Origin of the sequence: Trabulsiella odontotermitis (assembly GCF_001297775.1) — a bacterium.
Lineage (GTDB): Bacteria > Pseudomonadota > Gammaproteobacteria > Enterobacterales > Enterobacteriaceae > Trabulsiella > Trabulsiella odontotermitis.
Genome location: NZ_LIFX01000005.1, coordinates 1 through 115,343, shown reverse-complemented (window position 1 = coordinate 115,343; position 115,343 = coordinate 1). Strand labels below are relative to the sequence as shown.

Annotated in this window: 110 protein-coding genes, 3 tRNA genes, 2 rRNA genes and 2 pseudogenes (1 of these 117 running past the window's edge); 48 read left to right on the top strand and 69 right to left on the bottom strand. The window is 54.6% G+C overall.

Annotated features, from left to right (window positions below; genetic code table 11):
- The 11 genes from AOY23_RS07920 to AOY23_RS07875 form a co-directional block, all read right to left on the bottom strand.
- Positions 1 to 250, bottom strand: the start of a protein-coding gene (locus AOY23_RS07920; RefSeq protein WP_054178996.1) for a DEAD/DEAH family ATP-dependent RNA helicase. It extends 1,640 nt beyond the left edge of the window; the window shows 250 of its 1,890 coding nt (coding positions 1-250); it begins with the start codon at positions 248 to 250; its stop codon lies beyond the left edge, outside the window.
- A complete protein-coding gene (gene yrbN / locus AOY23_RS22525) occupies positions 243 to 323 on the bottom strand; it encodes a protein YrbN (RefSeq protein ID WP_152958492.1) in 81 nt (26 codons plus the stop codon). The genes AOY23_RS07920 and yrbN overlap by 8 nt, the downstream gene beginning before the upstream one ends.
- Positions 324 to 430: 107 nt before the next feature.
- Positions 431 to 1,315 carry a lipoprotein NlpI gene (nlpI, locus tag AOY23_RS07915; RefSeq protein WP_054178997.1) on the bottom strand — a complete coding sequence of 295 codons (885 nt, stop codon included), beginning with the start codon at positions 1,313 to 1,315 and terminating at the stop codon, positions 431 to 433.
- A 110-nt stretch (positions 1,316 to 1,425) separates the two neighbouring features.
- Positions 1,426 to 3,561, bottom strand: coding sequence for a polyribonucleotide nucleotidyltransferase (gene pnp, locus AOY23_RS07910; protein WP_054178998.1), 2,136 nt, complete (start codon positions 3,559 to 3,561; stop codon positions 1,426 to 1,428).
- Between the two features lie 246 nt (positions 3,562 to 3,807).
- Positions 3,808 to 4,077, bottom strand: a complete 270-nt coding sequence (gene rpsO, locus AOY23_RS07905) for a 30S ribosomal protein S15 (protein WP_017457357.1) — start codon at positions 4,075 to 4,077, stop codon at positions 3,808 to 3,810.
- A 149-nt stretch (positions 4,078 to 4,226) separates the two neighbouring features.
- Complete coding sequence (gene truB, locus AOY23_RS07900; RefSeq protein ID WP_054178999.1) at positions 4,227 to 5,171, bottom strand: tRNA pseudouridine(55) synthase TruB; 945 nt, start codon at positions 5,169 to 5,171, stop codon at positions 4,227 to 4,229.
- Complete coding sequence (rbfA, locus tag AOY23_RS07895) at positions 5,171 to 5,572, bottom strand: 30S ribosome-binding factor RbfA (RefSeq protein ID WP_038162401.1); 402 nt, start codon at positions 5,570 to 5,572, stop codon at positions 5,171 to 5,173. Before rbfA ends, truB begins: the two co-directional genes overlap by 1 nt.
- Before the next feature lie 137 nt (positions 5,573 to 5,709).
- Positions 5,710 to 8,394, bottom strand: coding sequence for a translation initiation factor IF-2 (infB, locus tag AOY23_RS07890; protein WP_054179000.1), 2,685 nt, complete (start codon positions 8,392 to 8,394; stop codon positions 5,710 to 5,712).
- A gap of 24 nt (positions 8,395 to 8,418) precedes the next feature.
- On the bottom strand, positions 8,419 to 9,906 hold the full coding sequence (gene nusA, locus AOY23_RS07885) for a transcription termination factor NusA (protein WP_054179001.1): 1,488 nt from the start codon (positions 9,904 to 9,906) through the stop codon (positions 8,419 to 8,421).
- Positions 9,907 to 9,933: 27 nt separating this feature from the next.
- On the bottom strand, positions 9,934 to 10,386 hold the full coding sequence (rimP, locus tag AOY23_RS07880; protein ID WP_049848931.1) for a ribosome maturation factor RimP: 453 nt from the start codon (positions 10,384 to 10,386) through the stop codon (positions 9,934 to 9,936).
- 207 nt (positions 10,387 to 10,593) lie between these two features.
- A tRNA-Met gene (locus tag AOY23_RS07875) sits at positions 10,594 to 10,670 on the bottom strand.
- Positions 10,671 to 11,002: 332 nt separating this feature from the next.
- On the opposite strand from AOY23_RS07875, the gene argG reads away from it, so the two are divergent.
- Positions 11,003 to 12,349 carry an argininosuccinate synthase gene (gene argG / locus AOY23_RS07870; protein ID WP_054179002.1) on the top strand — a complete coding sequence of 449 codons (1,347 nt, stop codon included), beginning with the start codon at positions 11,003 to 11,005 and terminating at the stop codon, positions 12,347 to 12,349.
- A gap of 193 nt (positions 12,350 to 12,542) precedes the next feature.
- On the opposite strand, the gene AOY23_RS07865 is transcribed toward argG, so the two are convergent.
- Positions 12,543 to 13,853 carry an MFS transporter gene (locus AOY23_RS07865; RefSeq protein ID WP_054179003.1) on the bottom strand — a complete coding sequence of 437 codons (1,311 nt, stop codon included), beginning with the start codon at positions 13,851 to 13,853 and terminating at the stop codon, positions 12,543 to 12,545.
- A gap of 73 nt (positions 13,854 to 13,926) precedes the next feature.
- The gene (locus AOY23_RS07860; RefSeq protein WP_054179004.1) at positions 13,927 to 15,123 is read right to left on the bottom strand and encodes an L-talarate/galactarate dehydratase; all 1,197 of its coding nucleotides are present in this window, start codon (positions 15,121 to 15,123) and stop codon (positions 13,927 to 13,929) included.
- Positions 15,124 to 15,442: 319 nt separating this feature from the next.
- Here AOY23_RS07860 and AOY23_RS07855 point away from each other — a divergent pair, with 319 nt between their 5' ends.
- Positions 15,443 to 16,447 carry a LacI family DNA-binding transcriptional regulator gene (locus tag AOY23_RS07855; RefSeq protein ID WP_054179005.1) on the top strand — a complete coding sequence of 335 codons (1,005 nt, stop codon included), beginning with the start codon at positions 15,443 to 15,445 and terminating at the stop codon, positions 16,445 to 16,447.
- Between the two features lie 84 nt (positions 16,448 to 16,531).
- On the opposite strand, the gene AOY23_RS07850 is transcribed toward AOY23_RS07855, so the two are convergent.
- The 6 genes from AOY23_RS07850 to rlmE all read right to left on the bottom strand — a co-directional run bounded on the left by AOY23_RS07850 (position 16,532) and on the right by rlmE (position 22,132).
- Positions 16,532 to 16,618, bottom strand: a tRNA-Leu gene (locus AOY23_RS07850).
- A gap of 9 nt (positions 16,619 to 16,627) precedes the next feature.
- Complete coding sequence (gene secG, locus AOY23_RS07845) at positions 16,628 to 16,960, bottom strand: preprotein translocase subunit SecG (RefSeq protein WP_038160915.1); 333 nt, start codon at positions 16,958 to 16,960, stop codon at positions 16,628 to 16,630.
- Between the two features lie 231 nt (positions 16,961 to 17,191).
- Positions 17,192 to 18,529 carry a phosphoglucosamine mutase gene (gene glmM / locus AOY23_RS07840; RefSeq protein WP_038160912.1) on the bottom strand — a complete coding sequence of 446 codons (1,338 nt, stop codon included), beginning with the start codon at positions 18,527 to 18,529 and terminating at the stop codon, positions 17,192 to 17,194.
- Entirely contained in the window at positions 18,522 to 19,370 is an 849-nt protein-coding gene (folP, locus tag AOY23_RS07835) for a dihydropteroate synthase (protein WP_054179006.1), read from the bottom strand. The genes glmM and folP overlap by 8 nt, the downstream gene beginning before the upstream one ends.
- 98 nt (positions 19,371 to 19,468) lie before the next feature.
- Positions 19,469 to 21,403 (bottom strand): ATP-dependent zinc metalloprotease FtsH, encoded by a 1,935-nt coding sequence (ftsH, locus tag AOY23_RS07830; protein ID WP_038160907.1) that lies wholly within the window; start codon positions 21,401 to 21,403, stop codon positions 19,469 to 19,471.
- 102 nt (positions 21,404 to 21,505) lie between these two features.
- Positions 21,506 to 22,132: a 23S rRNA (uridine(2552)-2'-O)-methyltransferase RlmE gene (gene rlmE, locus AOY23_RS07825; RefSeq protein ID WP_054179007.1), complete on the bottom strand. Its 627-nt coding sequence runs from the start codon at positions 22,130 to 22,132 to the stop codon at positions 21,506 to 21,508.
- Positions 22,133 to 22,254: 122 nt separating this feature from the next.
- Here rlmE and yhbY point away from each other — a divergent pair, with 122 nt between their 5' ends.
- Positions 22,255 to 22,548, top strand: a complete 294-nt coding sequence (yhbY, locus tag AOY23_RS07820) for a ribosome assembly RNA-binding protein YhbY (RefSeq protein ID WP_038160901.1) — start codon at positions 22,255 to 22,257, stop codon at positions 22,546 to 22,548.
- Between the two features lie 151 nt (positions 22,549 to 22,699).
- On the opposite strand, the gene greA is transcribed toward yhbY, so the two are convergent.
- Both greA and AOY23_RS23105 read right to left on the bottom strand, forming a co-directional pair.
- Positions 22,700 to 23,176, bottom strand: coding sequence for a transcription elongation factor GreA (gene greA, locus AOY23_RS07815; protein ID WP_049848895.1), 477 nt, complete (start codon positions 23,174 to 23,176; stop codon positions 22,700 to 22,702).
- 3 nt (positions 23,177 to 23,179) lie between these two features.
- Positions 23,180 to 23,311, bottom strand: a complete 132-nt coding sequence (locus AOY23_RS23105) for a hypothetical protein (RefSeq protein WP_268807189.1) — start codon at positions 23,309 to 23,311, stop codon at positions 23,180 to 23,182.
- A gap of 103 nt (positions 23,312 to 23,414) precedes the next feature.
- On the opposite strand from AOY23_RS23105, the gene dacB reads away from it, so the two are divergent.
- Positions 23,415 to 24,848: a serine-type D-Ala-D-Ala carboxypeptidase gene (dacB, locus tag AOY23_RS07810; protein ID WP_054179008.1), complete on the top strand. Its 1,434-nt coding sequence runs from the start codon at positions 23,415 to 23,417 to the stop codon at positions 24,846 to 24,848.
- A 32-nt stretch (positions 24,849 to 24,880) separates the two neighbouring features.
- Here the strand turns inward: dacB and cgtA are convergent, their stop codons facing one another.
- From cgtA to rplU, 4 genes are all read right to left on the bottom strand, one after another.
- The gene (gene cgtA, locus AOY23_RS07805) at positions 24,881 to 26,053 is read right to left on the bottom strand and encodes an Obg family GTPase CgtA (RefSeq protein WP_054179009.1); all 1,173 of its coding nucleotides are present in this window, start codon (positions 26,051 to 26,053) and stop codon (positions 24,881 to 24,883) included.
- A gap of 15 nt (positions 26,054 to 26,068) precedes the next feature.
- On the bottom strand, positions 26,069 to 27,034 hold the full coding sequence (locus AOY23_RS07800; RefSeq protein ID WP_054179010.1) for a DMT family transporter: 966 nt from the start codon (positions 27,032 to 27,034) through the stop codon (positions 26,069 to 26,071).
- 96 nt (positions 27,035 to 27,130) lie between these two features.
- The gene (rpmA, locus tag AOY23_RS07795) at positions 27,131 to 27,388 is read right to left on the bottom strand and encodes a 50S ribosomal protein L27 (protein WP_003861831.1); all 258 of its coding nucleotides are present in this window, start codon (positions 27,386 to 27,388) and stop codon (positions 27,131 to 27,133) included.
- A 19-nt stretch (positions 27,389 to 27,407) separates the two neighbouring features.
- Positions 27,408 to 27,719, bottom strand: coding sequence for a 50S ribosomal protein L21 (gene rplU / locus AOY23_RS07790; RefSeq protein WP_003025032.1), 312 nt, complete (start codon positions 27,717 to 27,719; stop codon positions 27,408 to 27,410).
- 257 nt (positions 27,720 to 27,976) lie between these two features.
- Here rplU and ispB point away from each other — a divergent pair, with 257 nt between their 5' ends.
- Positions 27,977 to 28,948: an octaprenyl diphosphate synthase gene (gene ispB / locus AOY23_RS07785; RefSeq protein ID WP_054179011.1), complete on the top strand. Its 972-nt coding sequence runs from the start codon at positions 27,977 to 27,979 to the stop codon at positions 28,946 to 28,948.
- 200 nt (positions 28,949 to 29,148) lie between these two features.
- Positions 29,149 to 29,418 carry a DNA-binding transcriptional regulator SfsB gene (gene sfsB / locus AOY23_RS07780; protein WP_054179012.1) on the top strand — a complete coding sequence of 90 codons (270 nt, stop codon included), beginning with the start codon at positions 29,149 to 29,151 and terminating at the stop codon, positions 29,416 to 29,418.
- Positions 29,419 to 29,477: 59 nt separating this feature from the next.
- Here the strand turns inward: sfsB and murA are convergent, their stop codons facing one another.
- The 7 genes from murA to mlaF form a co-directional block, all read right to left on the bottom strand.
- Positions 29,478 to 30,737 carry a UDP-N-acetylglucosamine 1-carboxyvinyltransferase gene (gene murA / locus AOY23_RS07775; protein WP_054179013.1) on the bottom strand — a complete coding sequence of 420 codons (1,260 nt, stop codon included), beginning with the start codon at positions 30,735 to 30,737 and terminating at the stop codon, positions 29,478 to 29,480.
- 53 nt (positions 30,738 to 30,790) lie between these two features.
- On the bottom strand, positions 30,791 to 31,045 hold the full coding sequence (gene ibaG, locus AOY23_RS07770; RefSeq protein WP_038160952.1) for a BolA family iron metabolism protein IbaG: 255 nt from the start codon (positions 31,043 to 31,045) through the stop codon (positions 30,791 to 30,793).
- Positions 31,046 to 31,171: 126 nt separating this feature from the next.
- Positions 31,172 to 31,462, bottom strand: a complete 291-nt coding sequence (gene mlaB, locus AOY23_RS07765) for a lipid asymmetry maintenance protein MlaB (RefSeq protein WP_054179014.1) — start codon at positions 31,460 to 31,462, stop codon at positions 31,172 to 31,174.
- Positions 31,462 to 32,097, bottom strand: a complete 636-nt coding sequence (mlaC, locus tag AOY23_RS07760) for a phospholipid-binding protein MlaC (RefSeq protein ID WP_054179015.1) — start codon at positions 32,095 to 32,097, stop codon at positions 31,462 to 31,464. Before mlaC ends, mlaB begins: the two co-directional genes overlap by 1 nt.
- An 18-nt stretch (positions 32,098 to 32,115) precedes the next feature.
- The gene (gene mlaD / locus AOY23_RS07755; RefSeq protein WP_054179016.1) at positions 32,116 to 32,670 is read right to left on the bottom strand and encodes an outer membrane lipid asymmetry maintenance protein MlaD; all 555 of its coding nucleotides are present in this window, start codon (positions 32,668 to 32,670) and stop codon (positions 32,116 to 32,118) included.
- 4 nt (positions 32,671 to 32,674) lie between these two features.
- Positions 32,675 to 33,457, bottom strand: coding sequence for a lipid asymmetry maintenance ABC transporter permease subunit MlaE (gene mlaE, locus AOY23_RS07750; protein ID WP_054179017.1), 783 nt, complete (start codon positions 33,455 to 33,457; stop codon positions 32,675 to 32,677).
- Between the two features lie 7 nt (positions 33,458 to 33,464).
- A complete protein-coding gene (gene mlaF, locus AOY23_RS07745) occupies positions 33,465 to 34,280 on the bottom strand; it encodes a phospholipid ABC transporter ATP-binding protein MlaF (protein WP_054179018.1) in 816 nt (271 codons plus the stop codon).
- 334 nt (positions 34,281 to 34,614) lie between these two features.
- On the opposite strand from mlaF, the gene AOY23_RS07740 reads away from it, so the two are divergent.
- From AOY23_RS07740 to npr, 11 genes are read left to right on the top strand one after another with little or no spacing between them, the layout of a single operon-like run.
- On the top strand, positions 34,615 to 35,592 hold the full coding sequence (locus AOY23_RS07740; RefSeq protein WP_054179019.1) for a calcium/sodium antiporter: 978 nt from the start codon (positions 34,615 to 34,617) through the stop codon (positions 35,590 to 35,592).
- A gap of 14 nt (positions 35,593 to 35,606) precedes the next feature.
- Positions 35,607 to 36,593, top strand: coding sequence for an arabinose-5-phosphate isomerase KdsD (kdsD, locus tag AOY23_RS07735; protein WP_038160949.1), 987 nt, complete (start codon positions 35,607 to 35,609; stop codon positions 36,591 to 36,593).
- 14 nt (positions 36,594 to 36,607) lie between these two features.
- The gene (kdsC, locus tag AOY23_RS07730) at positions 36,608 to 37,174 is read left to right on the top strand and encodes a 3-deoxy-manno-octulosonate-8-phosphatase KdsC (RefSeq protein WP_054179020.1); all 567 of its coding nucleotides are present in this window, start codon (positions 36,608 to 36,610) and stop codon (positions 37,172 to 37,174) included.
- Positions 37,171 to 37,746 carry an LPS export ABC transporter periplasmic protein LptC gene (gene lptC / locus AOY23_RS07725; RefSeq protein WP_054179021.1) on the top strand — a complete coding sequence of 192 codons (576 nt, stop codon included), beginning with the start codon at positions 37,171 to 37,173 and terminating at the stop codon, positions 37,744 to 37,746. The genes kdsC and lptC overlap by 4 nt, the downstream gene beginning before the upstream one ends.
- Complete coding sequence (gene lptA / locus AOY23_RS07720; RefSeq protein ID WP_054179022.1) at positions 37,715 to 38,272, top strand: lipopolysaccharide ABC transporter substrate-binding protein LptA; 558 nt, start codon at positions 37,715 to 37,717, stop codon at positions 38,270 to 38,272. The genes lptC and lptA overlap by 32 nt, the downstream gene beginning before the upstream one ends.
- 6 nt (positions 38,273 to 38,278) lie before the next feature.
- Complete coding sequence (gene lptB / locus AOY23_RS07715; protein WP_054179023.1) at positions 38,279 to 39,004, top strand: LPS export ABC transporter ATP-binding protein; 726 nt, start codon at positions 38,279 to 38,281, stop codon at positions 39,002 to 39,004.
- A gap of 45 nt (positions 39,005 to 39,049) precedes the next feature.
- On the top strand, positions 39,050 to 40,483 hold the full coding sequence (rpoN, locus tag AOY23_RS07710; protein WP_054179024.1) for an RNA polymerase factor sigma-54: 1,434 nt from the start codon (positions 39,050 to 39,052) through the stop codon (positions 40,481 to 40,483).
- 22 nt (positions 40,484 to 40,505) lie between these two features.
- Complete coding sequence (gene hpf / locus AOY23_RS07705; RefSeq protein ID WP_054179025.1) at positions 40,506 to 40,793, top strand: ribosome hibernation promoting factor; 288 nt, start codon at positions 40,506 to 40,508, stop codon at positions 40,791 to 40,793.
- A 57-nt stretch (positions 40,794 to 40,850) separates the two neighbouring features.
- Entirely contained in the window at positions 40,851 to 41,339 is a 489-nt protein-coding gene (gene ptsN / locus AOY23_RS07700) for a PTS IIA-like nitrogen regulatory protein PtsN (RefSeq protein WP_054179026.1), read from the top strand.
- 45 nt (positions 41,340 to 41,384) lie between these two features.
- Complete coding sequence (gene rapZ / locus AOY23_RS07695) at positions 41,385 to 42,239, top strand: RNase adapter RapZ (protein ID WP_038160842.1); 855 nt, start codon at positions 41,385 to 41,387, stop codon at positions 42,237 to 42,239.
- Entirely contained in the window at positions 42,236 to 42,508 is a 273-nt protein-coding gene (npr, locus tag AOY23_RS07690) for a PTS phosphocarrier protein NPr (protein WP_054179027.1), read from the top strand. The genes rapZ and npr overlap by 4 nt, the downstream gene beginning before the upstream one ends.
- Before the next feature lies 1 nt (position 42,509).
- Here the strand turns inward: npr and mtgA are convergent, their stop codons facing one another.
- The 4 genes from mtgA to mnmL form a co-directional block, all read right to left on the bottom strand.
- A complete protein-coding gene (mtgA, locus tag AOY23_RS07685; protein WP_054179028.1) occupies positions 42,510 to 43,235 on the bottom strand; it encodes a monofunctional biosynthetic peptidoglycan transglycosylase in 726 nt (241 codons plus the stop codon).
- Positions 43,232 to 43,885 carry an isoprenoid biosynthesis glyoxalase ElbB gene (elbB, locus tag AOY23_RS07680; protein WP_054179029.1) on the bottom strand — a complete coding sequence of 218 codons (654 nt, stop codon included), beginning with the start codon at positions 43,883 to 43,885 and terminating at the stop codon, positions 43,232 to 43,234. Before elbB ends, mtgA begins: the two co-directional genes overlap by 4 nt.
- A 234-nt stretch (positions 43,886 to 44,119) precedes the next feature.
- Positions 44,120 to 46,456: an aerobic respiration two-component sensor histidine kinase ArcB gene (gene arcB / locus AOY23_RS07675; RefSeq protein WP_054179030.1), complete on the bottom strand. Its 2,337-nt coding sequence runs from the start codon at positions 46,454 to 46,456 to the stop codon at positions 44,120 to 44,122.
- A gap of 93 nt (positions 46,457 to 46,549) precedes the next feature.
- Positions 46,550 to 47,473, bottom strand: coding sequence for a tRNA modification radical SAM protein MnmL/YtqA (mnmL, locus tag AOY23_RS07670; protein WP_152958479.1), 924 nt, complete (start codon positions 47,471 to 47,473; stop codon positions 46,550 to 46,552).
- A gap of 681 nt (positions 47,474 to 48,154) precedes the next feature.
- Here mnmL and gltB point away from each other — a divergent pair.
- Both gltB and AOY23_RS07655 read left to right on the top strand, forming a co-directional pair.
- Entirely contained in the window at positions 48,155 to 52,615 is a 4,461-nt protein-coding gene (gltB, locus tag AOY23_RS07660) for a glutamate synthase large subunit (protein ID WP_072170955.1), read from the top strand.
- A 9-nt stretch (positions 52,616 to 52,624) separates the two neighbouring features.
- Positions 52,625 to 54,043, top strand: a complete 1,419-nt coding sequence (locus tag AOY23_RS07655) for a glutamate synthase small subunit (protein ID WP_054179033.1) — start codon at positions 52,625 to 52,627, stop codon at positions 54,041 to 54,043.
- Between the two features lie 33 nt (positions 54,044 to 54,076).
- Here AOY23_RS07655 and nanQ read toward each other — a convergent pair whose 3' ends face one another.
- The 10 genes from nanQ to zapE all read right to left on the bottom strand — a co-directional run bounded on the left by nanQ (position 54,077) and on the right by zapE (position 62,512).
- A complete protein-coding gene (gene nanQ, locus AOY23_RS07650; protein WP_054179034.1) occupies positions 54,077 to 54,544 on the bottom strand; it encodes an N-acetylneuraminate anomerase in 468 nt (155 codons plus the stop codon).
- Positions 54,541 to 55,416, bottom strand: coding sequence for an N-acetylmannosamine kinase (nanK, locus tag AOY23_RS07645; protein WP_054179035.1), 876 nt, complete (start codon positions 55,414 to 55,416; stop codon positions 54,541 to 54,543). The genes nanQ and nanK overlap by 4 nt, the downstream gene beginning before the upstream one ends.
- Positions 55,413 to 56,900 carry an MFS transporter gene (locus AOY23_RS07640; protein ID WP_054179036.1) on the bottom strand — a complete coding sequence of 496 codons (1,488 nt, stop codon included), beginning with the start codon at positions 56,898 to 56,900 and terminating at the stop codon, positions 55,413 to 55,415. The genes nanK and AOY23_RS07640 overlap by 4 nt, the downstream gene beginning before the upstream one ends.
- 33 nt (positions 56,901 to 56,933) lie before the next feature.
- Entirely contained in the window at positions 56,934 to 57,842 is a 909-nt protein-coding gene (gene nanA, locus AOY23_RS07635) for an N-acetylneuraminate lyase (protein WP_054179037.1), read from the bottom strand.
- A 124-nt stretch (positions 57,843 to 57,966) separates the two neighbouring features.
- Positions 57,967 to 58,770 (bottom strand): transcriptional regulator NanR, encoded by an 804-nt coding sequence (gene nanR, locus AOY23_RS07630; RefSeq protein WP_054179038.1) that lies wholly within the window; start codon positions 58,768 to 58,770, stop codon positions 57,967 to 57,969.
- 102 nt (positions 58,771 to 58,872) lie between these two features.
- Positions 58,873 to 59,370: a ClpXP protease specificity-enhancing factor gene (sspB, locus tag AOY23_RS07625; RefSeq protein ID WP_054179039.1), complete on the bottom strand. Its 498-nt coding sequence runs from the start codon at positions 59,368 to 59,370 to the stop codon at positions 58,873 to 58,875.
- A 3-nt stretch (positions 59,371 to 59,373) separates the two neighbouring features.
- A complete protein-coding gene (sspA, locus tag AOY23_RS07620) occupies positions 59,374 to 60,012 on the bottom strand; it encodes a stringent starvation protein SspA (protein ID WP_038160803.1) in 639 nt (212 codons plus the stop codon).
- A gap of 315 nt (positions 60,013 to 60,327) precedes the next feature.
- Positions 60,328 to 60,720: a 30S ribosomal protein S9 gene (gene rpsI, locus AOY23_RS07615; RefSeq protein WP_000829815.1), complete on the bottom strand. Its 393-nt coding sequence runs from the start codon at positions 60,718 to 60,720 to the stop codon at positions 60,328 to 60,330.
- Between the two features lie 15 nt (positions 60,721 to 60,735).
- Complete coding sequence (rplM, locus tag AOY23_RS07610; RefSeq protein ID WP_002918559.1) at positions 60,736 to 61,164, bottom strand: 50S ribosomal protein L13; 429 nt, start codon at positions 61,162 to 61,164, stop codon at positions 60,736 to 60,738.
- Positions 61,165 to 61,384: 220 nt separating this feature from the next.
- The gene (gene zapE / locus AOY23_RS07605; RefSeq protein ID WP_054179040.1) at positions 61,385 to 62,512 is read right to left on the bottom strand and encodes a cell division protein ZapE; all 1,128 of its coding nucleotides are present in this window, start codon (positions 62,510 to 62,512) and stop codon (positions 61,385 to 61,387) included.
- Between the two features lie 184 nt (positions 62,513 to 62,696).
- Here zapE and zapG point away from each other — a divergent pair, with 184 nt between their 5' ends.
- The 3 genes from zapG (at position 62,697) to degS (ending at position 65,792) form a co-directional block, all read left to right on the top strand.
- On the top strand, positions 62,697 to 63,095 hold the full coding sequence (gene zapG / locus AOY23_RS07600; RefSeq protein ID WP_054179041.1) for a Z-ring associated protein ZapG: 399 nt from the start codon (positions 62,697 to 62,699) through the stop codon (positions 63,093 to 63,095).
- A 170-nt stretch (positions 63,096 to 63,265) separates the two neighbouring features.
- Entirely contained in the window at positions 63,266 to 64,633 is a 1,368-nt protein-coding gene (gene degQ / locus AOY23_RS07595) for a serine endoprotease DegQ (protein WP_054179042.1), read from the top strand.
- Positions 64,634 to 64,721: 88 nt separating this feature from the next.
- Positions 64,722 to 65,792 (top strand): outer membrane-stress sensor serine endopeptidase DegS, encoded by a 1,071-nt coding sequence (gene degS / locus AOY23_RS07590; protein WP_054179089.1) that lies wholly within the window; start codon positions 64,722 to 64,724, stop codon positions 65,790 to 65,792.
- A gap of 55 nt (positions 65,793 to 65,847) precedes the next feature.
- On the opposite strand, the gene mdh is transcribed toward degS, so the two are convergent.
- A complete protein-coding gene (mdh, locus tag AOY23_RS07585; RefSeq protein ID WP_054179043.1) occupies positions 65,848 to 66,786 on the bottom strand; it encodes a malate dehydrogenase in 939 nt (312 codons plus the stop codon).
- Positions 66,787 to 67,036: 250 nt separating this feature from the next.
- Between mdh and AOY23_RS23140 the strand changes: the two are divergent.
- The 4 genes and pseudogenes from AOY23_RS23140 to yhcN (AOY23_RS07570) all read left to right on the top strand — a co-directional run bounded on the left by AOY23_RS23140 (position 67,037) and on the right by yhcN (AOY23_RS07570) (position 68,663).
- A pseudogene (locus tag AOY23_RS23140) lies at positions 67,037 to 67,230 on the top strand (hypothetical protein).
- Complete coding sequence (gene argR, locus AOY23_RS07580; protein WP_038160782.1) at positions 67,187 to 67,657, top strand: transcriptional regulator ArgR; 471 nt, start codon at positions 67,187 to 67,189, stop codon at positions 67,655 to 67,657. The pseudogene AOY23_RS23140 and the gene argR overlap by 44 nt, the downstream one beginning before the upstream one ends.
- A gap of 367 nt (positions 67,658 to 68,024) precedes the next feature.
- Positions 68,025 to 68,288 (top strand): peroxide/acid stress response protein YhcN, encoded by a 264-nt coding sequence (gene yhcN, locus AOY23_RS07575; RefSeq protein ID WP_054179044.1) that lies wholly within the window; start codon positions 68,025 to 68,027, stop codon positions 68,286 to 68,288.
- Between the two features lie 108 nt (positions 68,289 to 68,396).
- The gene (yhcN, locus tag AOY23_RS07570; RefSeq protein WP_054179045.1) at positions 68,397 to 68,663 is read left to right on the top strand and encodes a peroxide/acid stress response protein YhcN; all 267 of its coding nucleotides are present in this window, start codon (positions 68,397 to 68,399) and stop codon (positions 68,661 to 68,663) included.
- Positions 68,664 to 68,713: 50 nt separating this feature from the next.
- Here yhcN (AOY23_RS07570) and AOY23_RS07565 read toward each other — a convergent pair whose 3' ends face one another.
- The 5 genes from AOY23_RS07565 to aaeX form a co-directional block, all read right to left on the bottom strand.
- Positions 68,714 to 68,986 carry a barstar family protein gene (locus tag AOY23_RS07565; protein ID WP_054179090.1) on the bottom strand — a complete coding sequence of 91 codons (273 nt, stop codon included), beginning with the start codon at positions 68,984 to 68,986 and terminating at the stop codon, positions 68,714 to 68,716.
- Positions 68,987 to 69,038: 52 nt separating this feature from the next.
- A complete protein-coding gene (locus tag AOY23_RS07560) occupies positions 69,039 to 70,493 on the bottom strand; it encodes an NAD-dependent succinate-semialdehyde dehydrogenase (RefSeq protein ID WP_054179046.1) in 1,455 nt (484 codons plus the stop codon).
- An 83-nt stretch (positions 70,494 to 70,576) separates the two neighbouring features.
- Entirely contained in the window at positions 70,577 to 72,544 is a 1,968-nt protein-coding gene (gene aaeB, locus AOY23_RS07555) for a p-hydroxybenzoic acid efflux pump subunit AaeB (protein WP_054179047.1), read from the bottom strand.
- Positions 72,545 to 72,549: 5 nt separating this feature from the next.
- On the bottom strand, positions 72,550 to 73,482 hold the full coding sequence (aaeA, locus tag AOY23_RS07550) for a p-hydroxybenzoic acid efflux pump subunit AaeA (RefSeq protein WP_054179048.1): 933 nt from the start codon (positions 73,480 to 73,482) through the stop codon (positions 72,550 to 72,552).
- Between the two features lie 7 nt (positions 73,483 to 73,489).
- Complete coding sequence (gene aaeX, locus AOY23_RS07545; RefSeq protein WP_054179049.1) at positions 73,490 to 73,693, bottom strand: p-hydroxybenzoic acid efflux pump operon protein AaeX; 204 nt, start codon at positions 73,691 to 73,693, stop codon at positions 73,490 to 73,492.
- 127 nt (positions 73,694 to 73,820) lie between these two features.
- Here aaeX and aaeR point away from each other — a divergent pair, with 127 nt between their 5' ends.
- Positions 73,821 to 74,771, top strand: coding sequence for an HTH-type transcriptional activator AaeR (gene aaeR / locus AOY23_RS07540; RefSeq protein ID WP_054179050.1), 951 nt, complete (start codon positions 73,821 to 73,823; stop codon positions 74,769 to 74,771).
- 28 nt (positions 74,772 to 74,799) lie between these two features.
- On the opposite strand, the gene tldD is transcribed toward aaeR, so the two are convergent.
- From tldD to csrD, 8 genes are all read right to left on the bottom strand, one after another.
- Positions 74,800 to 76,245, bottom strand: coding sequence for a metalloprotease TldD (gene tldD / locus AOY23_RS07535; protein ID WP_054179051.1), 1,446 nt, complete (start codon positions 76,243 to 76,245; stop codon positions 74,800 to 74,802).
- A gap of 88 nt (positions 76,246 to 76,333) precedes the next feature.
- Positions 76,334 to 80,122: an AsmA2 domain-containing protein YhdP gene (gene yhdP / locus AOY23_RS07530; protein ID WP_054179052.1), complete on the bottom strand. Its 3,789-nt coding sequence runs from the start codon at positions 80,120 to 80,122 to the stop codon at positions 76,334 to 76,336.
- 78 nt (positions 80,123 to 80,200) lie between these two features.
- Positions 80,201 to 81,670, bottom strand: coding sequence for a ribonuclease G (rng, locus tag AOY23_RS07525; protein ID WP_054179053.1), 1,470 nt, complete (start codon positions 81,668 to 81,670; stop codon positions 80,201 to 80,203).
- Positions 81,660 to 82,253, bottom strand: a complete 594-nt coding sequence (locus AOY23_RS07520) for a Maf family protein (RefSeq protein WP_054179054.1) — start codon at positions 82,251 to 82,253, stop codon at positions 81,660 to 81,662. The genes rng and AOY23_RS07520 overlap by 11 nt, the downstream gene beginning before the upstream one ends.
- 7 nt (positions 82,254 to 82,260) lie before the next feature.
- On the bottom strand, positions 82,261 to 82,749 hold the full coding sequence (gene mreD / locus AOY23_RS07515; RefSeq protein WP_054179055.1) for a rod shape-determining protein MreD: 489 nt from the start codon (positions 82,747 to 82,749) through the stop codon (positions 82,261 to 82,263).
- Positions 82,749 to 83,768, bottom strand: coding sequence for a rod shape-determining protein MreC (mreC, locus tag AOY23_RS07510; RefSeq protein ID WP_054179056.1), 1,020 nt, complete (start codon positions 83,766 to 83,768; stop codon positions 82,749 to 82,751). The genes mreD and mreC overlap by 1 nt, the downstream gene beginning before the upstream one ends.
- A 67-nt stretch (positions 83,769 to 83,835) precedes the next feature.
- Positions 83,836 to 84,879: a rod shape-determining protein MreB gene (mreB, locus tag AOY23_RS07505; protein ID WP_006818047.1), complete on the bottom strand. Its 1,044-nt coding sequence runs from the start codon at positions 84,877 to 84,879 to the stop codon at positions 83,836 to 83,838.
- A gap of 308 nt (positions 84,880 to 85,187) precedes the next feature.
- Positions 85,188 to 87,128 carry an RNase E specificity factor CsrD gene (csrD, locus tag AOY23_RS07500; protein ID WP_054179057.1) on the bottom strand — a complete coding sequence of 647 codons (1,941 nt, stop codon included), beginning with the start codon at positions 87,126 to 87,128 and terminating at the stop codon, positions 85,188 to 85,190.
- Between the two features lie 219 nt (positions 87,129 to 87,347).
- On the opposite strand from csrD, the gene acuI reads away from it, so the two are divergent.
- The 6 genes from acuI (at position 87,348) to accC (ending at position 92,539) form a co-directional block, all read left to right on the top strand.
- Positions 87,348 to 88,322 carry an acrylyl-CoA reductase (NADPH) gene (gene acuI / locus AOY23_RS07495; protein ID WP_054179058.1) on the top strand — a complete coding sequence of 325 codons (975 nt, stop codon included), beginning with the start codon at positions 87,348 to 87,350 and terminating at the stop codon, positions 88,320 to 88,322.
- Positions 88,323 to 88,404: 82 nt separating this feature from the next.
- Complete coding sequence (gene msrP / locus AOY23_RS07490) at positions 88,405 to 89,406, top strand: protein-methionine-sulfoxide reductase catalytic subunit MsrP (RefSeq protein ID WP_054179059.1); 1,002 nt, start codon at positions 88,405 to 88,407, stop codon at positions 89,404 to 89,406.
- Positions 89,406 to 90,005, top strand: coding sequence for a protein-methionine-sulfoxide reductase heme-binding subunit MsrQ (msrQ, locus tag AOY23_RS07485; protein WP_054179060.1), 600 nt, complete (start codon positions 89,406 to 89,408; stop codon positions 90,003 to 90,005). The genes msrP and msrQ overlap by 1 nt, the downstream gene beginning before the upstream one ends.
- 234 nt (positions 90,006 to 90,239) lie before the next feature.
- Positions 90,240 to 90,692 carry a type II 3-dehydroquinate dehydratase gene (gene aroQ, locus AOY23_RS07480; protein ID WP_054179061.1) on the top strand — a complete coding sequence of 151 codons (453 nt, stop codon included), beginning with the start codon at positions 90,240 to 90,242 and terminating at the stop codon, positions 90,690 to 90,692.
- A 22-nt stretch (positions 90,693 to 90,714) separates the two neighbouring features.
- A complete protein-coding gene (gene accB, locus AOY23_RS07475) occupies positions 90,715 to 91,179 on the top strand; it encodes an acetyl-CoA carboxylase biotin carboxyl carrier protein (RefSeq protein ID WP_054179062.1) in 465 nt (154 codons plus the stop codon).
- Positions 91,180 to 91,189: 10 nt separating this feature from the next.
- Positions 91,190 to 92,539, top strand: a complete 1,350-nt coding sequence (gene accC / locus AOY23_RS07470; protein WP_054179063.1) for an acetyl-CoA carboxylase biotin carboxylase subunit — start codon at positions 91,190 to 91,192, stop codon at positions 92,537 to 92,539.
- Between the two features lie 38 nt (positions 92,540 to 92,577).
- Here accC and AOY23_RS07465 read toward each other — a convergent pair whose 3' ends face one another.
- From AOY23_RS07465 to AOY23_RS07445, 5 genes are all read right to left on the bottom strand, one after another.
- A complete protein-coding gene (locus AOY23_RS07465) occupies positions 92,578 to 93,537 on the bottom strand; it encodes a sugar kinase (protein WP_054179064.1) in 960 nt (319 codons plus the stop codon).
- Positions 93,538 to 93,558: 21 nt separating this feature from the next.
- Positions 93,559 to 94,548, bottom strand: a complete 990-nt coding sequence (locus AOY23_RS07460; RefSeq protein WP_054179065.1) for an ABC transporter permease — start codon at positions 94,546 to 94,548, stop codon at positions 93,559 to 93,561.
- Entirely contained in the window at positions 94,549 to 96,048 is a 1,500-nt protein-coding gene (locus tag AOY23_RS07455) for a sugar ABC transporter ATP-binding protein (protein ID WP_054179066.1), read from the bottom strand.
- A 141-nt stretch (positions 96,049 to 96,189) separates the two neighbouring features.
- Positions 96,190 to 97,083, bottom strand: coding sequence for a substrate-binding domain-containing protein (locus tag AOY23_RS07450; RefSeq protein WP_054179067.1), 894 nt, complete (start codon positions 97,081 to 97,083; stop codon positions 96,190 to 96,192).
- A 37-nt stretch (positions 97,084 to 97,120) separates the two neighbouring features.
- A complete protein-coding gene (locus tag AOY23_RS07445; RefSeq protein ID WP_054179068.1) occupies positions 97,121 to 97,975 on the bottom strand; it encodes a tagatose bisphosphate family class II aldolase in 855 nt (284 codons plus the stop codon).
- 221 nt (positions 97,976 to 98,196) lie between these two features.
- On the opposite strand from AOY23_RS07445, the gene AOY23_RS07440 reads away from it, so the two are divergent.
- The 8 genes from AOY23_RS07440 to AOY23_RS23135 all read left to right on the top strand — a co-directional run bounded on the left by AOY23_RS07440 (position 98,197) and on the right by AOY23_RS23135 (position 104,631).
- A complete protein-coding gene (locus AOY23_RS07440; protein WP_054179069.1) occupies positions 98,197 to 99,030 on the top strand; it encodes a DeoR/GlpR family DNA-binding transcription regulator in 834 nt (277 codons plus the stop codon).
- Positions 98,987 to 100,000, top strand: coding sequence for a sugar kinase (locus AOY23_RS07435; protein ID WP_081005610.1), 1,014 nt, complete (start codon positions 98,987 to 98,989; stop codon positions 99,998 to 100,000). Before AOY23_RS07440 ends, AOY23_RS07435 begins: the two co-directional genes overlap by 44 nt.
- Before the next feature lie 93 nt (positions 100,001 to 100,093).
- Positions 100,094 to 100,336 carry a YhdT family protein gene (locus AOY23_RS07430; RefSeq protein ID WP_054179070.1) on the top strand — a complete coding sequence of 81 codons (243 nt, stop codon included), beginning with the start codon at positions 100,094 to 100,096 and terminating at the stop codon, positions 100,334 to 100,336.
- Positions 100,326 to 101,777 (top strand): sodium/pantothenate symporter, encoded by a 1,452-nt coding sequence (gene panF / locus AOY23_RS07425; RefSeq protein WP_054179071.1) that lies wholly within the window; start codon positions 100,326 to 100,328, stop codon positions 101,775 to 101,777. The genes AOY23_RS07430 and panF overlap by 11 nt, the downstream gene beginning before the upstream one ends.
- An 11-nt stretch (positions 101,778 to 101,788) precedes the next feature.
- Positions 101,789 to 102,670: a 50S ribosomal protein L11 methyltransferase gene (gene prmA / locus AOY23_RS07420; protein WP_054179072.1), complete on the top strand. Its 882-nt coding sequence runs from the start codon at positions 101,789 to 101,791 to the stop codon at positions 102,668 to 102,670.
- 360 nt (positions 102,671 to 103,030) lie between these two features.
- Positions 103,031 to 103,996, top strand: coding sequence for a tRNA dihydrouridine synthase DusB (dusB, locus tag AOY23_RS07415; RefSeq protein ID WP_054179073.1), 966 nt, complete (start codon positions 103,031 to 103,033; stop codon positions 103,994 to 103,996).
- A gap of 25 nt (positions 103,997 to 104,021) precedes the next feature.
- Positions 104,022 to 104,318: a DNA-binding transcriptional regulator Fis gene (gene fis, locus AOY23_RS07410; protein WP_000462905.1), complete on the top strand. Its 297-nt coding sequence runs from the start codon at positions 104,022 to 104,024 to the stop codon at positions 104,316 to 104,318.
- Between the two features lie 148 nt (positions 104,319 to 104,466).
- Positions 104,467 to 104,631, top strand: coding sequence for a DUF2556 family protein (locus AOY23_RS23135; protein ID WP_072170952.1), 165 nt, complete (start codon positions 104,467 to 104,469; stop codon positions 104,629 to 104,631).
- On the opposite strand, the pseudogene envR reads toward AOY23_RS23135, so the two are convergent.
- A pseudogene (gene envR / locus AOY23_RS07405) lies at positions 104,621 to 105,226 on the bottom strand (acrEF/envCD operon transcriptional regulator); the annotation flags it as partial. The gene AOY23_RS23135 and the pseudogene envR overlap by 11 nt on opposite strands.
- 316 nt (positions 105,227 to 105,542) lie before the next feature.
- Here envR and AOY23_RS07400 point away from each other — a divergent pair.
- The 7 genes from AOY23_RS07400 to AOY23_RS07370 all read left to right on the top strand — a co-directional run bounded on the left by AOY23_RS07400 (position 105,543) and on the right by AOY23_RS07370 (position 114,884).
- Positions 105,543 to 106,682 carry an efflux RND transporter periplasmic adaptor subunit gene (locus tag AOY23_RS07400; RefSeq protein ID WP_152958477.1) on the top strand — a complete coding sequence of 380 codons (1,140 nt, stop codon included), beginning with the start codon at positions 105,543 to 105,545 and terminating at the stop codon, positions 106,680 to 106,682.
- A 13-nt stretch (positions 106,683 to 106,695) separates the two neighbouring features.
- Positions 106,696 to 109,809 carry an efflux RND transporter permease subunit gene (locus tag AOY23_RS07395; protein WP_054179075.1) on the top strand — a complete coding sequence of 1,038 codons (3,114 nt, stop codon included), beginning with the start codon at positions 106,696 to 106,698 and terminating at the stop codon, positions 109,807 to 109,809.
- Positions 109,810 to 110,124: 315 nt separating this feature from the next.
- On the top strand, positions 110,125 to 110,346 hold the full coding sequence (locus AOY23_RS07390; protein ID WP_038160691.1) for a lipoprotein: 222 nt from the start codon (positions 110,125 to 110,127) through the stop codon (positions 110,344 to 110,346).
- A gap of 382 nt (positions 110,347 to 110,728) precedes the next feature.
- Positions 110,729 to 111,754, top strand: coding sequence for an amino acid ABC transporter substrate-binding protein (locus AOY23_RS07385; RefSeq protein WP_054179076.1), 1,026 nt, complete (start codon positions 110,729 to 110,731; stop codon positions 111,752 to 111,754).
- Positions 111,755 to 111,823: 69 nt separating this feature from the next.
- Positions 111,824 to 113,005: an amino acid ABC transporter permease gene (locus tag AOY23_RS07380; protein ID WP_054179077.1), complete on the top strand. Its 1,182-nt coding sequence runs from the start codon at positions 111,824 to 111,826 to the stop codon at positions 113,003 to 113,005.
- 9 nt (positions 113,006 to 113,014) lie between these two features.
- Positions 113,015 to 114,118 carry an amino acid ABC transporter permease gene (locus tag AOY23_RS07375; protein ID WP_054179078.1) on the top strand — a complete coding sequence of 368 codons (1,104 nt, stop codon included), beginning with the start codon at positions 113,015 to 113,017 and terminating at the stop codon, positions 114,116 to 114,118.
- A 7-nt stretch (positions 114,119 to 114,125) separates the two neighbouring features.
- A complete protein-coding gene (locus AOY23_RS07370; RefSeq protein WP_038160674.1) occupies positions 114,126 to 114,884 on the top strand; it encodes an amino acid ABC transporter ATP-binding protein in 759 nt (252 codons plus the stop codon).
- Positions 114,885 to 114,928: 44 nt separating this feature from the next.
- On the opposite strand, the gene rrf (AOY23_RS07365) is transcribed toward AOY23_RS07370, so the two are convergent.
- From rrf (AOY23_RS07365) to rrf (AOY23_RS07355), 3 genes are all read right to left on the bottom strand, one after another.
- A 5S ribosomal RNA gene (gene rrf / locus AOY23_RS07365) occupies positions 114,929 to 115,044 on the bottom strand.
- Between the two features lie 39 nt (positions 115,045 to 115,083).
- Positions 115,084 to 115,159, bottom strand: a tRNA-Thr gene (locus tag AOY23_RS07360).
- Positions 115,160 to 115,173: 14 nt separating this feature from the next.
- Positions 115,174 to 115,289: ribosomal RNA gene (gene rrf / locus AOY23_RS07355) — 5S ribosomal RNA — on the bottom strand.
- Positions 115,290 to 115,343: the final 54 nt, after the last annotated feature.

The following is a 115,343-nucleotide window of genomic DNA, read 5'->3' as shown; positions in this document are numbered from 1 at the left end:
GGGTCGGCGCCAGCACCAGGATTTGCGGTGCTTTCAGTTCCGGATCAAGATTGTTAAGCAGCGGCAAAGAGAACGCTGCGGTTTTACCGCTACCAGTCTGGGCCATACCCAGAACATCGCGGCCGCCCAACAGGTGCGGGATACATTCCGCCTGGATCGGGGATGGTTTTTCGTAACCCAGATCGTTGAGTGCTTCGAGGATAGGAGCCTTAAGACCCAGATCTGCAAAAGTGGTTTCGAATTCAGCCATGTAGTACGTGTGCCTCAATATCAATGGCGGCCAGTCTACATAACTCATCGTGAAAACTTACGGCAATTTTCATTGAAAAGTGTGAACCGGCTCAAATTAGTTGAATTAACGAACAATAAAGCCCTCACCCGCGAAGGTGATGGCAATCAAAAAGACTTTGGGCTGATATATGTTCGTCAGCTATTGCTGGTCCGATTCTGCCAGGTCATCTTGCTCCTGGCCCAGGAGCGATAATTCCAACAATGCGTATCGGTGCTCAACAAAGTTATGAACGTTGTTAGCCACCGCCAGTTTGAACAGTGCCGTAGCGCTGTCCCTGTCCCCCAGACTTAGGTAGTACTTACCTAAATAGAAGTTGGTTTCACTGAGATGCTCAGCGAGCGAGGTGTTATCCGTTGCGTCCGCCTTCAGTTTTTCCATTAGCGTTTGTTCGCTAATGTCACCGAGGTAGAACTCGACAATGTTCCATCCCCATTGCTCTTTATCCGATTTGTCGAAGCGCTGTTTCAGTGCTTCGCGCGCCTGTTTTTCGTCGAGCTTACGCTCAACGACATAAAGCCACAGGCTTCGGAAAGGATCATTGGGATCGTCTTGATAAAACGCCAGCAGATCATCTTGCGCTAACTTAATGCGACCGCCGTAATACAGTGCGATGCCGCGATTTAAATGCGCATAATTGTAAGTTGGATCAAGCTCAAGTACAGAATCAAACGCTTCATAGGCAGCATCAAAATTGCCTGCCTGCGTTAAATAAATGCCTAAGTAATTGAATACTTCAGGCATATCCGGTCGGATTGCCAGCGCTTGTGAAAAATCATTTCGCGCTAAGGCCCTCAGACCGAGACTATCATACAACACTCCGCGCTCATATAAAAGCTGTGCGCGTTCGTCATCGGTTAAAGCCCGACTGGCAAGAATTTGTTCCATGCGTGCCAGAATCACTTCTTGCTGCAAAGTCGGTTGCAATGGTACCGCGAGGACTTCACTCTTACGCCAGGCAGAGTTGCTGCATCCTGCCAGGGTGAGTGCTGTCGCAACGAAACACCAGCGCAAAAAAGGCTTCATTTCCCACTCCCGAAGACAACTATTGGATGAACGTCCTGTTCCCCGGTTGCAAATCAGGCATCCTGCCGGGTCAATACGCCCCCCGCTTTCGCGGAGGGCAAATGGCAACCTTACTCGCCCTGTTCCGCAGCCGGTGCTTCCGGCGCGGCGGCAGGCTGAGACTGCTCGGTCGCTTCTTTAATGCTCAGACGGATACGGCCCTGACGGTCAACTTCCAGCACTTTCACTGGTACTTCCTGACCCATCTGCAGGTAGTCGGTCACTTTCTCTACGCGCTTGTCGGCGATCTGAGAGATGTGTACCAGACCTTCTTTACCGCCACCGATGGCAACGAATGCACCAAAGTCGACGATACGGGTCACTTTACCGTTGTAGACACGGCCCACTTCGATCTCGGCAGTGATCTCTTCGATACGACGGATAGCGTGTTTCGCTTTGTCGCCGTCGGTCGCTGCGATCTTCACGGTGCCATCATCTTCGATTTCGATGGTGGTGCCGGTTTCGTCGGTCAGCGCGCGGATCACAGAACCGCCTTTACCGATCACGTCTTTGATCTTGTCCGGGTTGATCTTAATGGTGTGGATACGCGGCGCGAACTCAGAGATATCGCCACGCGGCGCGTTGATCGCCTGTTCCATCACGCCCAGGATGTGCAGACGCGCACCTTTAGCCTGGTTCAGAGCAACCTGCATGATCTCTTTGGTGATGCCTTCAATTTTGATATCCATCTGCAGGGCAGAGATACCGTCGCGGGAACCCGCCACTTTGAAGTCCATGTCGCCCAGGTGATCTTCATCGCCCAGGATGTCAGACAGCACAACGAAGTTGTCGCCTTCTTTCACCAGACCCATCGCGATACCCGCAACGGCGGCTTTCACCGGCACACCCGCGTCCATCAGCGCCAGAGAAGCGCCACAGACGGAAGCCATAGAAGAAGAACCGTTAGATTCGGTGATTTCAGACACTACGCGCACGGTGTACGGGAATTCATCCATCGTCGGCATAACCGCCAGCACGCCACGTTTCGCCAGACGACCGTGACCAATTTCACGACGCTTCGGCGAACCGACCATGCCGGTTTCACCGACAGAGTACGGAGGGAAGTTGTAGTGGAACAGGAAGCTGTCAGTGCGCTCGCCCATCAGTTCGTCGATGATCTGCGCATCACGGGCGGTACCCAGGGTCGCGGTGACCAGCGCCTGTGTTTCACCACGGGTGAACAGTGCGGAACCGTGAGTACGCGGCAGCACACCAGTACGCACATCCAGACCACGGATCATGTCTTTTTCGCGGCCATCGATACGCGGCTCGCCTGCCAGTACACGGCTACGAACAACGTTTTTCTCGATAGCGTGCAGGATTTCGCCCAGCTCGTTAGCGTCCAGGGTTTCGTCTTCTGCCACCAGCGCATCAATGGTTTCAGATTTGATCACGTCAACCTGAGCATAACGCTCCTGCTTGTCAGTGATGCGGTAAGCATCGCTCAGACGCGCTTCCGCCAGTGCAGCAACGCGTGCGTTCAGCGCGTCGTTTGCCGCTTCTGGCTGCCAGTCCCAGCGCGGTTTGCCCGCTTCTTTGACCAGGTCGTTAATATTCTGAATGACAACCTGCTGCTGCTCGTGGCCATAGACCACCGCACCCAGCATTTGATCTTCGCTCAGCAGTTCCGCTTCGGATTCCACCATCAGCACAGCGGCTTCAGTACCGGCAACCACCAGATCCAGTTTGCTGGTTTTCAGCTCTTCCTGGGTTGGGTTCAGTACGTACTGGTCGTTGATGTAACCAACGCGAGCGGCACCGATTGGGCCGTTGAACGGAATGCCTGACAGCGACAGCGCTGCGGAAGCGCCAATCATCGCCACGATATCCGGGTTAACCTGCGGGTTAACGGAAACCACGGTCGCAATGACCTGGACTTCGTTAACGAAACCTTCCGGGAACAGCGGGCGAACCGGGCGGTCAATCAGACGCGCAATCAGCGTTTCGCCTTCGCTCGGACGGCCTTCACGACGGAAGAAACCACCCGGGATTTTACCGGCAGCGTAAGTACGCTCCTGGTAGTTAACGGTCAGCGGGAAGAAGTCCTGACCCGGCTTGGCTTTTTTCTGACCGACCACGGTAACGAATACCGCGGTGTCATCCATGCTTACCATCACAGCGGCCGTTGCCTGGCGCGCCATCATGCCGGTTTCCAGCGTTACGGTATGTTGGCCGTACTGGAATTTACGAACGATCGGATTAAGCAAAATAATATCCTTTACTTGATTGGGGGACAGCACACCATGCTGGTATGCCGACCAGTGCACCCGATCCTCTTGCATCCTCGCGACTAATGACAATCCTAACCCACCCCGGGTCAAGCCTCTCATTAGCCGCGCGAACCTCTGCAATGAAGATCATTTAAAGCAACAATACATTAGTTTCCAGTGAATTGCTGCCGTCAGCTTGAAAAAAGGGGCCATGAAGGCCCCTCTTTATGAAACTCGCCAGACTTAGCGACGCAGGCCCAGACGCTCGATCAGCGCGGTGTAGCGTGCAACATCTTTACGTTTCAGGTAGTCGAGCAGTTTACGACGCTGAGAAACCATGCGCAGCAGACCACGACGGCTGTGGTGATCTTTTTTGTGCTCTGCAAAGTGACCCTGCAGGTGGTTGATCTGTGCAGTCAGCAGAGCAACCTGAACTTCGGTAGAACCGCTGTCGTTAGAACCACGACCGAACTCGGAAACGATTTTAGCTTTAGCTTCAACGCTTAGAGACATTTTAAACTCCAGAATTAAAAAGAAATAAAGGGTGCCGATCTCTAATTCAGCCACCCTGAGATTAACGCTGCGACAAATGTTAAACAAATGTGCAGACGTCAAGCGGCAATATTCTACTCGCAGCGCCCTGTAATCGCAAGATGAGCGCTTTACTGCGGGTATTCCACCACCAGACGACGCGGCGCGACACGGCCTTCGTCGTCAATTTCGCCCATCCCGATAAACGCGTCGTCATCACCTTCTGTCACCCGGACCAGACCCGCGACGGGTGCCTGAGAGGCCCGCACCGGTTGCCCCTGCTTAAAGTAAGCGGCGACGACCGTTGGAATGTTCACCCGCGGGAAATCAGAAGCAGGACTGTCCATTGGCATCAACAGCGGATCCAGCAACTGTGCGGCAGGAATGCCCTGCACTTCCGCCTGTTCGACCAGCGCACGAAGCTGCTCAAGCGTAACCATTCGCTCGACCGGGTATTTGCTCACTGCCAGACGACGCAGGAAGATCACATGCGCGCCGCAGCCGAGCTTTTCACCTAAATCGTCAATGATGGTACGGATGTAGGTGCCTTTAGAGCAGTGCACTTCCAGCTCCAGCTCATTGCCTTCGTGACGAATAAACAGCAGTTCGTAAACGGTAATCGGCCGCGCTTCACGCGGGACGTCAATCCCCTGACGCGCGTACTCGTACAGTTTTTTACCCTGATACTTTAGCGCGGAATACATCGACGGCACCTGCATCGTGTCGCCACGAAAGCTGTCCAGCGCCGCAGCCAACTGGGCATCGGTGAAGGTCACCGGGCGCTCTTCGACGATTTCACCGTCCGCATCAGAGGTGTCGGTACGCTGACCGAGACGCGCGATAACGCGATAGCGTTTATCGGAGTCCAGCAGGTACTGAGAAAACTTGGTCGCTTCGCCGAGGCAAATCGGCAGCATGCCGGTCGCCAGCGGATCCAGCGCACCGGTATGCCCGGCACGGTTGGCGTTATAAATACGCTTTACCTTTTGCAGGACATCATTGCTGGACGCGCCCTGCGGTTTGTCCAGCAGCAGTACGCCATGCACATCGCGACCACGACGACGAGGACGACTCATCAGTCCTCCTTGCTGTCGTCCGGGTTCACACGACGCTCTTCGTCATGCTTCACCACGTTGGTCACCAGGTTTGACATGCGCATCCCTTCGACCAGCGAGTTGTCGTAGAAGAAGGTCAGCTCAGGCACGATACGCAGGCGCATCGCTTTGCCGAGCAGCGTACGGATAAAACCAGAGGCTTCCTGTAACGCTTTGATGCCCGCTTTAACAGCGGCTTCATCTTTGTCGTTCAGGAAGGTGACAAATACTTTGGCATAGGCCAGGTCACGGGACATTTCGACACCTGAAACGGTGGTCATCATACCCAGACGCGGATCTTTGATTTCGCGCTGCAGGATGATAGCAATCTCTTTTTGCATCTCCTGTGCCACGCGCTGCGGGCGACCAAATTCTTTCGCCATAATAAATTCTCCAGACTAAAGACAAAAAAGGGGCAAAAGCCCCTTTTGAAATGCATTGCCGGGTGGCGCTGGGCTTACCCGGCCTACAACCCGGCCGTAAGCCCGGTAAACGAAGTGTCACCGGGCATGGCGAAGGATTACTCGATCGTACGCTGGATTTCGATAATCTCGAACACTTCGATCATATCGCCGGTACGCACGTCGTTGTAGTTCTTAACGCCGATACCACATTCCATACCGTTACGGACTTCGTTGACGTCATCTTTGAAGCGGCGCAGGGATTCCAGCTCGCCTTCGTAGATAACCACGTTGTCGCGCAGAACGCGGATCGGGTTGTGACGTTTGACCACACCTTCGGTAACCATACAACCTGCGATGGCGCCAAATTTCGGTGATTTGAACACATCACGAACTTCAGCCAGACCGATGATCTGCTGTTTCAGTTCCGGAGACAGCATGCCGCTCATCGCCGCTTTCACTTCGTCGATCAGGTTATAGATGACGGAGTAGTAACGCAGATCCAGGCTTTCTGATTCGATCACGCGGCGAGCAGAAGCATCGGCACGGACGTTGAAGCCCACCAGAATAGCTTCGGAAGCGGCTGCCAGCGTCGCGTCGGTTTCGGTGATACCACCTACGCCGGAACCCACGATCTTCACTTTCACTTCGTCGGTAGACAGTTTCAGCAGAGAGTCGGTGATCGCTTCCACAGAGCCCTGAACGTCAGCTTTCAGTACGATGTTCACTTCGTGAACTTCGCCCTCGGTCATGTTGGCAAACATGTTCTCGAGTTTAGATTTCTGCTGACGCGCCAGTTTAACTTCGCGGAATTTACCCTGACGATACAGTGCCACTTCACGCGCTTTTTTCTCGTCACGAACTACAGTCACTTCATCACCCGCCGCCGGAACACCGGACAGGCCGAGGATTTCAACCGGGATAGACGGACCCGCTTCCAGCACTTCCTGACCCAGTTCGTCACGCATTGCACGAACACGGCCATATTCGAAGCCACACAGCACGATATCGCCTTTGTTCAGCGTACCTTCGCGAACCAGAACCGTCGCCACCGGGCCACGACCTTTATCCAGGAAGGATTCAATCACCGCGCCGCTCGCCATGCCTTTACGGATTGCTTTCAGCTCCAGCACTTCCGCCTGCAGCAGGATGGCGTTCAGCAGATCGTCGATGCCGGTTCCCGCTTTCGCCGAAACGTGGACGAACTGGCAATCGCCGCCCCACTCTTCAGGGATGATGCCGTACTGAGCCAGTTCGTTTTTAACGCGATCCGGATCCGCTTCTGGCTTATCGATTTTGTTCACTGCAACCACCACCGGCACCTGCGCCGCTTTCGCGTGCTGGATAGCTTCGATGGTCTGCGGCATCACGCCGTCGTCTGCGGCAACCACCAGAACAACGATATCCGTCGCCTGCGCACCACGTGCACGCATCGCGGTAAACGCGGCGTGACCCGGGGTATCCAGGAAGGTGATCATGCCGTTTTCGGTTTCAACGTGGTAAGCACCGATGTGCTGGGTGATACCACCCGCTTCACCGGATGCCACTTTCGTCGAACGAATGTAGTCGAGCAGCGAGGTTTTACCGTGGTCAACGTGACCCATGATGGTCACTACCGGTGCACGCGGTTCAGCCGCAGCGCCGGTATCACGGTCGCTCATTACTGCTTCTTCCAGCTCGTTTTCACGACGCAGGATAACTTTGTGGCCCATCTCTTCGGCAACCAGCTGTGCGGTTTCCTGGTCGATGACCTGGTTGATGGTCGCCATTGCACCCAGTTTCATCATCGCTTTGATGACCTGAGAGCCTTTGACCGCCATCTTGTTCGCCAGATCGCCAACGGTGATGGTTTCGCCGATCACGACGTCACGGTTAACCGCCTGTGCTGGCTTCTGGAAGCCCTGCTGCAGCGTGGAGCCTTTACGTTTGCCGCCTTTACCACCACGAATGGCGGCACGCGCTTCTTCACGATCAGCTTTGGATTCCGCGTGTTTGTTGCCTTTTTTCGGGCGCGCGGCTTTCGCGTTACGACCACGGCCACGACCGCCTTCTACTTCACGATCGTTTTCGTCTTCAGCCTGGCGCGCATGTTGAGAGGTCGTGACGTGATAGTCGCTCTTGTCGTCTTCCACGACGTCCTGCTCAGCCCAGGTGTTGGCATTTTCTTCCGCCATGCGGCGAGCTTCTTCCGCAACACGACGGGCTTCAGCTTCCAGTTTACGACGCGCTTCTTCTTCCGCTTTACGCTTCAGCTCAGCAGCTTCGTTTTCCCGGCGAACTTTCTCAGCCTGGGTGGTTTTGGTTTTTTCGTCGATTTGTTGATTGCTCACTTTGTCTTTTTCCGCTACTTCGCGTTTCGCCTTGTCTGCGGCATCACGCTTAGCTTGTTCTGCGGCCTCACGTTCAGCTTTTAATTGCGCCTCACGCTTGGCTGCTTCCTCAGCTTCACGACGGGCTTGCTCTTCCGCTTCACGCTGCGCTTCTTCTTCGGCCGCGAGACGCTCAGCTTCTTGAGGATCGCGTTTTACAAAGGTGCGTTTTTTGCGGACTTCAATCTGTACCGATTTACTTTTCCCACCGGTACCCTGAATGCTTAATGTGCTACGCGTTTTGCGCTGCAACGTCAACTTATCCGGGCCTGAACCATGCTCGCGGTTCAGGTGCGTTAATAAAGTTTGCTTCTCTTGCGCGGTCACAGAGTCTTCAGCGGACTTCGGGATCCCTGCATCAGCAAATTGCTGTACCAGGCGTTCCACGGAAGTCTGAATCTCTGCGGCCAGCGATTTTACGGTTACATCTGTCATGCTGTTCCTTCCTGCTACAGTTTATTACGCTTCGTCACCGAACCAGCAAATATTGCGGGCGGCCATGATGAGTTCACCAGCCTTCTCGTCGGTCATCCCTTCGATATCAGCCAGGTCATCAACGCCCTGTTCGGCGAGATCTTCCAGCGTACAAACACCACGGGCAGCCAGTTTGAATGCCATTGTGCGATCCAGACCTTCAAGGTTCAGCAGATCGTCAGCCGGTTTGTTATCACCGAGGCTTTCTTCCTGAGCCAGCGCCAGCGTGGTCAGTGCGTTTTTCGCGCGTTCGCGGAGTGCTTCTACGGTCGGTTCATCAAGACCGTCAATTTCCAGCAGCTCTTTGATCGGCACATAGGCCAGTTCTTCCAGTGAGGAGAAGCCTTCTTCCACCAGCACCGTCGCGAAATCTTCATCAATATCGAGATATTTGGTGAAGGTATCGATAGCGGCGTGCGCTTCAGCCTGGTGTTTCGCCTGCAGGTCATCAACCGTCATTACGTTGAGTTCCCAGCCGCTCAGCTGAGAAGCCAGACGAACGTTCTGACCGTTACGACCGATGGCCTGCGCCAGGTTACCGGCTTCAACCGCGATATCCATGGTGTGTTTGTCTTCGTCGACCACAATGGAAGCGACATCAGCAGGCGCCATCGCGTTGATCACGAACTGGGCCGGGTTGTCGTCCCACAGAACGATATCAATACGCTCGCCACCCAGTTCGGTGGAGACCGCCTGCACACGCGCGCCGCGCATACCAACACAGGCACCGACCGGGTCGATACGCTTGTCGTTGGTTTTCACAGCGATTTTCGCGCGAGAACCCGGATCGCGGGCCGCAGCTTTGATTTCGATAACTTCTTCACCAATTTCCGGCACTTCAATGCGGAACAGCTCAATCAGCATTTCTGGTTTGGAGCGGGTCACGAACAACTGGGCGCCACGCGCTTCCGGACGAACGGCGTACAGCACGCCGCGAATGCGGTCACCCGGACGGAAGTTTTCGCGCGGCAACATGTCTTCACGCAGGATAACGGCTTCAGCGTTGCTGCCGAGATCCAGGCTGATGTTGTCGCGGTTCACTTTCTTCACCACACCCGTGATGATTTCGCCTTCGTGCTCGCGGAACTGATCAACCACCATCGCGCGCTCGGCTTCACGCACTTTCTGTACGATAACCTGTTTAGCGGTCTGGGTGGTGATACGGTCAAACGTCACCGATTCGATCTGGTCTTCTACATAGTCGCCAACGTTGAAGCTTTCGTCTTCAAAACGGGCGGCTTCCAGGGTGATTTCTTTGGTCGGCTGGGTGACTTCTTCAACCACAACCCAACGACGGAAGGTATCGAAGTCGCCGCTTTTGCGATCGATTTCAACGCGAACATCGATTTCCTGTTCGTATTTTTTCTTGGTAGCCGTTGCCAGAGCACTTTCCAGCGCTTCGAAGATCTTCTCGCGCGGCAGCGCCTTTTCGTTGGAAACGGCTTCAACAACAGCCAAAATTTCTTTGTTCATCGGGGCCTTTCACCTCAATCCAGACTGTTAAAAGTGGGGAACCAGGTTCGCCTTCTGGATGTTACTCAGCGCGAACACTTCATCTTTTCCTTCGACGGTTACCGTGATCATCTCACCGTCGACCGCTTTAATGATGCCCTGCCATTTGCGACGATTCTGAACCGCCATACGCAGGACCAGCGTGGCCTCTTCACCCACAAAACGCGAGTAGTGCTCAGCAGTGAACAGAGGGCGATCGAGGCCCGGGGAAGAAACCTCCAGGTTGTAGGCGACAGTGATAGGGTCTTCGACATCCATCACCGCGCTGACCTGATGACTGACATCAGCGCAATCATCAACATTGATGCCATCTTCACTATCAATATAGATGCGTAGCGTCGATGTACGCCCGCGAACGAATTCAATGCCAACCAGCTCAAACCCTAAGGCTTCGACTGGCGCAGTGAGCATCTCAGTTAATTTCTGCTCTAATGTGGACAAACCCACCCCCAGGACATAAAAAAAGGGCGTATAGCCCAGTTATTCTGTAGTCAGATAACAAAAAACCCCGATAAATCGGGGCTTTAGATAACTGAACCCTATAACCGCAAATGCGGTCTGGAAACATTTTCCAAGAGATTTCTTTCAAATCCAGCTACGAAGCCCAATGTCTTCACAGTATATTTGAAAAAAAACTCTATGGGAAAATGGTTGCGGGGGCCGGATTTGAACCGACGACCTTCGGGTTATGAGCCCGACGAGCTACCAGGCTGCTCCACCCCGCGCCTGAAACGTGGCATATTTTACTCATACGAAGTAAAAAGTGCAAATACTGCTGGGATTTGGTACCGAAGACGGGACGTTAAATCGGGGTGCAGTATATTGAAAAATCATGTGATCTGTCAACCCACGACTTCTCTTCCCCGCAAACAGCATAGATCCACTACGCTTATGCATACTCATATGCGGGCGGCGGAAGAAAAATTCAAGAAAAATGCGTGAATCACTTCCTGTCATGCGCAAAAGATGATTAAATGAAAACTCATTTAAACTGCATAAACATGCAATAAGAGCTTAACGGCAGTTTCATCATAGTCTGGCTAGCAGGGTTCTATTTATGACGACGATTCTCAAGCATCTTCCTACAGGTCAACGGATTGGTATCGCTTTCTCAGGCGGGCTGGACACCAGCGCCGCGCTGCTGTGGATGCGAAAAAAAGGTGCGATTCCTTATGCATATACTGCGAATCTGGGTCAGCCGGATGAAGACGATTATGACGCCATCCCGCGCCGCGCGATGGAATACGGCGCCGAGAACGCCCGCCTGATCGATTGCCGTAAACAGCTGGTCGCCGAAGGCATTGCCGCCATCCAGTGTGGCGCATTCCACAATACCACCGGCGGGCTGACCTATTTTAACACCACGCCGCTGGGCCGTGCCGTGACCGGCACCATGCTGGTTGCCGCGATGAAAGAAGACGGCGTGAACATTTGGGGCGATGGCAGCACCTATAAAGGCAACGACATCGAGCGTTTTTATCGCTACGGCCTGCTGACCAACGCTGAGCTGCAAATCTACAAGCCGTGGCTCGATACTGATTTTATTGATGAGCTGGGCGGCCGTCATGAGATGTCCGAGTTCATGATCGCCTGCGGGTTCAACTATAAAATGTCGGTTGAGAAAGCCTATTCCACCGACTCCAACATGCTCGGCGCAACCCATGAAGCGAAAGACCTGGAGTTCCTGAATTCCAGCGTGAAAATCGTCAACCCTATTATGGGCGTGAAGTTCTGGGACGAGAGCGTGAAGATCCCGGCGGAAGAGGTTACCGTTCGTTTTGAGCACGGTCATCCTGTCGCCCTGAATGGCAAAACGTTCAGCAATGACGTGGAACTGATGATGGAAGCTAACCGCATCGGTGGCCGCCATGGTCTGGGCATGAGCGATCAGATCGAAAACCGGATTATCGAAGCCAAAAGCCGTGGCATTTACGAAGCCCCGGGCATGGCGCTACTGCATATCGCCTACGAGCGTCTGCTGACCGGTATTCATAACGAAGACACCATCGAGCAGTATCATGCGCATGGTCGCCAACTGGGCAAACTGCTGTATCAGGGCCGCTGGTTTGATCCGCAGGCGTTGATGCTGCGTGACGCACTCCAGCGCTGGGTGGCGAGTGCGATTACCGGCGAAGTGACGCTCGAACTGCGTCGCGGTAACGACTACTCGATCCTCAACACGGTCTCCGACAACCTGACCTACAAGCCGGAACGTCTGACGATGGAAAAAGGCGACTCCGTCTTCTCCGCGGATGATCGTATCGGGCAACTGACCATGCGTAATCTGGACATCATCGATACCCGTGAAAAACTGTTCAGCTATGCGGAAACCGGGCTGCTTTCGTCTAATGCCGGCAATGGCCTGCCGCAGGTCGAAAATCTGGAAAGCGGCAAGCAGAAATAACCACCGCTGAATCTTCTTTCAAAGGCCAGCATATGTTGGCCTTTGTGATTACAGTTTGCTGTAAAAGCGCATCTCCTCAGAAAACGCGAAGGGGAAAGTCTGTAGGGTTGTACGATGCGCAGATAAAAAAACCGCTGTTCCGACGGAGTACAATGCCGGAACAGCGGGGGCGAAACCTTCGCCAGTAAGACAATCAGGCCGCAGACGGTACCAGCGTAATACGATTCAATGGTCCAACAATAAACAGGTAGGAAATGAGGCCAATAAGTCCCATTGAACCGACGTACAGGATGGCAAAATCAAACGACTGCGTATTCGCAAGAATCACACCGATAACCAACGGCGTAATAATACTCGCCATGTTGCCGCACATATTGAACACTCCCCCTGCAATACCCAACACTTCTTTCGGTGAAGTATCGCTGAGCACACACCAACCGAGGTTACCAAAACCCTTCGCGAAAAATGCCAGGCTCATGGCGGCAATCACCACAAATTCCGACGAGGTGTAGTTGGCGATAACAATCACGCAGGAGAGCAGCATGCCGCAAATCACGGGCAGTTTGCGGGCGATTGTCAGGCTGTAACCGCGTTTAAGCAGCCAGTCTGAGAAGACGCCGCCGAGCAGGCCGCCGATAAATCCTGCAATAGCAGGAATACTGGCCACAAAGCCGACCTTCAGAATCGACATTCCTTTGGCCTGATACAGGTAGGTTGGAAACCAGGTCAGAAAGAACCACGTGATGGATGTGACGCAGAACTGGCCAATGTAGACACCGATCATCATCCGATTTACGCAGACACTTTTAATCTGGGCGAGCGTTATCTTCTGTGGTTCCTTTTTGCTGCCAAGCGTGGGTTCACCACCACCATTGCGAATATAATCAATTTCCTGTTGATTAACTTTTGGATGGTGCATTGGGTCTTTGACTTTAATTAACCAGAACACACCGAGAATAACCCCAATGGCACCAATATAATAAAAGACAAAATGCCAGCTTAAATTATGCAGGATAATAGTCATCAGCGGAGTAATAATGCCCAGCGAGATATATTGTGCCGCCTGGTAAACGGAGGTGACAAACCCGCGTTCATTATTAGGAAACCACTGCACGCTCAGACGGCTGTTGGCCGGAAAGGCTGGTGCTTCAATTGCGCCCATCAGCAAACGCAGAATAATCAGCACAATTAATGGACTGGCATACAGATAAATGGTGCCCTGGAACATGGTGACCAATGACCAGCCGATTAATGCGCAGCCGTAGACCAGTCGGGAGCCATAGCGGTCTAATAGCCAGCCGCCAGGTAGTTGCATTATCACATACGCAATACCAAAGGAAGAAAAGGCCAGCCCCATCGCTTCAGGATCAAAACCCAGCTCTTTACTCATTATGGGGGCAACAACGGATAATGTTGCACGATCGGCATAATTAAATACAGTCGCAAGAAATAAAAAAATAAGGATGCTGTAACGCACTTTGGTACGCTTTATTATTGTGTTCATTCTCTACTCCTCAGGTAAGGGCAGAAATATTTCTGTAAGGTAAGAGGGCGGAAATCAGTCCCGCCTGCGGAAACTAAGGACGTTTACCAAATTCGCAGCTTAATTGTGTCCAGCGGCGCGCCTGTTCACTCAGCGTAAAGCCCAGACCATGACGGTCGGAGACCCACATACGACCATCACGAAGTTCGAGCTGCTCATTGAACAGAGGGTTCAGCCACTCGAAATGCTCCAGCCAGGGTTCCAGTGGATAGGCGGCTGAAAGATGCAGGTGGACTTCCATAGCAAAATGCGGAGCAAGTTTGCGACCGTGCTTTGCCGCCAGATCCATGATTTTCAGAAACGGCGAGATACCACCGACACGCGGTGCGTCAGGCTGAACAAAGTCGCTGGCGTTGCCAAGAATCAACTGCTCATGTTCGCGGAAGCTGGTGAGCATTTCTCCGGTAGCGACTGGCGTATCCAGCGCGGCGGCAAGCTGTGCGTGACCTTCAATGTCATACGCATCCAGTGGCTCTTCAATCCAGATAAGGTTGAACTGCTCCATTTTGCGGCCCATCCGGATTGCCGTTTCCCGATCCCATTGTTGGTTAGCATCAACCATAAGCGGAAAATCGTCGCCCAGCGCTTCACGTACGGCCGTTAAGCGACGAATATCCTCGGCACAGTTGGGTTGCCCGACCTTTAGCTTGATACCACCGATGCCGTTTTCACGTGAGATCACCACATTCTTCAGTACCTGATCGAGCGGCGTATGCAGGAAACCACCGGAGGTGTTGTAGCACTGTACAGAATCACGGTGTGCACCCAGCAGTTTTGCCAGCGGCAGACCCGCACGTTTGGCCTTCATATCCCAGAGTGCAATGTCGACAGGAGAGATGGCCTGAACCGCCATCCCGCTGCGCCCTACGGACGCGCCAGCCCACAGCAGCTTAGTGTAGATTTTGTCGATATCATTCGGATCTTCGCCAAGCAGATTGTCGGCGATCTCTTTGGCATGGGCATAAATACCCTGACCACCGGCGCGTTTGGAGTAACTAAAACCCACGCCTTCAAATCCATCACGGCTACGGATTTCAGCGATGATGATCGCCACTTCGGTCAGGGGTTTTTGACGACCGGTCAATACCTTTGCGTCACTCACCGGTGTGGCCAGCGGCAGAAATGCCAGTGACAACTTCACCCATTCGATACGGTCACCGGTCTCCGCTGCCGTTCTGACATTAGTCGCTTTGGCATACGTTACCGCGTTTGAATTTGCGCTTAAAGACATGTCTCTCTCCGGATTATTGGATAAAATGATTGCGCTAACATTTATATGTTCATGCCATTTCCTTTTCTACAGAGTTGCTATTAATTTGAACAATCGATCACATACAGCGAATAAAGAAGGATATTTCCTGCAGAGCGGATCACAATCCAAAACATTCTGGTAAAATGCCTAATACACAATGATAGCGATAACATTTTGCCATCCACTGAGAAAAGTAAGCTGCTGTATTTGCGGCGTTTCCTGGTCCGACGCTGGCAATAGCCCCATGCATGATGAATAATGCACAATTAATTCGGCAAATTTAGCAGGTACATCAACAGTGAAGAGCACCAAATCACCTCGCGCGCCCACGCTGGAAGATGTTGCCCGCAGCGCCGGGCTCTCGCCCATGACAGTGAGTCGGGCGCTGAATGCTCCGCAATTGGTGCGACCTAAAACGGTTGAGAAAGTGATGCAGGCGGTGAGGACCACCGGCTACATACCTAACGCACTGGCGGGCGGGCTGGCGTCACGACGCAGTAAACTGATTGCCGTCGTAGTGCCACAGATCAACAACAACATGTTTGTCGATACCATCCAGTCACTGAGCGACGAGCTGGCAAGACGCGGGTATCATATTTTGCTGTGTGTGGCAGGATATACCGAACAAACAGAAGCAGAGCTGGTGGCGACCCTGCTTTCCCGTCGCCCCGATGGCGTGGTGTTGACCGGGATCCATCACACCATCGGGCTGAAAAAAGTGATTCTGAACGCAGCCATTCCTGTGGTGGAAATCTGGGATCTCACGCCAACGCCCCTCGATATGCTGGTCGGCTTTTCCCATGAAAAAGTCGGGCAGGCTACAGGTGAATATCTGTTGAGTAAAGGATATCGTCGTCCGGGACTGTTATGGACAGCTGATCGCCGCGCCGCCCAACGTAAACAGGGGTTATGCAACGTTCTTGCGCACCATGCTATCCACGCGATACCGCAGGTTGATGTGCCGCTTCCGGCATCTCTGTCGTTAGGTCGCAGCGGGCTAACGCAGCTCTTTACTGCCGGGGAATTTGACGTGATCGTCTGCAGTTCCGACACACTGGCGCAGGGAGCAATAATGGAAGCAGAAAGTCGTGGATTACGTATTCCACACGATTTAGCCGTCATTGGCTTCGGCGATCTCGATTTTGCTGCCAGCAATCGACCCTCGATCACCACTGTCAGCGTGGACAGACGCGCTATCGGGCAGCGAGCCGCTACGTTGCTGGCCAATCGTATTGAACAGACATCCGGAGAGGCGGCCATCATTGATATCGGCTTCCACTTGATTGAACGTGAGTCTGCATAAGCAAACATAGGCGAATTCAGTCCAATTCATGCGGATTACAGACAAAAAAAGAGACGTCTTTCGACGTCTCTTTTTCTGGAATATTGGTACCGAGGACGGGACTTGAACCCGTAAGCCCAATCGGGCACTACCACCTCAAGGTAGCGTGTCTACCAATTCCACCACCTCGGCACGACTGTATTAGCGCGGGATATCGCTGCTCGGCTGGGCCGGTGCTGCTGGCTGAGTCTGCTCAGTTTTCGCTGGCGCACTCAGAGATTCCCACTCGCTTCCTTTACTGGTTTTATTGGTGTTCAGGTTACCCAGCACCAGGCTGATGATAAAGAACAGCGTCGCCAGTAATGCGGTCATACGGGTCATGAAGTTACCAGAACCGCTAGAACCAAATAACGTGGCGGAAGCACCTGCTCCAAAGGAGGCTCCCATATCAGCGCCTTTACCTTGCTGCAGCATGATCAGACCAATCAGGCCAATCGCCACAATAAGGAAAACAACTAAAAGAGCTTCGTACATAATCAACCTGTTCCTTGCGGGGTGACCGCATGCCAATTGCTTCAACCAATAAAAGCGGGGCGTTTTTAACGTTTCCCACTGAAGCGGGTGTGAATACTAACCAAAGCGAATAACCTTCGCAAGGGCAAATTTATCGCATTGTACCAACTGCGGAAAAAAACAGCAAAAAGCGGATAATTGCCGGAAAAAAAGGCGACTTGCGCCGCCTTTTTAAACACTTAGAAAGCCGTTTTACACCGCTTTTACCGCATCAGCGATACGGTGAGCAAAGGCGGTAACTTGTGCATCATCTTCGCCTTCTACCATCACACGAATTAACGGTTCGGTACCGGATTTACGCAACAGTACGCGGCCACGCCCTGCCAGCGCCGTTTCAACTTCTGCAGTGACGCTTTTCACGGTGTCATTCTCCAGCGGGTTCGCGGAATCAGCACTGTAGCGTACGTTGACCAGCACCTGCGGGAACATCTTCATACCACTGCACAGATCGTACAGGCTCATATGGTTACGCACCATTGCCGCAACCACCTGCAGGCCAGCCACGATACCGTCGCCAGTGGTGGTTTTATCCAGCAGGATGACGTGGCCGGAGTTCTCCGCACCGATGCGCCAGCCTTTCTCCTGCAGCAGTTCCAGGACATAACGGTCGCCGACTTTGGCGCGTGCGAACGGAATACCCAGTTGCTTCAGCGCCAGCTCCAGCCCCATATTGCTCATCAGCGTGCCTACGGCACCACCGCGCAGCTGACCCTGACGCAGTCCTTCACGGGCGATGATGTAGAGGATCTGATCGCCATCAACTTTGTTGCCCTGGTGATCGACCATAATCACGCGGTCGCCGTCGCCATCAAACGCGATGCCGAGATCAGCTTTTTCAGCCAGAACGCGAGTTTGCAGCGCACGAACGTCCGTTGCGCCCACGCCTTCGTTGATATTGACGCCATCCGGCTCGCAGCCCATGGTAATCACTTTCGCGCCCAGTTCGCGGAACACGCTCGGCGCAATGTGGTAGGTGGCGCCGTTCGCGCAGTCAACCACCACTTTCAGGCCGTTCAGGCTTAATTCGTTCGGGAAGGTCGCTTTGCAGAATTCAATGTAACGGCCCGCCGCATCGACAATACGGCTCGCCTTACCGAGTTCCGCGGAATCCACACAACTGATCTCTTTTTCCAGTTCCGCTTCAATGGCCTCTTCAACGTCATCCGGCAGTTTGGTGCCGTCGATGGAGAAGAATTTGATCCCGTTGTCGTAATACGGGTTGTGGGAGGCGGAAATCACAATACCGGCTTCGGCGCGGAAAGTGCGCGTCAGGTAAGCCACCGCCGGTGTTGGCATTGGCCCGGTGAATGAGGCAGACAACCCGGCGGCTGCCAGTCCCGCTTCCAGCGCCGACTCCAGCATATAGCCGGAAATACGCGTGTCTTTACCGATAATCACTTTGCGCGATCCATGACGCGCCAGCACCTTCCCCGCCGCCCAGCCGAGCTTCAGAACGAAATCAGGGGTAATCGGCGCGTCGCCAACACGACCACGGATACCATCGGTGCCAAAATATTTACGATTACTCATAGCGTTTATTTTCCCTTGCTGACAGCGTCGCTTCGACTACGCGCATCGCTTCTACCGTTTCTTTTACATCATGGACGCGAATGATTTGTGCGCCCTGCATCGCCGCGATCACCGCACAGGCAAGGCTTCCACTCAAACGCTCAGACGGCCCCACGTTCAACAACTGGCCCACCATCGATTTACGCGACATGCCCACTAACAACGGCAGACCAAAGTGATGAAATTCGGACAGTCGTGCGAGCAAGGCATAATTGTGGGAGAGATTTTTACCGAAACCGAATCCCGGGTCGAGCAACAATTTCTCTTTTGCGATGCCTGCCCGCTCACAACGTGCGATCTGCTCAATAAAGAACCGATTTACATCCGCGAAAACATCATCGTAGTGCGGCGCTTCCTGCATGGTTTTCGGTTGACCCTGCATATGCATCAGGCAGACAGGCAGCCCCGTTTCCGCCGAGGCTTCCAGCGCGCCCGGCTCGGTGAGTGAGCGGATATCATTAATAATGTGAGCGCCCACTCTCGCCGATTCGCGGATCACGTCTGGTTTTGAGGTATCGACGGAAATCCAGACTTCAAAGCGCTGCGCGATGGCTTCAACCACCGGGATCACACGCGCCAGCTCTTCTTCGACACTTACGTCTGCCGCTCCGGGACGTGTTGATTCACCCCCCACATCGATGATGGTCGCCCCCGCGTTAATCATCAGATTGGCATGTTTGACCGCGTCCACCAGCGTGTTGTGCGTACCGCCATCGGAAAAGGAATCAGGCGTAACGTTAAGGATCCCCATGACATGAGGAAAATTGAGGTCAAGTTCTGAGCCCTGTGCAGTCAGTTTCATTGTCTTGTCCCTGGTATTTTTAGGGTTATTTGAATATGAAAAACCCCGGGGCAAGCCCCAGGGTTTCAGACAGAGAATACGTCATCAACAGCAATGACTTATTTGTCACCCAACTGTTCTGACATGGTATTGCCCGGGTTTGGCGTACGCGGTTCATCGACCGGACGCGGCGCACGCGGGGTGCCGTTATTGTCAGAATTGTTCGGCGTATTGGGATCTTCCCAGCCTGCCGGTGCGCGGACTTCGCGACGCGCCATCAGGTCGTCGATCTGCGGCGCATCGATGGTCTCATACTTCATGAGCGCATCTTTCATGGCATGCAGGATGTCCATGTTGTCGTTCAGGATCTGACGAGCACGATTGTAGTTACGTTCAATCAGCGCTTTCACTTCCTGGTCGATGATACGCGCGGTCTCGTCGGACATATGCTTGGCTTTAGCCACGGAACGACCCAGGAAGACTTCGCCCTCTTCCTCTGCATACAGCAGCGGACCGAGTTTGTCGGAGAAGCCCCACTGCGTCACCATGTTACGCGCCAGGTTAGTCGCGACTTTAATGTCGTTAGACGCACCGGTCGAAACATGTTCCACACCGTAGATGATCTCTTCCGCCAGACGACCGCCATACAGCGTTGAAATCTGGCTTTCCAGTTTCTGACGGCTGGCGCTGATCGCGTCGCCTTCCGGCAGGAAGAAGGTCACACCGAGCGCGCGTCCACGCGGGATAATCGTCACTTTGTGTACCGGATCGTGTTCTGGCACCAGGCGACCAATAATCGCATGACCCGCTTCGTGGTACGCCGTGGATTCTTTCTGCGCTTCCGTCATCACCATGGAGCGACGTTCCGCACCCATCATGATTTTGTCTTTCGCTTTCTCGAATTCCACCATCGATACCACGCGTTTGTTGCCACGCGCGGCAAACAGCGCGGCTTCGTTCACGAGGTTTGCGAGGTCAGCGCCCGAGAAGCCAGGTGTACCACGGGCAATGATCGCGGCATCAATATCCGGCGACAGCGGTACGCGACGCATGTGCACTTTCAGGATCTGCTCACGACCACGAACATCCGGCAGACCGACCACTACCTGACGGTCGAAACGGCCAGGACGCAGCAGCGCAGGGTCCAGAACGTCAGGACGGTTAGTAGCAGCGATAACGATGATACCTTCGTTGCCTTCGAAACCGTCCATCTCAACCAGCATCTGGTTCAGAGTCTGTTCACGTTCATCGTGACCACCACCGAGCCCGGCACCACGCTGGCGACCCACGGCATCGATTTCATCGATGAAGATAATGCAAGGTGCTGCCTTCTTGGCCTGTTCGAACATGTCACGCACACGAGATGCACCGACACCCACGAACATTTCAACGAAGTCAGAACCGGAAATCGTAAAGAACGGCACTTTCGCTTCACCGGCGATCGCTTTCGCCAGCAGCGTTTTACCGGTACCCGGAGGGCCGACCATCAGGACACCTTTCGGGATTTTACCGCCCAGTTTCTGGAAACGGCTTGGCTCGCGCAGGTATTCGACCAGCTCCGCCACCTCTTCTTTTGCTTCGTCGCAACCGGCAACGTCAGCGAAGGTGGTTTTGATCTGATCTTCCGTCAGCATACGGGCTTTGCTTTTACCGAACGACATAGCCCCCTTGCCGCCACCGCCCTGCATCTGGCGCATGAAGAAGATCCAGACGCCAATCAACAGCAGCATCGGGAACCAGGAAATGAAGATAGAAGCCAGCAGGCTCGGCTCTTCCGGCGGTTCACCAACCACTTTGACGTTTTTGGTCAGCAGGTTATCAAGCAGCTTAGGATCGTTAACCGGAATGTAAGTCGTGTAACGGTTACTATCTTTCTTGGTAACGTTGATCTCACGTCCGTTGATACGCGCTTCGCGAACCTGGTCATTATTGACCTCTTGCAGGAAGGTAGAATATTCCACCTTACGGCCATTCGACTCGCTGGGCCCAAAGCTCTGGAATACTGACATCAGCACAACAGCAATGACCAGCCAGAGTATTAGGTTTTTCGCCATGTCACTCAAGGGATTAACCTCTTATTACAACTGTGTTAAAAACAGCGTCAGGATACTCTATATCCAGCGTCTTTCAAAATTTCACCTGAAATCCGCTGTCTATTATTTTCGCCCGGTCGCTACAATGTACACTTCACGCGAACGTGCGCGCGAAGAGTCCGGCTTACGAACTTTCACTTTCGTAAACAGGGAGCGAATTTCCCTTAGGTACTCCTCGAAACCTTCGCCCTGGAACACTTTGACTACAAAACTACCGCCTGGCGCCAGTACATCCCGACACATTTCGAGCGCCAGTTCCACCAGATACATGGCCCGCGGGATATCCACCGCGGGGGTTCCACACATGTTCGGTGCCATATCGGACATGACAACCTGTACTTTACTGTCACCCACGCGCTCAAGTAACGCTTTCAGGACTAATTCATCACGAAAATCGCCCTGAAGGAAGTCCACTCCAACGATAGGATCCATAGGTAAAAGATCACACGCGATGATCCGGCCCGTTCCGCCGATTTGCGTGACCGCATATTGCGACCAACCACCGGGTGCCGCACCGAGATCGACCACCGTCATTCCCGGCTTAAAAAGCTTGTCACTTTGCTGTATTTCATCAAGTTTAAACCAGGCACGGGAACGCAACCCCTTTTTCTGTGCCTGTTGAACATATTTATCGCTAAAGTGTTCCTGGAGCCAACGGCTTGAGCTGGCAGAACGCTTTTTACCTGTCATTTAACTTTCCATCCGGTTTCATCGTATACACCGACGTAAATTTCGACGCGGCAATTTGGCGATATTAGGGAGATGGCGGTAGAATGTACCGTTTTCAATCCCAACGTAAGTAAAAATATACGATGAATCTGAGTACTAAACAAAAACAGCACCTCAAGGGTCTGGCACATCCGCTCAAGCCAGTAGTAATGCTTGGCAATAATGGTTTGACCGAAGGGGTACTGGCCGAGATTGAACAAGCGTTGGATCACCACGAGCTGATCAAGATTAAGATCGCCTCTGAAGACCGTGAGACGAAAAGCCTGATCGTGGAAGCTATCGTCCGTGAAACCGGCGCCTGCAATGTCCAGGTCATCGGTAAAACACTGGTTCTGTACCGTCCAACCAAAGAGCGAAAAATCTCATTGCCACGCTAAGAATATCCTAAAGTCGCACACAAGGTTGTGTAAAACGAGGGTTCCGCGAGCAGACGAGCAAAATGCCATGCTCTTTACGTTGTTAAAAGGCCGCATCGCGGCCTTTTTCTTATCTTTACAATCTCTCAACACGCCATGTGCTGAGATGAAATCACAGGTATTCCACCTTGATGATTTCGTATTCGACTTCGCCGCCCGGCGTACGGATGACCACAACGTCATCCTGCTCTTTGCCAATCAGGCCGCGCGCGATAGGCGAGTTCACAGAAATCAGATTCTGCTTAAAATCCGCTTCATCATCACCCACGATACGGTAGGTCTGCTCTTCGTCGTTATCGAGGTTCAGAACGCTCACTGTCGCGCCAAAAATCACCCGGCCGTTTTTCGGCATTTTGGTGATGTCGATGACCTGCGCGTTAGACAATTTCGCTTCGATGTCTTTGATACGACCTTCGCAAAAACCCTGCTGCTCTCGCGCGGCATGGTATTCCGCATTTTCTTTCAGATCGCCGTGCTCACGGGCTTCGGCGATGGCCGCAATGATTTCAGGGCGACGAACGGATTTCAGGTACTCCAGTTCTTCGCGTAGTTTTTCGGCACCACGTAAGGTCATCGGAATAGCTTGCATTGGTTATACCTCTTTCATCATTCCTTCGAGGAACGGATTAACGCCGTTCCGGCGCTTCCACCCCGTGAATGGCGGGACAAAAGCAAAAGAAAACTGACCCGGGGAAAAACCCCAGGTCAGCAGCAATTTTTTCATTTGATACGCATTTTAACCTGAAGTTCACTATGGGTCATCGTTTACTTTTCAGGGCAATGCGCCGTAGTATGGCGGCTGGTTTCCAGGTTGTTAGCGCGGGATTATGCGATTTTCCAGATTTATCATCGGATTGACCACCAGTATAGCGTTCGGTGTGCAGGCGGCGAATGTTGACGAATACGTTAACCAGCTTCCCGCAGGTGCCAATCTTGCGCTTATGGTTCAAAAAGTCGGCGCACCGTCGCCAGAGATTGACTATCACGCTCAGCAGATGGCGTTACCGGCCAGTACACAGAAAGTGATTACGGCACTGGCAGCGCTGCTCCAGCTCGGCCCGGACTTTCGTTTTACGACCACACTGGAAAGTAAGGGTAGCGTACAAAGTGGCGTTCTGAAAGGCGACCTTATCGCCCGTTTCGGTGGCGATCCGACGCTAAAACGTCAGGATATCCGCAATATGGTGGCCGTTCTGAAGCGATCTGGCGTCGAAAAAATCGAGGGAAATCTCCTCATCGACACCTCCATTTTTGCCAGTCATGACAAAGCGCCTGGCTGGCCGTGGAACGACATGACGCAGTGTTTTAGCGCGCCGCCCGCCGCCGCGATTGTCGATCGTAACTGTTTCTCGGTGTCACTTTATAGCGCGCAAAAACCCGGCGATCTGGCGTTCATTCGCGTCGCGTCTTACTACCCGGTCACCATGTTCAGCCAGGTGCGTACACTGGCGCGTGGCTCTGGCGATGCTCAGTACTGCGAACTTGACGTCGTGCCAGGTGATCTCAACCGTTTCACGCTGACAGGTTGCCTGCCGCAGCGCAGCGAACCTTTGCCGCTGGCATTTGCCATTCAGGATGGCGCGGCTTACGCCGGGGCCATTCTGAAAGACGAGCTCAAACAGGCAGGCATCAGCTACACCGGCACCCTGCTGCGCCAGACGCTCCCCGGTGAACCGGGCACGGTGATCGCCAGCAAGCAGTCAGCGCCGCTGCATGACCTGCTGAAAATCATGCTGAAAAAATCAGATAACATGATTGCCGATACCGTATTTCGTATGATTGGTCATGCACGTTTCGGCGTGCCGGGCACCTGGCGGGCGGGCTCCGATGCCGTGCGGCAGATCCTTCGTCAGCAGGCAGGGGTAGACTTAGGTAATACGATTATTGCCGACGGTTCCGGGTTATCACGCCATAACCTGCTCGCCCCGGCGACGATGATGCAGGTGTTGCAGTACATCGCCCAGCATGACAACGAACTGAATTTCATCACTATGTTGCCGCTCGCCGGTCACGACGGTTCGCTGCAATACCGTGCGGGTCTGCACGCGGCAGGGGTGGATGGAAAAGTCTCGGCGAAAACGGGATCGCTACAGGGCGTTTATAACCTTGCCGGTTTCATCACCACCGCCAGCGGTCAGCGCATGGCCTTTGTGCAGTACCTTTCCGGCTATGCGGTAGAGCCTGCCGATCAGCGCAACCGCCGAATTCCGTTGGTTCGCTTTGAAAGCCGGTTGTACAAAGATATTTATCAGAATAACTAATGTAAAAGGCTCCCGTCGGGAGCCTTTCTGACTTAACGCTTGTAGATAAATTCGACACCTTCTTCGTCGTCTTCATCCCAGTCGTCGTCCCAGTCTTCATCGTCCTCGACGTCTGTCTCTTCGAGCTGTTCACGGTGATAGTCATCCCACATAAACTCGACTTTCTCTGCGACTTTCTCTTCTTCGGTCTGAACAATCGGATTTTCGATGATAAAGGTCATCACGTCCCAGCACAGATCTTTCACGCCGACCTGGCTCGCCGCAGAGATAAGATAATACTTATCTTCCCAGCCCAGGGCTTCCGCGATAGCTTTCGCCTTCGCTTCCGCAGTCGCTTTATCCATCAGGTCGATCTTATTGAAGACCAGCCAGCGCGGCTTGGAGGCCAGTTTTTCACTGTATTTCTCCAGCTCGCCAGTGATGATACGGGCATTTTCCACCGGATCGGAACCGTCGATCGGCTCGATATCGATGAGATGCAGCAGTACGCGGCAGCGTTCAAGGTGCTTCAGGAAGCGAATTCCCAGACCTGCGCCTTCAGCAGCGCCTTCAATCAGCCCGGGGATGTCAGCGACCACGAAGCTCTTCTCGTTATCCATACGGACAACGCCCAGACTCGGCACCAGCGTGGTAAACGGATAGTCCGCCACTTTCGGCTTCGCTGCAGATACTGCGCGGATAAACGTGGATTTACCGGCATTCGGCATGCCCAGCATACCGACGTCCGCCAGCAGCATCAGCTCCAGTTGCAGGTCGCGCTTGTCGCCCGGCGTACCCATTGTTTTCTGACGCGGGGTACGGTTGACGGAGGATTTAAAACGGGTGTTGCCCAGGCCGTGCCAGCCGCCCTTCGCGACCATCAGGCGCTGACCGTGTTTGGTCATGTCGCCCATGACTTCACCAGTGCCCTGGTCGATAACGCGCGTTCCGACCGGCACCTTCACGGTGACGTCCTGACCACGTTTACCGGTACAGTCGCGGCTCTGGCCGTTCTGCCCGCGCTCAGCGCGGAAGGCTTTTTCGAAACGATAGTCGATCAGCGTGTTGAGGTTTTCATCCGCCTCAAGCCAGACATCGCCGCCGTCGCCGCCATCGCCGCCATCCGGGCCACCTTTCGGAATGTATTTTTCGCGGCGGAAGCTGACGCAACCATTACCGCCATCACCTGCGACCACAAGGATCGTTGCTTCATCAACAAACTTCATTTTACTCTCCGTAAATCATTCGCCTGAGCGCGGCAAGGGTATCACCGCTTCACGCTTGCGCCAGCGTCCCCAAAGACGATGACCAATGGCGGAATACATCGCGCCCGCAACCACGACAAACGCACCGAGATAACCTAAAAGGTTTAACATCGGTCTGGCGAAGAAATCGGGCCAGGCCAGTGACAATAAATCTGAAAATAACAGCGTAAATAAGGGGGTAAGCGTGATTAACGCGCTCACCTGTGCCGCCTGCCAGCGCGCCATGGCCTCAGCCAGCGCACCGTAACCCACCAGGGTGTTCAACCCGCAGAAAATCAGGCAGGCCAGTTGCCAGTTGTTCAGCGCAAACACTTGCCCGGGTTCAGCCAGCGGCAACAACGCTATTGTACATAAAGTGTACAGCAAAAAGAGGATCTGCTGTGACGCCAGACGGCGCAATAACACCTTTTGCGCGACGCCATAGCTCACCCACACGGTGGCTGCGGCAACGCCGAAAATCACGCCCCAGGTGTAGTCCGTCAGACGGGTAAAAATTTCAATCAGGCTGGTGTTGAAGAACATCACCAGGCCACTGAGCAGCATCAGCGCGCCAATCACCTGGGTGCCGCGCATTTTCTCTTTGAGGATGAAAACGCTCGCCACCATCATGCCGACCGGCGACAACTGACCAATCACCTGCGACGCCGTCGGGCTAAGGTATTGCAGGGAAGAGCTGAACAAAATGAAGTTTCCGAACAGACCGCCCGTGGCAATGGCTAACAGCACCAGCCAGCGCGGTTTTCGAAAAATACGCAGCGGCGGGAGTTTTCCTTTAACCGCCAGGATCGCCCCCAGGCCAATGCTTGCCATCAGAAAGCGATAGAACACCACTGTCGGCGGCTCCATCACTTCAAGCACCTGTTTCATGGCGATTGGCAACGCGCCCCAGCAAATCGCTGTGGTGAGCGCCAAAAGAATACCAATGCCTGCCTGCTGCTTCATGCCCGTTGTTTCCTGCAGAAATTTTACCGGACTTCCAATGTAAAAAGCCCCGCAACACGTTGCGGGGCTTTAATCCGTTACCGGACCGAGAAAACCTTACTCAGCAACGATGCTGATGTATTTACGGTTGTTCGGGCCTTTAACTTCGAATTTCACTTTACCGTCTGCTTTAGCAAACAGAGTGTGGTCACGACCGCAACCTACGTTAGTGCCAGCGTGGAATTTGGTGCCACGTTGACGAACGATGATGCTACCCGCCAGAACGGATTCGCCGCCGAAACGCTTAACGCCCAGGCGTTTAGCTTCTGAATCGCGACCGTTACGAGTGGAGCCGCCAGCCTTTTTATGTGCCATTTAAATCTCTCCTCAGGTCTTAGGCGCTGATGCCAGTAATTTTCACGTCAGTGAACCACTGACGGTGGCCCTGCTGCTTACGGTAGTGTTTACGGCGACGAAACTTAACGATTTTAACTTTCTCGCCACGACCGTGAGCAACAACTTCAGCTTTGATTACGCCGCCATCAACGAAAGGAACGCCGATTTTGACTTCTTCACCGTTTGCGATCATCAGAACTTCAGCGAATTCAACAGATTCGCCAGTTGCGATGTCCAGCTTTTCCAGGCGAACGGTCTGACCTTCGCTTACTCGGTGTTGTTTACCACCACTTTGGAAAACCGCGTACATATAAAACTCCGCTTCCGCGCACGTAATCGTGTGATTCAGAGTGCGCTATAAATATTCACAATAGGGCGCGAATATTACGCAAAACGCGCGGCTTTGACAAGTGTGATCGTCAATCCATGCAGAAAAAAAACACAACTGGCACGGCAACGTTTATCTGGCGCGTTTTTTCAGTACAATCATGTCTACAATTCTAAGGTAAACCCTACGCTTTCTCCTGAGAGTCAGCGGTAAACAGGACATTTAGCCCGGCTTTTGCGATGAATTTAGAAAAAATCAATGAGTTAACCGCGCAAGACATGGCGGGAGTCAATGCGACAATTCTCAAACAGCTCAATTCCGACGTGCAGTTGATCAGTCAACTGGGGTACTACATCATCAGCGGCGGCGGTAAACGCATCCGACCGATGATTGCGGTACTGGCTGCGCGCGCGGTGGGCTATGAGGGTAACGCTCACGTCACTATCGCTGCGCTGATCGAGTTTATCCACACGGCTACCCTACTTCATGACGATGTTGTGGATGAGTCCGACATGCGACGCGGTAAAGCCACCGCCAATGCCGCATTTGGTAACGCCGCCAGCGTGCTGGTAGGTGACTTCATCTATACCCGCGCGTTTCAGATGATGACCAGCCTCGGTTCGCTGAAAGTTCTGGAAATCATGTCCGAGGCGGTCAACGTGATCGCCGAAGGGGAAGTGCTGCAGTTGATGAACGTCAACGACCCTGACATCACCGAAGCGAACTACATGCGCGTCATCTATAGCAAGACCGCGCGGTTGTTCGAAGCGGCGGCCCAGTGCTCCGGTCTGCTGGCGAACTGTACGCCAGAACAGGAGAAAGGGTTGCAGGATTATGGTCGCTACCTGGGCACCGCGTTCCAGTTGATCGACGATCTGCTGGATTACAGCGCTGACGGCCAGACGCTGGGTAAAAACGTCGGTGATGACCTGAATGAAGGCAAACCGACGCTGCCGCTGCTGCATGCGATGCGTCACGGTACCGCTGAACAGGCGGCGATGATCCGCAGCGCCATTGAGCAGGGTAACGGACGGCATTTACTGGAACCCGTGCTGGAAACCATGGCTTCCTGCGGTTCCCTTGAATGGACGCGTACCCGCGCGGAAGAGGAAGCGGATAAAGCCATTACCGCACTTCAGGTTCTGCCCGATACTCCCTGGCGCGACGCGCTTATCGCCCTTGCCCACATCGCTGTTCAGCGCGATCGTTAATTGACATGTTCTCGTACAAAAGTGCGAGAACATTCCAATAAAACAATCATTATTTTCTCGTAGTTCCCTGATACCTTGATATTTTCCGAATCTTACATCACTTTACTTGAACTTTTTAGAACAAATCTTCTTCCGGCGTTATAGTAACCGGGTCGCAGTACGCGGCGACACTCTGATAACGTCAATTACAGGGAGAAAAAATGGATAAGTTTATTGACTGGCATCCGGCCGATATCATTTCAGGATTACGCAAAAAAGGTACGTCACTGGCGGCGGAGTCCCGAAAAAACGGACTTAGCTCGTCGACGCTCGCCAATGCCCTGACCCGACCCTGGCCAAAAGGTGAAGTGATTATCGCGACAGCGCTTGAGACCGATCCCTGGATTATCTGGCCTTCCCGGTATCATGATCCCATCACGCATGAGTTTATCGACAGAACGCGCCTGATGCGGCAACGCAACAAGAAGTAACTGTGGCAGCAACCCCCTTGCCAGCACGGCAGGGGGCTGCGTTTTCAGAGAGATTCGCGTTACTCGCCTTTCACGCGCTCAATATTCGCGCCCAGCGCACGCAGTTTGTCTTCAATGCGCTCGTAACCGCGATCGATATGATAGATACGATCAACCACCGTGGTGCCTTCCGCGATACACCCTGCCAGCACCAGACTGGCCGATGCGCGCAGATCCGTCGCCATCACCTGCGCCCCGGACAACGTTTCAACACCGTGGCAGATAGCCGTGTTGCTTTCGATCTCCGCATGCGCACCCATACGAATCAGCTCAGGAATGTGCATAAAGCGGTTTTCAAAGATGGTTTCGGTGATCACACCGGTGCCTTCAGCAACCAGGTTCAGCAATGTGAACTGGGCCTGCATATCCGTCGGGAAGCCCGGATGCGGCGCAGTACGCACGTTCACCGCTTTCGGGCGTTTGCCGTGCATGTCGAGGCTGATCCAGTCTTCACCGGTTTCGATTTCCGCACCGGCTTCACGCAGTTTTGCCAGCACCGCATCCAGCGTATCCGGTTGGGCGTTGCGGCACATGATTTTACCGCCAGAAATGGCTGCCGCGACGAGGAACGTGCCGGTTTCGATACGATCCGGCAGGACGCGGTAAACACCGCCGCCAAGACGGGTAACACCGTCAATGGTGATGCGATCGGTACCCTGCCCGCTGATTTTCGCGCCCAGCGTATTGAGGAAGTTTGCGGTATCGACAATCTCCGGCTCACGGGCCGCGTTTTCGATAATGGTCGTCCCTTCCGCCAGCGTCGCCGCACTCATGATGGTGACGGTCGCACCCACGCTGACTTTGTCCATGACGATATGCGCGCCTTTCAGGCGGCCATTCACAGACGCTTTGACGTAACCTTCTTCCAGCTTAATTTCAGCGCCCAGTTGCTCAAGGCCGCTGATATGCAGATCCACCGGACGTGCGCCGATCGCACAGCCGCCTGGCAGAGAAACCTGCCCCTGCCCGAAACGCGCCACCAGCGGACCCAGCGCCCAGATGGACGCGCGCATGGTTTTGACCAGCTCGTAAGGGGCGCAGTAAACGTCGACCGGACCGGCGTCGATCCAGACGGAGCCGTTACGCTCAACTTTGGTGCCGAGCTGGCTCAGCAGTTTCATCGTGGTGTCGATGTCTTTCAGCTTCGGTACGTTCTGGATCTCTACCGGCTCTTCCGCCAGCAGCGTAGCGAAGAGGATAGGAAGCGCGGCGTTTTTTGCACCTGAGATGGTGACTTCGCCCTGGAGCCGCGTGGGCCCCTGCACACGAAATTTATCCATTAATTCTGGTCTCTGTTAAGAATTCACATTTGCCGGAGCGCAGTCGCTCCGGCTCAAAAGCCGTTCAGTTTGCGATCGCGTTCCCACTCTTGCGGCGTATACGCTTTGATCGACAGCGCATGGATGCGGTTATCCGCAATGTATTCCATCAGCGGGCCATAGATGGTTTGCTGTTTCTTGACCCGGTTCATTCCGTCAAACAACTCACCCACAGCAATAACCTGAAAGTGACTGCCATCGCCAGAGACGTGGACTTCCTTTAGCGAGAGTGCGTTCATCAGCACTGTCTGAATTTCATGATTTTCCATGGGTTCAAATTTCATCTGGTTAGGTAAACAGCTCATCATCTTAGTGGAAAGTGGCGCTGTCTTAAACAAGCAAAAAGCCCCATTCTGAAAAACAATGGGGCTTTGAATAATAACGTACTGAAAGAATTACGGGATCATATCCGCAGGCAGGTTATATAACTGAGCCAGCGTCTGCATATTTTCGCTTTTTCCGCTGAGGCTGACCGTTCTGCCCTGCGCGCGGATATCCGCAATCAGGTGGATCAGCAACGCCAGCCCGGCGGTATCCACGCGGGTCACACCGGCCAGGTCGATCACGTCCACCTCTTTGGTCGCGTCAGCGCGGGCATTCCACAGTGGAACCAGCCAGTCCTGATCCAGCTCGCCATACAACGACAGACGGCCGTTTTCGCGATTCCAGCTCAGTTCGTTTGCCATTATTTCTTCTGTTCCAGGGTGATCGGCTGTTTCGCGATGGACTGCAGTTGCGCCGTAAGACCATCAACGCCTTTGGTACGCAGCAGGTCACTCCACTCATTTTGCTTGGTGGTGATCATGCTGACGCCTTCCGCGATCATGTCATACGCCTGCCAGTTACCGCTCTGGCTGTTTTTACGCCACTGGAAATCCAGACGCACTGGCGGACGGCCGTTCGGATCGATAATGGTCACGCGGATCGGCACGATAGTCGCATCGCCCAGCGGCTGCTCAGGCGCAATCTGGTAAGTCTGGCCGTGATACATCGCCAGCGCCTGGCCGTAAGCCTGTTTCAGATATTCACGGAACGCCGCGAAGTACGCGTCACGCTGCGCAGGTGTTGCTTCTTTATAGTAACGCCCCAGCACCAGCGCCCCGGCATATTTGACCTGGACATACGGCAACAGCTCCTGGTCGACGACCTGACGCAGGTAGTCCGGGTTAGAGCGAATTTGCGGCTGTTCATTTTTGAGGCGGTCGAAGGTCTTCTGCGCCGCCTCATTCATCAATTTGTAGGGGTTAGACTGGTCGGCTGCATTTGCTGCCGTCAATGGCGCAAGCACCAACATGCCAACCATCAGTAAACGTTTAAACATGTCTTCATTCTCCTGAAATTATTTCGTCGTACCTGCTGCGGACGGTGCTGCGTCAGTATGTCCCTCACCGGCCCCTTGCGCATCGCCAGAATTCTTATTGTCATCGCCTTTACTGTTGTAAAGGAACTGACCGATTAAGTCTTCAAGCACCATAGCGGACTTCGTGTCCTGGATGGTGTCACCTTCTTTAAGGATAGACGTTCCCAGTTCCGGGTCTTCAAACCCGACGTTGAGCGCCAGAAATTGCTCGCCGAGCAGACCGGAAGTGCGAATCGCCAGAGAACTGGTATCCGGGATTTTGTTGTAACGCTCTTCGATATCCATCGCCACGCGCGGCAGATAGGTTTTGGGATCGAGGGAAATGTCCGCCACACGGCCAATCACCACGCCGCCAATACGCACCGGGGAGCGCGCCTTCAGCCCGCCGATATTGTCGAACGTCGCATAGAGACGATAAGTCGGCTCGGTGCGCATCGACGTGACGTTTGCCGCTTTCAGGCAGATGAACAGCGCCGCTAACAACGCGACCAGCAGAAACACACCCACCCAGATTTCACTTTTTTTCGTTTGCATGAACTCAATTCCCAAACATCAATGCTGTCAGCACAAAATCCAGTCCGAGGACCGCCAGCGACGAATGCACCACCGTGCGCGTCGTTGCCCGGCTGATCCCGGCCGACGTGGGGATCGCATCGTAACCGTTGAATAACGCAATCCATGTCACCGTAATGGCGAATACCACGCTCTTGATCAGGCAGTTCACCAGATCAAGGCGCCAGTCGACGGCGTTTTGCATCGCCGTCCAGAAAAATCCTGCGTCAATGCCCTTCCAGCTCACACCGACCAGCGAACCACCCCAGACGCCTACCGCCACGAAAATGATCGTCAGCAGCGGCAGGGAGATGATCCCGGCCCACAGGCGCGGTGAAATCACCCGGCGCAGCGGATCAACCGCCATCATTTCCATGCTGGAGAGTTGTTCTGTCGCGCGCATCAGGCCGATTTCCGCAGTCAGTGCCGACCCGGCACGACCGGCAAAGAGCAGCGCGGCGACCACCGGCCCCAACTCACGCAGCAGTGACAGCGCCACCAGCATACCGAGGCTGGTTTCCGCGCTGTACGTGGTCAGCACCAGATAGCCCTGTAGCCCAAGCACCATCCCGATAAACACGCCCGAGACGATGATGATAAGCATCGACAACACACCCACGTTATACAGCTGGCGAACCAGCAGTGGCGCGTGTTTGCGAAACTCAGGCTTGCCGACGACGGCATTGAATAACATTAACCCGGCGCGACCAAACGTGGCGGTGGTTTTAATCCCCCGACGCCCGAGCGCAGCCAGTGCATTTAACAGCATGAGTCAGTTAACTCCCTGTGCCTGGTAAGAGATCTTGATGATAGTCGCCAGCGGGATAGCGGAACGGCACCGGGCCGTCGGCGATGCCATCCAGGAACTGACGTACCTGGGGATCGCTATTTTCCCGCAACGACTGCGCACTCCCCTGAGCGACGATTTTTTTGTCCGCCACGATATAGGCGAAATCGGCGATGCTGAGCACTTCAGGGACATCGTGAGACACCACGACGCAGGTCACACCCAGGATGCTGTTGAGCTCAGAAATCAGCTTCACCAGCACGCCCATGGTAATGGGATCCTGACCGACAAACGGCTCGTCGAACATGATGAGGTCCGGCTCCAGCGCGATTGCCCGCGCCAGCGCCGCCCGGCGCGACATCCCGCCGGAAAGTTCAGACGGCATGAGATTCGCCGCACCGCGCAGACCAACGGCTTCGAGTTTCATCATCACCGTGCTGTGCAGCAACGCGTCCGGCAGTTGCGTATGCTCACGCAACGGGTACGCCACGTTGTCGAAAACGTTCATATCGGTAAACAGCGCGCCGGACTGAAACAGCATACTCATGCGCTTACGCACGGTATAAAGGCGGGAACGCGACATTTGCGGCACATTCTCGCCATCGAAGAGGATCTCACCCGAATCTGGCGGAATTTGCCCGCCGATCAAACGCAGCAGCGTGGTCTTACCGATCCCTGACGGCCCCATGATCGCGGTGATCTTGCCGCGCGGCACCGACAGCGAAATATCATCGAAAATCACGCGGTTGCCGCGGGAAAAGCTGACGCCTCGTATGTCGACTAAATTCGCCTCAGTCTGGCTCATAGGATCATCCTTTATAGACTTCATGAGACAAGCATGACGCGTTATCTCACCCGAAACCCAACATTTTTACAGAATCTTACCTGCAGGAGTTAGCTAAAGCTGGCATTTGTTTTACTTTTACAGCGCTTAAAGTCAAAATTAAGAGTTCGTAACGTTCTCAGGAACTGCCCTGCGCCGCGGACCCCGATTATACACACAATCATTCATGCTGCATCGAGGCGGCAAGCCTGGGAACCTCAGGAGCTTACCTAAGTAAGTGACTGAGGTGAGCAGGCGCAGCCAACGAAGAGACACGTGAAGGATGAAGTGTATATACCTGAAGAAAGGATTTTAGATGCTATTAGCGACGGCTCTGTTAATTATTGGTCTTTTACTTGTGGTCTACAGCGCTGATCGTCTGGTTTATGCCGCGTCGATATTATGCCGGACGCTGGGGATCCCGCCGATTATCATCGGCATGACCGTCGTCGGGATAGGGACATCTCTGCCTGAGATTATTGTTTCCGTCGCCGCTTCCATGCATGGCCAGATCGATCTGGCGATCGGCACCGCGATCGGCTCCAACATCGTCAACATCTTATTGATCCTCGGCCTCGCTGCGCTGCTCCATCCTTTTACCGTGCATTCTGATATCCTGCGCCGTGAAATGCCGCTAATGTTAATCGTGAGCCTGCTGGCGGGCTGCGTACTGTATAATGGCGAGCTTTCCCGCATTGACGGCCTGTTTTTGCTCGCGCTGGCCGCGCTCTGGCTGCTGTACATTGTTAAGATCGCGCGCCTGGCGGAACGTCAGGGCAACGACAGCCTGACCCGGGAACAGTTAGAAGAATTGCCGCGAGACGGCTCGCTGCCGGTGGCGTTTCTGTGGCTGGGCCTGGCGCTGATCATCATGCCGATGGCAACCCGAATGGTTATCGACAACGCCACGGTACTGGCAAACTATTTTGCCATGAGCGAACTCACCATCGGGCTGACGGTCATTGCGATCGGCACCAGCCTGCCGGAACTGGCCACCACCATCGCGGGCGCACGGAAAGGTGAGGATGATATCGCCATCGGTAATATCATTGGCGCCAATATTTTCAATATCGCCATTGTCCTGGGGCTGCCTGCGCTGATTGCGCCGGGCGCATTTAACCCACAGGCGTTCACCCGGGATTATGGCGTCATGGTGCTGGTAAGCATCGTATTCGCACTGTTGTGCTGGCGCCGCCAACGGCAAATCGGCAAGGGTGCAGGCCTGTTGCTGACGGGCGGTTTTATCGTATGGCTGGCGATGCTCTATTGGGTAGCACCGCTTTTAGTGGAATGAATCGGGAAATCAACATGTCGCAAATAGATTTGCAGCCGGGTTTTGACTTTCAGCAAGCAGGGCGTGAAGTCCTGGCGATTGAACGTGAAGGTCTGGCACAGCTCGATCAGTACATCAATCAGGATTTCGCCCTCGCCTGCGAGAAAATCTTTTACTGCAGCGGCAAAGTCGTGGTGATGGGCATGGGCAAGTCCGGGCATATCGGCCGCAAGATGGCGGCGACGTTTGCCAGCACCGGCACCTCGTCGTTTTTCGTGCATCCGGGCGAAGCGGCGCACGGCGATTTAGGCATGGTGACGCCGCAGGATATCGTCATCGCCCTGTCGAACTCCGGTGAATCGAATGAGATCCTGGCGCTGATCCCGGTGCTGAAGCGCCTGCAGGTGCCGCTGATTTGCATCACCAGTCGCCCGGAAAGCAGCATGGCGCGCGCGGCGGATATTCATCTGTGCGTAAAAGTGCCGAAAGAGGCCTGTCCGTTAGGACTCGCGCCGACCTCCAGCACCACAGCGGCGCTGGTGATGGGCGATGCACTGGCCGTGGCGCTGCTGGAAGCGCGCGGGTTTACCGCAGAAGACTTCGCGTTATCTCACCCTGGCGGCGCGCTGGGCCGTAAACTGCTGTTACGCGTAAATGACATCATGCACACCGGCGATGAAATCCCGCACGTTACGAAAGAGGCGTCCCTGCGTGATGCGCTGCTGGAAATTACCCGTAAAAATCTCGGGATGACGGCAATTTGCGATGACCAAATGCAAATCCTTGGTATCTTTACCGATGGTGACTTGCGCCGGGTGTTCGATACCGGTGCGGACATGCGTCAGCTCAGCATTGCCGACGTGATGACGCCGGGCGGTATCCGTATTCGCCCTGGCACGCTGGCGGTGGACGCGCTCAACCTGATGCAGTCCCGCCACGTGACCTGCGTACTGGTTGCTGATGGCGACCATCTGCTGGGTGTGGTACATATGCATGATCTCCTGCGCGCAGGCGTAGTGTAATTAAGGAAAGTAGAATGAGTAATGCTGGTGCAATGGTGTCGACCTGCTACGGCCCCGTGAGCGCAGAGGTCATCGCACGAGCGGAAAAAATCCGCCTGCTGATTCTGGATGTAGACGGCGTCCTTTCTGATGGCCTCATTTATATGGGCAACAACGGCGAAGAGCTGAAAGCGTTTAATGTGCGCGACGGCTATGGGATCCGTTGTGTGCTGACCTCTGACGTTGAGGTGGCGATTATTACCGGTCGAAAAGCTAAATTACTGGAAGATCGCTGCGCGACACTCGGCATTACCCATCTTTACCAGGGGCAGTCCGACAAGCGCGTCGCTTACCGTGAACTGCTGGCAACCCTCGCGCTTTCCCCGGACCAGGTGGCTTACGTCGGCGATGATCTGATCGACTGGCCGGTGATGGCTGAAATCGGCCTGAGCGTCGCGGTGGCAGACGCTCACCCCCTGCTTCTCCCGCGCGCCGATTACGTCACGCGAATCAATGGTGGACGCGGAGCGGTACGGGAAGTTTGCGATTTGATACTATTGGCGCAGGGCAAGCTTGAGGAAGCCAAAGGTCAATCGATATGAGTAAAACCAGACGTTGGGTTATCATTCTGCTGTCGCTTGTCGTGCTGATATTGATCGGCGTGAATCTGGCGAGCAATGATGACTCTGAGCAGGCCGTGACCAACACCAGCGATCCAACGTACAAGAGCGAGCACACCGATACGGTGGTTTACAGCCCGGAAGGCGCGCTCAATTACCGGCTGATCGCCGAGCACGTCGAGTATTTTTCTGACCAGGCGATATCGTGGTTTACCAACCCGGTGCTGACGACGTTTGATACCGATAAAGTGCCCACCTGGTCAATTAAGGCAGATAAAGCCAAACTCACTAACGATCGTATGCTGTATCTGTACGGCCACGTTGAAGTTAATGCGCTGACGGCAGATTCGCAATTGCGGAAAATTACAACGGATAACGCCCAGGTTAACCTGGTGACTCAGGACGTAACCTCTGATGACCTGGTGACGCTGTACGGGACGACATTTAATTCCAGCGGCCTGAAAATGCGCGGAAATCTACGCAGCAAAAACGCCGAGCTGATTGAAAAGGTTAGAACCTCATATGAAATTCAGAACAAACAAACTCAGCCTTAAGCTTGCCATTGCCAGTGCGTTGCTGGCTGCCAGCGTGCCCGCGCTGGCCTTAACGGGTGATACCGATCAACCGATTCATATTGAGTCCGATCAACAGTCGCTGGATATGCAAGGCAACGTTGTGACCTTTACCGGCAGCGTCGTGGTGACGCAGGGCAGTATCAAAATCAATGCCGACAAAGTGGTCGTGACGCGCCCCGGCGGTGAGAAAGGCAAAGAGGTGATCGACGGTTTTGGTAACCCGGCCACCTTCTACCAGATGCAGGATAGCGGCAAGCCGGTCAAAGGCCACGCGTCTAAAATGCATTATGAACTGCAGAACGATTTTGTGGTGCTGACCGGTAACGCCTACCTTGAGCAGCTCGACAGCAACATCACCGGCGACAAGATCACCTATCTGGTCAAAGAGCAAAAAATGCAGGCCTTCAGTGAGAAAGGGAAGCGCGTAACGACCGTGCTGGTTCCGTCTCAGTTGCAGGATAAGAGCAACAACAACCAGGCTCCGGCGCAAAAAAAGAGTAACTAATTCGTTATGGCAACATTAACTGCAAAAAACCTCGCCAAAGCCTATAAGGGCCGCCGCGTGGTGGAAGATGTCAGTCTGACCGTCAACTCCGGCGAGATTGTCGGTCTGCTTGGCCCGAACGGCGCCGGTAAAACCACCACCTTCTACATGGTAGTGGGCATTGTGTCTCGCGACGCGGGCAACATTATCATTGATGACGAAGACATCAGTTTGCTGCCGTTGCATGCGCGTGCGCGCCGCGGTATCGGCTATTTGCCGCAGGAAGCGTCCATTTTCCGCCGTCTGAGCGTGTTTGATAACCTGATGGCGGTGCTGCAAATTCGTGATGATCTGAGCAACGAGCAACGCGTGGATCGCGCGAACGAGCTGATGGAAGAGTTTCACATCGAGCATCTGCGCGATAACCTCGGCCAGTCGCTTTCCGGTGGTGAACGCCGCCGCGTTGAGATTGCCCGCGCGCTGGCCGCCAATCCGAAATTTATTCTCCTCGATGAGCCGTTTGCGGGCGTCGATCCCATTTCTGTTATCGACATCAAACGCATTATTGAACATCTGCGTGACAGCGGCCTCGGCGTCCTCATTACCGACCATAACGTTCGCGAAACGCTGGCCGTTTGTGAACGCGCCTACATCGTGAGCCAGGGCCATTTGATCGCCCACGGCACGCCGCAGCAGATCCTCGAAGATGAGCATGTTAAGCGCGTCTATCTTGGGGAAGACTTCAGACTCTGATAGGGTAAGGGTAACTGACAGCATTCGGAGAGCAATGACCTGAATATGAAGCAAGGTTTGCAGTTAAGACTCAGCCAACAGCTTGCCATGACGCCGCAGCTGCAACAGGCCATCCGCTTGTTGCAGCTGTCGACGCTTGAGCTTCAGCAGGAACTTCAGCAGGCGCTGGAGAGTAATCCGCTGCTTGAGCAAACCGACCTTCATGAGGAAGTGGATGCCGCCGACGAGCAGGACAACGAATCGCTGGATTCCGTTGACGCGCTCGAACAAAAAGAGATGCCGGACGAACTGCCGCTTGACGCCAGTTGGGACGAAATCTACACCGCCGGAACGCCGTCCGGCACCAGCGCCGACTACATTGACGACGAATTGCCCATTTATCAGGGTGAAACCACGCAGACTCTGCAGGATTACCTGATGTGGCAGGTCGAACTGACCCCGTTTTCCGATACCGATCGGGCGATTGCCACCTCGATTGTCGATGCGGTGGACGATACCGGTTATCTGACAGTTTCCGTTGACGATATCCTCGACAGCATGGGTAACGACGAGATTGGTCTTGATGAAGTCGAAGCGGTGCTCAAGCGCATTCAGCGTTTTGATCCGGTGGGCGTTGCGGCCAAAGATCTTCGCGATTGCCTGCTGATCCAGCTGTCGCAATTCGCCAAAGAGACGCCGAGGCTGGAAGAGGCGCGTCTTATCATCAGCGATCATCTCGATCTCCTCGCGAACCATGATTTCCGCACCCTGATGCGCGTCACGCGTCTGAAAGAGGAAGTGCTGAAAGAAGCGGTCAATCTGATCCAGTCGCTGGATCCGCGCCCCGGGCAGTCGATCCAGACCGGCGAGCCGGAATACGTTATCCCAGACGTGCTGGTGCGCAAAATCAATAATCGCTGGGTCGTTGAGCTTAACTCCGACAGCATTCCGCGCCTGCAAATTAACCAGCACTATGCGGCGATGTGCAATAACGTGCGCAGCGAAACCGACGGCCAGTTCATCCGCAGCAATCTGCAGGAAGCGAAGTGGCTGATCAAGAGTCTGGAAAGCCGTAACGATACGCTCCTGCGCGTGAGCCGCTGTATTGTCGAACAACAACAGGCGTTTTTTGAGCAGGGCGAAGAATATATGAAACCGATGGTACTGGCGGATATCGCTCAGGCCGTCGAGATGCACGAGTCCACCATTTCACGCGTGACCACGCAAAAATACCTGCACAGTCCGCGCGGTATTTTTGAGCTTAAATATTTTTTCTCCAGCCACGTGAACACCGAAGGAGGCGGCGAAGCCTCTTCAACGGCGATTCGCGCACTGGTGAAGAAATTGATCGCCGCGGAAAATCCGGCGAAACCACTGAGCGACAGTAAGCTTACGTCCATACTGTCTGAACAGGGCATTATGGTCGCGCGTCGTACTGTCGCGAAGTACCGAGAGTCTCTGTCCATTCCGCCGTCAAACCAGCGTAAACAACTGGTGTGACATAACTGATAAGGAAGACACTATGCAGCTCAACATCACAGGACACAACGTCGAAATTACCGATGCTCTGCGCGAATTCGTCACGTCGAAATTTGCCAAGCTGGAACAATATTTCGAAAGGATCAATCAGGTCTATATTGTGTTAAAAGTGGAGAAAGTGACGCATGTCTCTGATGCCACTCTGCATGTTAATGGAGGCGAGATTCATGCCAGTGCGGAAGGTCAGGATATGTATGCTGCCATTGACGGATTAATCGACAAACTGGCGCGACAGCTGACTAAACATAAAGATAAACTGAAACAACACTAATTGTCCGGGTGTTCGCCTGATGTGGGGTTCTGCATCAGGCGATGCTTAGGTGAATTTATGATGAACAACGATTCGGCTCTACAATTGAGCAATGTCCTTAACCAGGAATGTACCCGTAGCGGCGTCCACTGCCAGAGTAAAAAGCGGGCGCTGGAAATCATCAGCGAACTGGCCGCTAAACAGCTGAGTCTGTCTCCGCAGGTGGTGTTTGAAGCGATTCTCACCCGCGAAAAAATGGGCAGTACCGGGATCGGCAATGGCATCGCCATCCCGCACGGCAAACTGGAAGAGGATACGCTGCGCGCTGTTGGCGTCTTTGTGCAGCTCGAAACCCCGATCGCGTTTGACGCGATCGACAACCAGCCGGTGGATCTCCTGTTCGCCCTGCTGGTGCCTGCCGATCAGACCAAAACGCATCTGCACACGCTCTCGCTGGTCGCTAAGCGTCTGGCGGACAAAACCATCTGTCGTCGCCTGCGTGCCGCGCAAAGCGATGAGGAACTGTATCAAATCATCACCGAGACTGAAGGCAGTGATGATGCATAACAGGCAGATGTGTATTCCCTTTGTCGTACTGAGGAGAAACGGTACATGGTACTGATGATCGTCAGCGGCCGCTCAGGCTCGGGAAAGTCCGTGGCTCTGCGAGCGCTGGAAGATATGGGTTTTTACTGTGTAGATAACCTGCCGGTCGTGTTGCTGCCTGAACTGGCAAAGACGCTGGCGGAGCGGCAGATCTCCGCCGCCGTTAGCATTGACGTGCGCAACATGCCTGAATCGCCTGAGATTTTTGAACAGGCGATGAAAAATCTGCCGGACGCGTTCTCCCCTCAACTGCTGTTCCTTGATGCTGACCGCAATACGCTGATCCGTCGCTACAGCGATACCCGCCGGTTGCATCCGCTCTCCAGCAAAAACCTGTCGCTGGAAAGCGCAATCGACGAAGAGAGCGATCTGCTCGAGCCGCTGCGCTCGCGGGCGGATTTAATCGTCGATACCTCTGAAATGTCTGTTCACGAGCTGGCAGAAATGCTGCGTACCCGCCTGCTGGGCAAACGCGAACGTGAACTGACGATGGTCTTTGAATCCTTCGGCTTCAAGCACGGCATTCCTATCGATGCCGACTATGTGTTTGACGTACGATTCCTGCCTAACCCGCACTGGGATCCGAAACTGCGCCCGATGACAGGTCTGGACAAACCGGTTGCCGCGTTCCTCGACCGGCACACAGAAGTTCACAATTTTATTTACCAGACCCGCAGCTATCTTGAGCTATGGTTACCGATGCTGGAGACCAACAATCGCAGCTACCTGACGGTGGCGATCGGTTGTACCGGCGGTAAACATCGTTCGGTTTATATTGCTGAACAACTGGCCGATTACTTCCGTTCACGCGGTAAGAACGTCCAGTCTCGTCACAGGACGCTGGAAAAACGTAAAACATGACCGTAAAACAGATTGTTGAGATCACCAATAAGCTGGGCATGCATGCCCGCCCGGCAATGAAACTCTTCGAACTGGTTCAGGGATTTGACGCAGAAGTTCTGTTAAGAAACGACGAAGGCACTGAAGCGGAAGCCAGCAGCGTGATTGCGCTGTTGATGCTGGATTCCGCAAAAGGTCGGCAGATCGAGATTGAAGTCAGCGGTCCGCAGGAAGCGGAAGCGATGGCGGCGGTCATCGCGCTGTTTAACGCCGGGTTCGACGAAGACTGACTCAGTCGAGTGCATTCTTCCGCATAAAGCTTTCCCCACCTAACTGCCGCATCTGGCGCAATATCCACGCCTGACGGCTGCGGACATACCCCGATGGCGCACTGGCTTTAAACCGCAGCGGGTTTGGCAGTACGGCGGCCAGCAACGCGGCTTCCGACATCGTTAACCGGCTGGCGGGCTTATGGAAATAGCGCTGCGCTGCCGCCTCGACACCGAAAGTCCCCTCGCCGAATTCCGCGACGTTCAGATAAACCGTCAGGATCCGCCGTTTAGTCCAGAGGGTTTCAATGCCCACCGTGAGCCCGGCTTCCAGCCCTTTACGCAGCCAGCTGCGACCGTCCCACAGGAACATGTTTTTCGCCGTCTGCTGTGACAGCGTCGACGCGCCACGGATCCGCGTTTCATGGCGCTCATTGTGGCTCAGCGCTTTTTCGATCGCCGCCATGTCAAATCCCCAGTGTTCAGGGAATTTCTGATCTTCTGCGGCAATCACCGCCAGCCCCATCAGCGGCGAAATCTCATCCATGCTGACCCAGTCGGAATGGGCAACATAGCCAAAATCACCGCGAAACCAGGCGCCAATTTGACGCTCAACCATCACCGCTGAAAACGGCACCGGCATGAAGCTGAAAAGCAGAATACCGCCGCCCCACAGCACCGCGAGCAACAATACCGCGCGCAGCAGCAGGCGCTTCACTACACGCAACGACAACCGGCGTTGACTCATTCTGTCAGAACCAGTACGCGTTCAACCAGTTTGTCGATCCCGGCGGCAGCTTCTGCAATATTCTGCGCCAGCATATACGCGGGCGTGGTCACCACTTTGTTGTCTTCATCCACCACAATGTCTTCCACCGGGCACGGCACATGTTCAGCGCCCATCTCTTCCAGCACTTCCGCGGTATCGATGTCAGTACCAATGGTGATACGCAACGGGAAATCGAAAATTTTCGGCAGCATTGCCGGTGCGATACACATAAAGCCAACCGGTTTTCCTTCGCGATGCATCGCCAGCGTCAGCGCTTTTAAATCAGCATCAACCACACAGTCACTGCCCTGCGAGGCAAAATTGCTCAGGTTTTTTGCTGCGCCAAAACCGCCAGGGACGATCAATGCATCCAGATCAGCAGAACGTGCTGCCGCCAGCGGCGTGACATCACCCCGTGCGAGACGTGCCGCTTCGATCAGCACATTACGCGTCTCTGGCAAAGATTCACCGGATAAATGATTAATCACGTCAGACTGACTTTTGTCGGGGGCAAAACAGACCGCCTGCGCACCGTTGCGGGCGATAGCCAGCAGGGTCAGCACGGTTTCATGGGCCTCAGAACCGTCATAAACGCCGCAGCCGCTGAGCACCACACCGATTTTTTTCATATCACTATTCCTTGGTTGCATTTAGGCGAAGCTAAGTAAAAATGCTGATTTACTCGCTATGCTTCACACATTTTACTGATTCACGTAACAAAATATTTAAGATTTGCTATCTTAATGGACGTGCAATCCGAATTCTCAGGTTGCGTCCGTGCTAAAACCTCTTACAACGATTTCGGCGCAGCCACGTTTTCCCTGGTGTTGGCGCAGTATTCGCGCACCCCGGTTTATCCGGGGTCATTTTTTTTCAGCGTTTGCTACCCAGGCCTTCAGCGCCTCGACATCGTGCCGCCACTCGCTTTTCATCTCTTCGACCCATTCACCGACGTTATCCCACCATGCCGGAAGGTCTGGCGACTGAATCTGCTGCCCTAACTGCTGTATATGGCGTAATCCCACGGAGCCCGCCGCGCCTTTGATTTTATGCCCCTCTTCGACAATGCCTTTCTGGTCGCGGGCGGTCAGATTGGATTCCAGCACCGCCAGATACCCCGGCATCATCTTCTCGAACACGGCAAGACCGTCGGTGATAAGCTTCGGCCCGACCAGCTCGATATACTGCTCAAGCATCGCGGTATCCAGTAACGTCTGTGGCTTGCTTTGATCGGGTGTGGCCATCTCGTCATCCTCGTCGGTGCGGGTATCCCAGAACTTCTTAATCATGGCGGTCAGCGCCGGCACGGAGAGCGGCTTGTTCAGCACATCATCCATTCCGGCATCCAGATACTCTTTTTTGTCCTTCAGCACGTTGGCGGTCAGCGCCACCAGCGGCGGCAGATCGTCAGCGTGGTATTTCTGTTTCAGCTCGCGGGAAATATCCAGCCCGGTCATGTCCGGTAACTGGATGTCCAGCAGCACAAGGTCATATTCGCCAGGCGTGAACATCTCCAGCGCCGCCTTGCCGGTCATCGCGACATCGACGCTGTTGCCCAGCTTTTCCAGCACCGAGCGCGCGACAATCACGTTCAGTTCGATGTCTTCCACCAGCAGGACGTGAAGCGCCGGTAACGGCAGGTCGTCATCGGCCAGCGTGTCATCAACCTCTTCCGCCAGCGCGGGCGCCTGCACCGTCAGGGTAAAGACCGAACCACTCCCCGGCTTGCTGGAAACGGTGATGTCGCCGCCCATGTTTTTCGCCAGACGACGTGAAACGGCAAGCCCGATGCCGGTACCGGTCGCTGGTTTGCCGCCGTGGCTGTCTTTCACCTGATAGTACATGGCGAAAATTTTATCCTGCTCATCCTGCGGAATACCGATGCCGGAGTCTTCCACTTCAAAGTGCAGCATATTGCCATGTTCGTAACTCACCCGGACGGTCACCTGCCCCTGCTGGGTAAACTTGACGGCGTTGCTGATCAGGTTCCACAGGATCTGCCGCAGCCGGGTGCCATCGGTCACTACTTTATGCGGCAACGGCAGCGTCGGCTCCATCACGAAGCGCAGCCCTTTCTGCTGCACCTGCAGCCCGGAGAGGTTTTCCAGATCAGCAAGGAAGCTGGTGAAATCGACCGGCTGATTGTCGAGCTGGACCTTGCGGCGCTCCATCTTATCCATGTCAATGATGTCGTTGAAAATGTTCCCCAGCGTCACGGCAGAGACGTGGATTGTTTTCAGGTACTTTTCCTGCTCCGTCGTGAGCTCGGTATCCAGCAAAATACGGCTCAGCCCGACAATGCCGTTGAGCGGCGTACGCAGTTCATGGCTGATGGTCGAAATGAAGGTGGTTTTATCGCGGCTCGCGCGTTCCAGCGCATCCTGATAGCGCTTGCGTTCGGTGATGTCGCGGCCAAAGCCCATCAGACCGTGACGTTTCCCCACGCGGTCGTAATAAGGCACTTTGCGGATTTCAAAACAGGCTTTACGGCCGTCCGGGTAATCCAGCCACTGTTCGTAGGTCAGCGACACGTTATGACGGAACACTTTTTCATCCGTCTCAATGACTTTCGCTGCCGCTTCTTCGCTGTAAACATCGTACGGCTTCAGGTGGATCAGTTGCTTCTCGCTCTTGCCGGTGAGCAGTTCCATCGCCCGGTTACAGCCGGAAAATTCTTTATCTTCATTGCGATAGAACACCAGGTCGGGAGAGGCATCGAGGAAAGAACGTAAGAATGAGGATTGTTGTTCGAGCTGTAGCTGCGTCTCTTCACGCTCTTTCATCTCGATTTTCAACCGTTCCAGCGTCGCCTGGCGCTCAGCTTCGGCCTTTTCGCGATCGCTGATTTCCTGATTCAACTGCGTAATGTTGTCCTTGAGCTGAACATTGAGCTTTAAGTCACGCTCGCGCATCTCTTCCAGCTTTTCGACCAGCCGCGACAGGCGCTGGCGCGACTCTTCAAGCTGCTCAACCACCACCGACAGAAAATAGACCGCCCAGGGGGTAATCAGCAGACCAAAGAAGATAGAGCGGATCACATCGATGCTTTCCACCTGACCGTGCAGCACCATGGTCACCGCCATCTGCACCACAATAGCCAGTACCACCAGCGCCAGGGCCAGCAACATCGAAAAGCGCACCAGACCCAGTTTCATCATCAGGTCGACGTAATACTGCGCCAGTAAACGGATTTGCTTCATAAAGAATTCCTTCGCGACATCACCGCTCAATAATACTCAATTCTGAGCGCGACGTTGCAGGAAGTTGCAGCGATGTGACCTGGACGTTGCACTTCAATGCGCAACCCACTCACGCCCCAAAGCAGACCCCTGTACACCGTGGGCATTCAGGTACTTATCGAGCTCCACCATGCCCGTCCAGCGGTTTTCACACCACAGCGGCGCCAGCAGCGTCGGACGGCGGGCGCTGGCGGAAATACGGTGATAAACCACCTCCGGCGGCGTGTGGCGAATCATCTCGCCCGCAGTGACGGTGTAATCCTCAAGCGCAATGCCGTTAAGCCGCCCGGCAGCCCACGCTTTCGCCATCGTGCTGCCTTTTACAATGTGCAGCGGATGCAGTTTGATGCCGTCAACGCCGGTCTCAACCACCCGCTCCAGCGTTTGCAGGCATTCCGCCTGCCCCTCGCCAGGCAGACCGACAATCAGGTGGGTGCATACCTTCAGGCCACGTTCGCGCGCCAGTCGCGTCGTCTGCTGGTAGCAGGCAAAGTCGTGACCGCGATTAATACGATGCAGGGTTTTATCGTGTGCCGACTGTAAACCCAGTTCCAGCCACACTTCATAACCCTGCGCATTATATTCTGACAGCAGATCCAGTACCGCATCGGGTACGCAGTCCGGGCGAGTCCCCACGCACAGCCCGACGATGCTCGCCTGCGCCACCGCCTGTTGATACATCGAACGCAACACCTGCACTTCGGCAAAGGTGCTGGTATAGGCCTGAAAGTACGCCAGATAGCGTCTGGCGCGATTAACGAGCTGCGCCTGATGCGCAAGCTGCTCGGCGATGGAATGCTGCTGCTGCGCTTCATCAGCAAAGGAGGCCACATTACAGAAAGTACAACCGCCGCGCCCGATGGTACCGTCGCGATTCGGGCAGCTAAACCCGCCGTGCAGCGTCAGCTTATGAACCTTTTCGCCATAACGACGCGCAAGATCCCCACCAAACATATTGACTAATTTCTGTAACTGCATAATCTGATAGACCGGCCTGGAGAAAAGGGCCAAGCCTGCCACTTTTAGCCCCATTCGGCGATGACCTGGATCAATCGCCCGGAGAGGCTTTTATCTATTGAATATTCAAGCACTTTATTTGCAAATTAATTCATTCCCGCCGCGATTATTTTTGCTTATGGATCCGCGTTTTTCTTCATTCTTCCTTTCTTCGGTATAAAACAGAGCCATTAAGCGGACTTACATCAGTTTGCAGAATAAAAATCTAGCTAAAATGTCGTACTCAGCACACTAAAGTCATTACAGGGCAATCATATAGTGAGTCAGATCACACTCGACCTGCGGGTTTTGCCGCGCTGCAACAACCTGAAATATGATAAATAATCTTAATTATTAACATGTTATGTTACCTGTAGCACACTTTTGTATAAATAAGATTGCCATTTGACCTGTGTGCCGATTCCCGATAACTTGGGGATCCGCTGGAAGCTTTCTGGATGAGCGCTCTGCTCATCATATTTATGCAGTTATAAGATTCCCTCTAAAAAGCAAGTCCTCAAACTTGTTTACCGTTGCGAAAAGGATAAAGAGGGCGAATGCGAGGCAGGCGTATGAAACGCACAGCCCCGTCGCCAGGCTCTTGCTGCGCCTGTGCGCAACGGTCAGGAGGGTGTCACGTAGAGCCTGGGGAGGTTCACTGATATGTTGTACGATAAATCCCTTGAGAGGGATAACTGTGGTTTCGGCCTGATCGCCCACATAGAAGGCGAACCTAGCCACAAAGTGGTGCGCACCGCTATTCATGCGCTGGCCCGTATGCAACACCGCGGCGCGATCCTCGCCGACGGTAAAACCGGTGACGGTTGCGGCCTGCTGCTGCAAAAACCGGATCGTTTCTTTCGTATCGTGGCGGAAGAGCGCGGCTGGCGTTTAGCCAAAAATTACGCCGTCGGGATGATTTTCCTCAGCCAGGATCCTGAACTGGCCAGTCGCGCGCGTCACGTCGTCGAAGAAGAACTGCAACGCGAAACCCTCTCCATCGTCGGCTGGCGTGATGTCCCTACCAATGACGGTGTGCTCGGTGAAATCGCCCTCTCCTCACTGCCGCGTATTGAGCAAATTTTTGTTAACGCCCCGGCAGGCTGGCGTCCGCGCGATATGGAACGTCGCTTGTTTATCGCCCGCCGCCGCATTGAGAAGCGCCTGCTCGACGATAAAGACTTCTACGTCTGTAGCCTGTCGAATCTCGTGAACATCTATAAAGGTCTGTGTATGCCGGCGGATCTGCCGCGCTTTTACCTGGATCTCGCGGATCTGCGTCTGGAATCGGCCATTTGCCTGTTCCACCAGCGCTTTTCCACCAACACCGTCCCGCGCTGGCCGCTGGCACAGCCGTTCCGCTACCTGGCGCACAACGGCGAAATCAACACCATCACCGGTAACCGTCAGTGGGCGCGGGCGCGTACCTATAAATTCCAGACCCCGTTGATCCCTGACCTGCAGGACGCCGCGCCGTTCGTCAACGAAACGGGCTCTGACTCCAGCTCGCTCGATAACATGCTTGAGTTGCTTCTGGCAGGCGGGATGGACATCGTGCGCGCCATGCGTCTGCTGGTGCCACCGGCATGGCAGAACAACCCGGATATGGATCCGGAGCTGCGCGCTTTCTTCGACTTTAACTCCATGCATATGGAGCCGTGGGACGGCCCGGCGGGCATCGTGATGTCCGATGGTCGTTTCGCCGCCTGTAACCTCGACCGTAACGGTCTGCGCCCGGCGCGCTACGTCATCACAAAAGACAAGCTCATCACCTGCGCCTCTGAAGTCGGCATCTGGGACTATCAGCCCGACGAAGTGGTTGAGAAAGGCCGCGTCGGCCCTGGCGAACTGATGGTGATCGACACCCGCAGCGGCCACATTCTGCACTCCGCTGAAACCGACGACGATCTGAAAAGCCGCCACCCGTACAAAGAGTGGATGGAGAAAAACGTCCGCCGCCTGGTGCCGTTTGAAGATCTGCCGGACGAAGAAGTGGGCAGTCGCGAACTGGACGACGATACCCTCGCCAGCTTCCAGAAACAGTTTAACTACAGCGCCGAAGAACTGGATTCCGTCATCCGCGTGCTGGGTGAAAACGGCCAGGAAGCGGTCGGCTCGATGGGCGATGACACGCCGTTCGCCGTCCTCTCCAGCCAGCCGCGCATCATTTACGACTACTTCCGCCAGCAGTTTGCGCAGGTGACCAACCCGCCGATCGATCCGCTGCGTGAAGCGCACGTGATGTCGCTGGCGACCAGCATCGGCCGGGAAATGAACGTCTTTTGTGAAGCGGAAGGCCAGGCGCACCGTCTGAGCTTTAAATCGCCGATCCTGCTTTACTCTGACTTCAAACAGCTCACCACCATGCAGGAAGAGCATTACCGCGCCGACACGCTCGATATCACCTTCGACGTCAACGAAAGTACGCTCGAAAAAACCGTGAAAGCGCTGTGCGATACCGCGGAACAGATGGTACGTAACGGTACCGTACTGCTGGTGCTCTCTGATCGTAATATCGCCAAAAACCGTCTGCCGGTTCCGGCGCCGATGGCGGTGGGCGCTATCCAGACGCGGCTGGTGGACAAGAGCCTGCGCTGCGACGCCAACATCATCGTCGAAACCGCCAGCGTCCGTGACCCGCACCACTTTGCGGTGCTGCTGGGCTTCGGCGCGACGGCTATCTACCCGTACCTGGCGTATGAAACGCTGGCGAAGCTGGTCGACAATAAGGCGATTGAAAAAGATTACCGGACCGTGATGCTGAACTACCGTAACGGCATCAACAAAGGCCTGTATAAGATCATGTCCAAAATGGGCATCTCGACGGTCGCCTCTTATCGTTGCTCGAAACTGTTCGAAGCCGTTGGCCTGCACGCAGACGTCTCCGGCCTCTGCTTCCAGGGTGCGATTAGCCGTATCGGCGGCGCGAATTTTGACGACTTCCAGCAGGATCTGCTGAACCTGTCGAAGATCGCCTGGCTGACGCGCAAACCGCTGTCGCAGGGCGGGCTGCTGAAATACGTTCACGGTGGCGAATACCACGCCTACAACCCGGACGTAGTACGCACGCTGCAACAGGCGGTACAGAGTGGTGAATATCGTGATTATCAGGAATACGCAAAACTGGTGAACGAGCGCCCGGCGGCTACGCTGCGCGACCTGCTGGCGCTGAATCCGGGTGATGAAGCGGTCAGCATCAATGACGTCGAGCCCGCCACTGAACTGTTTAAGCGTTTCGATACCGCGGCGATGTCCATCGGTGCGCTGAGCCCGGAAGCCCACGAGTCGCTGGCCGAAGCCATGAACAGCATCGGCGGTTTCTCCAACTCCGGCGAAGGCGGCGAAGATCCGGCACGCTACGGCACCAACAAAGTGTCGCGCATTAAGCAGGTCGCTTCTGGTCGTTTTGGTGTCACCCCGGCGTATCTGGTCAGTGCCGATGTCATCCAGATTAAAGTTGCTCAGGGCGCGAAACCGGGCGAAGGCGGTCAGTTGCCAGGGGATAAAGTCACCCCGTATATCGCCCGTCTGCGTTATTCCGTGCCGGGCGTGACGCTGATTTCGCCACCGCCGCACCACGATATCTATTCGATTGAGGATCTGGCGCAGCTGATTTTCGACCTGAAACAGGTCAACCCGAAAGCGATGATCTCCGTGAAGCTGGTCTCTGAACCGGGCGTCGGCACCATCGCCACTGGCGTGGCAAAAGCTTATGCCGATCTCATCACCATTGCCGGTTACGATGGCGGTACCGGCGCCAGCCCGCTGTCATCAGTGAAATATGCCGGTTGCCCGTGGGAGCTTGGTCTGGTGGAAACCCAGCAGGCGCTGGTGGCGAACGGTCTGCGCCACAAAATTCGTCTGCAGGTGGATGGCGGTCTGAAAACGGGTCTCGACATCATCAAAGCGGCGATCCTCGGCGCGGAAAGCTTCGGTTTCGGTACCGGGCCGATGGTGGCGCTGGGCTGTAAATACCTGCGCATTTGCCACCTGAATAACTGCGCCACCGGTGTTGCGACGCAGGATGACAAACTGCGTAAGAATCACTACCACGGTCTGCCGTTCAAAGTGACTAACTACTTTGGCTTTATCGCTCAGGAAGTTCGTGAGCTGATGGCGCAACTGGGCGTTACCCGCCTGGTGGATCTGATTGGCCGCACCGATCTGCTGAAAGCGCTGGACGGTTGCACCGCCAAACAGCAGAAGCTGGATCTGACAAAACTGCTGCAGACCGCCGAGCCGCATCCGGGCAAAGCGCTCTACTGCACCGAGCACAACCCGCCGTTCGATAACGGCGTGCTCAACGCGCAACTGTTGCAGCAGGCGAAACCGTATGTGGATGACAAGCAGAGCAAAACGTTCTGGTTTGATATTCGCAACACCGACCGTTCTGTTGGCGCATTGCTGTCAGGCTATATCGCGCAGACGCATGGCGATCAGGGGCTGTCCGCCGATCCGATCAAAGCGCATTTCAGCGGTACCGCGGGCCAGAGTTTTGGCGTGTGGAACGCGGGCGGCGTTGAGCTGTACCTGACCGGCGATGCTAACGACTATGTCGGCAAAGGCATGGCGGGCGGTTTGCTGGCGGTACGTCCGCCGGTCGGCTCCGCTTTCCGTAGCCATGAAGCCAGCATCATCGGTAACACCTGTCTGTATGGCGCGACCGGCGGTCGTCTGTATGCGGCAGGCCGCGCGGGTGAGCGTTTTGCGGTGCGTAACTCCGGGGCGATCACTGTGGTCGAAGGCATTGGCGATAACGGCTGTGAATACATGACCGGCGGCATTGTCTGCATCCTCGGGAAAACCGGCGTTAACTTCGGCGCGGGCATGACCGGTGGTTTTGCCTACGTGCTGGATGAAGGCGGCGATTTCCGTAAACGCGTCAACCCGGAACTGGTGGAAGTGCTGGCCGTCGATTCGCTGGCCATCCACGAAGAGCATCTGCGCGGATTAATCACCGAGCATGTGCACCATACCGGTTCTTCACGCGGCGAAGAGATCCTCGCCAACTGGCCTGCGTTCTCTGCAAAATTCGCGCTGGTGAAACCGAAATCCAGCGATGTTAAAGCCCTGTTGGGTCACCGTAGTCGTAGCGCAGCTGAGCTGCGTGTGCAGGCGCAGTAAGGAGTTCAGATGAGCCAGAACGTATATCAATTTATCGACCTGCAGCGCGTTGACCCGCCGAAAAAAGCACTGAAGATCCGCAAAATTGAATTTGTGGAAATCTACGAGCCGTTTTCCGAAGGCCAGGCCAAAGCGCAGGCAGACCGCTGTCTGTCTTGCGGCAACCCATACTGCGAGTGGAAGTGCCCGGTGCATAACTACATCCCTAACTGGCTGAAGCTGGCGAATGAGGGGCGTATTTTTGAAGCAGCGGAGCTGTCGCATCAGACCAACACCCTGCCGGAAGTGTGCGGTCGTGTCTGTCCGCAGGACAGACTGTGCGAAGGATCCTGTACGCTGAACGACGAGTTCGGCGCGGTGACCATCGGCAATATCGAGCGCTATATCAATGATAAAGCGTTTGAGATGGGCTGGCGCCCGGATCTCACCGGTGTGAAACAAACCGACAAACGCGTCGCGATCATCGGCGCAGGCCCGGCAGGTCTGGCATGTGCCGACGTGCTGACCCGCAACGGCGTGAAAGCGGTGGTGTTTGACCGTCACCCGGAAATCGGCGGCCTGCTGACCTTCGGCATTCCGGCCTTTAAGCTGGAAAAAGAGGTGATGACCCGCCGCCGCGAAATCTTCACCGGTATGGGCATTGAGTTCCAGCTGAACACCGAAGTGGGCCGCGACGTGCAGCTTGATGATCTGCTGAAATCGTATGACGCGGTATTCCTCGGTGTCGGCACTTATCAGTCGATGCGTGGTGGGCTGGAAAATGAAGACGCCGATGGCGTGTTTGACGCGCTGCCGTTCCTGATTGCCAACACTAAGCAGATCATGGGCTTTGGCGAAACTGCCGACGAGCCGTTCGTCAGCATGGAAAGCAAACGCGTGGTGGTTCTGGGCGGTGGCGATACCGCGATGGACTGCGTGCGTACTTCCGTCCGTCAGGGCGCCACGCACGTTACCTGTGCCTATCGCCGTGACGAAGAAAACATGCCAGGCTCCAGACGCGAAGTGAAAAACGCGCGTGAAGAAGGTGTGGAATTCAAGTTTAACGTTCAGCCGCTGGGCGTTGAGGTGAATGCCAACGGTAAAGTGTGCGGCGTCAAAATGGCACGTACCGAAATGGGCGCACCGGATGCTAAAGGCCGTCGTCGTGCTGAAATCGTGCCGGGCTCCGAGCATGTTGTTCCGGCCGATGCCGTCGTCATGGCGTTTGGTTTCCGCCCGCACAGCATGTCGTGGCTGGAAAAACACAGCGTGGAGCTGGACAGCCAGGGCCGCATTATCGCCCCGGAAGGCAACGAAAACGCCTTCCAGACCAGCAACCCGAAAATCTTCGCCGGTGGCGACATCGTACGTGGTTCTGACCTGGTAGTAACGGCGATCGCTGAAGGCCGCAAGGCTGCTGAAGGGATCCTGAATTTCCTCGAGGTGTAATCAAAAACCCGGCGGGTTCGCCGCCGGGCTTTTTCAGACTTCCGCTGCGTTGCGGTGCAGCTTGATCACCACTTTTCGGATCGTATGTTCCACGCTGACATGGCAGCCCGGTTTATGTGGTTCGCCTGGCATAAACACCGCGAACATTCCCGGTCTGAGCGTTAACGTCTGTTCGCCGTCAATGGCGTCGCACAGTTGATAATCCCCCTCTTCGTTCCAGGCATCACACTCGCGCGCACTGCCACGCAGTCCGTAACGGATCTGTTCTTCGCCTTCCAGCAGCACCTGAATATCGAGATAGTCACGATGCAGTTCGGCGCGCTTCTCCTGCGGCAGTTGCGTGGCAAACTGCATCACATTCATAAACAGCATGTCGCCCTGCAACGGATACTGCCCGGTCTCTTTATACTCCGGTCTGGCGGCCAGCGCCTGCGTTAACGCGTCGGCAATCGCCTGCGGTAACCCTGCCGCCTCAGGTTGATGAATATCGCCCGTGATCATGGCATCACTCCTTCTGCCCATAGTGCCGCACCCAGCAGCCCGGCATCGTGGCGGAAACAGGCTTCGCGTAATGCGGTCTGATACGCCTGTGGCTCTTCGGCGAGGAATGCTTTTACCTGCGCCAGATACCCCTCTGCCAGCCCGACGCTGCCGCCGACCACCACACACTCGCAGTCGGTCACCGCTTTTACGTCAGCAATCAGGCGGGCCAGCGTTTGTGCTGAGTACGTAATCAGTTCCACTGCCTGCGTGTGCCCCTGCTGCGCACGTGCGAAGATCGTTTTCGCATCCAGCCCCTGCAAATCGCCGTGCGCCGCTGCCGCTATGCCGCGCCCGGAGGCGATCGCTTCCACACACCCGATACGCCCGCAACCGCAGCGCGGCCCGTGAGGATCAGCCAGCGTATGGCCGATATGCCCCGCCAGACCGCCCTCACCGGTCAGCAGTTTGCCACCGCTGACGATCCCGCCGCCGACGCCAGTTGAAACGGTGATAAACACCATCACCGGCACCGGGGCGCGCAACGCATGATATTCCGCCAGCGCCGCGGCCTGGGCGTCGTTCAGCGCCACGCACGGCAAACCGGTGATGCGCGACAGCGTTTCCACCAGCGGAAAGCGGGCCAGACCGCCGAGGTTTGCCGGGTTAATCGACGTCAGTATGCCGTCATGAATAATCCCGGTGGAGGCCACCGCCACCCGCGTTGCGCCCGGCAACAGCGGTTGTACCAGCTGACGTAAGGCTTCCGCTAACGCTTCCGGCGTCTTGCTGGCGGGCGTTGGCATTTCGCGGCGGGCTGTAATCTGCAGGTCACTGTTAACGCACCCGGCCGCCAGTTTCGTGCCGCCGATATCAATGGCCAGCGTGGTCATGAGCGCATCCTTACGTCGCTTTTATGGCCCCCCAAAGGCACGGCGCCGCTGAAGGGTTTGCCATCGATGGCATCATGCGTGCGCAGCGCTTCCGGGCGGATCCAGCGCTGAACCCGCGACGGCATATCCAGACCAATCAGCAGGATCACCACGAACGTCAGGCCGAAGGAGAGCGATCCCAGTGCGGTGCCCAGATCCAGCTTCTGCGCGATCAACGCGCCGATCACCGGCGCCAGTGCGCCACCCAGCGCGCCAACGTTATAGGTAAAGCCGAGACCGGCAGCGCGTTGATCCGTATCGAAATAGCCGCCGATCAATTTCGGCAGGATCCCGGAGATCCCCTGTCCCAACATCTGCTGGAAGAAGAGTAACAAGCCCAGCACCCAGACGCTGGTACCACCGATGGCAAACACCGGGATAATCAGCACCTGTGAGGCCAGCAGGCTACAGACGTAGGCTTTGCGAGTACCGAGCCAGTCGCCGAGGAAACCCCCGACACAGCAACCGACCGCCGCACCAAAGCCGCTAAAGAACAGCACACGAGCGACAGTGGAAGGATCGTAAGCCAGTTCGGTTTTCAGGTACGTCGGCAGCAGCGCCTGAATAGGCCAGGAATAGAGGAATGCAAACAGCACGACGACCATCAGCATCACCCCTGTCGGCCAGCGTTTGCCGCTGCTCTGCACCATAAAACTGATGAAAATCGCTGCGCACACCAGACCGAGGATCGCGACCATCACCGCGGTACGCATATCGCCCGCGAAGCAATACCACAACGACGCAGCCGCCACGACGGTCATGAGGATGTTGATCATCCGATGATTGCCACGGTAGAGAATATCAACCATCGTACGTACTGGCGCTTTGCCTTCGTGTTTTTCTTTCCAGTCTTCCGCTTCAGGAATGTTTTTCCGCAGCCACAGCGCGAAAGCAATGGGCAGGATGCCGATGAAAAACAGCGCGCGCCAGCCCCAGACCGGCACTACCAGGCTATAGACCTGTGCAGCCACCACGGCGCCGACCGAGAAACCAGAAATCAAAAAACCACTGGCTTTATTACGTAAATGCTTTGGCCAGCTCTCAATGACGTAAGTGGCGCTGGAGCCGTACTCACCCGCCATTCCCATGCCGATCACCAGACGGGCGATGAACATGGTGGTAAAACCGGGCGCCAGACCGCAGGCCAGCGTCCCGAAGGAGAACAGGACGATACTGCTGACCATCGCCAGACGGCGACCGTAGCGGTCCCCCATGGCGCCTAACATCAGACCGCCAAACCAGCGGGAAATAAAGGCGGCGGAGATGAGGCTTGCCGCCTGCACCGTCGTCAGACCGAACTCACCCTGAATTTCGGTGAGCACCAGGGCAATCAGAACAAAATCGAAACCATCTAATAAATACCCCAACCAGGCGGCAGAAAACGCGCGCCACTGTTCTTTGTTGAGATGGCGGTACCACGGGATGCTTTGGGTTGACATACTCATATCACTCTCCCGACGCTCGTCGTTTCGTTGTTTTTATCCGGCGATATGCTGGCGCTTCTCAGCCTGAAGCTGGCTCGCTAACGCCTTCAGTTCCGGCAGATATTTTTCTTCCACCGGGGCAAACGGCTTACGACACAACGGAACAGAAACCACATCCATGTAATGCAGCACAGTTTTCAGACCACGGAAGACACCGGTTTTGATCAGCAGATCGATGACCTTATTACATTCACTTTGCAGTTGTTGCGCGGTCCTGATATCTCCCGCCTGTAACGCCTTCACGATATTAAGGTAGCGCCAGCCCATGATGTTATAGGTGCTGCCGATCCCACCGTCAGCACCGGCAAGCAGGCCGGAGGCGAAGATTTCGTCATAACCGTTGTAGAGCACCAGATCCGGATGTGCGCGGCGGATCTGCTCCATCTGGAAGAGATCGCCAGACGTTTGCTTCAGCGCGCCGACACCCGGCAGCGTCACCAGAGTGTTGATCTGATCCAGGCTGAGTTTCACGCCACTTAGCGCCGGAATGTTGTATACCACCATCGGCAGACCATCAGCGGCATCAATGACAGCCCGGTAGTGATCGCAATGCTCCTCGAAACTGAAAGGGTAATAGAACGGTGTTACCGCAGAGACCGCATCAAAGCCGTAGCGATTCGCCGCCGCCGCGAGTTGCTGCGTTTCCGCCGTGCTGACGCAACCAACGTGCGCAATCAGCGTCACTTTGTCTTTTGCCTCTTCCGCCACGATTTCAAGCACTTCCTGACGTTCAGCCACGCTCTGCACAAACGCTTCGCCGGTTGAACCGCCGACGTATAACCCGTCAATCCCCTGACTGATGTTGAAGCGAACCAGTCGCCGCAGGCTCTCTTTATCCAGCCCCTGTTCTTTAGTGAAGGGGGTCAGTAAAGCGGGCATAACCCCACGTAAATTCACGCTCATAGATACCTCATAGTGATGTTTTAGCTGAAATTCGATATACCTTTATACCTGTTATACCAGATCAAATAAGCAGCAGTTAATGGCAGATGTTTAATCTGCGATCAGCTTCACTAAACGACGATCGTTAAGATCGGGAGGATTTGCGGGTTTTCTTTTCCTGGCCAAACGCGTGCCAGGTGGCGGAAACACTGTTGAGATGGGTTTGCAGCGCGCGATCCGCTTCGTCAGGATCGCGGTGGCGGATCGCATCGACGATCGCCACATGCTGTTGATAACTCACATAGTTATGTTCGTGGAGTTCCTGATCCGGCACTTTTGGCCGTGCGGCGATCAACCAGTCGAGCAGCGCGACGTGGATCGCCATGAAGATCGGGTTACCGGGGATTTCCGCCAGCACGCGGTGGAAATCAACATCGGAACGGATAAACAGTACGTTGTCATCCAGCGACTGATTGTTAAGCTCCAGCGCTTTCGCCAGCTGGTCGATTTGCGCGGGCGTGGCGTTTTCCGCCGCATAACGCACAAGGCTGGATTCGAAAAAGAGACGTAGCTGTTCAAAATGGGCGATGCCACCGGGATGGGAGAGGAAATCCTTCGCCATACCGGACAGTTCGCTGATGATAGTATCCGCCGAAGGGCGCGACACGCGGGCGCGTTCACCGTTGCTGATTTGCACCAGCCCTTTGCGCTTCAGCGCTGCCAGCGCTTCCCTGACCGACGGGCGACCAACGTTGAAAAAGGCCATCAACTCACGTTCGGAGGGCAACTGTTCCCCCTCCGCAAACTCACGGCGGCGAATCATCTGTTCCAGCTCTTCTTCCACCATTTCGGAGAGCTTTTTACGCGCCAGCGGACGGCGACGCAAACTGCGACCAATGGTGTCTGAAGCGTTTTCTTCTTGCGGATCAAATGCGTTCATAAATGCCATAGCGTTGATATGTGACAGCTTTCTTCATCTTATCACAGGAATTTCTGACTGGCGAAACCACCTGCAGATAACAAAACAGGCCCGGACGGGCCTGTTAAAAGATTACTTCACCACGCGCAGCGCCGGACGGCCGCCGCGAGGAGGCGGGGTATCATCGGGATCGTCATCATCCTCATGATCGGGTTTGTCGCCGTCGATCACTGACATCATCGTTTCGGTTTCACCCGTTACGGTGGCTTCGTCATCAATCAGGCTGACACCCTCTTCATCATAAGCCGCTTCCGGCTCAAACATGGTGCCTGCGCCGTTTTCACGCGCGTAAATGGCCAGCACCGCGGCCAGCGGAACGGAAACCTGACGCGGCACGCCGCCGAAGCGCGCGTTGAAGCTCACTTCGTCGTTGGCAAGCTCCAGATTCCCCACGGCACGCGGGGCGATGTTCAGCACAATTTGCCCGTCGCGGGCATATTCCATCGGTACGCGAACGCCTGGCAGCGTGACATCCACCACCAGGTGCGGCGTTAACTGATTATCCAGCAACCACTCGTAGAAGGCCCTTAGCAAGTAGGGACGGCGTGGAGACAGTTGAGATACATCCATGCGTTAGCCTCGACCGAGGCGCATTTCACGCTCGGCTTCAGTTAAAGAAGCGAGGAAGGAATCACGCTCAAAGACGCGCGTCATATACCCTTTCAGCTCTTTCGAACCGGCGCCAACCAGTTCAATGCCGAGTACCGGTAAACGCCACAGCAGCGGTGCCAGGTAGCAATCAACCAGACTGAACTCGTCGCTCAGGAAATACGGTTTCTGGGTAAATACCGGCGCAATCGCCTGTAATTCTTCACGCAGTTGTTTACGGGCAGCATCAGCCTGAGAGGCAGAACCGGTAGTGATGATGTTCATCAGCGAATACCAGTCTTTTTCGATGCGATGCATATACAGGCGGCTTTCACCACGCGCCACCGGATAGACCGGCATTAACGGCGGATGCGGGAAACGCTCATCCAGATATTCCATAATGATGCGGGATTCCCACAGGGTGAGCTCACGATCCACCAGCGTCGGGACGCTCTGATTCGGGTTGAGGTCAATCAGATCCTGAGGCGGGTTATCCTTCTCCACGTGCTCTATCTCAAAACTGACACCCTTTTCGGCCAGCACAATGCGGACCTGATGGCTATAGATGTCAGTAGGACCAGAAAACAGCGTCATTACCGAACGTTTGTTGGCAGCGACAGCCATGAAAACCTCCAGGTATATTCAGAATTTTTACTGCTGCCAGCCACTCAGTGGCCAGCCAGATATAAGGCCCCATCTGCACGCAGGACACCCTTTGTTCAACGTGAAAACAAAAAATGAACAATCCCCGGCATTTGGGCAGAAAATTGGATGATAGTTTACCAGATTTTGTTGGCTTTGGGGTGAGGCGATTCTGGAAATGCTGAAAAAGAGAGTAGAACCAGGGTCTGTTTGTGGATATCACGGATTTTATCCATAAAAAAAACCCGCCGAAGCGGGTTTTTTCGCCAATTCTTCTCCTGCAAACGCAGGACAAAATTAACGTTTGGAGAACTGCGGACGACGGCGTGCTTTACGCAGACCGACTTTCTTACGTTCAACCTGACGAGCGTCACGAGTAACGAAGCCAGCTTTACGCAGTTCGCCACGCAGGGACTCGTCGTACTCCATCAGAGCGCGGGTGATACCGTGACGGATCGCACCAGCCTGACCAGAGATACCACCACCTTTAACGGTGATGTACAGATCCAGTTTCTCAACCATGTCGACCAGTTCCAGCGGCTGGCGAACTACCATGCGGGCAGTTTCGCGACCGAAGTACTGTTCCAGTGAACGCTGGTTGATAACGATTTTGCCGTTGCCCGGTTTGATGAACACACGAGCTGCGGAACTTTTGCGGCGACCAGTGCCGTAGTATTGATTTTCAGCCATTGCCTATAATCCCGATTAGATGTCAAGAACTTGCGGTTGCTGTGCCGCGTGGTTGTGCTCGTTGCCCGCGTAAACTTTCAGTTTACGGTACATAGCACGACCCAGCGGGCCTTTTGGCAGCATGCCTTTAACCGCGATTTCAATCACACGCTCAGGACGGCGGGCAATCATCTCTTCAAAGGTCGCTTCTTTGATACCACCGATGTGGCCGGTGTGGTGGTAGTACATTTTGTCTTCGCGCTTGTTGCCGGTGACAGCAACTTTTTCTGCGTTCAGAACGATGATGTAATCACCAGTATCAACGTGCGGAGTGTATTCCGCTTTATGCTTACCGCGCAGGCGACGAGCCAGTTCGGTAGCCAGACGGCCCAGAGTTTTACCGGTCGCGTCAACAACATACCAGTCGCGTTTTACGGTTTCTGGTTTAGCTGTAAAAGTTTTCATTAAAAGCTTACCCAAATAATTAGTTTCACGTTGGTGAACACACAAACGTCTAAAAATATGTGAGGTTCACACGACATTGTCCAGTAAACCTACCCCCTCGGATATGTTTAGCCGGCACACAAGGTTTCGGGAAAAAAACACTTGTTGTAACGTGGGGTCGCAGGATTATAGAGAAGTCGGGGTCAAAGATCGACCCCTTTTTGTGATTCGCGCAGGGTTTTTAGCCCGCTAAGTGCTCACGCTTCAGATATTCTTCGCTCTGCATTTCCTGCAAACGCGACAGGCAACGCTGGAACTCAAATTTCAGCCGCTCGCCCTGGTAAATGTCATATAAAGGCACCGCGGCGCTGACCACCAGCTTCACGTGCCGCTCGTAGAACTCATCGACCAGCGCGATAAAGCGACGCGCTTCGCTCTCCATCAACGGCGTCATTACCGGCACATCCAGCAGCAGCACGGTATGAAAGAGACGCGAAAGCGCGATGTAATCATGCTGGCTGCGCGCATCGACGCACAGCGTGGTAAAGGAAACCGCCAGCGTCTGGTTCTCGACGCCCAGCGTCTGCAGCGGACGGTGGTTAATCTCCAGTTCCGGCGCATGTTCACGCCGGGAGCCCGCCAGCGCCAGCCAGAGCTTATCCATCTCTTGTGTGGTCTCGTCGTTGAGCGGGGAGAGCCACAGGTGCGCCTGCGTCAGCGTCCGCAGGCGGTAATCCACACCGGCATCGACGTTCATGACATCGCAATGTTCCTTAATAGCCTCAATGGCAGGCAGAAAACGCGTGCGTTGCAGACCGTTGCGGTAAAGGTCATCCGGCGGAATATTCGAGGTGGTGACCAGCGTAATGCCGCGTTCGAACAGGGCTTTCATCAGTCCACCCAGCAACATGGCGTCGGTGATATCAGACACGAAAAACTCATCGAAACAGAGTACGTCGGTTTCGGCCTTAAAGCGGTCAGCAATGATCTCCAGCGGATCGCTGTGGCCCTGCAGTTGCGTCAGCTCTTCATGGACGCGCAACATAAAACGGTGAAAGTGCAGACGCTGCTTTCGCGTGCCGGGCAGGCTCTGATAGAAGAGATCCATCAGCCAGGTTTTCCCGCGCCCGACACCGCCCCACATATACAACCCGCGCACTGGCGTCATTGCCGCCGCCTCGCGTTTCCCCAACAGTTTGCCGAATCTGGCCATCAGCCCACCGCCAGACGGCGGCGCGGCGGATCGCTGCGTCAGTTCCTGCCAGATATTTTCCAGACGATTTACGGCTTCTCGCTGCACATCATCAGCCTGGTGACTGCCCTCGCTGAGAGCCTGAAGATAACGCGATGTTGGGGTAATGCTTTGCATGAGTTATTGTTATTCCTTGAAAAGCGCGATGCCGCAGTTCACGATTGACGTATAAAGAGGCGGTTCTACACTACGCGATGATACGCCAGGATTCCACTTCCTGGCGAATAGCGGTTATAGTGGCACTATCGGAGTCGCCTCACGGCCAACACCCTACGGAACCACAAAACAACGGGAGAAGTTCATGACCTGGGAATATGCGCTAATTGGCTTAGTTGTCGGCATTATTATCGGTGCTGTCGCCATGCGTTTTGGTAACCGCAAGTTACGCCAGCAGCAGGCCCTGCAGTACGAACTGGAAAAGAACAAAGCAGAGCTGGATGAGTATCGTGAAGAGTTAGTGAGCCACTTTGCCCGTAGCGCAGAGCTGCTCGATAACATGGCACACGACTACCGTCAGCTATACCAGCACATGGCGAAAAGCTCCAGCAGTCTGCTGCCGGAGATGGCGGCAGAAGCCAACCCGTTCCGCAGCCGTCTGGCGGAATCTGAAGCCAGCAATGATCAGGCGCCGGTGCAGATGCCTCGTGACTATTCCGAAGGCGCGTCCGGTCTGCTGCGCAGTGGCGCAAAACGCGACTGATCGCACAATCGCTATTATTTTTTACGGGCGCTGCCGTTGCGCCCGTCCCTTCTTCCTTGCCCCAGCTATTATTTAATCATTATCCGCATTGTTAGCTGATTGAAAATTCAATAACATCGGTCTGTTTCGGGATCTTTTTCTTACCCATCAGGTTACGAGAGCCAGCATCAATGAAGAAATCTACTTTGCTGTTGAGTGCGTTAGCGTTAAGCGTCGGATTATCTCTCTCTGCGATCCAGTCCGCAGCGGCGTCACTACCTACTGCGGTGCCAGGCCAGGGTACACTGCCCAGCCTCGCGCCGATGCTGGAAAAAGTCCTGCCCGCCGTGGTCAGTGTCCAGGTGGAAGGCACTGCAATGCAGAGCCAGCAGGTGCCCGAAGAGCTGAAAAAATTCTTTGGCGAGCAGGGGCCCGATGAGCAGGCTCAGCCGTTTGAAGGCCTCGGTTCCGGCGTCATCATTAATGCGGCGAAAGGCTACGTGCTGACCAACAACCACGTCGTCAGCCAGGCGCAGAAAATCAGCGTCCAGTTGAACGATGGCCGTGAGTTTGAAGCGAAGCTTATCGGCAGCGACGACCAGAGCGACATTGCTCTGTTGCAGTTGCAAAACCCCAGCAACCTGACCCAAATTGCCATTGCCGATTCCGACAAGCTGCGCGTCGGCGATTTCGTCGTCGCCGTCGGTAACCCGTTCGGCCTCGGGCAAACCGCCACCTCGGGGATTGTCTCCGCGCTGGGGCGTAGCGGGCTGAATCTCGAAGGGCTGGAAAACTTTATCCAGACCGATGCTTCCATTAACCGTGGTAACTCCGGCGGCGCGCTGCTCAACCTGAACGGCGAACTGATCGGTATTAACACCGCAATCCTCGCCCCTGCTGGCGGCAGCGTCGGCATCGGTTTCGCCATCCCCAGCAATATGGCGCGTACGCTCTCTCAGCAGCTGATTCAGTTTGGTGAAATCAAACGCGGTCTGCTGGGGATCAAAGGCACTGAAATGAGCGCCGACATTGCGAAAGCCTTTAAGCTCGACGTGCAGCGCGGGGCCTTCGTCAGTGAAGTGTTGCCCAATTCCGGCTCGGCAAAAGCGGGCATTAAGTCCGGCGATGTGATTGTCAGCCTCAACGGCAAGCCGCTCAGTAGCTTCGCGGAGTTGCGTTCACGCATCGCCACCACCGAACCGGGCACCAAAGTGAAGCTGGGCCTGTTGCGTGACGGCAAAGCGCTGGACGTCGAAGTGACGCTCGATAAGAGTACGTCTTCAACCGCCAGCGCGGAACAGATTTCGCCCGCATTGCAGGGTGCCTCGCTTAGCGACGGGCAACTGAAAGACGGCAGCAAAGGGATTGTTATCGACAGCATCGAGAAAGGCAGCGCCGCCGCACAGGTCGGTCTGCATAAAGATGACGTCATCATCAGCATCAACCGCGAACGCGTGCGCTCGATTGCCGAAATGCGCAAAGTGCTGGAAGCGAAACCGTCCGTTATTGCGCTGAATGTGGTGCGAGGTAACGAAAGCATCTATCTGCTGCTGCGTTAAGCGAACCTGTCCGGATGTCACATGGCGTGTGATGTCCGGATAACTCGTGTTATGCTTCGGCTGTTTACTCACCAGTGATATCAGCATCATGCTTGTAAAGCTCATACGTTCGACCGCGATCGGTTTGATTGTTGGTGGCATTTTGTTAGCCGCCATGCCGTCTTTGCGTCAGATTGGTACCCAAACCACCGCCAGTTTCGACAGCGCGGATGAATCACCCACCAGTTACAATCAGGCGGTGCGACGCGCTGCGCCTGCGGTCGTTAACGTCTATAACCGTGGACTCAACAGCAATACCAATAATCAACTGGAGATCCGCACGCTCGGCTCCGGCGTCATTATGGATGAGCGCGGCTATATCATTACCAACAAGCATGTGATCAACGATGCCGACCAGATCATCGTCGCCCTGCAGGATGGACGGGTTTTCGAGGCGCTGCTGGTCGGTTCCGACACGCTGACCGACCTGGCGGTGCTCAAAATCAACGCGACGGGCGGTTTGCCGATTATCCCCATCAATCCGAAACGTATTCCCCACATTGGCGATGTGGTACTGGCGATCGGTAACCCGTACAACCTCGGGCAGACCATCACCCAGGGGATCATCAGCGCTACCGGTCGTATCGGTCTGAACCCCACCGGGCGGCAGAACTTCCTGCAAACCGATGCTTCCATCAACCACGGCAACTCCGGCGGCGCGCTGGTGAATTCGCTGGGCGAACTGATGGGGATTAACACCCTCTCCTTCGATAAGAGCAACGACGGAGAAACGCCGGAAGGGATCGGTTTCGCCATTCCTTTCCAGCTCGCTACCAAAATCATGGATAAGTTGATCCGCGATGGCCGCGTTATCCGTGGATACATTGGCATTGGCGGGCGCGAAATTACGCCACTGCACGCACAAAGCGGCGGTGGGATCGATCAGCTTCAGGGAATTGTGGTCAACGAAGTGGCGCCTGGCGGCCCGGCGGCGCTGGCAGGCATTCAGGTTAACGACGTCATCACGTCGGTGAACGGTAAACCGGCTATCTCCGCGCTGGAGACGATGGATCAGGTGGCGGAAATTCGCCCGGGTTCAGAAATCGCAGTGGTGGTGATGCGTGATGATAAGAAAATCACCCTGTCTGTGACGGTGCAGGAATACCCCGCCACCAACTGACAGCCATAAAAAAACCGGAGCTTAATGAAGCTCCGGTTTTTGCATTCGCGAAACCTTACTTGTTCACGAACTCTTCGCCAAGTGCGATATCTTTCTTCAGCGTATCCAGCATGCCTTCCAGCGCCTGCTGTTCGAAAGCGCTCAGTTTGCCGATTGATTTACGCTCTTCGATACCGTTTTTACCCAGCAGCAGCGGCTGAGAGAAGAAACGGGCATGCTGACCGTCACCTTCAACGTACGCGCATTCCACAACACCTTTTTCGCCCTGCAGCGCACGCACCAGAGAGAGACCGAAACGTGCAGCCGCCTGACCCATAGACAGGGTTGCAGAGCCGCCACCGGCCTTCGCTTCCACCACTTCGGTACCCGCGTTCTGGATACGTTTGGTCAGATCGGCGACTTCCTGATCGGAGAAGCTCACGCCCGGGATCTGCGACAGCAGCGGCAGAATTGTCACGCCTGAGTGACCACCAATCACCGGCACTTCAACGTCAGTCGGCTGTTTGCCTTTCAGTTCGGCAACAAAGGTGTTGGAACGAATGATGTCCAGCGTCGTGACGCCAAACAGCTTGTTCTTGTCATAAACGCCGGCTTTTTTCAGCACTTCGGCCGCGATGGCAACAGTGGTGTTAACCGGGTTAGTAATGATACCAATGCAGGCTTTCGGGCAGGTTTTCGCAATCTGCTGCACCAGGTTTTTCACGATGCCCGCGTTGACGTTGAACAGATCGGAACGATCCATCCCCGGCTTACGCGCCACACCTGCGGAGATCAGAACCACGTCAGCACCACCCAGTGCCGGCGTTGCATCTTCACCGGAGAAACCTTTGATTTTTACATCGGTAGGAATATGGCTAAGATCCACGGCCACGCCAGGCGTGACTGGCGCGATATCATACAGGGAGAGTTCTGAGCCTGAAGGCAGTTGGGTCTTAAGTAGTAGGGCAAGCGCCTGGCCAATACCGCCAGCTGCGCCAAGGACTGCGACTTTCATCCTAAACTCCTTATTATGGTTAATTTAATCTACCGTTATCTCGCTGCGGCGACCTTAATTCACAAGGTCAATAATTACAATAAGATCACTTTTAGAATGCGGGGTACGTACCGATTCAACAATCTTTTAAGAATCACTCACCGCCAGCGCCGGAAAACGGTTGACTGTTGGTTACAATACACCCTGCCAGGCTAGCAAAACAACATCATTTTTATAACATTTGTTTTACTTTTACCCTTATTTTCATCCCGTGACACAAGCATGTTTCTTGATAACGTTTTTTGATAAAATCCCCCCCTTTCATAACATTATTTTAGCCTTTTCCGTGGCAGATCATTTGCATAAAAATTCATTCAAATGCATAATAATGTTGTTTTCTCCGCCATGATACGGGTGACATATGCGAAGCTCGGCAAAACAAGAAGAGTTAGTAAAAGCATTTAAAGCGCTACTAAAAGAAGAAAAATTCAGTTCTCAGGGTGAGATCGTTCAGGCATTGCAGGAGGATGGATTCGATAATATTAATCAGTCCAAAGTCTCCCGCATGCTGACGAAGTTTGGCGCCGTGCGTACGCGCAACGCCAAAATGGAAATGGTCTACTGCCTGCCTGCCGAACTGGGTGTCCCGACGACCTCCAGCCCGCTGAAAAATCTGGTTCTGGATATCGATTACAACGATTCTGTGGTGGTTATCCACACGAGCCCGGGTGCGGCGCAGTTGATCGCACGCCTGCTGGACTCGCTGGGTAAAGCAGAAGGTATTCTCGGCAGCATCGCCGGTGACGATACCATCTTCACGACACCGGCCCGTGGTTTTTCCGTGAAAGAACTGTTCGAAGCCATTCTGGAGCTGTTCGAACAGGAGCTGTGATCCGCTGCGCCCTCTGGCAGTCGTCCAGAGGGTTACCCTTTCCCGCCGCAACGTAAACGCAACAAATCTCGCTTTTACTTTAACAAATAGTGCGATTCACCAGTCAAAACCATTCACCCAGCGAATACTAACGCACAAATCGTTAAATCCAGTTATCTATATGATTTTCTTATCGTTCATTAAGATAAAGGGTTCTCATTTCCCTTTTTTAATTCCTTCACGTTATAAAAAATCATTCCCTTAGCGAGTAATCAGGCAGTAAACCATTAGCAGGGTATTAATTTTTTCCGTGACGAGTGTATACTTGATTTTGTGATGAGGGTCACGAAATGAGGGCCCCACGAAAATATTCGACGAGGTAAAAATCATGAAAACTACCAGCACTGTTGCAGTCCTGAGTCTCCTGTCCGCGCTCTCTTTTGGCGCTTTCGCTGCCGATTCCATCACCAGCGAACAGGCACAAAACCGTCAGTCTATCGGCACCGTTTCCGTTGGCGCCATCGCGTCTTCTCCGATGGACATGAACGCCATGCTGAGCAAAAAAGCCGATGAGCAGGGTGCAACATCCTACCGTGTGATTGAAGCCCATAACGGCGACCAGTGGCACGCCACTGCAGAACTGTACAAATAAGTTCTGACAATATCCGATCTGTTATTCGTCAGCGGCCACCAGGCATAAAAAAAGCAGTTTAACCCTTCTCGCCGCTGATTCGACCCAATTTTATGGAGTAAAAAGAGTATGAAACGCGCAATGATCATCGCATCCCTTGGTTTAGCTTCTGTTCTTTCTTTCGGTGCCAGCGCCGCGGTACATCAGGTCAGCGCTGACCAGGCCCGCAATCTGCAGCCGATGGGCACCATTTCTGTTGCTCAGATTGGTAGCGCCCCGATGGATATGCGCCAGGCACTGGACGCGAAAGCAGCAAAAGAAGGCGCATCCGCCTACCGCATTATTGAAGCCCGTTCTGATGCCAGCTGGCACGCAACGGCAGAACTGTACAAATAAACCCTCGTCGTCTTGTCCGACGACTTGCCCCCGCTCGCCGGGGGCTTTTTTTATAGCTGAACGTTAAAGCGCAACTGCCCTTCCGACTCCTCTTCGGCTTCATCAAACAGCAGGATCAGTGCGCCAAACCGTCGGCGCTGAACGTCGCTGAGATGGGAGAACTCAATCTCCAGCGGCAGTGGCAATACGCTTCCCGTCACCACATCCCACAGCGAATCCAGATCGTTGACCTGTTCACGCCCCAGGGCGAAAACGTGGCGGAATTGCTGATAAAAATCATCCATGGTTTCGATTTCGTCAAAATCAAAGGTGTAGATTTTCATGCCTGCGCCCCATCCCGGACGGGTGGCGAGCGCCACCCGTTTCCTTACTCGCTTACAATCCCCCAAGGTGCAGGGTTTTCACTTCCAGAAACTCCTCCAGCCCCAGCACGGAGCCTTCACGACCCAGACCGGACTCCTTCACGCCGCCGAACGGACCAAGCTCTGTCGAGACGGAGCATTCGTTGATGCCGATCATGCCGCTTTCCAGCGCCTGAGAAACGCGGAAGACGCGTTGCAGATTTTGCGTGTAGAAGTAGGCCGCCAGACCAAACGGCGTGTTATTCGCCCGCTGAATGACTTCATCCTCGGTGGTAAAACGGAAACAGGCGGCGACGGGCCCGAAGGTTTCTTCCTGCGCCAGCTTCATGTTGTCGCTGCACTCACCCAGCACGGTTGGCTGCCAGAAATTCCCGCCCAGTGCGTGCGGTTTGCCACCGGCCAGCACGCGGGCGCCTTTTTCTACCGCGTCGGCAACGTGCTCTTTCACTTTTTCAACGGCCGACGGTTCAATCAACGGGCCTACCACCACGCCCTCGTCCACGCCGTTGCCGACTTTTAACGCATTCACCGCATCGGCGAGCTGACGGGTAAACGCGTCATAGACGTTTTCATGAATGTAGAAGCGGTTGACGCTCACGCACACCTGCCCGGCATTGCGGAATTTATTGGCGATCGCCCCTTTCACCGCGGCGTCGATGTCAGCGTCCTCAAAGACGATGTAAGGCGCGTTGCCGCCCAGCTCCATCGACACTTTCTTCATCGTCTCTGCGGCGTTACGTACCAGCGTTTTACCGACGGCGGTCGACCCGGTGAAGGAGATTTTGCGTACCTCATGGCTCGCCATGATGGCGTCACTGATTTCTGGCGTATTGCCCGCCACAGCGTTCAGTACCCCGTCCGGCACACCGGCCTTTTTCGCCAGTTGCAGTAGTGCAAAGGCGCTCAATGGCGTGTTATTCGCCGGTTTAATCACCCCGGTACACCCTGCGGCCAGTGCCGGGCCGAGCTTACGCGTCAACATCGCCATCGGGAAATTCCACGGCGTGATCGCCGCCACCACGCCGACCGGTTCGCGGGTCGCCAGAATGCGCGAACCGGGTTTCACCGCCGGTATAATTTCGCCGTTGGCGCGTTTCGCCTGTTCGGCAAACCACTGAATAAAACTGGCGGCGTAATCCACTTCCCCTTCGGCTTCTTTGATCGGTTTTCCCTGCTCGGCGGTCATTAGCCTGCCAAGCCAGGATTTGTTCTCGATGATCAACTGATACCATTTGTTGAGTATTTCCGAACGCTCTTTTGCGGTTTTCGCCCGCCAGCCCGGGAAGGCTTTACTGGCGGCCGCAATGGCCTCTTCGGTCTCTTTCTTACCGGCTTTCGCGACCTTCGCCAGGGTTTCTCCGGTCGCCGGGTTCACCACGTCAAAGGTGGTGTCGAGGTTTTTCCAGACACCGTCAACGAAATAACCGGTCCGGAACAGCTCGTGATCCTGAAGCGCCTGTATTGTCATTTGTCCTCCTGGTATGTTGTGTTCTGCCTGACAAATAAGTATAGCCACAAAAAAACCGACGCTTCTGGCGTCGGTTTTCGGGGTTAGTTATCGGTCAGCGCATTCTGGTATTTGTTCAACATACCCACCAGCCGGTTTACCGGCTCGGTCACCTGCGGTGGCGCTTCCCAGGTTCGCAGTTTTTCCTGATAGACGTCGAGCTCTTCCAGCAGTTGTGTAAAGCAGCGGCGGCGTTTGACGTCGTTGTTGGCGGTAATCACCCGGTCGGCGGTGCGACGCAACTGACGGTGAAAAGCGGAGAGATCGTCATTAATGGGCACCGGCGCGTCGCGCAGGCGCTGATGCGCGATAATCAGCGTCAGGGCGAGGCGGAATTTCGCCAGGTCGCCGGGGAATTTGTTCAGCAGCAAAAACAGCTGTTGATACAGAGCCGGAAGACGGTTCTCTTTGCGTCGCGCCGTGTTGGTGGTCATCGCGGAGACGGCCGCCGAGACAAACTGGTTCAGCAGCACGCGTCCGGTACGCGCCTGTGAGTTATCGCGGATCAGCAGGATCACCATAAACGCCAGGAAACAGCCCACCAGTTGGCCCAGCGCGCTGTCGAGGAACTGGCTGAAATGAAAGGTCATCGGGTTATCAAGCACGATGATGTTGATCGTACTCGCCAGCGCTCCCAGCGAACCCAGCCGACGCTTCTGCACTTCAATACCAATGAAGAACGCCAGCACAGCGAGGCTGATGCAGAGCAGCAACATGCTTTGCTGTGTTGAGGGGATAATCACGAGGAAAAACAGTGCCCCCAACGGCAGCGCGGCCAGCGTACCGTAAATAAAGTCGATGGCTACCATGCGCGGGTTCGGCAGACGCATCGCCAGCGACGTGACCACCGCAATCATGACCATCGCGCCGCTACCCGACGTCCAGCCCGTCCACAGCCAGAACAATGTGCCAAGTACGCAGGACATCGTGGTACGCCAGAAGTTGATCATCGCGTGATGGCGTTCGGCGGATTCCGCGCGCACCACCACCTCGCCCTGTAAGATTTCCTCTTCGCGAACGCTGATTTTGGCATTGCTGATCACGCCGCGTTTGAGCAACTGGTAGCGCGTGGCAGCGCCGATCCAGCTGTAAATCGTCACTGGCGTGTCGTGTTCGCCCGTCCACACCAGCACGCGACGCATGCGTTTGAGCTGTTTATGCACATCCTGCGGCGTTTCCACTGGCGCACTGAACAGCTCCCGCCAGGTGTCGGTGATAAGCTCCGGGCGCGTGTTCTGAATCAGGTAGGTTTCACAGGCCTGCGTGATGAGCGTCAGCGAAAGGGTGTTCAGCGCTTTCAGGCGGCGGTTGGCTTTGGCCCAGCGCGAAGATTCCATATGCAGGTTGCTGCGCATCCCTTCCATCGCCTGGGCGCGGCGCACCAGCGCACTCCAGGCTTTGTCCACCTCTTCGCTGTCGCCGTGGCGGATGCACAACTGCATTAGCTGATATTGCGCCACCAGCAACGCATCAAGCTCCCGGTCGATCTCCTGTTTAATGGATCGCGGGGAAAACAGCAGATCAGCGACGATCGCACAAACAATGCCGATCACAATCTCGCTGCAGCGTTCCACCGCAAACTGCGGCGTCAACAGCGGCTCGGTCTGAATGGTGATCACGATGATAAGCGCGGTGTACCCCGCCAGCCCCCAGGCGTAGGAGTTTTCCACGCGTACCAGGGAAGAGAGCCAGGTACAGAAACCCGCCCACACGCAGCACACCAGAATCATCAGCAGCGGCGCGCGGATCATCAGAATGATGATGGTGAGCGCGGCGATACAGCCAATAAAAGTACCAATAATACGCAGCATGCCGCGGTAACGGATGGCACCGGAATAGGGTTCGCCACCGGCGGCAAAGGCCGGGCCTGCCGCGACAATCGCGGCGGTCAGCACCGCCCAGCGCGGTGTTTCCAGCTCGAAGTGAAAGCCGACAAACAGCGCCAGCACAATCGCACAGGCAAGCTTAAGCGCAAAGCGAATATGCTGACTGGCGATAGAAAAAATGCCCATCGCGATTAGCCGAACTCACGCAGGCGCAGCGCCAGTTTCTGGAAAAACGTCATCTGCCGCTCGTCGCGATCCTGAGTGCCGGTAATGACAACGGTCGCCGTTGTACCGGCGGGCCACAGATTGCCGCGCTGTTGATCGAGATGAATACGCACCGGCACACGCTGGGCAAGACGCACCCATTCCAGGTTAGAGTCGACGGTCGCCATGCCTTTGCTGTCGTTGCTGCTGCTGGCGTTGGTCACCCCCGCCGCCACACTGTTCACCGTCCCTTTAAGCACCACCGAACCGCCTAACGGCGTGATTTCCGCGCGATAACCCGGACGGACGCCTTCCAGTTTGGTCTCTTCCATATAGGCCATGACATAGAATGACCCTTCTTTCACCAGCGCCACCGCCGTAGATCCGCGGGTAATAAACTCACCGGTATAGACGTTAAGGTTGGTTACCCAGCCGTCCGCGGGTGCGCGGATGGTGGTGCGTTCCAGATCCAGTCGCGCCAGATCGCGCGAAGCCTGCGCTTTCGCCAGTTGATGTTCGACGGTTTGCAGCACGTTATTCGCCTGGTCAATCTCTTCGCGCGACATCGCCTGAATGCCTAACTGATTACGGCGGCCCGCCTCGCGGCGTTTTTCACTGGCCAGCGCCTGGTAATAGGCCACATCCGCTTCGGCCTCTTCCAGCGCTTTTTTATAACGCGGCTGGTCGATGACAAACAGCACCTGGTCTTTCTTCACCAGTTGGTTATCTTTAACATTCACCTCAGTGATGAGACCTTCAACATCCGGGGCGATGGCAACGATATCAGCGCTGAAGCGCGCGTCACGCGTCCACGGCGATTCCGTGTAATAGACCCAGGCCCGGAAAATAGCCATGAACGCCAGAATAACCAGTATCAGTGTGATGGCCGTACGGGAGATTTTTCTTGTAAGTGTTTTCACAGCGACCTCAGACGAACAAACGCGATATCAGATAAAAAAGACAGCAATACAACGCCGTATTGAACAGCGCGGGGTGCCAGACAAAATCGTAGATCCCGGAAGGAACCAGCACCTTGCGAACCAGCCAGAAGATGGCGAGCGACAACAGCAATTCGAAGAAGATCGGCGGAAATGACAGACCGAAAATCACGATGACGGGGAACAGACTCATGTTGACCTTGATTTGGGAGCAGGTGAGACGTGATGCTTTTTATTATTCAGCTAACAGTATATTAACGTAACTGTTATCCTCTTATCTACGATATGTGATCTAAATCACTTTTAAGCCAGAGTGAATAATGGAAAGACTAAAACGCATGACGGTGTTTGCCAAAGTGGTCGAATTTGGCTCCTTCACCGCGGCAGCACGACAGCTACAAATGAGTGTTTCCTCCATCAGCCAGACGGTGTCGAAACTGGAAGATGAGTTGCAGGTCAAGCTGCTCAATCGCAGCACACGCCGCATTGGCCTGACGGAAGCGGGCAAAATTTACTACCAGGGTTGCCGCCGGATGTTGCATGAAGTGCAGGACGTTCACGAGCAGCTTTACGCCTTTAACAACACCCCCATCGGCACGCTGCGCATCGGTTGTTCTTCAACGATGGCACAAAATGTACTCGCCAGTATCACCGCCGAAATGCTGAAAGAGCACCCGGGACTGACCGTGAACCTGGTGACCGGCATCCCCGCGCCTGACCTGATCGCTGATGGTCTCGACGTGGTGATCCGCGTCGGCGCGCTGCAGGATTCCAGCCTGTTCTCACGCCGACTGGGTTCGATGCCGATGGTGTTATGTGCGGCGAAAAGCTATCTGCAACAGGCCGGAACGCCCGAAAAACCCGCCGACCTCGCCAGCCATTCATGGCTTGAATATAGCGTACGCCCGGATAATGAGTTCGAGCTGATCGCCCCGGAGGGGATCTCCACCCGCTTAATTCCGCAGGGGCGTTTTGTCACCAACGATCCGATGACCCTGAACCGCTGGCTGGCGGCGGGTGCAGGTATCGCTTACGTGCCGCTGATGTGGGTGATCAATGAGATCAATCAGGGTGTGCTGGAGACGTTGCTGCCGCGCTATCAGTCCGACCCACGGCCGGTCTATGCGCTTTATACCGAGAAAGATAAGCTGCCACTGAAAGTGCAGGTCTGCATTAATGCGCTGACTGACTATTTCGTCGGGGTATCGCAGTTATATCAGGGGATGCACGGACGCGGGAATCTGCAGCAGGCGCGGACGTCAGGAAACTGAGCGCCGCGCCAACAGGGTGAGACGTGGGTTATGCGGTGCCGCCGACGGTCAGGTTATCGACCTTCAGCGTCGGCTGACCGACGCCAACCGGCAGACTCTGCCCTTCTTTGCCACAGACGCCGACGCCGTTGTCGAGCTTCAGGTCATTACCGACCATTGAGATCTGCTGCATGGCTTCGATGCCGGAGCCAATCAGCGTCGCACCTTTCACCGGTCTGGTCACTTTCCCGTTTTCAATCAGATAGGCTTCTGACGTCGAGAAGACAAATTTCCCGGAGGTGATATCCACCTGACCACCGCCAAAGTTCGGCGCGAAAATGCCGTACTCAACGGATTCGATAATTTCCTGCGGCGTTGATTTCCCGGCGAGCATGTAGGTGTTGGTCATGCGCGGCATCGGCAGGTGCGCGTAAGATTCGCGACGGCCATTCCCGGTGGGCGCAACACCCATCAGGCGCGCGTTGAGTTTGTCCTGCATGTAGCCTTTCAGCACACCGTTTTCGATGAGCACGTTGTACTGCCCCGGCGTGCCTTCGTCGTCAATGGCCACCGAACCCCGGCGATCGATCATCGTGCCGTCATCTACCACGGTGCAAAGCTCAGACGCCACCAGTTGCCCCATCTGGCCGCTAAAGACTGAGGTGCCGCGGCGGTTAAAGTCGCCTTCCAGGCCGTGACCGACCGCTTCGTGCAACAGCACACCGGGCCAGCCCGCGCCCAGCACTACCGGCATGGTTCCGGCAGGGGCCGCTACCGCCGACAGATTCACCAGCGCCATACGCACGGCCTCTTTCGCCCAGGCATCGGCACGCACGTCGCCGTTAAGATCGGCGAGGAAATAGTCATAACCAAAACGACCGCCGCCACCGCTGGCGCCACGCTCGCGTTTACCGTCCTCTTCCACCAGCACGCTGACAGAGAGACGGACCAGCGGACGCACATCGGCAGCCAGCGTGCCGTCCGTTGCCGCCACCAGGATCAGCTCATACACGCCAGTCAGGCTGGCAGACACTTCCTGCACGCGCTTATCCGCCGCGCGCGCGGTTTTGTCCACACGACGCAGAATATCCAGCTTCTCTTCACGGCTCATGCTTTGCAGCGGATCAAGGCTGGTGTAGAGCGCCGGATGTTCCACGGCGCCGAGGGTTTTCGTTTTCCCGTCGCCGTTCTCACGCACGATCGTCCGTGCCGCTTCGGCGCTGTTCTTTAGCGCCAGTTTGCTGATTTGATCGGCATAGGCGAAACCGGTTTTTTCGCCGCTCACTGCGCGGATACCAACGCCCTGATCGATGTTATACGAACCGTCTTTAATGATGCTGTCTTCTAAAACCCAGGATTCGTGATAGCTCGACTGGAAATAGAGATCACCGTAATCGAGACGGCGCTCCGTCAGTTGACCAAGAATGGCAAACAGGTCCTGATGATTCAGGCCGTTTGCCGATAGTAGTTGTTCACTTACCAGGTTCAGACTCATCGTTTTGCTACTCTTCGGTTGCCGCTCAGCGCGACGGTATGAAAGATTTTATCTATTGAGAGTGAGGCAATTCAAAGCTCACGTCAAATCATTGCGTTGTCTCGCCACGCGGCTGGCGCAGCACTTCGTTGATCTGCGGTTTGTCCACCGGACCGGTGATGCGATAGCGCAGAATCGAGACTTTGCTCCACAGCGGGCCGAGCACTTTGCTGGCGGCAAACACCGCCGCGCCGATGATCGGGTTAACGGCAAACGCGGCGGCGACACCCACCGTGGCGGAGATTTCCGGCGCGACGACGGCTTCCATATCCAGTTCACGGCGTACCAGGTTGACGGCCCCTTTCATCGCGATATCGGCTTCAAGGCCATCAACCAGCGTGTCATCGGTATGCAGAATGCCGTCTTTAATCCAGGCGGTGCTGCGGATCGAATCGAAATAAAAACCTTCGCTGAAGGTATCGCTAAAGTCGAAACGCAGCTTACGCAGCAACGCATCGACGCTGAGCAGGCGCAGCAGTTGCCCGGCGTGTCCGCTGCTGATATCGGTGAACTCGCCTTTCCCCAGACGCGCTTTAATAATGCCGTTGAGCGAGGCGACGTCCGGTTTCCAGGGCTCTGCGCGCCAGTGGAGATCGTAATCCGTGGTAAACGAGGAGCCGCGAATCGGCGTTTCGATGCCAAAGAAGTTCGTCGCCGCGTCGACCTTATCGCCACGCACTTTGCCTTTCAGCGAGGTGCGCTGACCGGTCTCGCCGTTAACCCATACGCCACTGGCCGTAATGTGCCCAAAACCGGTATCCAGCACGCCGTCGGTCAGGCTCAGAGTGTCGCCATTGACGCTGAAATCGCCATCGATGCGGCCATATTTTTGCCCCCACAGCCAGCATTCTTTGCAGCGCAGCAGCAGCGCGGGCCAGTTCCGGAAGTTAATGCGTTGATCGCCCAACAGCGTAGTATCGGAGGAGCCACCCTGCGCCGCCGTCGGGTTGTAGTAGAGGTAGCGAATCGCCGCCAGCCAGGGCGCGTTCTTGTGCATGGTCAGACTGGCATTGATTTCGCGACCCTGCGCGTCGATCGTGGCGCCATCGGATGTCGGTTGCGAGACGATACTCAGGTTGTTCCATTGCTGCCCCGCCAGTGACAGCATCGGCGTACGCAACGTGACGCGCTCCGGGAAGCGGGCGGCATTGCTGACGTTATCCGCCGCGCCCTGACGGAAAAGCGCCAGCCATTGCGCGCCGTCCATCGGCGGCAGATTCAGTTCAACGCCGGGCTGATCCGGCAGCGGCGGTACGCTACGGCTGTCTGATGCCCAGATGGCACGGTCAAGCGTCAGCTTGTTGTCGAGCAGCCAGCGGCTGTTGAAGTATTCGCCGCCGCCCAGTTTTCCGGTCAGATTAAAGCTGTCCATCCCACCTTCGACATTGATTTTCACCGGCATCGGTTTACCCGCCTGCTTGTCCACCGGCGGCGGTAAGTGACTGCTTACATTTTTCATATCGCCGGTGAGATCAACCGTGTACTTTGAGCCTCCCCGGTAGGGGATTTCAATACCGACTTTTCCTTCCCAGGGCACGCTGCCGCCCAGCGAATCTTCAATCGCTTTCGGTAACAAACCGGTGCGCGTCGGTTGCCAGTTGGCATCGAGGTTAACGTTGACGTTGTAGGATTTCGGCCCTTCGGCAGTAGAGAAATTCAGATTCAGCGGCTGATTAAACCAGTTGGCGGTCAGCGGGTCGCTTTGCAAATTGCCATTCACAAAGCTGAATCGGCCGCTGAGGTTTTTCAGCGTGCTGTTCAGCGGCTTGATATACAGGCTGTTGTTTTGCAGTTGTACCTCGCCTTTGGCGGTGGTCATTTCACCGTCCAGCGGGATATCCAGGTTCAGGCGGGCGTTAACGTCGCCATCCAGTTGCAACTCATTCAGCGTCGCGGCGAGTGAATCTTCCAGCGGCGTCTCTTTAAAATACGGCCCGACCGCTTTTCCCGGCCCGTGAATATCGGCATCAATCAGCAATTTCTCTTTCGAGTAGTCCGGGATCGCCGCATTGAGGTTGTTTGCCGTCACGCCACCCAGCTTCACGCCGTCGGCCTTCATCCACAGCCCGTCATTGAGGAAGTTGAGATCGATATCCAGATTCGTCAGCGCCGGCCAGTCAGGCTGGAACGCGAAGGTCGCATCACGCAACGGCACCCAGACCTGGAACTGGCCTTCGTTATGTTTGTAGGGGAACAGATGCGGGTTGCCGCTGTAGACCAGCGTCGCGTCATCGGCATGACCGCCTTTGATGGCGCCGCTGAGGTAGTCCACCAGCGCTTTGCCCATCAGGTTTTCCGGGAAATACCGCCACGCCTGACCGCCATCGTCGGTGCTGATCCCGGCGAGAATGCCTAACCATGGCGCATCACCTTCCGGCTGAAGATAGCGGAACCCGCCACGGGCACGAAGTGCTTTTGCCTGCACGTCGATGTCCCGGCCATCCAGCATAAAGCCCTTTTCATTCTTCACCCAGCGGAGGTTAGCCACCCCTTTTTCGATTTCCAGCGGCGCGCGGAAAACCGTTTCGTAGGGCATGACCGCCTGATTCATGGTGGCCGTCAGCGCGCCATTCTCGACGCTGCCCTCGATCCTGCCGGAAAAATGTTCTGCGCCCGGCAGCAGTTGCCACTGTTTCCAGGCGAGGTTATTCCACGCCGCCTGAAAGCGCGTTTTTTCAGTTTGTTGCAGCGGGATATCCACCGCCAGCGAATCCACCGTGCCGGTGGGCTGAGTGGTCTGCCAGATTTCGCCCAGCGATGGCGCGAGTTTTTCGGCAATCGGCAACAGGCCTTTCAGGCTGCCGAGATCGAGGTTGGTCGCGCGAAGACGCAGCTCATCACTGCGTGTACCGGCGGGGCCGCCCACTTCCTGCGCGGGCACCCAGGCCATCGCCAGCGCCCCGGTCGGCCAGCGGATACCGTCAATGGCAATGCGGGTATCGGGAATACGCATCGCCCAGCCTTCCCGTTCACGGGTCAGATGCGCGGTGAGGTTATCGACATCGAGGCGGTGCGTTTGCTGCGCGCCCTGCCAGCTCGCGCCGCCCTGCTTCAGCCACAGATCGCCGCTCTCCACTTCGCCTTTGTTCAGCGTCATCCAGCCTTCGAGGCTGAAGCGTGCAGACTCCAGCGCAATGTTGTCCTGCATCCAGCGACCCAGCCAGGGTTTCACGTCGATATCATTGGCCTGAAGCCACACGCGTCCTTTATTCAGAAGGCCGTTTTCATCACGCAGATCCATGCGAACCTGCATGACGCCGTGCTGCCCCGTCAGGCTGGAGAGGTTCAGCTCACCTTCCGCGCGGTGGCGGTTGTCGCTGTTAAGCCAGGTTAATTGCGGCACCGACAGCTCCGCCCGCTGACCGGATAACGTCAGGAAGCTTAGCTGGCTGTCGCGCAGGGTAAAATGGTCAAACTGGCGGAGGAAAAGATCGCTGATATGATCGGTTTTAATGCTGTCGCCGTCGTTGCTTTGCAGCGGCGTGTTGGTATGAACGCGCAGTTGCCAGAAGGTGAGATCACGGAACTGCCAGCGCATGTGCAGCAAACTTTGCCATACATCCAGCGCCAGCGTGACGCGCTTTACGGAAAGCTCGCCGCCGTCTTTCAGGCCCGCGTTAATATCGCGAACGTCGAGCGTCGGGCCAAAATTCTCCCAACTGGCGATAACGGAGGATGCATCAACAGGGATACCGGTCGAGGCGGTGATTTTTTCCAGTATCTGGGGACGCCATGTGTTCAGCTGTGGCAAGACGAGACGCAGGCCACTCACCAGCAGCGCGACGATGACAATCAGTGCTGCCACGGTGAGCAGTAAAATCCCCGGCAAACGCCTCACGCCTCTCTCCTTGTCAGCGCCTTACACTCCATCCATTCACCCGCCTCTTCAAATGATTCGTGTAAAGCAGTGTTCGTGTTACATCATGACCACATCAAACTGCTCCTGATTATAGAGCGGTTCAATCTGAACTTTGACCTGCTTACCGACGAAGATTTCCACTTCCGCCAGCGCGTGCGACTCTTCCCCTTTCAGGGCTTCCGCCACCGCAGGCGACGCGTATACCAGGAAACGATCGGACTCGTAGGCGTGATGAACACGCACAATTTCGCGCATAATTTCGTAGCACACCGTCTCGACCGTTTTTACCGTGCCACGGCCATGACAGGTAGGACACTCATTACACAGCACATGTTCCACACTTTCTCGCGTCCGTTTTCGGGTCATCTCTACCAGACCAAGCTGTGAGAAACCATTAATGCTGGTTTTCACCCGATCCTTGCTTAACGCCTGTTCCAGTGAGTGCAGCACGCGGCGGCGGTGATCGTCATTACTCATGTCGATAAAGTCGATGATAATGATGCCGCCGAGATTGCGCAGGCGCAGTTGCCGCGCAATGGCCTGGGTCGCTTCAATGTTGGTGTTGAAAATGGTGTCGTCGAGATTGCGATGCCCGACGAACGCGCCAGTGTTAATGTCGATGGTGGTCATCGCTTCCGTCTGATCGATGATCAGATAGCCGCCGGATTTCAGCTCCACTTTGCGCTCCAGCGCGCGCTGGATTTCGTTTTCAACATCAAAGAGATCGAAAATCGGCTGACGGCCGCTGTAATGCTCCAGCTTGCTGGTCATTTCCGGGATATATTCAGCGGTAAATTCCAGCAGTGCTTCGAACGTCAGGCGGGAGTCCACGCGAATGCGGTCAAGTTGCGCATCGGCGAAATCGCGCAGTACGCGCTGTGCCAGCGCCAGCTCGCCATACAGCTGATAGCGGGTCTGGTTGCGCTTTTTACGTTCCATCACTTTCGTCCATACGCGCTTCAGGTACGCCGCATCGGAGGAGAGATCCTCTTCCGGAATGCCTTCAGCAGCGGTACGGATGATGAACCCGCCCTCTTCATCGCAATAAGCGGTGACGATTTTTTTCAGGCGCTCACGTTCCTCTTCGCTTTCAATGCGTTGCGATACGCCAACATGCGCGGCGCCGGGCATGAACACCAGGTAACGGGACGGTAACGTAATGTCGGTGGTCAGGCGCGCGCCTTTGGTGCCAAGCGGATCTTTCACCACCTGCACCATCAGATCCTGCCCCTGGCGCACCAGTTCGGAGATGTCGCGAACGGTGAATTGCTTTTGCTCTTCGCCCGCCACGCATTCGGTATGGGGCATGATATCCGAGGCGTGAAGAAACGCCGCCTTGTCCAGACCAATATCTACAAAAGCCGCCTGCATACCGGGTAGTACGCGACTGACCCGACCTTTGTAGATATTGCCTACGATCCCGCGCCGTGCTTCGCGCTCTATATGAATTTCCTGCAAAATACCGCCATCAATGTACGCCACGCGCGTTTCCGATGGGGTTACGTTCACTAATAATTCAGCCGTCATGATGATCCTTTTTCTCACGTAGTGAGTTAAAATTACTCAGCAACTCATACGTTTCCACCAGCGGTAAGCCGACCACGGCGTGATAGCTGCCATTTATCCTCCTGACGAAACAACCACCCAGCCCCTGAATACCGTATGCACCTGCTTTATCTAAAGGTTCACCGCTGGACACGTAGTCAGCGATGTCCTGCTCAGAAAGTACCCTGAACGTCACGTCCGTCACCACCAGGCAATCCAGCGTGTGCTCGCTATCCGCCAGCGCCACTGCCGTCATCACCTGATGCGTCTTACCGGAAAGCATACGCAACATCGCGGCGGCATGTTCGCCATCACGAGGTTTTTCAAGCACTTCACCATTGAGAATAACAATAGTATCCGCCCCCAGTACCGGCAAATTCTCCGCCGTCAGCGCCACGCCCGCCTGCGCTTTTTCACGCGCCAGCCGCGACACATACTGCGGTGCGCTCTCCTGTGGGCGACGCTGTTCTTCAATCCCGGGAACGACTTTTTCAAAAGTGATGCCGAGTTGAGTGAGTAACTCCTGACGACGCGGGGAGCCAGATGCAAGATAAAGAGCTGTCATAAGAACCTTATTGCACTGCGTATTGCTGGCGGATTTTCCGCATCAGCAGGAAAATCCACGGCCAGAGCACTCCGTTCACTACACTACTCCAGAACACTTCCGGTCGGAAAGAGACGTCGATCACTAAAAACTCAGCCCAGAAAACAATGATATCCACAACCAGCGAGAGGAGTATCACCACCAGCGCCTGCTGCCAGAGCGCAAGGTTACGGAAGAGCTGATATTTCAGTGCAACGAGATAAGCAACAATACTTAACGAGAGGGCGCGAACGCCCAGTGTAGAGCCGCTAATGAGATCCAGTATGGCACCAACAATAAAACCGGTGCCAACATTGACGCGATGCGGCAGCGCCAGGATCCAATAGAGCATAATCAAAAGCACCCAGTTTGGCCGGAAGACACTGATCTCATCCGGCCAGGGCATAATTTGCAGCAACAGCGCGATAAAAAACGAGAGCCAGATAACCCAGCGTCCCTGGCTACGGTAATTTGCCACTACTGCCCTCCCGTCGGGAGCGGTTGCGCTGGCTGCGGCTGCCCGGTCGGCGGCTGTGCCAGACCGGTCGCCGGTGCCGGGATCGGCGCAGGCGGGCCCATGGCATCCGGCGGCGGCAGTACCTGCGGCATCATCTGCATCAGGCGTTCGTTAGCCACGCGGTGTACGTCTTCCGGGGTCATCGGGTTTGTGCCTTCACGGTCAGCGCCCCACAGCAACAGCAGATAACGCAAGCGCTGCAGCCCGGCGGTTGGACGCGCCTGAATAACCGTGTACGCACGCTGCGTATCCAGCTTCACGGAGGAGACCACCGCAACCGGATACCCTTCCGGGAAACGACCGCCGAGACCGGAGGTCACCAGCACATCGCCAACGCGGATATCGGTATTGGCAGGCAGATGTTCAAGCTGCAAATCGTCGGTACAACCGTTACCCGCCGCAATCACGCGAATATCGTTACGTAAAACCTGAATCGGCAGCGCATGGGTCGCATCGCAAATCAGCAATACGCGGCTGGTCAGTTTCGCCACGGCGACCACCTGACCCACGACGCCTTTGTCGCTGATCACCGGTTGCCCTTCGTATACGCCATTGACGCTGCCTTTGTCGATCACCACCTGATCGCTGTAAGGATCGTTAACGGTGGAGATGACCTGGGTGACCATCTTTTGTTCATCCTGACGCAGCGGGGAACCGAGCAGTTCGCGCAGACGCGCGTTTTCCTGCTTGTACTGACCCAGCATCAGTAAATCGCTGTTTCTCAGCAACAGTTCCTGGCGTAGCGCCCGGTTTTCCAGTTCGAGTTGATCGCGTGAGGCCAATGTCTGCGAAACGCTGTCGAGCATTTCACGAGGACCGTTTGAGATAAAATAGAAAGGGCTGACGGCGGTATCCATGTACGTTCGGATTTGACTGAACGTACCGAGGCGACTGTCGGCGATAATGACACCAAGCGCCACCAGCACCGCCAGAATAAGGCGAAACTGTAGCGACGGGCCACGGCTAAAAATTGGCTTCATAGGCTATGCGTCTTCTCGTGTCAGTGAAGTCAGGGGCAGCCGCTTGCTCCCCCTGGCCTCAAACCGACTACTCTTCGCTGAACAAGTCGCCGCCGTGCATGTCGATCATTTCCAGCGCTTTGCCGCCGCCACGCGCGACACAAGTCAGTGGATCTTCTGCAACTACGACAGGAATACCTGTCTCTTCCATTAACAGGCGGTCGAGGTTACGCAGCAGCGCACCACCACCGGTCAATACCATCCCACGTTCGGAGATATCAGAAGCCAGTTCCGGCGGGCACTGTTCCAGCGCCACCATCACCGCGCTGACGATACCGGTCAACGGCTCCTGCAACGCTTCCAGGATTTCGTTGGAATTCAGTGTGAAACCACGCGGCACACCTTCAGCCAGGTTACGGCCACGGACTTCGATTTCGCGGACTTCATCACCCGGATAAGCCGAACCGATTTCATGCTTGATGCGTTCAGCGGTGGCTTCGCCAATCAGGGAACCGTAATTACGACGGACATAATTAATGATGGCTTCATCGAAGCGATCGCCGCCGATACGGACAGAGGAGGAGTAGACCACGCCGTTCAGGGAAATAACGGCAACTTCAGTGGTACCACCACCGATATCCACGACCATAGAGCCTGTCGCTTCGGAAACCGGCAGGCCTGCGCCGATCGCCGCAGCCATCGGTTCTTCAATCAGAAAGACCTCACGAGCGCCAGCGCCCTGAGCGGATTCGCGGATCGCACGGCGTTCAACCTGCGTCGCGCCGACCGGTACACAGACCAGAACGCGCGGGCTCGGACGCATGAAGCTGTTGCTGTGCACTTGTTTAATGAAGTGCTGCAGCATTTTTTCCGTCACGAAGAAATCGGCGATCACGCCGTCTTTCATCGGACGAATTGCTGCAATATTGCCAGGCGTACGGCCCAGCATCTGCTTAGCTTCATGACCGACGGCAGCCACGCTTTTCGGTGAACCGGCACGATCCTGGCGAATAGCCACAACGGAAGGCTCATTCAGTACGATGCCTTGTCCTTTTACGTAAATGAGGGTATTCGCGGTACCCAGGTCAATGGACAGGTCATTGGAAAACATGCCACGAAATTTTTTCAACATACTAAGGGATAATCCTGAAAGCTGGGGCGGAAAACAAAATCCGCTTACTTTACCAACCACACGCAGCAGCGACAAGGCGCAAAAATCATCTGCTACGGTGAAAATTTGTGCAGTTCGTTCCTTAATGACAAATTCTTTGCCTGACTCCTTCAGCGCTGAAACAATCAGTTGCGTTCCTCGCCTGCATTTGCAACCTGTCTAAGGTCGTTTACGTGCAATTTTAATCTGTAATACTCTGTCAGGTAGCCAAGCACACCCCCACAGAAACAGCGCGCGTTATTCTACGTGAAAACACGCTAAACGGCAGGTCAAACAGAGTATCTTTGAGAATATTTTTTCACACTGGTGTCAAGTGGCTGTGAGCCTGCAAAAAAATCGCCCTGACCACCCGTGACGCCACACTCTGTCAGTACCTGCCACTCGCCCCGGCGGCGCAGCCCGGTGGCAAAAACCCGGGTCGTGGTGCCTTTACAGGCTTCCACCAGACTTTGCACCAGAAGCTGGTTTTCACTTCGCTTCTCAATGTTACGCACCAGTCCTGGATGAAGCTTAATAATTTCAACGTCCAGAAGCTTGATCCAGTCCGTACTGACCAGCGTTAAACCTGCTTGTATCACAGCAACGCGTACACCTAAAGCGCTAATTAAACGCATAACAGGCTGTAAACGGCTGATATGTTGACAGACATCCGCCTCAGCAAGTTCAAAAATAATGCGTTTTCGTTGCGATTTTTCGCATTGCATTAACGTATCACGCAGCCAGCGCTGGAAATGCGGGCGGATCAACGATTCCACCGTGACCTGCAACGCCAGGTTTTCTTCCGGCCAGAACGACAGAAAAGGAATCAGGCGCGTGATCTGCAACCGGTCATACTCTTCCGACAACCCGAACTGTAATACCATCGGCATATATTCCGCCGAGATGACTTCTTCTTGCCCATCATAGATACGACACATCAGTTCACGATGATGAACCCGACCTTCCAGCGTCACCGCCGGTTTCTGATAGAAGCGCGGGCCGCCCCGGGTCAGCATCTGTTCGATCAACGTTCGCCAGCGCACGTTGCCGCGACCTTTTTCCGGTAGCGAATCGTCATACACCGCCCAGCCGTTACTGCCCTGAAGCACGGCGTTACGGGTCGCTGCTTCGGCATGTTCCATGACCTGGTTCGTCGACTGCCCGCTCCGCCAGGCGCAAATGCCAATATGCATCATGTCATCACGCTCACGGATTTTCGTCGTCGGCAGCGCTTCCATGGCTTTCAACAGCTGACTGGCGATGCTGTCGGCCTCTTTCAACGTCCGGTGCGGCAAAAGCACCGCAAAATCATTACGATGATAACGCGCCAGCAGCGCACCCGAATAGCGCATTATAAAGGTAGAAAGTAGGTTAATTACGGTGAATAGATACTCTTCTGCTGCCTTTCGCCCCCAATTGTCACGCAGCAGGTCGAATTCCGGCAGGCGGATCATCATCACAATCCCGTGCGAGCCGACCTTTTCCTGATCTTCCAGCAGCGTCGCCAGTTGATTGTCGAAAAACAGCCGGTTGCTCAGCCCGGTGCGGGTATCCTGGGCGGCATAGGAGCGAATCAGCGTATCCATGCGGCTGCGCTGATCACTGGCAAACTGAATCTCGGAGAGCAGCATATCCAGCGCGCTGCTGGTGCGGGCAGGCCATTCGTGTACTGAGCCTTTTGCCTGCTGACCGCGCGCGCCATTTAAAATTTTTACCGAACGTGACTCCAGCAGTTCCTGCCCGGACAGTTGTCGCCGCAACCAGCGTACAGAGAAGAAAATCACCAGCACCATAAAGGCAATCGCCAGCGTCAGCGGCACTGTTGTGGAAAGTGAATTGAAATAGTTCACCATCGGATCCAGGTAGACCATGCGAATCGTCATCCCCGGATTTTTCAGCGAATTGACTTCCAGCTCGCGATACTGATAGCTGCTGCCGGCAGGACGATAGCTGGCTTGCCGGACATGGTTAAATATCGGTTTGCCGCCCACGAGGAAGTCGAGGCGAACGATATCGACGGGCTCCAGCAGCTCATCCAGCTGTGGACGCAGTTTGTCGAACGGGGTGGTCACGAGGCGGTTATCCAGCGTGATCGCGACGGCCTGCACGCGCTGCTGGAGCTTAATCTGGATGCCGTTATAAAAGCTCAGCGAGCAACCCAGCAAGGTCACGAATATTGCCAGACCGACCAGCAGCGTGACAAAAGCCGAAAATTTCGTCGTTAATCGCATCCCTGTATTAACTCCGCAGATGAAAAATCGCCCGTCTGATTGGCGGACCCCCGGGTTAGCCCATACTACTAAGTAAGCACTAACTTGCAAAAAAGAAGACGCATACTACCAGACCTAATAGATCTGGCAATTTATTGCTCTATATCGGCATCAATACGCAATTAGCGAGTATAGTCTTCAGAAATTTTTTTCCAATCATCGTGCAACTGAGGAAAGGTTATGCAGGCGTTAATCTTAGAACAGCAGGACGGAAAAACCGTCGCGTCCGTTCAGCCCCTTGACGAAAGTCAGCTGCCGCAAGGCGATGTGAGTGTCGATATTCAGTGGTCCAGCCTTAATTATAAAGATGCGCTGGCGATCACCGGCAAAGGCAAAATCATTCGCAACTTCCCGATGGTGCCGGGGATTGATTTCGCCGGTGTGGTACACAGCAGCGAAGATCCGCGTTTTCATGTTGGTCAGCAGGTGCTGCTTACCGGCTGGGGCGTGGGTGAAAATCACTGGGGCGGTCTGTCGCAGCGCGCGCGGGTAAAAGGTGACTGGCTGGTCGCCATGCCGCAGGGTCTGGATGGACGCAAGGCGATGATTATTGGAACCGCGGGCTTTACCGCGATGCTGTGCGTGATGGCGCTGGAAGACGCAGGTATTCGTCCGCAGGATGGCGAGATTGTCGTGACCGGTGCCAGCGGCGGCGTGGGCAGCACTGCGGTGGCGCTGCTGCACAAGCTCGGTTATCAGGTGGCGGCGGTATCCGGTCGCGAAAGCACTCATGACTACCTGCGCGCGTTGGGTGCAAACCGTATTCTGGGTCGCGATGAATTTGCCGAATCCCGTCCGCTGGAAAAACAGCTGTGGGCCGGTGCGGTAGATACCGTCGGCGATAAAGTGCTGGCGAAAGTGCTGGCGCAGATGAACTACGGCGGTTGCGTCGCGGCTTGCGGTCTGGCGGGTGGCTTTGCGCTGCCGACCACGGTGATGCCTTTTATTCTGCGCAACGTACGCCTGCAGGGTGTCGATTCGGTCATGACGCCAGCGGCTCGCCGCGCCGACGCGTGGAAGCGACTGACGCAGGATCTGCCTGAGTCCTTTTTCGTGCAAAGCGCAACGGAAATCACCCTGGCGCAGGCACCGGAATATGCTGACAAAATCATCAATAACCAGACGCAGGGCCGCACGCTGGTTAAGTTAGCGTAATCAACAAATTTGGTGACATATTCGTATTCGCATTTACGCTTTTCCTCCGTCATGATTAAGAAAATGAATGACGGAGGAAGCTATGAAAACCAAAACGTTGACGGAAGCCGATGTTACTGCGGAATCTGTCTTTCTGATGCAGCGCCGCCAGGTCCTGAAAATGCTCGGGATCAGCGCGACGGCGCTGACATTATCTCCCACTGCACACGCCGATTTGCTCAGTTGGTTTAAAGGTAACGATCGCCCGCCAGCCCCTTCAGGAAAACCACTGACGTTTGATAAACCTGCTGAATGGCAAAATACCCTGCCGCTGACACCGGAAGATAAAGTCACCGGTTACAACAATTTCTATGAATTCGGTCTCGATAAAGCCGATCCGGCAGCCAATGCCGGTTCGCTGAAAAGCGATCCCTGGACATTGACCATTGATGGCGAAGTGGCAAAACCGCTGAAACTCGATCACGACGATCTCACCCGGCGTTTTCCACTGGAGGAACGCATCTACCGGATGCGCTGCGTTGAGGCCTGGTCGATGGTGGTGCCGTGGATTGGCTTCCCGCTGCACAAGCTGCTGGCGATGGTCGAACCCACCAGCAATGCAAAATATGTGGCGTTCAAAACAATTTATGCCCCTGACGATATGCCAGGTCAGAAGGACCGTTTTATCGGCGGCGGGCTGAAATATCCCTACGTTGAAGGGTTGCGTCTGGACGAAGCGATGCACCCGTTAACGCTGCTGACCGTCGGCGTTTATGGCAAAGCGCTGCCGCCGCAAAACGGCGCGCCGGTGCGTCTTACCGTACCGTGGAAGTACGGGTTTAAAGGCATCAAGTCGATCGTCAGTATTACATTGACCCGCGAAAAGCCGCCCACAACCTGGAATCTGGCGGCGTCAGACGAATATGGTTTCTACGCCAACGTCAATCCGCATGTCGATCACCCTCGCTGGTCGCAGGCCACAGAGCGCTTTATCGGCTCTGGCGGCGTGCTGGATGTCAAACGTCAGCCAACGCTGCTGTTTAACGGCTATGCCGATCAGGTCGCGTCGCTCTACCGCGGTCTTAATCTGAAGGAGAATTTTTAGTGCGATTAACGGCGAAACAGGTGCTGTGGTTGAAAGTTCTCCTTCATCTGGCGGCATTTTTACCCTTTTTGTGGCTGTTCTGGGCCGGATCGCAGGGCTATTTCAGCGCTGATCCGGCGAAAGATATCCAGCATTTTACCGGTCGGATGGCTCTGAAATTATTGCTGGCAACCTTGCTGATTTCGCCGCTGGCGCGCTACGCTAAACAGCCATTACTGATACGCACGCGCCGGTTGCTGGGATTATGGTGTTTCGCGTGGGCCACGCTGCACCTCAGTTGCTACGCGGTGCTGGAGCTGGGTATCAACAATCTGGCGCTGTTGGGGCAGGAGGTCGTCAGCCGACCTTATTTGACGCTCGGACTGGCAAGCTGGTTGATTTTGCTGGCGCTGGCGGTAACATCTCCGCAGGCGATGCAGCGGAAACTGGGACCCCGATGGCAAAAACTGCACAATTTCGTCTATCTTGTCGCGATCCTCGCCCCCATTCATTATCTGTGGTCGGTGAAGATCCTGTCGCCCCAGCCAATCATCTACGCAGTACTGGCTGTCGCGCTTTTAGCGTGGCGTTACAAGAAGTTCCGTCTGTGGTTCCGCTAAGTTTTCAGGCTGTGCTGTTACCCGCAAATTTCTTATCAACCGCCCATCTTTTCACGATAGCGGTTGATAATCTTCCCTGATAAGACCAGTATTTAGCTGCCAAATGCTACGAAATCGTTATAATGTGCGACCTCGGTTTTCCTGACAGGGATTTTACGCCCCTGAAAGGGTGACAAGAGCACATCGAAGGTATATTTTGTTTTTTACCGGAAAATGGCAGGAGATAGCCGCACGATGACTGACAAGTTTCACATTTTGCTTTTGAACGGGCCGAACCTTAATATGCTCGGCACCCGGGAGCCGGAGAAGTACGGAACCCTGAGCCTGGCGGACATTGTTAACCGTCTGGCGACGGAAGCGGCCTCTCTGAATGTGGCGTTTGATCATCTGCAGTCCAACGCGGAGCATGTACTCATCGACCGAATTCATCAGGCTAAAGACAACGTTGACTATATCCTGATTAATCCGGCCGCGTTTACGCACACCAGCGTGGCCCTTCGTGATGCGCTTCTGGCTGTCAGTATCCCGTTTATCGAGATTCACCTGAGCAATGTGCACGCACGTGAACCATTCCGCCATCATTCGTATCTGTCGGATATCGCCGCTGGCGTTATCTGCGGACTCGGTGCGGACGGTTATTCATACGCTTTACAGACGGCGGTAAAACGCCTGTCACAATCACACTAAACAAAGAGTACGGAACCCACTCATGGATATTCGTAAGATTAAAAAACTGATCGAGCTGGTTGAAGAATCAGGCATCGCTGAACTGGAAATTTCTGAAGGCGAAGAATCTGTTCGCATTAGCCGCGCACCGGCTGCGTCAGCCTTCCCGATGATGCAACAGGCGTATGCTGCGCCTGTGATGCAACAGCCAGCCCCGGCGGCCGTTGCCGCGCCAGCCGCCGCTGCAGAAGCACCGGCAAAAGCTGAAATCAGTGGTCACATCGTACGTTCCCCGATGGTTGGTACTTTCTACCGTACGCCGAGCCCGGACGCGAAAGCGTTTGTGGAAATTGGCCAGAAAGTTAACGTGGGCGATACCCTGTGCATCGTAGAAGCGATGAAAATGATGAACCAGATCGAAGCCGACAAATCAGGGACCGTAAAAGCGATCCTGGTGGAAAGTGGGCAACCGGTAGAATTTGACGAGCCGCTGGTCGTCATCGAGTAACGAGGCGAACATGCTGGATAAAATTGTCATCGCCAACCGCGGCGAGATTGCACTGCGTATTCTTCGTGCCTGTAAAGAACTGGGCATCAAGACCGTCGCAGTACACTCGACAGCGGATCGCGATTTAAAACATGTGCTGCTGGCTGACGAAACCGTGTGTATCGGTCCGGCGCCATCAGTCAAAAGCTATCTGAACATTCCGGCGATTGTCAGCGCAGCTGAAATCACCGGCGCCGTGGCGATTCACCCTGGCTACGGTTTCCTGTCTGAAAATGCCAACTTCGCCGAACAGGTTGAACGTTCTGGTTTTATCTTCATCGGCCCGAAAGCTGACACCATCCGCCTGATGGGCGACAAAGTGTCCGCGATCACCGCCATGAAGAAAGCAGGCGTCCCGACTGTTCCAGGCTCTGACGGCCCGCTGGGCGACGATATGGACGTTAACCGCGCGCATGCTAAACGCATCGGCTACCCGGTTATCATCAAAGCGTCTGGTGGCGGCGGCGGTCGTGGTATGCGCGTCGTGCGCAGCGATGCTGAACTGGCGCAATCCATCTCCATGACCAAAGCGGAAGCGAAAGCCGCTTTCAGCAACGACATGGTTTACATGGAGAAGTACCTGGAAAACCCACGCCACATCGAAATTCAGGTGCTGGCTGACGGTCAGGGCAACGCTATCTATCTGGCAGAACGTGACTGCTCCATGCAGCGCCGTCACCAGAAAGTGGTTGAGGAAGCACCGGCACCGGGCATTACCCCGGAACTGCGTCGCTACATCGGCGAGCGCTGCTCTAAAGCGTGTGTCGATATCGGCTATCGCGGTGCAGGTACGTTCGAATTCCTGTTCGAAAACGGCGAGTTCTATTTCATCGAAATGAACACCCGTATTCAGGTTGAGCACCCGGTCACTGAAATGATCACCGGCGTTGACCTGATCAAAGAGCAGTTGCGTATCGCCGCAGGCCAGCCGCTGTCGATCAAACAGGACGAAGTTCAGGTTCGCGGACATGCGGTAGAATGCCGTATCAACGCCGAAGATCCGAATACCTTCCTGCCGAGCCCGGGTAAAATCACCCGTTTCCACGCGCCGGGCGGCTTTGGTGTCCGTTGGGAATCGCATATCTACGCAGGCTATACCGTTCCGCCGTACTATGACTCAATGATCGGTAAGCTTATCTGCTACGGCGAAAGCCGTGACGTGGCGATTGCCCGTATGAGAAACGCCCTGCAGGAGCTGATTATCGACGGCATCAAAACCAACATTGATCTGCAGACGCGCATTATGAGCGACGAGAACTTCCAGCATGGTGGCACCAACATCCACTATCTGGAGAAAAAACTCGGTATGCAAGAGAAGTGATAAAGCAAAAAGGGAAGCCAATGCGCTTCCCTTTTTTATCAGGCTCTTTCCCGGATGGCGGCCTTGTGATGTTCGATAAAGGCTTTGATGTCCGCCAGCAGGGATGTACCCTCCATCGGACCACGACGCGTCACCGCAATCGCACCACTGGCATTAGCGTACTGTAACGCCTGACGGGTGCTGTACCCCAGTTGACGACAGGCCACGTAGGCACCACCAAAACAGTCCCCCGCCCCGGTTGGGTCGACCTCCTGCACCGGATAACCGCCAATGTGGAACTGCTCCGTGGCGGACCAGAAACTCGCCCCTTTGCTGCCACGCTTTACGATCACCTCTTTTACGCCATCCTCAAGGAACCCCGCGATAGCGCGCTCTGAGGTGGTATGCGAAGAGAGCAATAACACCTCGCCTTCGCTGGGCATGTAGATATCCGTCAGTTCAAGGACAAAATGCAGCGCATCACGCATTTCCGGGATATCGAGCATCTCTTTACGGATATTCGGGTCGAACGAGATCACGCCACCGTTCTGTTTCACCAGCGTCACCGCTTTTTTCACCGCATCGACCATATGGAACGAGAACAGCGACGATCCCATAATATGAAAGTGAGTACAGTCTTTCAGCAGTCGTTCATCCACATGGCGGGCTGATAATTTGCCACAGGCCGCGTTTTTAATATTGAAGATAAAGTCGCGATCGCCGGATTCATGATAGGTGACAAAGGCGCTGCCGGTGGTTTCCAGCGGCAGTACGGAAATACCGCGAATATCGACGCCATCCGCCGCCAGGCGATTCACATTAATATCGCCAAAGCCGTCCTTACCGACGCAACTGATAATCCCGCAGGGTACGCCGAAACGCGTGACCTGATCGATAAAAATCGCCGGGGCGCCGCTGGGGTAAGGGCCATGCCAGACGCCAGGCCGGTCAAACGACTGACCCGTCTGGCTTGCCATAATTTCGACCAGAATTTCTCCAATAGTGAATACTTTGCTCATACAATTAATTCCTTGAGATATTTAGCCGCGTTTTCTTTTATTTCTGACATCGACATATACCGCCACCAGAATAACCATCCCTTTGACGACCATCTGATAAAAGTAGGGAACGTTCATCAGGTTCATCCCGTTGTTAATCACGCCGATGGTTAATGCGCCAATCATGGTGCCGACGACCGTGCCATAGCCGCCGTTCAGGCTGGTGCCGCCTAGTACCGCCGCGGCGATCGCATCCAGTTCATAACTCAGTGCCGCGTTCGGCTGCCCGGAATAGAGGCGTGACGCCAGGATCATGCCGCTCACACCCGCCAGCACGGCGGTTATCATAAAAACTTTAATTTTCAGTCGAATAACGTTAATACCGGAGTAGACAGCCGCTTCTTTATTGCCGCCGGTAATGTAAATCTTGCGCCCAAAGGTTGTTCTGGTGAGGACGAAATGGTTGATTAGCAGCAGCACTAATAAAATCCAGATCGGCAGCGGAATATATAAAAACTCCCCGTTGCCTAATGCCAGAAAAGCGTCATTACGGATCATGACCGGCATACCGTCCGTCATGATATAAGCAATGCCGCGGAATATCCCCATCGTGGCCACGGTGACAATAAACGACGGAATACCGGCTACGGCGGTCAGGCCGCCGTTAATCATCCCGAGGATCAGCGCTGCAATAATCGACAGCGGCACCAGCAGAATAAAGGGAATTCCCCAGGAGGCGCCGAGTGCGGCAAACGTCCCGATAAGGGCGATGGTCGAACCGACCGACAAATCAATATCACCGAGCAACAGCACGTAGGTCATGCCGTAGGCCGTTATCGCGATAATCGAAACCTGCAAAATAATATTGGTGATGTTATTGGTGGTGAAAAAACTGTCATTCATAAAACTGAAGAGAATAATCAGGACGATCATTCCACTCAGGATCCCGCCATATTGCCTGACGATTTTTTTCAATCCATTACCCGACGATGAACGCCGTTCTTTTGGCGCAAAGACAATTTTCTCAGTCATTTACTGTACTCCTGTTGCAGCGGTCATTACCTGCGTCTGTGTCAGGTTTTCACATGGATAAACATTAGCGATGGTTTTATTACGCATAACCACTAAGCGATCACTTAGCGCCATGACCTCTGGTAATTCAGATGAGACCAGAATAATGGCTGTCCCTGCCGCCGCCAGTTGACGAATCACGTTATAAATTTCAAATTTCGCGCCCACGTCCACGCCACGGGTGGGTTCATCCAGCAATAAAATGCGCGGTATTTTTTCCAGCCATTTCGACAGCACGATTTTCTGCTGATTGCCTCCGCTTAATGCGCTCACTGGCTGGTGAATTGAACTGATTTTGGTATTCATCTGTTCGACGGATTTGCGCGTGCGCTGCTCTTCCAGACGGTGATTAATCAGTCCAAACCGCGACGCGTTATACTGAAACGCCACGTGATGGGTATTCATATTCACATCGTGCATCAGCACCAGGCCTTCTTCTTTGCGGTTTTCCGTCACAAAGGCAAAGCCGAGTTCGATGGCCTGTTTCGCCGAGCGGATCGCCACCACATTACCGTCGATCAGCACCTCTCCCTCGCACGGAATGATGCCGAATATGGCTCTCATCACATCGGTGCGCCCTGCGCCCACCAGACCGAAAAAGCCCAGCACCTCACCGGGGCGCACAGCAAAGTCGATCTGATGAAATAAGGGCGGGTGCGAGAGGTTTCTGACCTCCAGCCGTGGCGTGACGCTGGCATCCGGCTTTTCCCCGATACGCGGCGGCCAGATGTTTTTCATTTCCCGGCCCACCATCTGCGCGATGAGCTGCTGAATATGCGTTTCCTGGCGATCGTGCGTGGCAATATATTCACCGTCACGGATCACCGAAATATCGTCGGAGATCCGCATGATCTCATCCATACGGTGGGAGATATAAATCACCGCGCTGCCACGCTGCGTCAGTTTCGCAATGATCGTAAACAGAATTTCCGCTTCGTTATCGCTGAGCGACGACGTTGGCTCATCCATAATCACAATGTCAGCGGGATAACTGAGCGCTTTGGCAATTTCCACCAGCTGGCGCTGGGCGAGTGACATATTGCCGACTAACTCATGCGCATCCAGCGGAATGCCCAGTTCAGCTAATAACGCCTCGCAGTCGGCGACCATTTTTTTATCGTCAATAATGCCAAAGCGTACCGGCTCATTATTGGCATAAATATTTCCAGCTACCGTCACGTTATTACTCAGGCTGAGTTCCTGAAAAATAATGGCGATACCAAGTTTGCGTGAGTGCTGCGGGTTATTAATCGTAACCACATTGCCCTGCAGCGTAATGGTTCCCTGGGTTGGCGGATAAACACCGGCGAGAATTTTCATCAGCGTGGATTTCCCCGCGCCGTTCTCGCCTAATAATGTATGTACTCTGCCTTTTCTAACCGTCAGCGAAATATCTTTCAGAGCCTGTACGGGGCCGAAGCTTTTAGAAATATGAGAAATTTCAAGAATAATATCAGTCATAACCACCTCAATTTCTTAGCAAAGCATCATCGGCTCTACCTCTCACGATTGCGTTAAAGCAAAGGATGTGGTCTGGTAATTTTTGTTTTCTTTTCAGGTTGCGAAGAAAATACAAACACTTCGCAACCTGATGGCGTGATATTACTGTTTAGCGGTATACACCCCCGGCTGGATCGGGATGATTTTATCCACCGGTTTGCCGTTCAGATGGTCAACCGCCGCGTCGATGGCTTTCGCGCCCATTTGATCCGGATACTGACGGATAACCGCCGCAAAGGTTTTATCGGTATCCACGGCATCGCGCGCTTCTTTCATGCCGTCAAAGCCGATGATTTTGATGTTGTCGTTATGGGCAGATTTTGCGGCAATAACAGCAGCCAGCGCGGCATCATCGCCGAAACCAAACAGGCCGCTCAGGTTCGGGTTCGCCTGCATTATATTCTGCGCGGTGGTCAGCGCTTCGGCACGGGTGATCCCCGGTTGTTCAGCGACGATTTTCACGTCCGGCGTATCCGCCAGTCCTTTCTTAAAGCCATCAATACGCGCCACCACAGACTGCACGGCGGGATAGCTAATAATGGCAACGGTGCCTTTACCGTTCAGCAATTTGCCCATTAATTTACCGGCCTGCACGCCACCCGCGTAGTTATCCGTCGCGACGTGCGATACCACCGGTACGCCTTCGGCGGCAACGTCAACGGTGATTACCGGAATACCGGCTTTGTTGGCTTTAATAATGGCTGCCTGAACCCCTTTAGAATCGACCGGGGAAATAATAATGGCATCGACTTTTTTGGTAATAAAATCTTCAACGTCGGAAAGCTGCTTATTTAAATCCTGGTTAGCAATAGAAATGCTCAGATTAACGTCATCTTTTTTCGCTTCGTCTTTCATCGCATTGGCAAGATCAATATAAAAGGGATGCTGCTGCGTCAATAAAGAGGCGCCAACGTTATACGTTTTCGCAAAGGAGCTTTGTGAGAACAGTGCCAGGCCCACCAGCATGGCCAAACCGGGTAACTTAAATCTGCTCATAAACAATCCTCGTTCTTTTTTGTAGGGTTAATAGCTATCAGAGTTTGTCTTCACTACCGCACACGCCAATAATGCGTGTGACCACTTGCTTCATTGCCGCTTTTGCCGGTTGCATATAGTGCCGCGGATCGTTGGCGGTCGGATTTTCGCGGAAATATCCCTTCAGCGCGTCGGCAAACGCGATTTTTAATTCTGTGGCGACGTTCACTTTGCAAATGCCCAACCGGATACATTTACGGATATCCGCTTCCGTTAAGCCAGACGCGCCATGCAGCACTAACGGCACCTCGACCCGGTTACGGATCTGTTCCAGGCGCGCAAAATCCAGACGTGGCTCGTGGGTGTAGAGACCGTGCGCAGTGCCAATAGCTACCGCCAGCGAATCAATCTCCGTACGCCGGACAAATTCAGCCGCCGCTTCCGGCGAGGTATACGCGGAGTCTTTGTCGTCAACGATCAGATCATCTTCCTGACCGCCGAGTCGCCCGAGTTCCGCCTCAATGCTGACGTCGTACGTGTGGCAGAAGGTGGTTACCTCTTTCACCCGGGCGATGTTTTCTTCAAAGGGCAGATGCGAGCCATCAATCATTACCGAGCGGATCCCGGCGCGGACTTTATGGAAAATATCCGGAGCCTCCTCGTGATGATCGAGATGCAGCACCAGCGGGATGTTGTGCTCTTGCGCCAGCGCGTTTACCAGCGCGATCAGGCTACCAACGCCACCGTATCGATAGGTGCCCGGCGTACCCGCCAGCATCACCGGCGAACGAAGGCTCGCCGCCGTTTCGACCACCACTTGTAAGGTTTCAAGGTTATGGATATTGAATGCCGGAACCGCAAACCCCTGGTGTTGGGCTTTTTTCAGCATGTTTTTGCTCGAAATGATGTACATCTCAGCTCCTGGTTATGCGCTCTTCTCTTACAAAACGAAGAAAACCACGTTTCACTTTCATTTTGAAAGCAACGTAGCACACAAAATAAGCAGAAAAGCGTGACCAGGTTCAAGTCATCACAAAATAACTTACGAAATTTAACTTAACAGGCAGGTATTTTTATCAAATGAAAGTTTCAAAGAAAAAGCCATAACGCTATAGTGTCTGACATTGCAGGCAAATAATGAGTGTCGTCGTGCCCAGGAAATCATCCAATCTGCTGAAACGCAGACTAAAAATCGCTGAAATCGTTAGCGTTCAGGGAGAAATCAAAGTTGACGAGCTCTCAGCGCAGCTGGGTGTCTCTGGCGTCACGATCCGCGGTGATCTGAGCTATCTGGAGCAACAGGGTTATCTGAAGCGCTCATTTGGCGGCGCTATCGCCACACCCTTCCTGCAAACCGACTATGAGCCCGCGCCGCTGGTGGCAATGCCTCCGCTGGTGCAGCAAATGGAAATCGCCCGCCACGGTATGCGGCTGATCCGCGACCGGGATACGCTGTTTCTCGGTCATGGCGCCCTGTGCCGCCGACTCATTCCTTTGCTTAATGGATTGAAAAAAATCCGGCTGATCACTAACGATCCGGAAAGCGCGCTGCTGGCGAATCAGTACATCGAGGGCGATATCATTCTGGCCGGTAGCGAAATGCTGCGACCTGACGGGATCCTGGCAGGAAAATCACTGGAACAGGCGCTTCAACATCACACCATTACGCACAGCATTATGGAAGTGAACAGCATTGACGCTGACGGAACGCTGGGGATCGACGTCCCCGAACTGGCGATGGCCTGGCAGCTCTGTTTTGATAACGCACGCAGTAAAACGATCCTGATGGCGGCAACATCAGGCGCGGCGACCGCCACCATCGGGCATCTCAATCAGACCGAAAATGTGATCGTCAGCCACAGTATTAACGAGCAATATCAGCAACAATTATATGATGCTGATTTTGTCACCCTGTATACCAACAATGAATGTTTCACCTGGTCGAATCGCGAAAGACTCCAGGAATGAGAGGGCATCAGTGGGACTCACCCTTTGTACAATAGGCGAATTACTGGTTGAATTTTTATCCCGCAATCCACATCAGAAATTCACCCATCCCGGCGAATTTGTTGGTCCATTCCCCAGCGGAGCCCCCGCGATTTTCGCCGCCCAGGTCGCCAGATTAGGTCATCGCGCGATGATTTTCGGCTGCGTCGGCAACGATGATTTTGGCCGTCTTAATATTGAGCGCTTGCGCCATGAAGGGGTGATTGTTGATGGTATTCGCGTGATGAATAATGCCGTCACCGGCACCGCGTTCGTCAGCTACCAGAGCCCGCAGGAGCGCGATTTTATCTTCAATATCCCTGACAGCGCCTGTGGCCTGTTTACGGAAAAAGATATCGACCCGCAACTGCTGCAACAGTGTCAGCATATTCACATCATGGGGTCATCGCTGTTTTCCTTTCGCATGATCGACGCCACGCGCAAAGCGATGATGGCAATCAAAGCCGCGGGTGGCACCGTCTCGTTTGATCCCAATATCCGTAAAGAAATGCTGAACATTCCCGAGATGGAACAGGCATTTGATTATCTGATTGAATACACCGATATCTTCCTGCCGAGTGAAAGCGAGCTTCCCTTCTTCGCCCGGCATAAAAACCTCAGCGAAGAGCACATCATCAGCGATCTGCTGCAGGCTGGCGTGAAGCATGTGGTGGTCAAACGCGCCCAGCGCGGCGCCAGTTATTATCATCTGCAGGATGGCGAATTGCAGGCGCTGCATCTTCCCGGCTATACGGTGGAAACCGTCGATCCGACCGGCGCGGGCGATTGTTTCGGCGCCACGTTCGTCACGCTATTCCTCTCCGGTCTTCCGGCAGCGGAAGCTTTGCATTACGCCAATGCCAGCGGTGCCATCGCGGTTACGCAACAAGGGCCGATGGAAGGGATCGCCTCGCTTTCTGAGATTGACGATTTCCTGCGTCGCCAGCGCTGACGCGTTTTTTCCTGCCAGAGGATTTTCCCTCAACGGTGAGTTGCCGTAGAATTGCCCGTTTCTGGTTGTAACACCATGAAGAGGACATCTTCCGTGGACAAACGATTTGTTCAGGCACACAAGGAAGCACGCTGGGCGCTATGGCTCACCCTGCTCTATCTTTTCGCCTGGTTGGTGACTGCTTACTTACCTGATTCTGCGCAGGGATTTACCGGTCTGCCGCACTGGTTTGAAATGGCCTGTTTATTGATACCGCTGGTGTTTATTCTGCTCTGCTGGGCAATGGTGCGCTTTATCTATCGGGATATTCCGCTGGAGGATGACCATGCAGGCTGAAATCATCGTGCCACTCATCGCCTACCTGCTGGTGGTCTTTGGCCTGTCACTCTATGCGATGCGCAAGCGCGCCACCGGCACCTTCCTCAATGAGTACTTCCTCGGCAGTCGCTCGATGGGAGGATTTGTGCTGGCGATGACGCTGACCGCGACCTACATCAGCGCCAGTTCGTTTATTGGTGGCCCAGGCGCGGCCTATAAATACGGTCTTGGCTGGGTGCTGCTGGCGATGATCCAGCTTCCCGCCGTGTGGCTGTCGCTGGGCGTGCTGGGGAAAAAATTCGCCATTCTGGCACGCCGCTACAATGCCGTGACGCTGAACGACATGCTTTTCGCGCGTTACCGCAGCCGTCTGCTGGTGTGGCTGGCCAGTCTGAGCCTGCTGGTCGCTTTTATCGGCGCGATGACCGTGCAGTTCATTGGCGGCGCACGCCTGCTGGAAACGGCGGCGGGCATCCCTTATGAAACCGGCCTGTTGATTTTCGGCATCAGCATTGCGTTGTACACGGCGTACGGTGGTTTTCGCGCCAGTGTACTCAACGATGCAATGCAGGGGCTGGTGATGCTGATCGGCACCATCGTGCTGCTGATCGGGGTGGTTCATGCCGCTGGCGGGCTGTCTGGCGCGGTGGCAACGCTGGAGCATATCGACCCTAAGCTGGTGACGCCGCAGGGAGCCAACGATATTCTTTCGCCGACCTTTATGACCTCATTCTGGGTGCTGGTCTGTTTCGGCGTGATTGGTCTGCCGCACACCGCCGTACGCTGCATCTCCTATAAAGACAGCAAAGCCGTGCATCGGGGCATTATCCTGGGCACTATCGTTGTCGCCGTACTGATGCTGGGAATGCATCTGGCGGGCGCACTGGGCCGGGCGGTGCTTCCGGATCTGACCATTCCCGATCAGGTTATCCCGACCCTGATGGTGAAAGTCCTGCCGCCGTTTGCCGCAGGGATTTTCCTCGCGGCACCGATGGCGGCGATCATGTCGACGATCAACGCCCAGTTGCTGCAAAGTTCCGCTACGATCATTAAAGATCTCTACCTGAATCTGCGTCCGGAGCAGATCCATAACGAAACGCGGCTGAAGCGGATGTCTTCCGGGATCACGCTGATTCTGGGCGTGTTACTGTTGCTCGCGGCGTGGCGTCCGCCAGAAATGATCATCTGGCTCAATCTGCTGGCGTTCGGCGGGCTGGAAGCCGTCTTCCTGTGGCCGCTGGTGCTGGGCCTGTACTGGGAACGCGCAAACGCCGCTGGTGCGCTCAGCGCGATGATCGTTGGCGGCGTGCTGTACGCTGTGCTGGCGACCTTCAACATCCAGTACCTGGGTTTCCACCCGATTGTGCCCTCGTTACTACTGAGTTTGCTGGCTTTCATCATCGGTAACCGTTTCGGTCAGCCGCTGGCGGAAGCCCCTGTTTTGACTACTGATAAATAAAGAGTTTTGCCATGCCATGGATCCAAATGAAACTGAACACCACAGGCGCGAATGCTGAGGAGCTGAGCGATGCGCTGATGGAAGCGGGTGCGGTGTCGATTACTTTTCAGGATACCCACGACACGCCGGTGTTCGAGCCGTTGCCGGGCGAAACGCGCCTGTGGGGTGACACCGACGTCATCGGCCTGTTCGACGCCGAAAGCGACATGAAAGCGGTGGTGGCGATCCTCGAACATCATCCGCTGCTGGGTGCGGGTTTTGCGCACAAAATCGAACAACTGGAAGATAAAGACTGGGAGCGCGAATGGATGGATAACTTCCACCCGATGCGCTTCGGCGAGCGGCTGTGGATTTGCCCGAGCTGGCGTGATATTCCCGATGAAAACGCGGTTAACGTGATGCTCGACCCGGGTCTGGCCTTCGGCACCGGTACGCATCCGACGACCTCGCTGTGCCTGCAATGGCTTGACGGCCTTGATCTGAACGGCAAGACGGTGATCGACTTCGGCTGTGGCTCCGGGATCCTCGCCATTGCGGCGCTGAAGCTGGGCGCTGCCAGAGCGATCGGCATTGATATCGATCCGCAGGCGATTCAGGCCAGCCGTGACAACGCAGAACGTAACGGTGTTTCTGAGCGTCTGGCGCTGTATTTACCGAAAGACCAGCCAGAGGCCATGAAAGCCGATGTGGTGGTCGCAAACATCCTGGCAGGCCCATTACGTGAACTGGCGCCGTTAATCAGCGTGCTGCCCGTTGAGGGCGGTTTGCTGGGGCTTTCAGGTATCCTCGCCAGCCAGGCGGACAGTGTGTGTGAAGCCTATGCCGATCTCTTTACCCTCGACCCGGTGGTTGAGAAAGAAGAGTGGTGTCGGATCACCGGGCTCAAAAAGTAAACAGCGTAACGCGGTCTCCGGGCCGCGTTTTTGTCTGCAACGCGAACCGAATGAATGACAGAAATGAGAGCCCGATCGCATTATGATGCGCTTTTTTGTTCATATAAACAGCGTTAAATCTTGTGATCGCAGCGATTCAGGCAAGAAAAAATGAGAAGTTTTACGATTTTCTGAAAGAACAGAATTTCGCCACTCCGCATTAAATCGATGATAATTATAATTATTTATTTTTGCTGTATTCGCTTGACGGCGATTCATTGATCTACAACAGTGGATTGCTCAAAGTTTGGCCTTTCATCTCGTGCAAAAAATGCGTAATATACGCCGCCTTGCAGTCACAGTATGGTCATTTCTTAACTCATGCGCATCGGACACCACCAGCTCAGAAATCGCCTGATCGCAGCACCCATGGCTGGCATTACTGACAGACCATTCCGGACGCTGTGCTACGAGATGGGAGCAGGGTTAACCGTTTCCGAGATGATGTCCTCCAACCCGCAGGTCTGGGAGAGCGACAAGTCCCGTTTACGGATGGTGCACATTGATGAACCAGGTATTCGTACCGTGCAAATCGCCGGTAGCGTGCCTGAAGAGATGGCAGAGGCCGCACGGATTAACGTCGAAAGCGGTGCCCAGATTATTGATATCAATATGGGCTGTCCGGCCAAAAAAGTGAATCGTAAGCTCGCAGGTTCAGCCCTCCTGCAGTACCCGGATCAGGTGAAATCGATCCTGACCGCGGTCGTCAATGCAGTGGACGTGCCCGTCACACTTAAGATTCGCACCGGCTGGGCACCAGAACACCGTAACTGTGAAGAGATTGCCCAACTGGCTGAAGACTGTGGCATTCAGGCTCTGACTATTCACGGACGCACCCGCGCCTGCTTGTTTAACGGAGACGCTGAATACGACAGCATTCGGGCAGTTAAGCAGAAGGTTTCCATTCCGGTAATCGCGAATGGTGACATTACTGACCCGCTTAAAGCCAGAGCTGTGCTCGACTATACGGGGGCGGATGCCCTGATGATAGGACGTGCAGCTCAGGGAAGACCCTGGATCTTTCGGGAAATCCAGCACTATCTGGACACTGGGGAGCTGCTGCCCCCGCTGCCTCTGGCAGAGGTTAAGCGCTTGCTTTGCGCGCACGTTCGGGAACTGCATGACTTTTATGGCCACGCAAAAGGGTACCGAATCGCACGTAAACACGTCTCCTGGTATCTCCAGGAGCACGCTCCAAATGACCAGTTTCGGCGCACATTCAACGCCATTGAGGATGCCAGCGAACAGCTGGAGGCGTTGGAGGCATACTTCGAAAATTTTGCGTAAACAGAAATAAAGAGCTGACAGAACTATGTTCGAACAACGCGTAAATTCTGACGTACTGACCGTTTCTACCGTTAACTCTCAGGATCAGGTAACCCAAAAGCCCCTGCGTGATTCGGTTAAGCAGGCACTGAAGAACTATTTTGCTCAACTGAACGGTCAGGATGTTAATGACCTCTATGAGCTGGTACTGGCTGAAGTAGAACAGCCCCTGTTGGACATGGTGATGCAATACACCCGTGGTAACCAGACCCGCGCTGCCCTGATGATGGGTATCAACCGCGGCACGCTGCGTAAAAAACTGAAAAAATACGGCATGAACTGATTTTTGTTCCTGACGTTTAAAAAGGCGCTCTTCGGCATGGGGAAGCGCCTTTTTTATTGCCAGAATCTTCGTTTTGCCTCACTTTTTGACCCTTGCTTTTCGGTTATATTCCAACCAAATTCATCCCGGAAGAATCAGGGGACAGGGTATGTTGCGCAAATACGGTTGGTTGATCATTTTTGTTCTTCTCGTCTTTCTCCTCGATGCGCTGATCATTCAGTTGCTGGAGTTTGCCACCCTTGAGTCCGCACGGTGCCATAACATGGATTCTGTGAATCCGCTGAAGCTGGTAGATTGTACCGATCTCGAGTAAGTGTGCTCATAATATTATCCACCAGCACTGGTGCCTGTTGATATAAATTGAACTGCCCGGGTTCCATAAGCCAGTTTTTAATAATGCCGCTGAAAAAACCGCGGAGCATAATAACCATCACATCCACGTTAGCATCGCCGGATAAAAGACCGAAATGAATACATTTTAATAATGCGTCACGCAATCCGTTACGGTTAACGCATACCTTGTTACGGATTTCACTTTCCGTCATCATTTCCGCCGTAAATTCGCATTTATGATAAAGTATTTGCATTAATGCCTGTTGCTTTGGTGTTTCAGCAATATACTGCAATCCGGTAATAAATTTCTCCCGCAAATCAATTAACGGATTTTCATTCTCCGTTCGTATATATTTTATGATATGGTTTAACGGTACCTGCTGTTCCCACATTTCATTGAATAATACGGTTTTACTGCTGAAGTGCCAGTACACCGCACCGCGCGTGACACCAGCGGCATCGGCGATGTCTGAAAGCGTGGTGTTGGTCACGCCATGCTGCGCGAACTGCGTAATGGCGGCATCGATCAAAAGTTGCCGGGTCTTTAACGCGTCGGTTTTCGTTTTTCTTGCCATAAAATGCGTGCCTGCCGCAGAAGAGTAAAAGTCATCAATAAAACTGGCGGTCATTATTGTCGAAAAAAGCAGTGGCGCATAGGCGCTCATGTCTTTTTATTGAATAGTGAAAATCAATAAATAAGCACAACATATTCATGTCACAAATAACACTTGCGGCATTGTTCTCTTTTTTGTGTTTTAGTGCGTTCAATCCCTTTCTTAATTCATGATGACTTACATCTGCATTTATTTATTTGTAGGATGGCGAGCTGTTTTATCTCTATTCTTTCTCCGGTTTTCGGTACGCCGATGATACGGTTAATAAGGAACGGTAATAATGATTCACGCCAGGGCGACGCTTTACTCCAGCCTCATCATGACGACTGCATTACTGGCAGGCTGTAATGATTCGGAAAATCAACCACCGCAGGCGCCCACGCCAAAGGTGACCTTTCATGTTGCCGCCCGCGCGCCATTGCAGGTTACGACTGAACTCCCCGGGCGTACGGCGGCGTTTCGCATCGCGGAAGTTCGCCCGCAGGTCAGCGGCATCATCCTCCAGCGTCATTTTGAGGAAGGTAGCGATGTCGAAGCCGGTCAGTCGCTTTATCAGATCGATCCCGCGACTTACCAGGCCGCGTACGCCAGCGCAAAAGCAGATGAATCCAACGCCGCGGCGGCAGCGACCCTCGCGCACCTGACGGTAAAACGCTACGCCCCGCTGCTCGGCACGCAGTACATTAGCCAGCAGGATTACGATCAGGCCGTCGCCACAGCACAGCAGGCTGATGCCAGCGTGCTGGCGGCGAAAGCTGCCGTGGAAAATGCGCGCATTAACCTCGCCTGGACGAAAGTCACGTCTCCCATCAGCGGTCGTATTGGTAAATCCGCGGTGACCGAGGGCGCGCTGGTCACCAACGGACAGACGGAGGCACTGGCCACCGTGCAGCAGCTTGATCCTATTTACGTCGATGTGACGCAGTCCAGTAACGATTTTATGCGCCTGAAACAAGAAAGCCTGCAGGCCGGCAGCGACACCAAAAGTGTGCAGTTAGTGATGGAAAACGGTCAGCCATACGCACAAAAAGGCTCGCTGCAATTCTCTGACGTCACCGTGGACGAAAGCACCGGTTCAATCACCCTTCGCGCCATCTTCCCGAACCCGCAGCACGCCCTGCTGCCCGGCATGTTTGTCCGGGCGCGCATTGATGAAGGCGTACAACCGAATGCCATTCTGATCCCACAGCAAGGCGTCACACGCACGCCGCTGGGCCAGGCCACCGTCCTGCTGATCAATGCCCGCAACCAGGTTGAATTGCGTGATATTACCGCCTCGCAGGCCATTGGCGATCGCTGGCTGGTGACTGACGGGCTCCAGCCCGGCGATAAGGTCATCGTCAGCGGGTTACAAAAAGTGCATCCGGGTGTAACCGTGGACGCGGAAGAGGACACGGTAGCGGCTACCGCGAAGTAAGGTATGGAACACAATGTCTAATTTTTTTATTCAACGCCCGGTTTTCGCCTGGGTGCTGGCCATCATTTTAATGATTGCCGGTGGTCTGGCGATTTTGCAGCTCCCCATCGCTCAGTATCCAACCATTGCACCACCGGCGGTCTCAGTGACCGCCACCTATCCCGGCGCTGATGCGCAAACGGTGCAGGATACCGTCACGCAGGTTATCGAACAGAATATGAACGGTGTCGATAACCTGATGTATATGTCCTCCACCAGCGATTCGGCGGGCAACGTCACCATTACGCTGACGTTCGATTCCGGTACCGACCCTGATATCGCACAGGTGCAGGTACAGAACAAACTCCAGCTGGCGATGCCCCTGCTGCCGCAGGAGGTCCAGCAGCAGGGTATCGGCGTAGAAAAATCCAGCAGCAGTTTCCTGCTGGTCGCCGGTTTTGTGTCGAACAATAAAAACCTTTCCCAGGAAGATATCTCCGACTATGTGGCCTCGAATGTGAAGGACGCGATTAGCCGCACCAGTGGCGTGGGCGATGTACAACTGTTTGGCGCCCAGTATGCGATGCGGATCTGGCTCGATCCGAACGCGCTCAATAAGTATCAGCTGACGCCGGTTGACGTTATCAACCAGCTCAGGACCCAGAACGACCAGATAGCGGCCGGTCAGCTCGGCGGTACGCCTGCCGTTCCGGGGCAGCAGTTGAACACCTCGATCATCGCCCAGACACGACTGAAAGATGTGGATGAGTTTGGCAACGTCACGCTGAAAGTGAATCAGGATGGTTCCGTGGTGCGCCTCAAGGACGTGGCCCGTATTACCCTCGGCGGCGAAAACTACAATATGGTGACCAAAATTAACGGTCAGACCGCGACGGGTATTGGGATCAAGCTGGCGACCGGCGCCAATGCGCTGGATACGGCAAAAGCCGTCAAAGGAAAACTGGCTGAGCTGCAGAACTTCTTTCCGCAGGGGCTGAAGGTCGTTTATCCGTACGATACCACGCCATTTGTCACCATTTCGATTCACGAAGTGGTAAAAACACTGCTCGAAGCCATCGTACTGGTTTTCCTGGTAATGTATTTGTTTCTGCAGAATCTTCGCGCCACGCTGATCCCGACTATCGCGGTGCCGGTGGTTCTGCTGGGAACCTTTGCCGTGCTGGCAGCATGCGGTTACTCCATTAATACCCTCACCATGTTTGGCATGGTGCTGGCCATCGGGTTGCTGGTTGATGACGCCATTGTGGTGGTGGAAAACGTCGAACGTGTGATGATGGAAGACCGACTGCCACCAAAGGCGGCGACGGAAAAATCCATGTCGCAAATCCAGGGCGCGCTGGTCGGCATTGCGATGGTGCTGTCGGCGGTGTTCATCCCGATGGCCTTCTTCGGCGGTTCAACGGGCGCCATTTACCGCCAGTTCTCAATCACCATTGTTTCTGCAATGGCGCTTTCGGTGCTGGTCGCGTTAATCCTCACGCCAGCGCTGTGTGCCACCCTGTTGAAACCGGTCGATCCTGATCATCATGAACAGAAGCGGGGGTTTTTCGGCTGGTTTAACAATACGTTTGATCGCAGCGTTGAGCACTATACCAACAGCGTTGGCGGGATCCTGCACAGTACGGGTCGCTATCTGATGATTTACGTGCTGATTGTTGCGGGCATGACCGTGCTGTTTTTACGCCTGCCAACCTCATTCTTGCCAGACGAAGATCAGGGCGTCTTTATGACCATGGTGCAGCTTCCGGCAGGCGCCACGCAGGCTCGAACGCAGCAGGTACTGGACCGCATCCAGCAGTATTACCTGACGGAAGAGAAAGCGAATGTCGAATCGGTGTTTACCGTCAACGGCTTTAGCTTCAGCGGCCAGGGGCAAAACTCAGGGATTGCGTTTATCAGCCTGAAACCGTGGGAAGAACGATCCGGCAGCAAGAATGGCGTCGAGGCCATTGTGGCACGCGCTCACCATGCGTTCAGCCAGATCCGCGATGCCATGGTTTTCCCCTTCAATTTACCCGCCATTATGGAACTTGGTACGGCGAAGGGCTTCGATTTTGAACTGATCGATCAGGCGGGTCTCGGCCACAATGCACTGACGCAGGCACGAAATCAACTGCTGGGGATGGCGAGAGCGCATCCGGATATCCTGACCAGCGTCCGCCCGAACGGACTTGAGGATACGCCGCAATTTAAGCTGGACGTCGATCAGGAAAAAGCACAAGCACTGGGTGTATCGATTTCTGATATTAACCAGACCATCTCCTCATCACTCGGCGGCACTTACGTGAATGACTTTATCGATCGCGGACGCGTGAAAAAAGTTTACGTGCAGGCCGATGCACAGTTCCGCATGCTGCCAACAGACATCAACAATCTGTTTGTGCGCAGTGCTAACGGCGAAATGGTACCCTTTTCCGCCTTTGCGACGTCGCACTGGGCCTATGGCTCACCGCGTCTGGAACGCTACAACGGGATGCCGTCGATGGAAATCCTCGGCGAAGCGGTGGCGGGGAAAAGTACCGGCGAGGCGATGATTTTAATGGAGCAACTGGCCAGCAAACTGCCTTCCGGCGTCGGCTATGACTGGACCGGCATGTCTTATCAGGAAAGGCTTTCCGGCAACCAGGCACCGGCGCTGTATGCCATTTCACTGATTGTGGTGTTCCTGTGCCTTGCTGCGCTGTATGAAAGCTGGTCCGTGCCGTTCTCCGTGATGCTGGTAGTGCCGCTCGGGGTTATCGGCGCGCTGCTGGCCGCCTCGCTGCGCGGGCTGAACAATGACGTTTACTTTCAGGTGGGTCTGCTCACCACCATTGGCCTGTCGGCTAAAAACGCGATCCTGATTGTCGAGTTCGCCAAAGATTTAATGGAGAAGGAGCACAAAGGTATTATCGAAGCAACACTGGAGGCTTCGCGAATGCGTCTGCGGCCGATTCTGATGACCTCGCTGGCTTTCGTTCTCGGTGTGTTGCCGCTGGTGATAAGCCATGGCGCCGGGAGCGGCGCGCAAAATGCGGTGGGTACAGGCGTGATGGGCGGGATGCTGTCCGCCACACTGCTGGCAATCTTCTTTGTTCCGGTCTTCTTCGTGGTGATCAGGCGGCGGTTCAGCCAGCATAAAGAATAAACATGCTCATTAAGGCGCCATCGGGCGCCTTACTTTTTTAATAATGTCAGACTTTAATGCATGAGGATATTTGGCATATAATCTATTAACCAGATGAATATTATTATTTTTCGCAGATAAGTTTTTATATTCAGCTTCATTTTTCCTGCACAATTTTATGCTTCCACGCCTATTCTCTCCACGATGTTTACATCTCTCATACTTTGAGATTGTTTTGCGCAGACGGCCCGTTAAATACTAATGATAAAATACCTCCTGACGTCCATGGGATGTTTTACGAATGACATTTACCGTGGCTTATTAAGAGGTAACTTTATGAAAAGATTCATTTCCGTCGCATTACTGACAACGTTTCTCGCTGGCTGTGCACATGAGTCTCCCTGTGTACCGGTCTATGACGATCAGGGGCGACTGGTTCACACCAATACCTGTATGAAAGGGACGACGCAGGACAACTGGGAAACCGCAGGCGCCATTGCTGGCGGTGCCGCCGCGCTGGCGGGCCTGACGCTCGGTATCGTCGCACTGACCAAATAACCACAGCAAAGCGCGGACTTCCGCGCTTTGTCATATCACACAAAAGAGGGATTAACGCTATTACGTGAGCATATTCACAAAATACCTTTGTTTCATTCTCCCACCAATATTACCGCCCGAAATCATTATTTCTTCTTCCGCCTGATAAGAAACTTTTTTGCGCTATTTTGTGGCACAGGTTGTAATTTTGCACCATTTCAGGGCGATGTCCCTTTCATTTCATGTCTACACTCACTTTATTGCACGCCGTCGCCCGAAAATCAGGCGCTTGCAATTATGGCATCCGCTTTGCTTAACAAAGTATGGCTGTCACCACAGACAGGTATCTGGCGTTCCGGACGCCTTAATAAATAACGATAAATCTCGTCACACAGGATGCATTATGAAAAAGATGATGATTGCCAGCCTGGCGGTCGCAGGTACGCTGCTTGCTATTGCCAGTCAGGCACATGCTGGTGCAACTCTGGATGCGGTTAAAAAGAAAGGATTCGTACAATGCGGTATTAGCGACGGATTACCGGGCTTCTCCTATGCCGATGCCAATGGAAAATTCACAGGCATTGATGTGGATGTTTGCCGTGGGATCGCCGCCGCTGTGTTTGGCGATGACAGCAAAGTGAAATATACCCCGCTGACGGCGAAAGAGCGCTTTACGGCGCTGCAATCGGGTGAAGTTGATCTGCTCTCGCGTAATACCACCTGGACCTCTTCACGCGATGCGGGAATGGGGATGTCATTTACCGGCGTGACCTATTACGACGGTATCGGTTTTCTGACGCACAATAAAGCAGGTCTCAAAAGCGCGAAAGAGCTGGATGGTGCAACGGTCTGTATTCAGGCGGGTACCGACACCGAGCTCAACGTGGCGGATTACTTCAAAGCGAACAACATGAAGTATACGCCGGTGACGTTTGACCGTTCAGATGAGTCTGCGAAAGCGCTGGAATCTGGCCGCTGCGATACGCTCGCCTCGGATCAGTCTCAGCTGTATGCGCTGCGCATCAAGCTGAGCAATCCTGCTGAATGGATTGTGTTGCCTGAAGTCATTTCAAAAGAGCCGCTGGGACCGGTTGTTCGTCGTGGTGATGACGAGTGGTTCGCCATCGTCCGCTGGACGCTGTTCGCCATGCTCAATGCGGAAGAAATGGGCATTACGTCGAAAAACGTCGATGAAAAAGCCGCAACCCCTGCGACGCCTGACATGGCGCATTTCCTGGGCAAAGAAGGCGACTTCGGCAAGGATCTTAAGCTGGACAATAAATGGGCTTACAACATCGTCAAACAGGTCGGCAACTACAGTGAGGTTTTCGAACGTAACGTGGGTCTCAACAGCCCGCTGAAAATCAAACGTGGCCAGAACAACCTCTGGAATAACGGCGGTATCCAGTACGCACCACCGGTACGGTAAATCTTACGCTGTAATGGGCATCGCGTTAGCGGTGCCCTTTTCTGGAGTTTCGGTCGCAGAGGTTTTGTTATGTTCCATCGCCGCCCAACCGTAAAAGGCGCGCTGTCGTTTTCTAACCCCACGGTTCGCGCCTGGCTTTTTCAAATCATCGCGGTGGCGACGATCGTCGCTATTGCCGTCTGGTTAATTCACAACACCATCACTAACCTGAATCATCGTGGCATCACCTCTGGCTTTGCGTTTCTCGATCGCAGCGCCGGGTTTGGCATTGTGCAGCATCTGATTGATTATGAGCAGGGCGATACTTATGGTCTGGTCTTTATCGTCGGGCTGCTGAATACGCTGTTGGTGTCCGCACTATGTATTGTTTTTGCGTCGTTCATTGGTTTTTTTCTGGGGCTGGCTCGTCTTTCTGAAAACTGGCTGCTGCGTAAGCTTTCAACGATTTACATTGAGATCTTCCGTAACATTCCACCGCTGCTGCAGATCTTCTTCTGGTATTTTGCCGTGTTACGTAATTTGCCCGGCCCTCGCCAGGCGGTCAGCGCATTCGATCTGATCTTTCTCAGCAACCGCGGCTTGTATATCCCGTCGCCACAGTTTGGTGAAGGGCTGCTGGCGTTTGTTGGCGCGGTCGTTTTAGCCATTGTCATCATCGGATGGCTCTGGCGCCGCAATAAGGCGCATCAGATAGCGACCGGGCAGTTACGCCGCACCTGGCCCATTGCTATCGCGCTTCTCGTCGGGCTTCCCTTGCTGACACACGCGGTCTTTGGCGCTGCAATCCACTGGGAACTCCCGGCGCTGCATGGCTTTAACTTCCGCGGCGGTCTGGTGTTGATTCCGGAACTGGCGGCGCTGACGATCGCCCTTTCGGTTTACACCTCCGCTTTTATTGCCGAGATCATTCGCGCAGGTATTCAGGCCGTGCCCTACGGGCAACATGAAGCTGCGCGCTCACTGGGGCTGCCGAATCCGGTGACGCTGCGGCAAGTCATCATTCCCCAGGCAATGCGGGTGATCATTCCGCCGCTCACCAGTCAGTATCTGAATATCGTTAAAAACTCGTCGCTTGCCGCGGCGATTGGCTATCCGGATATGGTGTCGCTGTTCGCCGGTACGGTCCTGAATCAAACCGGTCAGGCGATTGAAACGATCGCTATCACGATGTCTGTTTATCTGCTTATCAGCCTGACGATTTCGCTGCTAATGAATATCTACAACCGGCGTATCGCCCTGATCGAGCGCTAGGGGGCTCTGATGACAAAAGCACTGCTGTCGCACCCTGTGCCGCACGACAAAATGCGTTCCGGTACACCACTGAACTGGATACGCAAAAATCTCTTCACCGGCTGGGTAAATTCGCTGCTGACGATTTTTTGCCTGTGGCTGCTGTGGGTCATTATTCCGCCCTTACTGAACTGGGCTGTTTTGCAGGCCAACTGGTTGGGCTCGACGCGGGCAGACTGTACCAAAGCAGGAGCCTGCTGGGTGTTTATCCATGAGCGTTTCGGCCAGTTCATGTACGGACTCTATCCGCATGATCAGCGCTGGCGCATCAATATCGCCCTGGTAACCGGCCTGCTGACTCTCATTCCGCTATTCCTGAAAAAAATGCCGCATCGCGGTCGGTATCTTGCCTGCTGGTCGGTGCTCTATCCATTGCTTGTCTGGTGGTTACTGTTCGGTGGTTTTTTAGGGCTTGAACGGGTGGAAACCCGGTTGTGGGGTGGCCTGACACTCACACTGATCATCGCCTCGGTGGGTATTGCTGGCGCTCTGCCGTTAGGCATTTTGCTGGCACTCGGACGACGCTCAACCATGCCTGTCGTGCGCATGCTGTCCGTCATTTTTATCGAGTTCTGGCGCGGTGTTCCACTGATTACTGTGTTGTTTATGTCGTCGGTAATGTTGCCGCTATTCCTGTCGGAAGGGACGAGCATTGATAAGCTCATCCGCGCACTGGTTGGGGTCATTTTGTTCCAGTCTGCCTATGTGGCGGAAGTGGTGCGCGGCGGCTTACAGGCCTTACCGAAGGGGCAATATGAAGCGGCGGAATCGCTGGCGTTGGGATACTGGAAAACCCAGGCGCTGGTCATTTTGCCTCAGGCGTTAAAGCTGGTGATCCCGGGGCTGGTGAATACCATTATCGCCCTGTTCAAGGACACCAGTCTGGTGATCATCATTGGTCTGTTCGATCTGTTCAGCAGCGTGCAACAAGCGACTGTCGATCCCGCCTGGCTTGGGATGTCGACGGAAGGCTATGTTTTTGCCGCTCTGATCTACTGGATCTTCTGTTTCAGCATGTCGCGCTACAGCCAACATCTGGAGAAGCGTTTTAACACCGGGCATTCCCGGCACTGAGGAAATTATGGGTCAAATTACAATGCAACCGGCTGACGCAATGATCACCCTGGAAAAAGTGAATAAATGGTACGGGCAATTTCATGTCCTGAAAGATATCGACCTGAAAGTACAACAGGGGGAGCGTATCGTTTTATGCGGTCCTTCCGGCTCGGGAAAATCAACGACAATTCGCTGTATTAATCACCTCGAAGAACATCAGCAGGGGCGAATTGTCGTGGATGGCATTGAGCTTAATGAAGATGTCCGGAACATTGAGAAAGTCCGTCAGGAAGTAGGGATGGTGTTTCAGCACTTTAACCTTTTTCCGCATTTGACCGTGCTGCAGAACTGCACTCTTGCGCCGGTGTGGGTGCGCAAGATGCCCAAAAAAGAAGCTGAAGCGCTGGCGATGCATTATCTCGAGCGTGTGCGGATTGTCGAGCACGCACATAAGTTCCCCGGTCAGATTTCCGGTGGCCAACAGCAGCGTGTGGCCATTGCGCGATCACTATGCATGAAGCCGAAAATTATGCTGTTCGACGAACCGACTTCCGCGCTCGATCCCGAAATGGTGAAAGAGGTGCTGGATACGATGATTGCGCTTGCCCAGTCAGGTATGACGATGCTGTGCGTAACCCATGAGATGGGTTTTGCACGGACGGTGGCGGACAGGGTTATCTTTATGGATCGCGGAGAGATTGTGGAACAGGCACCGCCAGCGGAGTTTTTCGCCCATCCGAAATCAGAACGTACGCGCGCGTTTTTGTCGCAGGTGATCCACTAAAAGCAAAAAACCCCGACCTTTCGATCGGGGTTCTTCTTATTGGTGTCTGGCAGTGTCCTACTCTCACATGGGGAAGCCCCACACTACCATCGGCGCTACGGCGTTTCACTTCTGAGTTCGGCATGGGGTCAGGTGGGACCACCGCGCTAAAGCCGCCAGACAAATTCTTTTTTACTTGCCGAACTTTAACCTTTAAAACTGGTGCTGATACCCAGAGTCGAACTGGGGACCTCACCCTTACCAAGGGTGCGCTCTACCAACTGAGCCATATCAGCACACTTAAATGGATGCCTGGCAGTGTCCTACTCTCACATGGGGAAGCCCCACACTACCATCGGCGCTACGGCGTTTCACTTCTGAGTTCGGCATGGGGTCAGGTGGGACCACCGCGCTAAAGCCGCCAGGCAAATTCTTTGTGCCCGTCCTGTGTCTTTTACACTGATACCGCGTTGGCTGCTC

Coding starts and splice junctions, on each gene's coding strand:
- zapG (WP_054179041.1), top strand. CDS start 62,697: ATGACCTGGGAATATGCGCTAATTGGCTTAGTTGTCGGCATTATTATC.
- mreC (WP_054179056.1), bottom strand. CDS start 83,768: ATGAAGCCAATTTTTAGCCGTGGCCCGTCGCTACAGTTTCGCCTTATT.
- dacB (WP_054179008.1), top strand. CDS start 23,415: ATGCGATTTTCCAGATTTATCATCGGATTGACCACCAGTATAGCGTTC.
- ispB (WP_054179011.1), top strand. CDS start 27,977: ATGAATTTAGAAAAAATCAATGAGTTAACCGCGCAAGACATGGCGGGA.
- AOY23_RS23135 (WP_072170952.1), top strand. CDS start 104,467: ATGTTGCGCAAATACGGTTGGTTGATCATTTTTGTTCTTCTCGTCTTT.
- accB (WP_054179062.1), top strand. CDS start 90,715: ATGGATATTCGTAAGATTAAAAAACTGATCGAGCTGGTTGAAGAATCA.
- argR (WP_038160782.1), top strand. CDS start 67,187: ATGCGAAGCTCGGCAAAACAAGAAGAGTTAGTAAAAGCATTTAAAGCG.
- zapE (WP_054179040.1), bottom strand. CDS start 62,512: ATGCAAAGCATTACCCCAACATCGCGTTATCTTCAGGCTCTCAGCGAG.
- AOY23_RS07455 (WP_054179066.1), bottom strand. CDS start 96,048: ATGACTGATATTATTCTTGAAATTTCTCATATTTCTAAAAGCTTCGGC.
- kdsC (WP_054179020.1), top strand. CDS start 36,608: ATGAGTAATGCTGGTGCAATGGTGTCGACCTGCTACGGCCCCGTGAGC.
- panF (WP_054179071.1), top strand. CDS start 100,326: ATGCAGGCTGAAATCATCGTGCCACTCATCGCCTACCTGCTGGTGGTC.
- AOY23_RS07740 (WP_054179019.1), top strand. CDS start 34,615: ATGCTATTAGCGACGGCTCTGTTAATTATTGGTCTTTTACTTGTGGTC.
- nanK (WP_054179035.1), bottom strand. CDS start 55,416: ATGACCACGCTGGCCATTGATATCGGCGGCACGAAACTGGCGGCCGGG.
- nlpI (WP_054178997.1), bottom strand. CDS start 1,315: ATGAAGCCTTTTTTGCGCTGGTGTTTCGTTGCGACAGCACTCACCCTG.
- yhcN (WP_054179044.1), top strand. CDS start 68,025: ATGAAAACTACCAGCACTGTTGCAGTCCTGAGTCTCCTGTCCGCGCTC.
- msrP (WP_054179059.1), top strand. CDS start 88,405: ATGAAAACCAAAACGTTGACGGAAGCCGATGTTACTGCGGAATCTGTC.
- argG (WP_054179002.1), top strand. CDS start 11,003: ATGACGACGATTCTCAAGCATCTTCCTACAGGTCAACGGATTGGTATC.
- mlaB (WP_054179014.1), bottom strand. CDS start 31,462: ATGGCAAACGAACTGAGCTGGAATCGCGAAAACGGCCGTCTGTCGTTG.
- lptB (WP_054179023.1), top strand. CDS start 38,279: ATGGCAACATTAACTGCAAAAAACCTCGCCAAAGCCTATAAGGGCCGC.
- AOY23_RS07460 (WP_054179065.1), bottom strand. CDS start 94,548: ATGACTGAGAAAATTGTCTTTGCGCCAAAAGAACGGCGTTCATCGTCG.
- ibaG (WP_038160952.1), bottom strand. CDS start 31,045: ATGGAAAATCATGAAATTCAGACAGTGCTGATGAACGCACTCTCGCTA.
- degS (WP_054179089.1), top strand. CDS start 64,722: ATGCTTGTAAAGCTCATACGTTCGACCGCGATCGGTTTGATTGTTGGT.
- greA (WP_049848895.1), bottom strand. CDS start 23,176: ATGCAAGCTATTCCGATGACCTTACGTGGTGCCGAAAAACTACGCGAA.
- rapZ (WP_038160842.1), top strand. CDS start 41,385: ATGGTACTGATGATCGTCAGCGGCCGCTCAGGCTCGGGAAAGTCCGTG.
- aroQ (WP_054179061.1), top strand. CDS start 90,240: ATGACTGACAAGTTTCACATTTTGCTTTTGAACGGGCCGAACCTTAAT.
- AOY23_RS07370 (WP_038160674.1), top strand. CDS start 114,126: ATGGGTCAAATTACAATGCAACCGGCTGACGCAATGATCACCCTGGAA.
- yhcN (WP_054179045.1), top strand. CDS start 68,397: ATGAAACGCGCAATGATCATCGCATCCCTTGGTTTAGCTTCTGTTCTT.
- AOY23_RS07655 (WP_054179033.1), top strand. CDS start 52,625: ATGAGCCAGAACGTATATCAATTTATCGACCTGCAGCGCGTTGACCCG.
- mdh (WP_054179043.1), bottom strand. CDS start 66,786: ATGAAAGTCGCAGTCCTTGGCGCAGCTGGCGGTATTGGCCAGGCGCTT.
- prmA (WP_054179072.1), top strand. CDS start 101,789: ATGCCATGGATCCAAATGAAACTGAACACCACAGGCGCGAATGCTGAG.
- mtgA (WP_054179028.1), bottom strand. CDS start 43,235: ATGAGTCAACGCCGGTTGTCGTTGCGTGTAGTGAAGCGCCTGCTGCTG.
- AOY23_RS07395 (WP_054179075.1), top strand. CDS start 106,696: ATGTCTAATTTTTTTATTCAACGCCCGGTTTTCGCCTGGGTGCTGGCC.
- mreB (WP_006818047.1), bottom strand. CDS start 84,879: ATGTTGAAAAAATTTCGTGGCATGTTTTCCAATGACCTGTCCATTGAC.
- AOY23_RS07450 (WP_054179067.1), bottom strand. CDS start 97,083: ATGAGCAGATTTAAGTTACCCGGTTTGGCCATGCTGGTGGGCCTGGCA.
- rplU (WP_003025032.1), bottom strand. CDS start 27,719: ATGTACGCGGTTTTCCAAAGTGGTGGTAAACAACACCGAGTAAGCGAA.
- sfsB (WP_054179012.1), top strand. CDS start 29,149: ATGGATAAGTTTATTGACTGGCATCCGGCCGATATCATTTCAGGATTA.
- rpsO (WP_017457357.1), bottom strand. CDS start 4,077: ATGTCTCTAAGCGTTGAAGCTAAAGCTAAAATCGTTTCCGAGTTCGGT.
- lptA (WP_054179022.1), top strand. CDS start 37,715: ATGAAATTCAGAACAAACAAACTCAGCCTTAAGCTTGCCATTGCCAGT.
- AOY23_RS07860 (WP_054179004.1), bottom strand. CDS start 15,123: ATGTCTTTAAGCGCAAATTCAAACGCGGTAACGTATGCCAAAGCGACT.
- AOY23_RS07865 (WP_054179003.1), bottom strand. CDS start 13,853: ATGAACACAATAATAAAGCGTACCAAAGTGCGTTACAGCATCCTTATT.
- ftsH (WP_038160907.1), bottom strand. CDS start 21,403: ATGGCGAAAAACCTAATACTCTGGCTGGTCATTGCTGTTGTGCTGATG.
- cgtA (WP_054179009.1), bottom strand. CDS start 26,053: ATGAAGTTTGTTGATGAAGCAACGATCCTTGTGGTCGCAGGTGATGGC.
- degQ (WP_054179042.1), top strand. CDS start 63,266: ATGAAGAAATCTACTTTGCTGTTGAGTGCGTTAGCGTTAAGCGTCGGA.
- npr (WP_054179027.1), top strand. CDS start 42,236: ATGACCGTAAAACAGATTGTTGAGATCACCAATAAGCTGGGCATGCAT.
- AOY23_RS07380 (WP_054179077.1), top strand. CDS start 111,824: ATGTTCCATCGCCGCCCAACCGTAAAAGGCGCGCTGTCGTTTTCTAAC.
- rpmA (WP_003861831.1), bottom strand. CDS start 27,388: ATGGCACATAAAAAGGCTGGCGGCTCCACTCGTAACGGTCGCGATTCA.
- yrbN (WP_152958492.1), bottom strand. CDS start 323: ATGAAAATTGCCGTAAGTTTTCACGATGAGTTATGTAGACTGGCCGCC.
- nusA (WP_054179001.1), bottom strand. CDS start 9,906: ATGAACAAAGAAATTTTGGCTGTTGTTGAAGCCGTTTCCAACGAAAAG.
- folP (WP_054179006.1), bottom strand. CDS start 19,370: ATGAAACTGACTGCACAGGGCTCAGAACTTGACCTCAATTTTCCTCAT.
- AOY23_RS23105 (WP_268807189.1), bottom strand. CDS start 23,311: ATGAAAAAATTGCTGCTGACCTGGGGTTTTTCCCCGGGTCAGTTTTCT.
- glmM (WP_038160912.1), bottom strand. CDS start 18,529: ATGAGTAATCGTAAATATTTTGGCACCGATGGTATCCGTGGTCGTGTT.
- secG (WP_038160915.1), bottom strand. CDS start 16,960: ATGTACGAAGCTCTTTTAGTTGTTTTCCTTATTGTGGCGATTGGCCTG.
- AOY23_RS07390 (WP_038160691.1), top strand. CDS start 110,125: ATGAAAAGATTCATTTCCGTCGCATTACTGACAACGTTTCTCGCTGGC.
- mnmL (WP_152958479.1), bottom strand. CDS start 47,473: ATGCAGTTACAGAAATTAGTCAATATGTTTGGTGGGGATCTTGCGCGT.
- rlmE (WP_054179007.1), bottom strand. CDS start 22,132: ATGACAGGTAAAAAGCGTTCTGCCAGCTCAAGCCGTTGGCTCCAGGAA.
- elbB (WP_054179029.1), bottom strand. CDS start 43,885: ATGAAAAAAATCGGTGTGGTGCTCAGCGGCTGCGGCGTTTATGACGGT.
- gltB (WP_072170955.1), top strand. CDS start 48,155: ATGTTGTACGATAAATCCCTTGAGAGGGATAACTGTGGTTTCGGCCTG.
- rbfA (WP_038162401.1), bottom strand. CDS start 5,572: ATGGCGAAAGAATTTGGTCGCCCGCAGCGCGTGGCACAGGAGATGCAA.
- sspA (WP_038160803.1), bottom strand. CDS start 60,012: ATGGCTGTCGCTGCCAACAAACGTTCGGTAATGACGCTGTTTTCTGGT.
- ptsN (WP_054179026.1), top strand. CDS start 40,851: ATGATGAACAACGATTCGGCTCTACAATTGAGCAATGTCCTTAACCAG.
- kdsD (WP_038160949.1), top strand. CDS start 35,607: ATGTCGCAAATAGATTTGCAGCCGGGTTTTGACTTTCAGCAAGCAGGG.
- nanQ (WP_054179034.1), bottom strand. CDS start 54,544: ATGATCACGGGCGATATTCATCAACCTGAGGCGGCAGGGTTACCGCAG.
- accC (WP_054179063.1), top strand. CDS start 91,190: ATGCTGGATAAAATTGTCATCGCCAACCGCGGCGAGATTGCACTGCGT.
- AOY23_RS07640 (WP_054179036.1), bottom strand. CDS start 56,900: ATGAGTATGTCAACCCAAAGCATCCCGTGGTACCGCCATCTCAACAAA.
- AOY23_RS07565 (WP_054179090.1), bottom strand. CDS start 68,986: ATGAAAATCTACACCTTTGATTTTGACGAAATCGAAACCATGGATGAT.
- nanA (WP_054179037.1), bottom strand. CDS start 57,842: ATGAGCGTGAATTTACGTGGGGTTATGCCCGCTTTACTGACCCCCTTC.
- AOY23_RS07800 (WP_054179010.1), bottom strand. CDS start 27,034: ATGAAGCAGCAGGCAGGCATTGGTATTCTTTTGGCGCTCACCACAGCG.
- rplM (WP_002918559.1), bottom strand. CDS start 61,164: ATGAAAACTTTTACAGCTAAACCAGAAACCGTAAAACGCGACTGGTAT.
- rpsI (WP_000829815.1), bottom strand. CDS start 60,720: ATGGCTGAAAATCAATACTACGGCACTGGTCGCCGCAAAAGTTCCGCA.
- tldD (WP_054179051.1), bottom strand. CDS start 76,245: ATGAGTCTGAACCTGGTAAGTGAACAACTACTATCGGCAAACGGCCTG.
- mlaE (WP_054179017.1), bottom strand. CDS start 33,457: ATGCTGTTAAATGCACTGGCTGCGCTCGGGCGTCGGGGGATTAAAACC.
- acuI (WP_054179058.1), top strand. CDS start 87,348: ATGCAGGCGTTAATCTTAGAACAGCAGGACGGAAAAACCGTCGCGTCC.
- hpf (WP_054179025.1), top strand. CDS start 40,506: ATGCAGCTCAACATCACAGGACACAACGTCGAAATTACCGATGCTCTG.
- aaeB (WP_054179047.1), bottom strand. CDS start 72,544: ATGGGCATTTTTTCTATCGCCAGTCAGCATATTCGCTTTGCGCTTAAG.
- truB (WP_054178999.1), bottom strand. CDS start 5,171: ATGAGTCGTCCTCGTCGTCGTGGTCGCGATGTGCATGGCGTACTGCTG.
- mlaD (WP_054179016.1), bottom strand. CDS start 32,670: ATGCAAACGAAAAAAAGTGAAATCTGGGTGGGTGTGTTTCTGCTGGTC.
- rng (WP_054179053.1), bottom strand. CDS start 81,670: ATGACGGCTGAATTATTAGTGAACGTAACCCCATCGGAAACGCGCGTG.
- aaeX (WP_054179049.1), bottom strand. CDS start 73,693: ATGAGTCTGTTCCCCGTCATCGTGATTTTCGGTCTGTCATTTCCGCCG.
- infB (WP_054179000.1), bottom strand. CDS start 8,394: ATGACAGATGTAACCGTAAAATCGCTGGCCGCAGAGATTCAGACTTCC.
- AOY23_RS07560 (WP_054179046.1), bottom strand. CDS start 70,493: ATGACAATACAGGCGCTTCAGGATCACGAGCTGTTCCGGACCGGTTAT.
- fis (WP_000462905.1), top strand. CDS start 104,022: ATGTTCGAACAACGCGTAAATTCTGACGTACTGACCGTTTCTACCGTT.
- AOY23_RS07465 (WP_054179064.1), bottom strand. CDS start 93,537: ATGAGCAAAGTATTCACTATTGGAGAAATTCTGGTCGAAATTATGGCA.
- arcB (WP_054179030.1), bottom strand. CDS start 46,456: ATGAAGCAAATCCGTTTACTGGCGCAGTATTACGTCGACCTGATGATG.
- rpoN (WP_054179024.1), top strand. CDS start 39,050: ATGAAGCAAGGTTTGCAGTTAAGACTCAGCCAACAGCTTGCCATGACG.
- murA (WP_054179013.1), bottom strand. CDS start 30,737: ATGGATAAATTTCGTGTGCAGGGGCCCACGCGGCTCCAGGGCGAAGTC.
- csrD (WP_054179057.1), bottom strand. CDS start 87,128: ATGCGATTAACGACGAAATTTTCGGCTTTTGTCACGCTGCTGGTCGGT.
- aaeR (WP_054179050.1), top strand. CDS start 73,821: ATGGAAAGACTAAAACGCATGACGGTGTTTGCCAAAGTGGTCGAATTT.
- AOY23_RS07520 (WP_054179054.1), bottom strand. CDS start 82,253: ATGACAGCTCTTTATCTTGCATCTGGCTCCCCGCGTCGTCAGGAGTTA.
- yhbY (WP_038160901.1), top strand. CDS start 22,255: ATGAATCTGAGTACTAAACAAAAACAGCACCTCAAGGGTCTGGCACAT.
- mlaF (WP_054179018.1), bottom strand. CDS start 34,280: ATGAGCCAGACTGAGGCGAATTTAGTCGACATACGAGGCGTCAGCTTT.
- lptC (WP_054179021.1), top strand. CDS start 37,171: ATGAGTAAAACCAGACGTTGGGTTATCATTCTGCTGTCGCTTGTCGTG.
- AOY23_RS07435 (WP_081005610.1), top strand. CDS start 98,987: ATGAATGTTTCACCTGGTCGAATCGCGAAAGACTCCAGGAATGAGAGG.
- sspB (WP_054179039.1), bottom strand. CDS start 59,370: ATGGATGTATCTCAACTGTCTCCACGCCGTCCCTACTTGCTAAGGGCC.
- nanR (WP_054179038.1), bottom strand. CDS start 58,770: ATGGCATTTATGAACGCATTTGATCCGCAAGAAGAAAACGCTTCAGAC.
- AOY23_RS07445 (WP_054179068.1), bottom strand. CDS start 97,975: ATGTACATCATTTCGAGCAAAAACATGCTGAAAAAAGCCCAACACCAG.
- dusB (WP_054179073.1), top strand. CDS start 103,031: ATGCGCATCGGACACCACCAGCTCAGAAATCGCCTGATCGCAGCACCC.
- AOY23_RS07385 (WP_054179076.1), top strand. CDS start 110,729: ATGAAAAAGATGATGATTGCCAGCCTGGCGGTCGCAGGTACGCTGCTT.
- mlaC (WP_054179015.1), bottom strand. CDS start 32,097: ATGTTTAAACGTTTACTGATGGTTGGCATGTTGGTGCTTGCGCCATTG.
- AOY23_RS07375 (WP_054179078.1), top strand. CDS start 113,015: ATGACAAAAGCACTGCTGTCGCACCCTGTGCCGCACGACAAAATGCGT.